Source organism: Micromonospora sp. DH13 (genome assembly GCF_020873825.1).
GTDB classification, from domain to species: domain Bacteria; phylum Actinomycetota; class Actinomycetes; order Mycobacteriales; family Micromonosporaceae; genus Micromonospora; species Micromonospora haikouensis.
In genome coordinates, this window is sequence record NZ_JAHWGR010000010.1 from 1 (window position 1) to 114,690 (window position 114,690).

Annotated in this window: 103 protein-coding genes (1 of these 103 only partly in view); 64 read left to right on the top strand and 39 right to left on the bottom strand. The window is 74.2% G+C overall.

Annotated features, from left to right (window positions below; genetic code table 11):
- Window positions 1-27: 27 nt before the first annotated feature.
- The gene (locus LPA42_RS12200; RefSeq protein ID WP_077939673.1) at window positions 28-2,637 is read right to left on the bottom strand and encodes a glycoside hydrolase family 78 protein; all 2,610 of its coding nucleotides are present in this window, start codon (window positions 2,635-2,637) and stop codon (window positions 28-30) included.
- 248 nt (window positions 2,638-2,885) lie between these two features.
- Here LPA42_RS12200 and LPA42_RS12205 point away from each other — a divergent pair, with 248 nt between their 5' ends.
- Window positions 2,886-4,274, top strand: a complete 1,389-nt coding sequence (locus LPA42_RS12205; protein ID WP_077939674.1) for a hypothetical protein — start codon at window positions 2,886-2,888, stop codon at window positions 4,272-4,274.
- Window positions 4,275-4,343: 69 nt separating this feature from the next.
- Here the strand turns inward: LPA42_RS12205 and LPA42_RS12210 are convergent, their stop codons facing one another.
- The 7 genes from LPA42_RS12210 to LPA42_RS12240 are packed head-to-tail and all read right to left on the bottom strand — an operon-like array spanning window position 4,344 to window position 9,458.
- On the bottom strand, window positions 4,344-4,730 hold the full coding sequence (locus LPA42_RS12210; RefSeq protein ID WP_158229490.1) for a cupin domain-containing protein: 387 nt from the start codon (window positions 4,728-4,730) through the stop codon (window positions 4,344-4,346).
- Window positions 4,727-5,146, bottom strand: coding sequence for a cupin domain-containing protein (locus LPA42_RS12215; protein ID WP_077939676.1), 420 nt, complete (start codon window positions 5,144-5,146; stop codon window positions 4,727-4,729). The genes LPA42_RS12210 and LPA42_RS12215 overlap by 4 nt, the downstream gene beginning before the upstream one ends.
- A gap of 23 nt (window positions 5,147-5,169) precedes the next feature.
- Window positions 5,170-5,994 (bottom strand): phosphoenolpyruvate hydrolase family protein, encoded by an 825-nt coding sequence (locus LPA42_RS12220; protein WP_043968370.1) that lies wholly within the window; start codon window positions 5,992-5,994, stop codon window positions 5,170-5,172.
- Between the two features lies 1 nt (window position 5,995).
- Window positions 5,996-7,246 carry a Tm-1-like ATP-binding domain-containing protein gene (locus tag LPA42_RS12225; RefSeq protein ID WP_198956729.1) on the bottom strand — a complete coding sequence of 417 codons (1,251 nt, stop codon included), beginning with the start codon at window positions 7,244-7,246 and terminating at the stop codon, window positions 5,996-5,998.
- 1 nt (window position 7,247) lies between these two features.
- A complete protein-coding gene (locus tag LPA42_RS12230) occupies window positions 7,248-7,706 on the bottom strand; it encodes a carboxymuconolactone decarboxylase family protein (protein WP_228986557.1) in 459 nt (152 codons plus the stop codon).
- Window positions 7,703-8,479, bottom strand: a complete 777-nt coding sequence (locus LPA42_RS12235; protein WP_052503965.1) for an SDR family NAD(P)-dependent oxidoreductase — start codon at window positions 8,477-8,479, stop codon at window positions 7,703-7,705. The genes LPA42_RS12230 and LPA42_RS12235 overlap by 4 nt, the downstream gene beginning before the upstream one ends.
- A gap of 40 nt (window positions 8,480-8,519) precedes the next feature.
- A complete protein-coding gene (locus tag LPA42_RS12240) occupies window positions 8,520-9,458 on the bottom strand; it encodes an NAD(P)-dependent oxidoreductase (RefSeq protein WP_077939684.1) in 939 nt (312 codons plus the stop codon).
- A 385-nt stretch (window positions 9,459-9,843) separates the two neighbouring features.
- Here LPA42_RS12240 and LPA42_RS12245 point away from each other — a divergent pair, with 385 nt between their 5' ends.
- From LPA42_RS12245 to LPA42_RS12300, 12 genes are all read left to right on the top strand, one after another.
- On the top strand, window positions 9,844-11,178 hold the full coding sequence (locus LPA42_RS12245; RefSeq protein WP_198956731.1) for an ABC transporter substrate-binding protein: 1,335 nt from the start codon (window positions 9,844-9,846) through the stop codon (window positions 11,176-11,178).
- Window positions 11,179-11,271: 93 nt separating this feature from the next.
- Window positions 11,272-12,156, top strand: coding sequence for a carbohydrate ABC transporter permease (locus LPA42_RS12250; RefSeq protein ID WP_077939686.1), 885 nt, complete (start codon window positions 11,272-11,274; stop codon window positions 12,154-12,156).
- Between the two features lie 2 nt (window positions 12,157-12,158).
- A complete protein-coding gene (locus LPA42_RS12255; RefSeq protein ID WP_077939687.1) occupies window positions 12,159-13,079 on the top strand; it encodes a carbohydrate ABC transporter permease in 921 nt (306 codons plus the stop codon).
- Between the two features lie 4 nt (window positions 13,080-13,083).
- Window positions 13,084-13,938 carry an amidohydrolase gene (locus LPA42_RS12260; protein ID WP_043968378.1) on the top strand — a complete coding sequence of 285 codons (855 nt, stop codon included), beginning with the start codon at window positions 13,084-13,086 and terminating at the stop codon, window positions 13,936-13,938.
- Entirely contained in the window at window positions 13,935-15,026 is a 1,092-nt protein-coding gene (locus LPA42_RS12265) for a hydroxyacid dehydrogenase (protein WP_091286741.1), read from the top strand. Before LPA42_RS12260 ends, LPA42_RS12265 begins: the two co-directional genes overlap by 4 nt.
- Window positions 15,027-15,107: 81 nt before the next feature.
- Window positions 15,108-16,679 (top strand): malate synthase A, encoded by a 1,572-nt coding sequence (aceB, locus tag LPA42_RS12270; RefSeq protein ID WP_077939689.1) that lies wholly within the window; start codon window positions 15,108-15,110, stop codon window positions 16,677-16,679.
- 159 nt (window positions 16,680-16,838) lie between these two features.
- On the top strand, window positions 16,839-17,702 hold the full coding sequence (locus LPA42_RS12275) for a phosphogluconate dehydrogenase C-terminal domain-containing protein (protein WP_077939690.1): 864 nt from the start codon (window positions 16,839-16,841) through the stop codon (window positions 17,700-17,702).
- Window positions 17,699-19,486, top strand: a complete 1,788-nt coding sequence (locus LPA42_RS12280; protein WP_228986558.1) for a dihydroxyacetone kinase family protein — start codon at window positions 17,699-17,701, stop codon at window positions 19,484-19,486. The genes LPA42_RS12275 and LPA42_RS12280 overlap by 4 nt, the downstream gene beginning before the upstream one ends.
- Complete coding sequence (locus tag LPA42_RS12285) at window positions 19,483-19,956, top strand: ribose-5-phosphate isomerase (protein WP_043968385.1); 474 nt, start codon at window positions 19,483-19,485, stop codon at window positions 19,954-19,956. Before LPA42_RS12280 ends, LPA42_RS12285 begins: the two co-directional genes overlap by 4 nt.
- A 4-nt stretch (window positions 19,957-19,960) precedes the next feature.
- A complete protein-coding gene (locus LPA42_RS12290) occupies window positions 19,961-20,809 on the top strand; it encodes a triose-phosphate isomerase family protein (RefSeq protein ID WP_077939692.1) in 849 nt (282 codons plus the stop codon).
- The gene (locus LPA42_RS12295; protein WP_077939693.1) at window positions 20,794-21,591 is read left to right on the top strand and encodes a sugar phosphate isomerase/epimerase; all 798 of its coding nucleotides are present in this window, start codon (window positions 20,794-20,796) and stop codon (window positions 21,589-21,591) included. The genes LPA42_RS12290 and LPA42_RS12295 overlap by 16 nt, the downstream gene beginning before the upstream one ends.
- A 175-nt stretch (window positions 21,592-21,766) precedes the next feature.
- Window positions 21,767-22,087, top strand: a complete 321-nt coding sequence (locus LPA42_RS12300) for a hypothetical protein (RefSeq protein WP_077939694.1) — start codon at window positions 21,767-21,769, stop codon at window positions 22,085-22,087.
- Between the two features lie 103 nt (window positions 22,088-22,190).
- Here LPA42_RS12300 and LPA42_RS12305 read toward each other — a convergent pair whose 3' ends face one another.
- From LPA42_RS12305 to LPA42_RS12315, 3 genes are all read right to left on the bottom strand, one after another.
- Window positions 22,191-22,820 carry a class I SAM-dependent methyltransferase gene (locus tag LPA42_RS12305; RefSeq protein WP_077939695.1) on the bottom strand — a complete coding sequence of 210 codons (630 nt, stop codon included), beginning with the start codon at window positions 22,818-22,820 and terminating at the stop codon, window positions 22,191-22,193.
- The gene (locus LPA42_RS12310; RefSeq protein WP_077939696.1) at window positions 22,817-23,821 is read right to left on the bottom strand and encodes an alpha/beta hydrolase; all 1,005 of its coding nucleotides are present in this window, start codon (window positions 23,819-23,821) and stop codon (window positions 22,817-22,819) included. Before LPA42_RS12310 ends, LPA42_RS12305 begins: the two co-directional genes overlap by 4 nt.
- A 75-nt stretch (window positions 23,822-23,896) precedes the next feature.
- Window positions 23,897-24,202: a putative quinol monooxygenase gene (locus LPA42_RS12315; RefSeq protein ID WP_077939697.1), complete on the bottom strand. Its 306-nt coding sequence runs from the start codon at window positions 24,200-24,202 to the stop codon at window positions 23,897-23,899.
- Between the two features lie 348 nt (window positions 24,203-24,550).
- On the opposite strand from LPA42_RS12315, the gene LPA42_RS12320 reads away from it, so the two are divergent.
- Window positions 24,551-25,153: a ferritin-like domain-containing protein gene (locus LPA42_RS12320; RefSeq protein WP_144082781.1), complete on the top strand. Its 603-nt coding sequence runs from the start codon at window positions 24,551-24,553 to the stop codon at window positions 25,151-25,153.
- Here LPA42_RS12320 and LPA42_RS12325 read toward each other — a convergent pair.
- From LPA42_RS12325 to LPA42_RS12345, 5 genes are all read right to left on the bottom strand, one after another.
- Window positions 25,089-27,854, bottom strand: coding sequence for an AAA family ATPase (locus LPA42_RS12325; protein ID WP_077939699.1), 2,766 nt, complete (start codon window positions 27,852-27,854; stop codon window positions 25,089-25,091). The genes LPA42_RS12320 and LPA42_RS12325 overlap by 65 nt on opposite strands.
- A 141-nt stretch (window positions 27,855-27,995) precedes the next feature.
- Complete coding sequence (locus tag LPA42_RS12330; protein ID WP_077939700.1) at window positions 27,996-28,904, bottom strand: AraC family transcriptional regulator; 909 nt, start codon at window positions 28,902-28,904, stop codon at window positions 27,996-27,998.
- Between the two features lie 127 nt (window positions 28,905-29,031).
- A complete protein-coding gene (locus tag LPA42_RS12335; protein ID WP_077939701.1) occupies window positions 29,032-29,556 on the bottom strand; it encodes a sigma-70 family RNA polymerase sigma factor in 525 nt (174 codons plus the stop codon).
- Window positions 29,557-29,666: 110 nt separating this feature from the next.
- A complete protein-coding gene (locus LPA42_RS12340; protein ID WP_077939702.1) occupies window positions 29,667-30,428 on the bottom strand; it encodes an SDR family oxidoreductase in 762 nt (253 codons plus the stop codon).
- A 92-nt stretch (window positions 30,429-30,520) separates the two neighbouring features.
- A complete protein-coding gene (locus tag LPA42_RS12345; protein ID WP_077939703.1) occupies window positions 30,521-30,925 on the bottom strand; it encodes an ester cyclase in 405 nt (134 codons plus the stop codon).
- A gap of 502 nt (window positions 30,926-31,427) precedes the next feature.
- On the opposite strand from LPA42_RS12345, the gene rhaI reads away from it, so the two are divergent.
- From rhaI to LPA42_RS12380, 7 genes are all read left to right on the top strand, one after another.
- The gene (gene rhaI / locus LPA42_RS12350; protein WP_077939705.1) at window positions 31,428-32,606 is read left to right on the top strand and encodes an L-rhamnose isomerase; all 1,179 of its coding nucleotides are present in this window, start codon (window positions 31,428-31,430) and stop codon (window positions 32,604-32,606) included.
- 36 nt (window positions 32,607-32,642) lie between these two features.
- Window positions 32,643-34,676, top strand: coding sequence for a bifunctional rhamnulose-1-phosphate aldolase/short-chain dehydrogenase (locus tag LPA42_RS12355; protein ID WP_077939706.1), 2,034 nt, complete (start codon window positions 32,643-32,645; stop codon window positions 34,674-34,676).
- Window positions 34,673-36,130 carry a rhamnulokinase family protein gene (locus LPA42_RS12360; protein ID WP_077939707.1) on the top strand — a complete coding sequence of 486 codons (1,458 nt, stop codon included), beginning with the start codon at window positions 34,673-34,675 and terminating at the stop codon, window positions 36,128-36,130. The genes LPA42_RS12355 and LPA42_RS12360 overlap by 4 nt, the downstream gene beginning before the upstream one ends.
- Window positions 36,109-36,888: a (Fe-S)-binding protein gene (locus tag LPA42_RS12365; protein WP_077939708.1), complete on the top strand. Its 780-nt coding sequence runs from the start codon at window positions 36,109-36,111 to the stop codon at window positions 36,886-36,888. The genes LPA42_RS12360 and LPA42_RS12365 overlap by 22 nt, the downstream gene beginning before the upstream one ends.
- Window positions 36,885-38,315 (top strand): lactate utilization protein B, encoded by a 1,431-nt coding sequence (locus tag LPA42_RS12370; RefSeq protein ID WP_077939709.1) that lies wholly within the window; start codon window positions 36,885-36,887, stop codon window positions 38,313-38,315. Before LPA42_RS12365 ends, LPA42_RS12370 begins: the two co-directional genes overlap by 4 nt.
- The gene (locus tag LPA42_RS12375) at window positions 38,312-38,929 is read left to right on the top strand and encodes an LUD domain-containing protein (protein ID WP_228986559.1); all 618 of its coding nucleotides are present in this window, start codon (window positions 38,312-38,314) and stop codon (window positions 38,927-38,929) included. Before LPA42_RS12370 ends, LPA42_RS12375 begins: the two co-directional genes overlap by 4 nt.
- A gap of 99 nt (window positions 38,930-39,028) precedes the next feature.
- On the top strand, window positions 39,029-39,409 hold the full coding sequence (locus LPA42_RS12380) for a VOC family protein (protein WP_077939711.1): 381 nt from the start codon (window positions 39,029-39,031) through the stop codon (window positions 39,407-39,409).
- A 73-nt stretch (window positions 39,410-39,482) separates the two neighbouring features.
- On the opposite strand, the gene LPA42_RS12385 is transcribed toward LPA42_RS12380, so the two are convergent.
- The 3 genes from LPA42_RS12385 to LPA42_RS12395 form a co-directional block, all read right to left on the bottom strand.
- Window positions 39,483-42,251 (bottom strand): glycoside hydrolase family 2, encoded by a 2,769-nt coding sequence (locus LPA42_RS12385; RefSeq protein ID WP_077939712.1) that lies wholly within the window; start codon window positions 42,249-42,251, stop codon window positions 39,483-39,485.
- Between the two features lie 164 nt (window positions 42,252-42,415).
- Window positions 42,416-45,253 (bottom strand): glycoside hydrolase N-terminal domain-containing protein, encoded by a 2,838-nt coding sequence (locus LPA42_RS12390; protein WP_228986560.1) that lies wholly within the window; start codon window positions 45,251-45,253, stop codon window positions 42,416-42,418.
- A gap of 21 nt (window positions 45,254-45,274) precedes the next feature.
- A complete protein-coding gene (locus LPA42_RS12395) occupies window positions 45,275-46,561 on the bottom strand; it encodes a cellulose binding domain-containing protein (protein WP_077939713.1) in 1,287 nt (428 codons plus the stop codon).
- Window positions 46,562-47,120: 559 nt separating this feature from the next.
- Between LPA42_RS12395 and LPA42_RS12400 the strand changes: the two genes are divergently transcribed.
- Window positions 47,121-48,671: a glycoside hydrolase family 43 protein gene (locus tag LPA42_RS12400; protein WP_077939714.1), complete on the top strand. Its 1,551-nt coding sequence runs from the start codon at window positions 47,121-47,123 to the stop codon at window positions 48,669-48,671.
- Window positions 48,672-48,735: 64 nt separating this feature from the next.
- Entirely contained in the window at window positions 48,736-49,776 is a 1,041-nt protein-coding gene (locus tag LPA42_RS12405; protein WP_077939715.1) for a LacI family DNA-binding transcriptional regulator, read from the top strand.
- 43 nt (window positions 49,777-49,819) lie between these two features.
- Here the strand turns inward: LPA42_RS12405 and LPA42_RS12410 are convergent, their stop codons facing one another.
- On the bottom strand, window positions 49,820-51,244 hold the full coding sequence (locus LPA42_RS12410; protein WP_228986561.1) for a short-chain fatty acyl-CoA regulator family protein: 1,425 nt from the start codon (window positions 51,242-51,244) through the stop codon (window positions 49,820-49,822).
- Window positions 51,245-51,441: 197 nt separating this feature from the next.
- Between LPA42_RS12410 and aceA the strand changes: the two genes are divergently transcribed.
- Window positions 51,442-52,713: an isocitrate lyase gene (gene aceA, locus LPA42_RS12415; protein WP_077939716.1), complete on the top strand. Its 1,272-nt coding sequence runs from the start codon at window positions 51,442-51,444 to the stop codon at window positions 52,711-52,713.
- Window positions 52,710-54,320: a malate synthase A gene (gene aceB, locus LPA42_RS12420; RefSeq protein ID WP_077939717.1), complete on the top strand. Its 1,611-nt coding sequence runs from the start codon at window positions 52,710-52,712 to the stop codon at window positions 54,318-54,320. Before aceA ends, aceB (LPA42_RS12420) begins: the two co-directional genes overlap by 4 nt.
- Window positions 54,321-54,368: 48 nt before the next feature.
- Here aceB (LPA42_RS12420) and LPA42_RS12425 read toward each other — a convergent pair whose 3' ends face one another.
- The 9 genes from LPA42_RS12425 to pcaH all read right to left on the bottom strand — a co-directional run bounded on the left by LPA42_RS12425 (window position 54,369) and on the right by pcaH (window position 62,004).
- Window positions 54,369-55,151, bottom strand: coding sequence for an IclR family transcriptional regulator (locus LPA42_RS12425; RefSeq protein WP_077939718.1), 783 nt, complete (start codon window positions 55,149-55,151; stop codon window positions 54,369-54,371).
- A 141-nt stretch (window positions 55,152-55,292) separates the two neighbouring features.
- The gene (locus tag LPA42_RS12430) at window positions 55,293-56,474 is read right to left on the bottom strand and encodes a thiolase family protein (protein ID WP_077939719.1); all 1,182 of its coding nucleotides are present in this window, start codon (window positions 56,472-56,474) and stop codon (window positions 55,293-55,295) included.
- Window positions 56,471-57,211, bottom strand: coding sequence for a CoA-transferase (locus LPA42_RS12435; protein ID WP_176734258.1), 741 nt, complete (start codon window positions 57,209-57,211; stop codon window positions 56,471-56,473). Before LPA42_RS12435 ends, LPA42_RS12430 begins: the two co-directional genes overlap by 4 nt.
- A gap of 26 nt (window positions 57,212-57,237) precedes the next feature.
- The gene (locus LPA42_RS12440) at window positions 57,238-58,056 is read right to left on the bottom strand and encodes a CoA transferase subunit A (RefSeq protein ID WP_077939721.1); all 819 of its coding nucleotides are present in this window, start codon (window positions 58,054-58,056) and stop codon (window positions 57,238-57,240) included.
- Between the two features lie 124 nt (window positions 58,057-58,180).
- Complete coding sequence (gene pcaC, locus LPA42_RS12445) at window positions 58,181-58,531, bottom strand: 4-carboxymuconolactone decarboxylase (RefSeq protein ID WP_043969478.1); 351 nt, start codon at window positions 58,529-58,531, stop codon at window positions 58,181-58,183.
- Window positions 58,532-58,586: 55 nt separating this feature from the next.
- Window positions 58,587-59,369, bottom strand: coding sequence for a 3-oxoadipate enol-lactonase (gene pcaD, locus LPA42_RS12450; protein WP_077939723.1), 783 nt, complete (start codon window positions 59,367-59,369; stop codon window positions 58,587-58,589).
- A complete protein-coding gene (pcaB, locus tag LPA42_RS12455; RefSeq protein ID WP_077939724.1) occupies window positions 59,366-60,733 on the bottom strand; it encodes a 3-carboxy-cis,cis-muconate cycloisomerase in 1,368 nt (455 codons plus the stop codon). Before pcaB ends, pcaD begins: the two co-directional genes overlap by 4 nt.
- Window positions 60,708-61,280 carry a protocatechuate 3,4-dioxygenase subunit alpha gene (pcaG, locus tag LPA42_RS12460; RefSeq protein WP_077939725.1) on the bottom strand — a complete coding sequence of 191 codons (573 nt, stop codon included), beginning with the start codon at window positions 61,278-61,280 and terminating at the stop codon, window positions 60,708-60,710. The genes pcaB and pcaG overlap by 26 nt, the downstream gene beginning before the upstream one ends.
- The gene (pcaH, locus tag LPA42_RS12465) at window positions 61,273-62,004 is read right to left on the bottom strand and encodes a protocatechuate 3,4-dioxygenase subunit beta (protein WP_077939726.1); all 732 of its coding nucleotides are present in this window, start codon (window positions 62,002-62,004) and stop codon (window positions 61,273-61,275) included. Before pcaH ends, pcaG begins: the two co-directional genes overlap by 8 nt.
- 119 nt (window positions 62,005-62,123) lie before the next feature.
- On the opposite strand from pcaH, the gene LPA42_RS12470 reads away from it, so the two are divergent.
- Entirely contained in the window at window positions 62,124-63,677 is a 1,554-nt protein-coding gene (locus LPA42_RS12470) for a gamma-glutamyltransferase (protein WP_228986562.1), read from the top strand.
- 85 nt (window positions 63,678-63,762) lie between these two features.
- Complete coding sequence (locus LPA42_RS12475; protein WP_077939727.1) at window positions 63,763-64,782, top strand: phosphotriesterase; 1,020 nt, start codon at window positions 63,763-63,765, stop codon at window positions 64,780-64,782.
- 30 nt (window positions 64,783-64,812) lie between these two features.
- Here LPA42_RS12475 and LPA42_RS12480 read toward each other — a convergent pair whose 3' ends face one another.
- Complete coding sequence (locus LPA42_RS12480; RefSeq protein WP_144082782.1) at window positions 64,813-66,069, bottom strand: MFS transporter; 1,257 nt, start codon at window positions 66,067-66,069, stop codon at window positions 64,813-64,815.
- Window positions 66,066-66,566 (bottom strand): RidA family protein, encoded by a 501-nt coding sequence (locus LPA42_RS12485; protein ID WP_077939729.1) that lies wholly within the window; start codon window positions 66,564-66,566, stop codon window positions 66,066-66,068. Before LPA42_RS12485 ends, LPA42_RS12480 begins: the two co-directional genes overlap by 4 nt.
- A 64-nt stretch (window positions 66,567-66,630) precedes the next feature.
- Here LPA42_RS12485 and LPA42_RS12490 point away from each other — a divergent pair, with 64 nt between their 5' ends.
- Entirely contained in the window at window positions 66,631-67,134 is a 504-nt protein-coding gene (locus tag LPA42_RS12490; protein ID WP_077939730.1) for a RidA family protein, read from the top strand.
- Window positions 67,135-67,192: 58 nt separating this feature from the next.
- Here LPA42_RS12490 and LPA42_RS12495 read toward each other — a convergent pair whose 3' ends face one another.
- On the bottom strand, window positions 67,193-67,954 hold the full coding sequence (locus tag LPA42_RS12495; protein WP_096761717.1) for a sulfite exporter TauE/SafE family protein: 762 nt from the start codon (window positions 67,952-67,954) through the stop codon (window positions 67,193-67,195).
- A 158-nt stretch (window positions 67,955-68,112) separates the two neighbouring features.
- On the opposite strand from LPA42_RS12495, the gene LPA42_RS12500 reads away from it, so the two are divergent.
- The 11 genes from LPA42_RS12500 (at window position 68,113) to LPA42_RS12550 (ending at window position 82,251) form a co-directional block, all read left to right on the top strand.
- A complete protein-coding gene (locus LPA42_RS12500; protein ID WP_077939732.1) occupies window positions 68,113-69,840 on the top strand; it encodes a gamma-glutamyltransferase family protein in 1,728 nt (575 codons plus the stop codon).
- A 33-nt stretch (window positions 69,841-69,873) separates the two neighbouring features.
- Complete coding sequence (locus LPA42_RS12505; RefSeq protein WP_144082783.1) at window positions 69,874-71,229, top strand: amidohydrolase; 1,356 nt, start codon at window positions 69,874-69,876, stop codon at window positions 71,227-71,229.
- Between the two features lie 211 nt (window positions 71,230-71,440).
- Entirely contained in the window at window positions 71,441-72,316 is an 876-nt protein-coding gene (locus tag LPA42_RS12510; protein WP_144082784.1) for an ABC transporter permease, read from the top strand.
- Between the two features lies 1 nt (window position 72,317).
- A complete protein-coding gene (locus LPA42_RS12515; protein WP_077939735.1) occupies window positions 72,318-73,166 on the top strand; it encodes an ABC transporter permease in 849 nt (282 codons plus the stop codon).
- A complete protein-coding gene (locus LPA42_RS12520) occupies window positions 73,163-74,224 on the top strand; it encodes an ABC transporter ATP-binding protein (RefSeq protein ID WP_077939736.1) in 1,062 nt (353 codons plus the stop codon). Before LPA42_RS12515 ends, LPA42_RS12520 begins: the two co-directional genes overlap by 4 nt.
- Before the next feature lie 28 nt (window positions 74,225-74,252).
- Window positions 74,253-75,311, top strand: coding sequence for a phosphotriesterase (locus LPA42_RS12525; RefSeq protein WP_096761721.1), 1,059 nt, complete (start codon window positions 74,253-74,255; stop codon window positions 75,309-75,311).
- Entirely contained in the window at window positions 75,301-76,749 is a 1,449-nt protein-coding gene (locus tag LPA42_RS12530; protein ID WP_077939738.1) for an aldehyde dehydrogenase, read from the top strand. Before LPA42_RS12525 ends, LPA42_RS12530 begins: the two co-directional genes overlap by 11 nt.
- Window positions 76,750-76,886: 137 nt before the next feature.
- Window positions 76,887-78,125 (top strand): aminotransferase class V-fold PLP-dependent enzyme, encoded by a 1,239-nt coding sequence (locus LPA42_RS12535; RefSeq protein WP_158229491.1) that lies wholly within the window; start codon window positions 76,887-76,889, stop codon window positions 78,123-78,125.
- A complete protein-coding gene (locus LPA42_RS12540; protein ID WP_077939740.1) occupies window positions 78,122-79,234 on the top strand; it encodes an FAD-dependent oxidoreductase in 1,113 nt (370 codons plus the stop codon). The genes LPA42_RS12535 and LPA42_RS12540 overlap by 4 nt, the downstream gene beginning before the upstream one ends.
- Before the next feature lie 79 nt (window positions 79,235-79,313).
- On the top strand, window positions 79,314-81,230 hold the full coding sequence (locus LPA42_RS12545; RefSeq protein ID WP_077939741.1) for a primary-amine oxidase: 1,917 nt from the start codon (window positions 79,314-79,316) through the stop codon (window positions 81,228-81,230).
- A 10-nt stretch (window positions 81,231-81,240) separates the two neighbouring features.
- Window positions 81,241-82,251, top strand: a complete 1,011-nt coding sequence (locus LPA42_RS12550) for a phosphotriesterase (protein ID WP_077939742.1) — start codon at window positions 81,241-81,243, stop codon at window positions 82,249-82,251.
- A gap of 49 nt (window positions 82,252-82,300) precedes the next feature.
- On the opposite strand, the gene LPA42_RS12555 is transcribed toward LPA42_RS12550, so the two are convergent.
- The 3 genes from LPA42_RS12555 to LPA42_RS12565 all read right to left on the bottom strand — a co-directional run bounded on the left by LPA42_RS12555 (window position 82,301) and on the right by LPA42_RS12565 (window position 84,115).
- Window positions 82,301-82,969, bottom strand: a complete 669-nt coding sequence (locus LPA42_RS12555) for a cysteine hydrolase family protein (protein WP_077939743.1) — start codon at window positions 82,967-82,969, stop codon at window positions 82,301-82,303.
- On the bottom strand, window positions 82,966-83,322 hold the full coding sequence (locus tag LPA42_RS12560; RefSeq protein ID WP_077939744.1) for a cupin domain-containing protein: 357 nt from the start codon (window positions 83,320-83,322) through the stop codon (window positions 82,966-82,968). Before LPA42_RS12560 ends, LPA42_RS12555 begins: the two co-directional genes overlap by 4 nt.
- A gap of 73 nt (window positions 83,323-83,395) precedes the next feature.
- A complete protein-coding gene (locus tag LPA42_RS12565; RefSeq protein ID WP_198956737.1) occupies window positions 83,396-84,115 on the bottom strand; it encodes a GntR family transcriptional regulator in 720 nt (239 codons plus the stop codon).
- A 216-nt stretch (window positions 84,116-84,331) separates the two neighbouring features.
- On the opposite strand from LPA42_RS12565, the gene LPA42_RS12570 reads away from it, so the two are divergent.
- The 11 genes from LPA42_RS12570 (at window position 84,332) to atzF (ending at window position 98,266) form a co-directional block, all read left to right on the top strand.
- A complete protein-coding gene (locus LPA42_RS12570) occupies window positions 84,332-85,279 on the top strand; it encodes a PDR/VanB family oxidoreductase (RefSeq protein WP_228986563.1) in 948 nt (315 codons plus the stop codon).
- A 92-nt stretch (window positions 85,280-85,371) separates the two neighbouring features.
- On the top strand, window positions 85,372-86,700 hold the full coding sequence (locus LPA42_RS12575) for a Rieske 2Fe-2S domain-containing protein (RefSeq protein WP_077939747.1): 1,329 nt from the start codon (window positions 85,372-85,374) through the stop codon (window positions 86,698-86,700).
- Window positions 86,693-88,219, top strand: a complete 1,527-nt coding sequence (locus tag LPA42_RS12580) for a glutamine synthetase family protein (RefSeq protein ID WP_198956738.1) — start codon at window positions 86,693-86,695, stop codon at window positions 88,217-88,219. The genes LPA42_RS12575 and LPA42_RS12580 overlap by 8 nt, the downstream gene beginning before the upstream one ends.
- 76 nt (window positions 88,220-88,295) lie before the next feature.
- Window positions 88,296-88,625 carry a hypothetical protein gene (locus tag LPA42_RS12585; RefSeq protein ID WP_077939748.1) on the top strand — a complete coding sequence of 110 codons (330 nt, stop codon included), beginning with the start codon at window positions 88,296-88,298 and terminating at the stop codon, window positions 88,623-88,625.
- The gene (locus LPA42_RS12590; protein ID WP_077939749.1) at window positions 88,622-90,889 is read left to right on the top strand and encodes a N,N-dimethylformamidase beta subunit family domain-containing protein; all 2,268 of its coding nucleotides are present in this window, start codon (window positions 88,622-88,624) and stop codon (window positions 90,887-90,889) included. Before LPA42_RS12585 ends, LPA42_RS12590 begins: the two co-directional genes overlap by 4 nt.
- A gap of 130 nt (window positions 90,890-91,019) precedes the next feature.
- Window positions 91,020-92,105, top strand: coding sequence for an extracellular solute-binding protein (locus tag LPA42_RS12595; RefSeq protein WP_158229492.1), 1,086 nt, complete (start codon window positions 91,020-91,022; stop codon window positions 92,103-92,105).
- Window positions 92,102-93,751 (top strand): amidohydrolase, encoded by a 1,650-nt coding sequence (locus tag LPA42_RS12600; RefSeq protein WP_228986564.1) that lies wholly within the window; start codon window positions 92,102-92,104, stop codon window positions 93,749-93,751. Before LPA42_RS12595 ends, LPA42_RS12600 begins: the two co-directional genes overlap by 4 nt.
- Before the next feature lie 24 nt (window positions 93,752-93,775).
- The gene (locus LPA42_RS12605) at window positions 93,776-95,299 is read left to right on the top strand and encodes a GMC family oxidoreductase (protein ID WP_077939752.1); all 1,524 of its coding nucleotides are present in this window, start codon (window positions 93,776-93,778) and stop codon (window positions 95,297-95,299) included.
- On the top strand, window positions 95,299-96,015 hold the full coding sequence (locus LPA42_RS12610) for an urea amidolyase associated protein UAAP1 (protein WP_077939753.1): 717 nt from the start codon (window positions 95,299-95,301) through the stop codon (window positions 96,013-96,015). Before LPA42_RS12605 ends, LPA42_RS12610 begins: the two co-directional genes overlap by 1 nt.
- Window positions 96,012-96,635, top strand: a complete 624-nt coding sequence (locus LPA42_RS12615; RefSeq protein ID WP_077939754.1) for an urea amidolyase associated protein UAAP2 — start codon at window positions 96,012-96,014, stop codon at window positions 96,633-96,635. Before LPA42_RS12610 ends, LPA42_RS12615 begins: the two co-directional genes overlap by 4 nt.
- The gene (gene atzF / locus LPA42_RS12620; RefSeq protein WP_077939763.1) at window positions 96,632-98,266 is read left to right on the top strand and encodes an allophanate hydrolase; all 1,635 of its coding nucleotides are present in this window, start codon (window positions 96,632-96,634) and stop codon (window positions 98,264-98,266) included. The genes LPA42_RS12615 and atzF overlap by 4 nt, the downstream gene beginning before the upstream one ends.
- Window positions 98,267-98,277: 11 nt before the next feature.
- Here atzF and LPA42_RS12625 read toward each other — a convergent pair whose 3' ends face one another.
- From LPA42_RS12625 to LPA42_RS12640, 4 genes are all read right to left on the bottom strand, one after another.
- Entirely contained in the window at window positions 98,278-98,877 is a 600-nt protein-coding gene (locus LPA42_RS12625) for a DUF5134 domain-containing protein (protein WP_077939755.1), read from the bottom strand.
- 193 nt (window positions 98,878-99,070) lie between these two features.
- Entirely contained in the window at window positions 99,071-99,898 is an 828-nt protein-coding gene (locus LPA42_RS12630) for a hypothetical protein (protein ID WP_144082785.1), read from the bottom strand.
- The gene (locus LPA42_RS12635) at window positions 99,895-100,938 is read right to left on the bottom strand and encodes a DUF916 domain-containing protein (protein WP_077939757.1); all 1,044 of its coding nucleotides are present in this window, start codon (window positions 100,936-100,938) and stop codon (window positions 99,895-99,897) included. Before LPA42_RS12635 ends, LPA42_RS12630 begins: the two co-directional genes overlap by 4 nt.
- A 68-nt stretch (window positions 100,939-101,006) precedes the next feature.
- Complete coding sequence (locus LPA42_RS12640) at window positions 101,007-102,515, bottom strand: HtaA domain-containing protein (RefSeq protein ID WP_077939758.1); 1,509 nt, start codon at window positions 102,513-102,515, stop codon at window positions 101,007-101,009.
- Window positions 102,516-102,708: 193 nt separating this feature from the next.
- Between LPA42_RS12640 and LPA42_RS12645 the strand changes: the two genes are divergently transcribed.
- The 14 genes from LPA42_RS12645 to LPA42_RS12710 form a co-directional block, all read left to right on the top strand.
- A complete protein-coding gene (locus LPA42_RS12645; protein ID WP_091281369.1) occupies window positions 102,709-103,542 on the top strand; it encodes a hypothetical protein in 834 nt (277 codons plus the stop codon).
- Entirely contained in the window at window positions 103,539-104,594 is a 1,056-nt protein-coding gene (locus LPA42_RS12650; protein WP_228986565.1) for a hemin ABC transporter substrate-binding protein, read from the top strand. The genes LPA42_RS12645 and LPA42_RS12650 overlap by 4 nt, the downstream gene beginning before the upstream one ends.
- On the top strand, window positions 104,591-105,706 hold the full coding sequence (locus LPA42_RS12655) for an iron ABC transporter permease (RefSeq protein WP_077939765.1): 1,116 nt from the start codon (window positions 104,591-104,593) through the stop codon (window positions 105,704-105,706). The genes LPA42_RS12650 and LPA42_RS12655 overlap by 4 nt, the downstream gene beginning before the upstream one ends.
- Window positions 105,703-106,623 (top strand): heme ABC transporter ATP-binding protein, encoded by a 921-nt coding sequence (locus LPA42_RS12660; RefSeq protein WP_228986566.1) that lies wholly within the window; start codon window positions 105,703-105,705, stop codon window positions 106,621-106,623. Before LPA42_RS12655 ends, LPA42_RS12660 begins: the two co-directional genes overlap by 4 nt.
- On the top strand, window positions 106,624-107,304 hold the full coding sequence (locus LPA42_RS12665) for a heme oxygenase (biliverdin-producing) (protein ID WP_077939767.1): 681 nt from the start codon (window positions 106,624-106,626) through the stop codon (window positions 107,302-107,304).
- On the top strand, window positions 107,301-107,720 hold the full coding sequence (locus tag LPA42_RS12670) for a DUF2470 domain-containing protein (RefSeq protein ID WP_228986567.1): 420 nt from the start codon (window positions 107,301-107,303) through the stop codon (window positions 107,718-107,720). Before LPA42_RS12665 ends, LPA42_RS12670 begins: the two co-directional genes overlap by 4 nt.
- A gap of 128 nt (window positions 107,721-107,848) precedes the next feature.
- On the top strand, window positions 107,849-109,861 hold the full coding sequence (locus LPA42_RS12675) for an FAD-dependent oxidoreductase (protein ID WP_077939768.1): 2,013 nt from the start codon (window positions 107,849-107,851) through the stop codon (window positions 109,859-109,861).
- A 94-nt stretch (window positions 109,862-109,955) separates the two neighbouring features.
- Complete coding sequence (locus LPA42_RS12680) at window positions 109,956-111,032, top strand: class I SAM-dependent methyltransferase (protein ID WP_077939769.1); 1,077 nt, start codon at window positions 109,956-109,958, stop codon at window positions 111,030-111,032.
- On the top strand, window positions 111,032-111,343 hold the full coding sequence (locus LPA42_RS12685) for a hypothetical protein (protein WP_077939770.1): 312 nt from the start codon (window positions 111,032-111,034) through the stop codon (window positions 111,341-111,343). The genes LPA42_RS12680 and LPA42_RS12685 overlap by 1 nt, the downstream gene beginning before the upstream one ends.
- Window positions 111,343-111,726, top strand: a complete 384-nt coding sequence (locus LPA42_RS12690; protein ID WP_077939771.1) for a nuclear transport factor 2 family protein — start codon at window positions 111,343-111,345, stop codon at window positions 111,724-111,726. Before LPA42_RS12685 ends, LPA42_RS12690 begins: the two co-directional genes overlap by 1 nt.
- 126 nt (window positions 111,727-111,852) lie before the next feature.
- Window positions 111,853-112,965: an ABC transporter substrate-binding protein gene (locus tag LPA42_RS12695; protein ID WP_077939772.1), complete on the top strand. Its 1,113-nt coding sequence runs from the start codon at window positions 111,853-111,855 to the stop codon at window positions 112,963-112,965.
- A gap of 26 nt (window positions 112,966-112,991) precedes the next feature.
- Window positions 112,992-113,816, top strand: a complete 825-nt coding sequence (locus LPA42_RS12700) for an ABC transporter ATP-binding protein (protein WP_176734254.1) — start codon at window positions 112,992-112,994, stop codon at window positions 113,814-113,816.
- A 12-nt stretch (window positions 113,817-113,828) separates the two neighbouring features.
- On the top strand, window positions 113,829-114,677 hold the full coding sequence (locus tag LPA42_RS12705) for an ABC transporter permease (protein ID WP_077939773.1): 849 nt from the start codon (window positions 113,829-113,831) through the stop codon (window positions 114,675-114,677).
- Window positions 114,674-114,690: the 5' end (the start) of an SDR family NAD(P)-dependent oxidoreductase gene (locus tag LPA42_RS12710; RefSeq protein WP_077939774.1), read on the top strand. The gene runs 724 nt beyond the window's last position; only the first 17 of its 741 coding nucleotides appear in the window; its start codon is at window positions 114,674-114,676; the stop codon falls past the right edge of the window. The genes LPA42_RS12705 and LPA42_RS12710 overlap by 4 nt, the downstream gene beginning before the upstream one ends.

The window sequence follows — 114,690 nt, forward strand, 5'->3', positions numbered from 1 at the left end:
GATCTCGGGGCCGGGCCGCCGCTGCGGTCAGGCCGCCTCGCTCCAGGGCACGGTGAACCGGTGCGCGCCGGAGCCGACCTCCGTCGGCGCGGCGCCGGGCAGCTCGACCCGCGCGGTCGCGCCGGGCGGCACCGTCACCTCGACGGCCAGCTCGCCGTCGGCCAGCCGCCAGCCCACCGCGGCCGGCCCGTACGGGGTCAGCAGCGCGGCGCGGGCGTGCCGCAGCCCGCCGCCGGGCCGGGGCCGCACCAGCAGCCGGCGGTAGCCGGGCTCGGCCGGGGCGAGGCCGGCGACCGTGCGGTGCAGCCAGTCCGCCACCGCGCCCAGCGCGTAGTGGTTGAACGACGTCATCTGCCCCGGGTTGACCGTGCCGTCGGGCAGCAGGCTGTCCCAGCGCTCCCAGATCGTGGTCGCGCCCGTGGTCACCGGGTACAGCCAGGACGGGCAGTCGGTGCTCAGCAGCAGCCGGTACGCGGTCTCCACCTCGCCGTTGTCGGCGAGCGCGTCGCAGATGGCCGGGGTGCCGGCGAACCCGGTGGCGATGCGCCACCCGGCCTCCTCGACCAGCTCGGCCAGCCGCCGGGCCGCCGCCCGGCGCGGGCGGCCGGCCGGCACGAGACCGAACCGCAGCGCCAGCGCGTACGACGTCTGCGCGTCGTTGTCGAGCAGCCCGGAGGGCAGCACGTACCGGCGCTGGAACGCCTCGGTGACGGCGGCGGCGAGGGCGGCGTAGCGCTGTGCGTCGGCATGCCGCCCGAGCACCTCGGCCATCCGGGCGAGAACCCCGGTGGAGTGGGCGAAGTAGGCCGTGGCGACCAGGTAGCGGTCGGCCTTGGCGTCCTCCGGGTCGTCCGGCGGGGCGGTCGGGTCGAGCCAGTCGCCGAGCTGGTAGCCGCTGTCCCACAGGTGGTCCGCGCCGGCCCGCTGGTCGACCAGGTCGACGAACGCCTTCGCGCTGGCGTACTGCCGGGCCAGCACGTCGCGGTCGCCGTAGCGCTCGTAGAGCGTCCAGGGGGTGAGCACGGCGGCGTCGCCCCAGACCGCCGTCGGCTGCGGCGGCTCCCACCTCGGCGCGGGGATGCGGGGCACGAAGTACGGCACGGTCCCGTCGGGCAGCTGCTCGGCGGCCAGGTCGACCAGCCACGACGAGAGCATGCCGGCGCAGTCGTACAGGAAGGCGGCGGTGGGGGCGAAGACCTGGATGTCGCCGGTCCAGCCCAGCCGCTCGTCGCGCTGCGGACAGTCGGTCGGGATGTCCAGGAAGTTGCCCCGCATGCTCCACACGACGTTGTCGTGCAGCCGGTTGACCAGCGGGTCCGAGCACTCGAACGTGCCGGTGCGGACCATGTCGGTGTGGTGGACCCGGGCCACCACCGCCGCCGGGTCGAACTCGCCGGGCCAGCCGGTGACCTCGGCGTAGCGGAAGCCGTGGAAGGTGAACCGGGGCTCCCACGTCTCGACGCCCCCGCCGCGCAGCGTGTACGAGTCGGTGGCCTTCGCCCCGCGCAGCGCCCGGACGAACAGCTCGCCGTCCTGGAGCACCTCGGCGTGGCGCAGCCGCACCGTCTGCCCGGCCGGGCCGGTGACCGTGATCCGCAGCCGACCCACCAGGTTCTGCCCGAAGTCCAGGATGATCCGCCCGCCGGTGGCGTCGACCACCTCGGCCACGGGCACCTCCTGCACGCAACGCACGGGCGGGCCGGTCGGGGCGACCAGGGCCGCCGCCGGGCGGGGCAGCACGCGCACCGGGGTCCAGCCGTCGGCGGCGAAGCCGGGCGAGGACCAGCCGGTGGGCTCGCGGCGGGCGTCGTGGTGCTCGCCGTCGAGCAGGCCGGAGGCGGTCAGCGGCCCGGTCGCGGCCCGCCAGGAGCCGTCGGTGGCGACGAGCTGCCGCCGGCCGTCGGCGTACTCGATCTCCAGCTGGGCGAGCAGGCCGATCCGGCTGCCGTAGACGGTGCGGTGGCCGCCGTGGAAGCCGAGGCGGCCGGCGTACCAGCCCTCGGCGAGCCAGCCGCCGACGGCGTTGCGGCCCGGCCGCAGCAGCCCCGTGACGTCGTAGGTCTGGTAGCGCAGCCGGTGATGGTAGCTGGTCCAGCCCGGGGCGAGGACCTGGTCGCCGACGCGGGCGCCGTTGAGCTCCAGCTCGTAGACGCCGAGGGCGGTGGCGTAGACCCGGGCCCGGGTGACCTCGCCGGTGACGTCGAACTCGTGGCGCAGCAGCGGCGGGGGCTGCTCGACCGTGGGGTCGACCTCCCAGTCGGGGGAGACGAACTCCGCCTGCCAGTCGTCCGCGTCGAGGCCGGCCTCCACGGTGGCCGGGTCGCTGAACGGCGTGGGCTCGTCGGCGTCGGCACCCCAGACCCGTACGCGCACCTCGCACCGCTCGCGGGGGCGCAGCGGCGGCGCGGGCCAGGGCACCAGCACGCAGTCGGCCGAGTCGAGGCGGCCGCTGCGGTGGGCGGCCCGGTCCGGCCCGGTCACCTCGACCTCGTAGCCGACCTGCCGCCAGCCGGCGGGGGCGTCGGTGACGCGGAACGAGAGCCGGGGGGCGGGCTCGCCGATGCCGATCGCCGGGTCGACGTGCGCGACGCGGGGCGCCTGGACCGTCGTCCGGGGCGCGGGGTCGGCGTTGCTCATGGGCTTCCTCTCGACCGTCCGGTGGCACCGGGTACGTTACGAGCTAATGAAAGGTTTCACAAGTGTCGTGCCGCAGGGTGTCGAGTGGTAACGCCGCTTGACCGGCGGTGGTGACGGGCATAGCGTGGGGTCGCAGATTGAAACGTCTCAGCCTCCGGTTCGGTCGCCGCCGTGCCGCTGACCCGCCCCGACGCGCGGTCCGCCCCACGGCGGGACGGCCGCGGGGCGCGCACCCCCGAGGAGAGCGTGTGGGGTCCCTGGTGGGAATCCAGATCGGTGCCATCTCCTTCGTCGACGAGGGCGTCGACCAGGTTCTCGACATCGTCGGCGAGGCCGCGGCGGTCGACGCCGTGTTCGTGGCGACCCAGTCCTTCGACCGTGGCCTGCAGGGCCGGCAGGTGGTGAGCCGCCCCTGGCCCGGCCACGGCGCCCGCCAACTCGACCACCACCACGTCGGCGGCTCGTACGTCACCCAGCACCCGGAGTTCTACGCCAACACCGCGCTCGGGCCGTTCCGCGCCCCGGACCGCGAGGTCGCCGGCTTCGACGTGCTGGAACAGGTCATCCCGGCCGCCCGGCGGCGCGGCATGAGGGTCTACTCGTTCGTCCTGGAGAACACCCACTCCGGGCTGACCCGGCACGTGCCGAACTGGCCGAAGGTCCTCCAGGTCGACGCCTGGGGCCGCGCCGACCCGTACGCCTGCGTGCGCAACCCCGACTACGTCGCCTGGTGGCTCGGCCTGATCGAGGACCAGCTCAAGAGCTACCCGCTGGACGGGCTCATGTTCGGCTCCGAACGGCACGGCCCGCTCGGCAACGTCCTGGGCGACGGCGGCTTCGCCCGCGACGGCAACCCGTACTGCTTCTGCCCGCACTGCGAGGCCGCCGGCCACCGCCGCGGCATCGACGTGCGCCGGGCCCGCGAGGGGTACGTCGCGCTGCACCGGCTCGCCCACGGCGGGGCCGACCCCGGCGGCGACAGCGGCTTCGTGCGCTTCCTGCGCCTGCTCACCGAGTACCCGGAGATCCTCGCCTGGGAGCAGCTCTGGACCGACGGCTTCGAGGCCCTGCGCCGCCAGCTCTACGGCACCGCGAAGTTCCTCGCCCCGCACGTGCAGGTCGGCTGGCACGTCTGGCACCACAACTCGTTCTCCCCGCTCTACCGGGCCCAGACCGACTTCGCCGCGCTCGCCGAGTACGCCGACTTCGTCAAGCCGGTGCTCTACAACAACTGCGCCGGCTACCGGCTGCACCACCACATCCGGCAGGTGGCCCGGAGCATCTTCGCCGGGGTCGACGAGCAGACCCTCTACGACCTCTACCGGGGCGTGCTCGGCTACGACGAGGCCGTCCGGTTCGACGACCTGCCCGCCACCGGCCTGTCCGCCGACTACGTCACCCGGGAGACCCGCCGCACCGTGACCGCGGTCGCCGGCCGGGCCGCCGTGTACCCGGGGCTCGACCTCGACGTGCCCACCCCGGAGCACGTCAAGAAGACCAGCCCCGAGGAGGTCCGCGCCTCGGTCACCGCGGCGCTCGAAGGCGGCGCCGACGGCATCATCCTGTCCCGCAAGTACTCCGAGATGCGGCTGGACAACCTCGCCGCCGTCGGCGACACCCTGCGCGCCCGCGCCTGACCCGCTGCCGGACACGAATCGGGGCGGGGACCCGTGCAGGGTCCCCGCCCCGATCGTCGTGGCGACCGGTCAGCCGGCCGACGGTCCGGGTCGCCCGACGTCGTGGCCCAGGGCGAACTCCGGCTCCCGGTGCAGGTGCCCGGCCGGCTCGCCCTCGGGCACGGCCGCGACGAAGAAGAACAGCCGCAGGTCGTCGGTGTACGCGCGCAGGATGTCGTGCTCCACCCCGGCCGGCGTGCAGACCAGGTCACCGGGGGCGACGTCGTACTCCTGCGCCCCGACGGCGACGCGGGCCCGGCCCTCGACGACCGCCCAGTACTCCGGGCAGGAGTGGTGGTGCCGGTCGAACCGGAAGCCGGCCCGCTCCAGGCTGAACCAGCCGACCGCCGACAGGTCGCTCCAGGCCGGCCCGTCGACGGTCCACCGCTGGCCGGCGCCCAGCCGCAGGACGCTCACGCGCCCGGCCGCTGCCAGGCCACGACCTCACCCGCCGGGTGGCGGCAGAAGTCGGGCAGCCCGGTCAGCGCCTGCTCCTCGCCGCCCGGCGTGTACGTCACCAGCAGCCGCAGCGTGCGCCAGGTGGAGTTCATCGTCGAGTGCAGGGTGTCGCGGGGGATGTAGACCATGTCGCCCTCGGCGATGGCGAACTCGTCGTCGCCGACGGTCTGCACCCCCGCCCCGGACACCACGTAGATCAGCTCGTCCGCGCCGGCGTGCAGGTGCCGGCCGTGGCCCTGCCCCGGGTTGATGATGACCTCGCCCTGGGAGTTGACGGCCCCGGGGATGGTCACCGGCGAGACGAACCACTTCATGGTGCCCCAGTCGAAGCTGAAGGTCTCCACGTCGTGCGCGGGGATGTGGGTGGGTGGCATGGGGGTCTCCGATCGGGGGTGGCTCAGGAGGTGGGCAGGGACTTGAAGGCGCGGACCTGGGCGGTCAGGGCGCGCTCCACCGGCAGGCGTTCCATCGACGAGGCGCCGAAGAAGCCGACCACGCCGGTGGTGTGGGCCAGCACGTACGCGGCGTCGTCCGGCTCGGCGATCGGGCCGCCGTGGCAGAGCACCAGCACGTCCGGGTTCACCGCCACGGCGGCGTCGCGCATGGCCTGGATCCGCTCGACCGACTCGTCGAGGGTCAGCGCGGTCCGCGCGCCGATGGTGCCGGACGTGGTCAGCCCCATGTGCGGCACCAGCACGTCCGCCCCGGCCGCCGTCATGGCCGCCGCCTGCTCGGGGTCGAAGACGTACGGGCAGGTGAGCAGGCCGCGTTCGGCGGCCAGCCGGATCATCTCGACCTCCAGGTCGAAGCCCATCCCGGTCTCGGCGAGGTTCTGCCCGAACACCCCGTCGATGAGGCCGACGGTGGGGAAGTTCTGCACCCCGGTGAAGCCGATCGCGGCCAGCTCGTCGAGGAACCGGGGCATCAGCCGGAACGGGTCGGTGCCGCAGACGCCCGCGAGCACCGGGGTGTCCCGCACGACCGGCAGCACCTCGGCCGCCATCTCCACCACGATCGCGTTCGCGTCGCCGTAGGGCAGCAGGCCGGCGAGCGAGCCGCGCCCGGCCATCCGGTAGCGGCCCGAGTTGTAGATGATGATCAGGTCGGCCCCGCCGGCCTCGGCGCACTTGGCCGACAGGCCGGTGCCGGCGCCCGCGCCGACGATCGGCCGGCCGGCGGCCGCCTGTTCCCGCAGCCGCCGCAGCGCCTCCGCGCGTTCCATCTCAGGCTCCCTTCTGGATCAGCCGGTGCAGGGTGTCGGCCATCGCCGACGCGAACTCCGGCGCGTTGACGTGCGCGTCGACGCGGTGCAGCGTCCGGCCGTGCGCCGCGAGGGTCGCCGCGAGGGCGTCGCGGCACGCCGTGTCGGCCGCCGGGTCGGCGAACGGCTGACCGGCGGCGTCCAGCGCGCTCACCCCGCCGTCGGGCCAGAACACCTCGGTCGGGCCGGTCGCGGCGGCGGCCTTCGCGCCGATCCGCCGGCCCAGCTCGGCCATCTCGTCGGCGGTGGTACGCATCAGGGTCACGGTCGGGTTGTGCACGAAGAACAGCCGGTCGGCGAAGCGCTCCGGCACGGTGTCGACCGGCCCGAAGTTGACCATGTCCAGCGCGCCGGGCGCGATCACCTGCGGCACGCCGGCCGCCCCGGCGGCGGTGAGCCGGTCAGGACCGGCGGTGAGCACCCCGCCCACCAGGTCGTCGGCCAGCTCGGTGGTGGTCAGGTCCAGCACCCCGGCGAGCAGTCCGGCCTGAGCCAGTCCCTCCAGGGCCCGGCCCCCGGCGCCGGTGGCGTGGAAGGCCAGCACCTCGTACCCCAGCTCCTCCAGCCGGGCCTTGGCGGCCTCGACGGCGGGGGTGGTGACGCCGAACATGCTGGCCGCGACGATCGGCCGGGCGTCGGTGGCGGTGTCGGCGCGGGACCGGTCGCGGGCCATGCCGGCCATCGCCGCGGCAGCGTTGCCGAGCACGAGCCGGGAGATCCGGTTGACCCCGGCGACGTCGACGACCGAATACATGATCGTGACGTCCTTGGCCCCGACGTACGGGGAGACGTCGCCGGAGGCCATGGTCGACACCAGCAGCTTCGGCAGCCCGACCGGGCAGGCGGCCAGCACCGCCGCCGCGATCGACGACCCGCCGGAGCCGCCGGCGGCGAGTACGCCGTCGACCCGGCCCGCGGCGACCAGCCGGCCGACGACCGCCGCCGCGCCCCGGCCCATCGCGGTGACCGCCGCGCCCCGGTCGCCCGCCGAGACCAGCTCGGCGACGGTGGTGCCGGCCGCCCCGGCGACCTCGTCGGCGGTGACGTCCGGGGTGAGGCCGCGCGGGGCGGCGGTGCCGGCGTCCACGACGAGGACGTCGACGCCGAGGGCGCGCAGCCGCTCGGCCAGGTACGCGTAGTCGGGGCCCTTGGTGTCGAGGGTGCCGACGAGGACGACGGTGGGCATGCCGGCCTCCTTCGGGGCGGTGGACATGTCAGTTCCCTTCGGGCAGCGGTGGGGCGGGCGGGTCGGGGTCGTCGACGTCGACCCCGGCGTCGGCGAGCGCGGCGCGGACCACCGCGAGCGCGTTGATCGCCCGGGGGAACCCGACGAACTGCACGCAGTGGATCACCACCTCGACGATCTCGGCGGGGGTGAGGCCGACCCGCAGCGCGGCCTTGGTGTGCCCGGCGATCTGCGGGTCCGCGCCGCCCATGCCGATGAGCACGGCGAGGGTGGCGATCTCCCGGCGGGCCAGGTCGAGGCCGGGCCGGGAGTTGACGTCGCCGAAGTTGAACTCCAGCCCGAAGCGGGCCAGGTCGGCGCCGAGGCCGGAGCGGCGCTGCAGGAACACGTCGGCCGCGCCCGGCCCGTAGATCTCGTTGAACGCCCGCCGTCCCCGGTCGAGCCGGCTCTGTCCGGCCTCGGGCGTCCTGGTCGGTTCCGTGGTCAAATCGAGTGCCCTCCGTCCTGGGCGAGGGTGACGCCGGTGATGTACGCGGCCGACTCCTGGCACAGGAAGACCACCGAGGCGGCCAGGTCGTCGGGTTGGCCGAGGGTGCGGGTGGGGATCTGGGCGAGCAGCTCCTCGCGGCGCTGCGGGGTGTCCCGGTCCCGGCCCGGGGTGGCCTGCGCCCCGGGGGCGATGGCGTTGACGGTGATGCCGGTCTCGGCCAGCTCGATGGCCAGCGCCTTGGTCAGGCCGATCACCCCGGCCTTGGCCGCCGCGTACGCCGTGGCGTTGCGCACCAGCCGGCCGCCGCGCACGGCGGCGATGGACGACAGCGACACGATCCGCCCCCAGCCGCCGGGCAGCATGTGCGGCAGGACCGCCCGCGTGGAGGTGAACACGCTGGTGAGGTTGCGGTCGAGCTGGGTCTGCCACTCGTCGAGCGTCAGCTCGGCGAACGGCCGGACCAGGCCGCCCCCGGCGGTGTTGACCAGGATGTCGATGCCGCCCCACTCGGCGGCGGTGCGGTCGGCCGCCGCGACGACGGCGGCGAAGTCGAGCAGGTCGACCGCGTCGTGCCGGGCGGTGGCCCCCCGGGCGGTGAGGTCGGCGGTGGTGGCCGCGGCGGCGTCGGCGGAGATGTCCAGGCCGGCCACGGCGGCGCCCTGGTCGGCGAGGGCCCGGCAGATGCGGCGGCCGAGGGCGCCGCCGGAGCCGGTGACGACGGCGCGGCGGCCGGCCAGCGGGCGGGCCGACGGCGCGGGTGGGGCTGTCATGTCGCGGGAGGTTCCCTTCGGGTGGAGGTGTCCGGTTGGCTCAGGTGGGGTCGATGACCAGGTTGTCGGGTCGCCGACCGTGGGCGAACAGGTCGATCTGCGCGGCGGCCACGGCCCAGGCGCGCGCCGAGATCCCCTCGGTCACCCCGGCGACGTGCGGGGTGAGGGTGACGTTCGGCGCGTCCCACAGCGGGTGGTCGGGCGGCAGTGGCTCGGGGTCGGTGACGTCCAGGATCGCGTGCAACCGGTCGCCGCCGGTCTCGCGCAACAGCGCGTCGGTGTCGACCAGGGTGCCCCGGCCCGCGTTGACCAGCACCGCGCCGTCGCGCAGCCCGGCGAGAAACCGCGCGTCGGCGATCCGGTCGGTGTCCGGGCCGGCCGGCAGCGCGAGGATGACGACGTCCTGCTCGGCCGCGACGGCGGCGAACCCGGCGGCCGACAGGACTCCCGCGCGGGCGCGCCGCCCGACCAGGGTCACCTCGCAGCCGAAGGGGCGCAGCAGGCCCGCGACGTGCCGGCCGATGTCACCGGCGCCGAGGACCGCCACCCGGCTGCCGGCCAGCGACCGGCCGGTCCGGCGCTCCCAGCGCCGCCGGCGCTGCGCCTCGGCGAAGAAGGCCAGCTCCCGGTGGTGCGCGAGCAGCACCGCGACGACCCACTCGGCCACGGCCGCGCCGTGCGCGCCACGGGCGTTGGACAGGCCCACGCCGGGCGGCAGCCGGCCGATCCAGCCGTCGTAGCCGGCGTTGAGGGTCTGCACGAGCCGGACGCGGGGGAGCCGGGGAAGCAGGGCGAGGGTGCGCTCCACCGGGTGGAAGCCGTGCACGACGACGACGGCGTGGTCGCGCTGCCCGGCCGTCGGCTCGCCGCCGGGCCCGAGCAGCTGCGGGCGCAGCAGTGGGTACGCCGCCAGCGCCGCCGCGCCCTGCTCGTCGGGCACGAGGACGCAGACGCCCGCATCGCCGTCACTGTCGGTCATGGCATCTGCACTCCGTGGTCGGTGGCGGGCAGGCGCGCCCGGACGGCGCGCGGCTGCTCCTCGTGGCCCCGGGGACGGGATGAGGCCGACGGCGGCGGGCGGCGAGGGCCCTGCATGTATAACGTTTCAGAGCGGTGCTGGCAAGCCCGTCTGCCGGTGTGCGGCCACTGCCTGTCCGGCGTGCGCGCATTCCGCCCTGCTCCGTGTTGCTGTCGCCCCGCCGACCGGCGGAGCTGGGGCGGCGGCCGGGCCGCGTTACAAGCGGGAAACAGCCTGTTGACACTGCGGATGTGACGCAGGTAGCATCCGTCCGTTGAAACGATTTAAAGGCCGGCCGGCTATGCGCGTTGCTTCGCACGACCATCCCTGCCCCCGAGGAGCACCCGTGATCAGAACCTGGCGAGCCGCTCGCACGCACCCCACACTACGCACAGTAGCGGCTGTCAGCGCCGCCGCCCTGCTGGTTTCGGGATGCAGTGCGGCAGGCACCGGCACCAAGTCCGGTTCCGCCACCAAGCCCACCGCGTTCTCGGCGCTGTTCACCACCGAGAACACCCAGATCCCCGCCGAGCTCAACCGGCTCGCCGCCGGCGAGTGCAAGGCCCAGAACGACGCGCTGCCGCTCAAGATCGAGCAGACCCCCAGCAGCAACATGCAGCAGAAGGTGCAGCTCCTCGCCGGCCAGGACGCGCTCCCGGTGCTGTTCGCCGGGGGCAACGCCCTGATCAACAAGGACGGGGCGCTGCAGAAGTCCGGTCAGCTCGTCGACGTCAAGAAGGCGCTGACCGACCTCGGCGTCGCCGACAAGCTCACCCCGGCCGCGTCCGACACGATCGACAAGCTCTACGGCGGTGGCGTGTACCCGACCATCCCGTTCCAGTACAACATCGAGGGCATCTTCTACAACAAGAAGATCTTCGAGGAGCAGGGCATCGCCGTCCCCGCCACCTGGGACGAGCTGCTCGCCGCCGCCGCGAAGCTGAAGGCCGCCAAGATCACCCCGTTCACCGCCTCGGGCAAGACCGGCTGGACGATCAGCCGCTGGGTCGGCGCGTACATCCTGCGCGACCTGGGCCCCGACGCGCTGAAGAAGGTCGCCGACGGGCAGGCCAAGCTGACCGACCCCGAGTACGTCCGGGCCGCCCAGGCGATCGCCGACCTCGGCAAGGCCGGCTACTTCGTCGACGGGGTCACCTCCGTCGACTACGACACCGCCACGGCCAACCTGCTCAACGGCAAGGCCGCCATGATGTACATGGGCAGCTGGCTGCTGGCCAGCATCAACGACCCGAAGAAGAACCCCCTCGGCGACGCGATCGGGTTCATGCCCGTCCCCGCCGTCACCGGCGGCAGCGGCTCGATCGACCAGTACCCGGCCAACGTCGGCGCGCCGACGGCGATCTCCGCCAAGCAGTACAGCCCCGAGGTCGGCGGCTGGCTCAAGTGCATCGCCGAGAACTACGCCAGCGGGCTGATGGAGACCCAGGGCGCCTTCTCCGGCTTCAAGATGGGCAAGCCGGTGGCCAACGTCCCGCCGCTGACCCAGGACCTGCAGAAGCGCATCGACGCCAGCACCTCCACCGTCCTGTGGTTCGAGGCCCTGTTCAACACCAAGGCGACCGGCGACGCCAGCGCCAACGCCGCCCCGCTGCTCACCGGCGCCATGAAGCCGGAGCAGTACATGAGCCTGCTCCAGAACGACCTCTCCGCGGCACAGTAGTTCCGGCGGGCCGGTCCACCGGGCGGCGGCGGGTAGCCGCCGCCCGGTGGACGGCCCAACCGGTCAGGCATCCTTGGTTGGGACGGGTAATCAATGGACCGAGTATTCGGTGACAAAAAGGCCATCGCGATCCTGCTCGGGCCCGCGTTGTTCATGTACACGGCGATCATGCTGGTGCCGTCGGTGTGGTCGCTGTTCTACGCCTTCTCCACCGGCAACGTGATCGAGGGCTTCCGCCCGGTCGGGCTCGACAACTTCCGCAAGCTGCTGGACGACCCGATCGTCCCGACCTCGCTGCGGTTCACCGTGACCTACGCCCTGGTCATCACGGTCGGGCAGATCCTGCTCGGCCTGGCGCTGGCGCTGTTCTACGTCTTCGTGCTGCGCCGGGCCTCCGCGCTCATCCGTACCCTGGTCTTCTTCCCGGTGGTGCTGCCCACCGTCGCGGTCGGCCTGCTGTTCTCCAAGATGTTCGCCATCGCGCCGCAGACCGGCCCGGCCAACAGCCTGCTCGACCTCCTGGGGTTCGGGGCTACCGACTGGTTCTCCACCGGCAGCAAGGCGTTCTGGGTCATCATCCTGATGGACCTGTGGCGCACCATGGGCTTCTACGCGGTGCTGCTCTACACCGGCCTGCTCGACATTCCCGGCGAGGTCCTGGAGTCCGCGCGGCTCGACGGGGCGGTCGGCTGGCGGCTGCTGCGGCACATCGTGCTGCCGCTGGCGCTGCCGGTGCTGATCTCGTCGATCATCTTCAGCCTGAACTCCTCGCTGAAGGTCTTCGACTCCGTGGTGGCGCTGACCAACGGCGGCCCCGGGACGTCGACCACCCCGCTGAACCTCTACATGTTCCAGACCTCGTTCTTCTACAGCGACTACGGCTACGGCAGCACCCTGGCGATCCTGATCACCACCATCTGCCTGACCGTCACGCTCTTCCTGTTCCGCTCCTCCCGACGAGACCTCACCAAGGGCTGACCATGGCGACACGTACGGACCTCTCCGCGCCGGTGGCGACCCGCGCGACCGCACCTGCCCCACCCGCGCCGTCGCGCCGCCGCGGCGTCAACTGGCGTCGGGTGGGCAACCGCGCCTGGACGGGCCTGGTGATCGCCGTCCTGCTGGTGATCACCATCTACCCGCTGTTCTGGATGTTCGCCAGCTCGCTGAAGACCGAGAACGAGTTCATCACCGAGCCGCTGTGGTCGCTGCCCCGCGAGCTGAACTTCCAGAACTACGTCGACGCGTGGGAACTCGGCGGCATCGGCACCGTCATCCGCAACAGCCTGCTGGTGACCCTGCCGTCGCTGTTCTTCATCCTCGCCCTCGGCGCGGCGGCCGGGTTCGCCCTGGAGGTGATGGTCTGGAAGGGGCGCAACACCGTCCTGCTGCTCATCGTCGGCGGGATGATGCTGCCGCTGCAGCTGATCCTGCTGCCGCTGTTCACGATCTACTTCCGCCTCGGCCTCACCGACTCGCTGCTGCCGCTCATCCTCACCTACGTCGGGCACGGCCTGCCGCTGACGGTGTTCCTGATGGCGGCCTACTTCCGGGCCGTGCCCCGGGAGCTGTTCGAGGCCTCGACGCTGGACGGGGCCGGGGTGTTCCGGGCGTTCTTCTCCGTCGGCCTGCCGATGGTCCGCAACGGCCTGCTCACCCTCGGCCTGCTGATGTTCTTCTCCGTCTGGAACGACCTGCTCATCGCGTTGACCTTCAACACCAGCAAGGAGCTGAGCACCATCCAGGTGGGCCTGCTCAACTTCAACGGCGAGTACGGCTCGACCCTCTACGGCCCGCTCTTCGCCGGCATCTGCACCACCGTGCTCGGCATCCTGGTCGTCTACGTGTTCATCAACAAGCAGATCATGAAGGGCCTGGCGGCCGGGTCGCTGAAGGGCTGAACCGGTGATCGTCGACGCGCACACCCACGCCTGGCCGCGCTGGCCGTACCGGCCGCCCGTGCCGGACGACGCCACCCGGGGCGGGGTCGAGGTGCTGCTGCACGAGATGGCCGCCGCCGGGGTGGACCGGGCGGTCGTGGTGGCCGCCGAGATCGACCGCAACGCCGACAACAACGACTACGTCGCGGCGGCGGTGGCCCGGCACCCCGGGCGGCTCCACCACTTCGCCGACCTGGACAGCCGGTGGAGCCCCCGGCACCACACGGCCGGGGCCGCCGACCGGCTCGCCGCGCTCGCCGACCGGTACCCCCTCGCCGGGATCAGCCACTACCTCGGCCCCGACAACGACGGGTGGCTGCGCTCGGCGGACGCCCGGGCGCTGTTCGCCGCCGCCGAGCGCCGGGGACTGCTCATGGGGCTGGCCGCCGGGCCGGCCTGGCACGCCGACCTGCGCGCGCTCGCCGCGACCGTGCCCGGCCTGCCCATCCTGTGCAACCACCTGGCCCTGGTGCCGGCCTGGCCCGGCGGCGTCGCCGACGCCCTGGCCCGGGTGCTCGACCCGGCCGCCCCCGCCAACCTGATCGTCAAGGTCTCCGGCCTCCAGTACGGCGCGGCCGACCCCTGGGACGTGCCGCACCGGGCGGCGCTGGACGTCGTCCGGGCGTACTACGAGACGTGGGGCCCCCGGCGCCTGGTGTGGGGCTCGGACCACCCGGCCTCCGGCGCGGCGATGACGTACCGGCAGTCGCTGGAGGCGGTGCGGCGGCACTGCGACTTCATCGCGCCGGCCGACCTGCCGCTGGTCCTCGGCGGCACCCTCGCCGGGCTGCTCGGCGACCCGGAAGGAGTCCGCGCATGACCCCGCCGCCGCCCCGCCCGCACGTGACCCCGCCGCCCCGCCCGCGGGTGGGCGTCGCGTGCAACCGGGCGACCCGGGAACGCTTCGTCACCGAGGCCGCGCTGGCCCGCCTCGCCGGGGTCGCCGACGTGGCCTGGCTGGAGTTCGACGGACCGGACCGCTCCACCGCGCCGCCGCCGACGGACCCGGCGACCGTCGCCCGGCTGACCGCCTTCGTGGCCGACCTCGACGCGCTGGTCGTCAGCCACGGCTGCCCCCGGGTCACCGACGAGGTGCTGGCCGCCGCGCCCCGGCTGCGTCTCGTCGGCGACACCCACGGCGACCGCTTCGCCCACCGCGTCGACGTCGCCGCCGCCCGCGCCCGGGGGGTCTGGGCGGTGGACACCACCAACGGCTCCTCCGACCCGGTGGCCGAGTGGGCGCTCGCGCTGATGCTCGTCGGCCTGCGCAACGCCGGGGCGCTGTTCCGCCGCCTCGTCGCCGACGAGGTGCTCTGGCCCGACCGCGGCGTGTTCCTCGACGACCCCGGCTACCGCAACGGCGAGCTGACCGGCCGGACGGTCGGCATCATCGCGCTCGGCCACATCGGCCGGCGGCTGCTGGAACTCCTCGCGCCCTTCGGCGTGGACGTCCTCGCCCACGACCCGTACGCGCCCCGGGTGCTCGCCGACGTCTACGACCTCACCCTGACCAGCCTCGACGGCGTGCTCTCCGGGTCCGACGTGGTGGTCTGCCTGGCCCCCCTGACCAGCGCCACCCGGGGCCTGCTCGGCGCCCGCGAGATCGCCCTGCTCAGGCCCGGCGCGGTCTTCGTCAACGTGTCCCGGGGCGCGGTCGTCGACTCGGCCGCGCTCCTCGACCGGCTCGCGACCGGCGACATCGTCGCCTGCCTCGACGTCTTCGACCCGGAGCCGATCCCGGCCGGGCACCCCGTCCGCGCCCTGCCCAACGTCTTCCTCAGCCCGCACATCGCCGGGGTCACCGCCGCCAGCGAGCCGCGCTTCTTCGACCTGATGGTGGACGAGGTGATCCGCGTGATCCGCGGCCACCACCCCCGCCACGAACTGGTCCCCCGCGAACCCGACTGAACCGCCCCGGCCGGGCGTCAGCGGTCCCGGCCGCCGAGCGCCGGGCCAGCGGCCCCGGCCGCCGCCGAGAGTGGAGCCACCGTGACCGTTTCCTACTCCGCCGCGCCGCCGCTGAGCGAGCGCGCGCGGGCCGAGGTGCTCAGCCCTGCCGCCCTGGACTTCGTGGCCGGGCTGCACCGCCGCTTCGACCCGCGCCGGCGGGAGCTGCTGGCCGCCCGCGCCGCCCGACCCGCGCCGACCGGCTTCCTGCCGGAGACCGCCGACGTGCGGGCCGGCGACTGGCGGGTCGCCCCGCCCCGCCCCGACTACGCCGACCGCCGCGTCGAGATCACCGGCCCCACGGACCGCAAGATGGTGATCAACGCCCTCAACTCGGGGGCCCGCGGCTTCATGGCCGACTTCGAGGACGCCAACAGCCCGACCTGGCGCAACCAGGTCGAGGGCCACCTCAACCTGACCGACGCGATCGACCGGACGATCACCCACGACGCCTCCGACGGCCGGCGGTACCGGCTGGTCGACTCGCCGGCCACCCTGCTGGTCCGCCCGCGCGGCTGGCACCTGGTCGACAAGCACCTGCTGGTCGACGGCGTCCCCGTCGCCGGGGCGCTGATGGACTTCGGGCTGTTCGCCTTCCACAACGCCCGCCGGCTGCTTAAGCGGGGCAGCGCACCGTACCTCTACCTGCCGAAGCTGGAGCACCACCTGGAGGCGCGGCTGTGGAACGACGTGTTCCTCCACGCCCAGGACGCGCTCGGGGTGCCCCGGGGCAGCATCCGGGCCACGGTGCTGATCGAGACGTTCCCGGCGGCGCTGCAGATGGACGAGATCCTGTTCGAGCTGCGGGAGCACTCGTACGGGCTCAACGCCGGCCGCTGGGACTACATCTTCTCGATGATCAAGACCTTCCGGGACCGGCCGGGGTTCGTGCTGCCGGACCGCACGGCGGTGACGATGACCGTGCCGTTCATGCGGGCGTACACGGAGCTGCTGGTGGCCACCTGTCACCGGCGCGGCGCGTTCGCGATGGGTGGCATGGCCGCCCTCATCCCGTCCCGCCGCGACCCGGAGGCCAACGCCCGGGCCGTGGCGGCGGTGGACGCGGACAAGCGCCGCGAGGCCGGCGACGGCTTCGACGGCACCTGGGTCGCCCACCCCGACGTGGTGCCGGTGGCCCGCGCGGCGTTCGACGCGGTGCTGGGGGAGCGGCCGAACCAGCTCGACCGGCGGCGCGACGATGTCACGACGACCCCGGCCGACCTGCTCGACGTGGCGTCCACCCCGGGGTCGGTCACCGAGGCCGGGCTGCGGGGCAACGTCAGTGTGACGTTTCAATACCTGTCGTTCTGGCTGACCGGACGGGGCGCGGCCGGGATCGACAACCTGATGGAGGACGCGGCCACGGCCGAGATCGCCCGATCCCAGGTCTGGCAGTGGATCCGGCACGGCGCGCGGCTGCCCGACGGGCGGGTCGTCACGCGGGACCTGGTGGCCGGCATCCTCGCCGAGGAGATGGCGCGGATCGCCGCCGAGGTCGGCGACCAGGTGTGGCGACAGGGCCGGCCGGAGGACGCGCGGGAGGTCTTCGCGCGCGTCGCACTCGCCGACGAGCTGCCGGAATTCCTCACCCTGGTGGCGTACGACCGGCTGTAGGCCACCGGTGCGCGGCGGCCCGTTGACCGTCCCGCGCCATCTACTGTAACGTTTCATTTCGTCGGCCGTGGCCCGTGGCATCCGCCCGGGGCCACCCGCCCCCCGCCCGCCGGCCCCACCCTTCGCCAACCCCTCTGTCACCCTCGTGAGGAGCCCCTCATGTCCACCTCGGACCTGGTCATCACCGTCGTCGGCGCCGGCGGCAAGATGGGCCTGCGGATCTCGGCCAACCTCCAGCGCAGCGGCCACACCGTCCGCTACTGCGAGAACCACCCGCCGGCCCGGGCCCGGGTGACCGCCGAGGGCCGCGAGCTGAGCGACACGGCCACCGCCGCCGCCGACAGCGACGTCGTCGTCCTCGCCGTCCCCGACGTGCTGCTCGGGGACATCTCCGCGCAGCTCGTGCCGCTGCTCAAGCCGGGCGCCGTCGTGCTCACGCTCGACCCGGCCGCCGCCTACGCCGGCGTCCTCGCCCGCCGCGACGACATCCACCTCGCCTGCGCCCACCCCTGCCACCCGTCGGTCTTTCTGGAGCGCACCACCGGCGAGGAGTACGCCGACACCTTCGGCGGCGTCGCCGCCGCCCAGGACGTCGTCGCCGCGCTCGAGTCCGGCGACGACGCCGTCCGCGCGCGCGTCGAGGACGTCGTCCGCATCATGTACGGCCCGGTGCTCGACGTGCACTGGGTCACCGTCAAGCAGCTCGCCGTCCTGGAGCCGACCCTGGTCGAGACCGTCGCCTGCATGATCAGCGGCCTGCTCCGCGACGCGCTGCACGAGACCGTCCACACCGTCGGCGTGCCCGAGCCGGCCGCGAAGGCGATGCTCTTCGGCCACATCCAGGTGGCCCTGAGCAACTCGCTGCGCGGCTCCAACCCGTTCTCCGAGGCGTGCCTCATCGCCATGGACTACGGGCGGGAGACCATCGTGCGCGACGACTGGAAGCGCATCTTCGACGACGCCGAGCTGGACTCCGTCATCGCCCGGATGTTGCGCATCGACGCGGTGCGGCCGGCGCGATGACCCGCCTGTCCAACGACCCCGCCCGCTTCGCCGCGCAGGCCCTCGACGGCTTCGTCGCGGCCCACCCGGGGCTGGTGCGCCGGGTGGGCGGCGGCGTGGTCCGGGCGGCGGCCCCCGCACCGGGGCGGGTCGCCGTCGTCGTCGGCGGCGGCAGCGGCCACTACCCGGCGTTCGCCGGCCTGGTCGGCGAGGGCCTCGCCCACGGCGCGGCCGTCGGCAACGTCTTCGCGTCCCCGTCGGCCCGGCAGGTCCGGTCGGTGGCGCGGGCCGCGTCCGGCGGCGGCGGGATCCTGCTGGCCTACGGCAACTACGCCGGCGACGTCCTCAACTTCACCGCCGCCCGGGTGCACCTGGAGGCGGAGGGCGTCGACTGCCGCGCCGTCGCCGTCACCGACGACCTGGCCAGCGCCCCGGCCGAGCAGGCCGACCGGCGGCGGGGGATCGCCGGGGGACTGGTGGTGTTCAAGGTGGCCGCTGCCGCCGCCGACCGGGGGCTCGACCTCGACGAGGTGGAGCGGATCGCCCGGCTGGCCAACGCCCGGACCCGCTCGTTCGGGGTCGCCCTGACCGGCTGCACCCTGCCCGGCGCGGCCGCCCCGCTGTTCGCGGTCCCCGCCGGGCGGATGGCCGTCGGCCTGGGCATCCACGGCGAGCCCGGCATCGACGAGCGGGACCGCCCCGGCGCCGACGGCCTGGCCGAGCTCCTCGTCGACACCGTCCTCGCCGAACTGCCGGCCGGGATCGACGCCCCCGCCGGCCAGCGGGCCGCCGTCCTGCTCAACGGGCTGGGCAGCGTCAAGTACGAGGAGCTGTTCGTCGTCTACCGGCGGGTCGCCGAGCTGCTCGCCGCCGCCGGTGTGCAGGTCGTCGCCCCGGCCGTCGGCGAGCTGGTGACCAGCTTCGAGATGGCCGGCGTCTCGCTGACCGTCTGCTGGCTGACCGACGAGCTGACCCCACTGTGGTGCGCCCCGGCCGACGCCCCCGGCTTCCGACGCGGCCTGTCGGCCACCGCCGCCGCGCCGCCCGCGCCGGTCCTCGCCGAGGAGGCGGCGGAACCCGTGCCGCCCGCGAGCCCCGCGTCGCGGGCCGCCGGCCGCCGCCTGCTCGGCGCGCTCGCGGCGGCGCGGGACGCCGTCGACGCGCACGCCGACGAGCTGGGCCGCATCGACGCCCTGGCCGGCGACGGCGACCACGGCATCGGGATGAGCCGGGGCGTCAACGCCGCCGTGGCCGCCGCCGTGGCCGCCGTCGCCGCCGGCGCCGCCGGCGCCGGGGTCGGCACCGCGCTGACCCGGGCCGGGGACGCCTGGGCCGACGCCGGCGGCGGCACCTCCGGCGCGCTGTGGGGGGTGGCCCTGCGCGGCGCGGCCGTGGCCCTCGGCGACGAGAGCGAGCCGACCCCCGCGCGGGTGACCAGTGCGGTCTCCCGGGCGCTGGCCGACGTCACCCGGGTCGGCGGGGCCGCCGTCGGCGACAAGACCCTCGTCGACGCGTTCGCGCCCTTCGCCGCCACGCTGGCCGACCGCGTGCAGGCCGGACAGCCGCTCGCCGCCGCCTGGCGGGAGGCCGCCGCCGTGGCCGACGCGGCGGCCCGGGCCACCGCCGACCTGGTGCCCCGCGTCGGCCGGGCCCGCCCCCTGGCCCACCGCAGCGTCGGCGCCCCGGACGCGGGGGCGGTCTCGCTCGCCCTGATCCTGGCGGCCGTCGCGCCCACCGGGGAAGAAGCCGCCACCGCCCCCACCCGAGAAGACGCCCCCACCCGTGCAGAGGAGACCGCGCGATGAGCGCCAGCAGGCTGCGGATCGTCGTCGGCGCCGACGACGCCGGCTACCAGTACAAGGAGATGCTCAAGGCCGACCTGCGCGGCCACGAGCGGGTGGCCGAGGTGATCGACGTGGGCGTCGACGCGGACGGGCACACCGCGTACCCGATCGTCGCCATCGCCGCCGCTGAGATCGTCGCGGCGGGCCGGGCCGACCGGGCGCTGCTGGTCTGCGGCACCGGCCTGGGGGTGGCCATCGCCGCCAACAAGGTCGCCGGCATCCGCGCGGTCACCGCCCACGACAGCTACTCCGTCGAACGGGCCATCCTGAGCAACAACGCCCAGGTCCTCACCTTCGGCCAGCGCGTCATCGGGCCGGAGCTGGCCCGCCGGCTTGCCCGCGAGTGGTTGGGCTACGACTTCGACGACTCGTCGCCGTCGGGGGCGAAGGTCCGGCTGATGTCGACGTACGAGTCGACCGGGTCGTGCTGAGCCGATGCGCGACCGGCCGCTGACCGTCGGGGTCAGCCTCAAGATGTACTTCGGGGAGCGGGAGACGCTGCGCTGGTGCGCGGACGTGGCGCGACTGGCCCGCGGCCACGACGCTGTCGCGGCCGGACGGGTCGAGCTGTTCGTGCTGCCGTCGGCGCCGCTGATCGCCCCGGTCCGGGGCGTCCTCGCCGGCACCCGCGTCCACGTCGGCGCCCAGGACCTGCACCACACCGACCGGGGCGCGGTCACCGGCGGCACCAGCGGCGCGCTGCTCGCCGAGCTGGGCTGCCGCTTCGCCGAGGTGGGCCACTTCGAGCGCCGTACCCTCTTCGGAGAGGACGACGCCGTCGTCGCCGCCAAGACCACAGCGGCGCTTCGCAACGGCCTGACACCGGTGCTCTGCGTCGGCGAGCCCGACCGGGTCGACGCCCCGGCGGCCGCCGCCGACTGCGTCGTCCAGGCCCGCGCCGCCCTCGCCGCCGCCCCGCCCGGCCCCGTGGTCCTGGCGTACGAGCCATGGTGGGCGATCGGCCGGCCCGAGCCCGCCCCGCCGCAGCACATCGGGGCCGTCACCGGTCCGCTGCGCGACTGGATCGCCGACCAGCCGGGCCGGGCCGGCAGCCGGGTGATCTACGGCGGCAGCGCCGGACCGGGGCTGCTCGGCCGGCTCGGCGACCGGGTCGACGGGCTGTTCCTCGGCCGGTTCGCCCACGACCCGGCGGCCCTGGCCGCGATCCTCGACGAGGCGGCCACCCTCGCCGGTGCCGCCCCCACCGGCGACACCGGGGACAGTGCCCACACCGCCGGCGGCGCGCCGGCCCGCACCGGGGAGCCGCCGTGGCCATCGGCCTGAGCACGTACTCGTTCTTCTGGCGCTGGACGGCGGCGCAGCGCCCGCTGTCCCTGACCGACATGGTCGAGCGGACCGCCGAGGCCGGGGCGACCGTCTTCCAGATCTGCGACTACCCGCCGATCGAGGAGGCGTCCGACGGTGAGCTGGAGCGGCTGCGCCGCCGGGCGTCCGCCCTCGGCGTCCGGCTGGAGCTGGGCACCCGGGGCGTCGACGGCCCGCACCTGGCCCGCTACCTGGACCTGGCCGGCCGGCTCGACGTCGGCTTCGTGCGCACCATGCTGAACACCGCCGCGCACCGCCCGACCGTCGCCGAGGCCGTCACCCTGCTCGCCGCCGCCCTGCCCGGGTACGCCGCCCGGGGCGTCACCATCGGCCTGGAGACCTACGAGCAGGTGGCCACCGACGACCTGCTCGCGGTCGTACGCGGGGTGGACGACCCGCACCTGGGGGTGTGCCTCGACCCGGCGAACTGCGTGGCCCGGCTCGAACTGCCCGCGACCACCGTGGAGCGCACCGCGCCGTACGTGGTGAACCTGCACGTCAAGGACTTCGCCTTCACCCGGGCCCCGGGGTGGGTGGGCTTCTCGCTGGTCGGCTGCCCGCTCGGCACCGGCCTGCTGGACTACGCCGCGATGGTGGCGCGGGTCCGGCCGGCCGAGCGCGGGATCAACCAGATCGTCGAGCACTGGCTGCCCCGGCAGGAGTCGATCGAGCGCACCTGCGCGGTCGAGGACGAGTGGACCCGGCACAGCGTGGAGTTCCTGCGCCGGGCCGGGAACTGACCCGCCCGGTCCCGCGTACGACGGGCGACACGTAGGCGACCCCGCCGAATTCATCGGCGGGGGCATGAACATGTGTCGATTATTTCACCGGGCGGAATCGTTGAGAACTCAGGTGTCTCGATGAATGGTGGGTCGGGAACCGCACCGCCGTTCGTCGAGCACAGGAGGCAGCAGCATGAGGAAGCGGATCGTTCGTACCGTCGTGGGCCTGGCCGCCGTGGCAGGGGCCATTGCCGCGACGGCGCTGCCGGCGCACGCCGCGCTGGCCGCGGGCCTGACCTTCTACCAGGGCACGTTCGCCACGCCGGTGCTGCACGTCCCCGAGCCCGACGGCGCCTGCACGGCGTTCCCGGCGAGCGCCGACTCCCTGGCCGCCGCCGGTGGGGTGGAGCAGGTCCTCGCGTTCCGCAGCGCCGACTGCGCGGGCGCGGCGGTGGGCCTGGGCACCCTGCGCACCTTCCCGGCCGGCGAGTACCACTCCTTCCGGGCGTTCTGAGCCGTCGCCGGGGGCGGGCACGGCCACCGCCCCCGGCCGACCATCCCGGGTCGGACGCGTCGGCTGCTTCCCCATGGCCAACCCGCCTCTCGGGGTTCCGTTCTCAGCCGGCCAGGGACACCAGCGCGCGCGGTCGCGCGGTGGCCCGGGGCCGCCGGCAGAAGTACACGAAGGCCGGCGGCACGTTGGCCCACACGGTGCGGCCGGTCACGACCTCCTCGAACCGGTCGCCCAGCGCCCGCCGCAGTCGTCGGGCGGGCGGGGCCCAGCGGGCGAACGTGTAGCCGAACGTGGTGAACGCCCCGTCCGGCGTGAGCGCGCCGGTGACGGCGTGCAGCAGCTCGTCCTGCTGGCCCTCGGCGAACGCTGCCCACGGCAGCCCGCTCACGATCACGTCCGCCCGGCCGTGGCCCCGCTGTGCCAGCACGTCGCCGAGGCCGCGTGCGTCGGCCACGGCGACGTCGAGCCGGGGGTACCGGGCGGCCAGCAGGCCCGCGAACCGCTCGTTGACCTCGACCGCGAGGTGGTGACCCCGGCCGGCGAGTCGGCGCTGGATGGCGGCCGTGAACGCCCCGGTGCCGGGGCCGAGTTCGACCACCAGCGGCTCGCCGGCGCCGGGGACGGGCGCGGTGACGAGGTCGGCCAGCAGCCGGCCGCTGGGGGCGACCGAGGCGACGGTGAACGGGTCGCGGAGGAACTCGCGCAGGAACTCCGCCCGGTGGTTGTCGCTCATCGTCCGGCCCGCTGCCCGGAGAGCTGCGGCCGGGCCGGCCCGGCGGCGGGGTCCAGGACCCGGGCGAGCCAGTCGGTGCGGGCGCGGCGGGCCTGGGCCGAGACCCGCGCCTGCGGGTACAGGGCGTCGAAGCCGTGGAAGCCGCCCGCCCAGACGTGCAGCTCGGCCTGGCCGCCGGCGGCCCAGATGCGGGTGGCGTAGGCGACGGCCTCGTCGCGGAACACCTCGGCGGTGCCGGCGTCGACGTAGGCGTCCGGCAAGCCGGACAGGTCGTCGGCCGTCGCGGGGGAGACATGCCCGGGTACGGCGTCGTCGGCGACGTCGCCGAGCACCGACCGCCAGCCGAACTCGTTCATCTCGCGCGTCCACACCCCGGGCTCACCGGCGTACTGGCGGCTGGAGGTGGTGTCGTTGTGATGGTCGAGCATGGGGCAGATCAGCACCTGGGCGGCGAGCGGCGGGCCGCCGCGGTCGCGGGCCAGCAGGGCGATCCCGGCGGTGAGGCCGCCGCCGGCGCTGACCCCGGCGACGACGATCCGGTCCGGGTCGACGCCCAGCTCGTCGGCGTGCTCGGCCACCCACAGCAGACCGTGGTAGCAGTCGTCGACCAGGCTGGTGCCGGTGGCCTCGGGTGCCAGCCGGTAGTCCACGGAGACCACGACGGCGCCGAACCGGTCGAGCCACTCCAGGGGGATGTCGAGCTGGGAGAAGCGGTCGCCCATCACCATGCCACCGCCGTGCATCCAGTAGACGCAGGGCGCCGGAGCGGTGTGTTCCGGGCCGGCGGAGCGGAAGACGGACAGCGGGATGTTCGTGCCGTCCGGGCCGGCGATGCCGACCTCGCGCCGGTCGATCGCCCGGCCTTCGAGCAGCGGCTCCACGGGCGTCGACGAGAACTGCCGGATCTGCGGGAGCACGTCGCGGTTGAGTTCGGGTACGAGCGGCATGTCGGCCAGGAGCGCGCGCAGCTCGGGGTCGAAGGGGGGACGTGTCAGTACCATGAGGGGCTTCCTGTCGTGTTCGATGTTGACGGCCGGATGGACGGCCGTAGGGACGGGCGGACGGACGGGCGGGTCTCAGATGGCGGCCTTGCCGCCGACCGGCACCTCGTCGAGGTATGCCGGCTCGCCGACGATCAGCGGCTGGAGCTGCGCCAGCAGGGCCTGCGCCTCGGCGGTGGCGAAGAACCGGTGGTGCGCCTCCTCGGTCGTCCAGCCCTCGGTGACGTGGACGACGTCGGAGTCGGCGGCGGAACGGCCGATCAGGAAGACGACGCAGTCCTCGTTCGTCAGCGACGGCGACGCGAGCAGGAAGTCGGCGAGTTCGTCGCCCTTGCCGGGCTGGGCGGTCATGGTGGCGTGGAAGCCGTAGCTGATGGTCATCGGGCACTCTCCTCGGCGGCTGCCGCCGGATGTCGGCGGCGACGGTATTGCCTGGCTGGTCTCTACCTTCGGGGCCGCCGGGCCGGCCTTCATCAGTCATCCGACTTCCGAGATCCGGGCCGCCGACGACGATGACCTAGCCGGTCGTGCCGGAACCGGGCAGGCCGGCGGCAGGGCGGGGCCGGTGACGTGAGCGGAGCCGCCGGCCCGCGCCGCGTCCTTGTGCACCGGCCCGGGGCCGCGAGGACCCTCCGCCGCCGCGAGCACCCTCCGCCGCCGGCACCTCGTCCCCGGGTTAGGTCATTCGACAGATGTGCGGGCCGGGTGCCGCGCCGCACCATCGACGGCGTGACGCCATCAGGACGGGAACACCCCGCATCGCCGCCCACCGTGCTGCGGATGCGCGAGGTCCGCGACCGGGCCCTGTTCGACCTCGACGACGGGCCGGTCACGCCGTCGAACCGGGCTGACCTGACGGCGACCACGCGCCTGCTCAACGTGCTGCTGGCGAGCCTGGTCGTGTCCTCGTTGCAGTACGAGCAGCATGCGCTGGTCGTCCGCGCTCCGTCGGCCCGGCCGCTCGCGGAGCTCCTGTTCGCCGGGGCCGACCGCGACCGTGGTGACGCCCGGCTGGTCGCGACCCGGATCCGGCAGCTCGGGTGCGCCGGCGACTACGACCCGCAGCACCTCAGCGCCCGGTCCCGGGTCGCCTTCCGGGCGTTCCCCGACGGTGACGTCGTCGGCATCGTGACGCAGAACCTCGTCGGGGCGCGGATCCTCGTCCAGACGTTGCAGGAGGCGGTGCGCTGGCTCGGCGGCGACGACCCCACCACCCGGCGTCTCCTGGAGCGGCTGCTCGAAGCGAAGGAGACGCAGGCCGACGAGCTCAGCGCGCAGTCTGCCCAGCAGCAGGCGGCGACAGCGCGTCCCGGAGCGCGGCCCGGGACGTGACGCCCAGCTTGGGGAAGATCCGGTACAGGTGGGCGCCGACGGTCCGGTGGGACAGGTACAGGCGCTCGGCGATCTGCTTGTTGGTCAGGCCGCTCGCCGCCAGCTCCGCGATCTGGAGTTCCTGCGCCGTCAGCGCGGTCAGGTCACCCCGCTGCCGGGGGGCCGGACGGTGACCGCAGGCACGCAGTTCCCCCTCTACCCGGTCGAGCCAGGGCTCTGCGGCCAGGGCGGCGAATCCGTCCCGTGCGGCGAGCAGGTGCGGCCGGGCCTCCACCGGCGACCGGGTCCGCCGCAGCCGCTCCCCGAGGGCCAACCGCACCCGGGTGCCGTCGAACAACCACCGTCGGGTGACGGGTTCGACCAGCAGGGCCTCCACGCGGGTCACCGACTCGTCGTCGTCGAGGACGAGGGCCTCCGCGCCGGCCTGGAGCAGGGCCAGCCGGGGCGACAGGACGGCCAGGTCCGCGTCCCGCATCGCCTGGACGTGGGCCCGGGCCTCGGCCGTACGCCCGGTGCGTACGGCCGCCTCGACCAGGTCGAACATGACCCAGGTGCAGTGCGGCACGTGGGAGGCGAGCACGCCGGGCGGGCTCATCGCGGCGGCGTGGCCGAAGGCGGCGTCGTAGTCGCCCTGCCCCATGGCGGCGAGCACCCGGGGATGCTGCGCGAACAGCGCGGCGGCGGCGACGCCCCGGGGCAGCGCCCAGTGGGTGATCTCGTCGGCGAGCGCGTACGCCTCGTCGAACCGTCCCCGGCCGGCGGCGAGGATCGCCCGGTTGTACCGGAAGTACCACGCGAAGAACGAGAAGCCGCTGGTGTCGCAGGTCCGCTGGCCCTCCGCGGCGAGTTCCTCGGCCTCGTCCCACCGGCCGGTCAGGAAGTCGTCGAGGCACAGGTGCATCAGGGCCCCGAGGTGCCGGCGGGGCGCCCCGCCGTTGCGCCCGTGCTCGACCAGCCGCCAGGACGCCTCCCGCGAGTCGCCGAGACGATCGAGGTACACCGAGGCCGTGCCGATCCGCATGATGCGGGTGGGGTCCTCGTTCTCGGTCAGCGTGCGGAGCACCGCATCGATCCGGCCCAGCGCGGCCTTTCCGGTGCGCACCGGGTCGGCGAAGCTGTCGCTCGCCAGCGCGAGCACGTCCGGCGGCCGGGGCCGGATCCGGCGCAGCATCGCGAAGAACGGTTCCCAGTACTCCGGCGTGCTGCCGTACCAGCACAGCAGCAGCAGGGTGTGCATGGCCTCGACGAGCGCGGGGTCGTCGGCCCGGTAGCCGTGGTCGCCGGTCTCGATGGCACCCGCCAGCAGCCGGTGGGCGGTGTTCACGTCGCCGTCCCCGTTGATCATGAGGAAAGCGGTCGCGTTGGCCGCGTGCAGCGAACCGGCCGAGTCGGGAGCCGCCCGACGCGCGTCGGTCAGCAGGATCTTCGCGTCGTCGATGGTGCCGCTGGCCTCCGCGCCGATGTACGCGGCCTCGGCGAGCCGCCGCCCCCGGCCGGCGCTCGTGGCGCTCAGCTCGGCGGCGCGGACCAGGGCCGCCACCGCCGCGAACCCGTCCCCGCGCCGCATCACCCGGTGCGCCGCCTCTTCCAGGAGCTCCGCCACCGCCTCGTCCGGGCCGACAGCGGCCGCCGCGAGGTGCCACGCGCGGCGTTCCTCGTCGTCGACCAGGGCTCCGGCGAGGGCGACGTGCGCGGTGCGGCGCTCCTCGTGGGTGGACATGGCCACGATCGCCGAGCGGATCAGTGGATGCCGGAACGCGATCCGGGCCGTGGCGTCGTCCACCCGGACGAGCTGCGCCCGCTCGGCGGGGGCCAGGTCGGCCAGGCTGGACTGGTCGGGCAGCGCGGCGCGGAGCACCCGGACGTCGCCGGTGCCCTCGAAGGTGGCCAGCAGCAGCACCCGCCGGGTCGCCTCGGGCAGCCCGGTCAACCGGGCCGCGAAGATCGCCTGCAACCGGTCGCTGAGGGGGACCACCTCGGGCTGCGTCTCCGTGCGCCGCACGGAGCCCAGCAGCGTGGCGGGCAGCTCCATCAGCGCGAGGGGGTTGCCCTGGGCGAGGTCGAGCAGGCGGCGGCGTACCCGCGCTGGCAGTTGCGGGTGGCGGGCGTCGACCAGCCGCCCCGCGGCCTCGTCGTCGAGCGGCCCGACGGCGTGCTCGGACAGCCCCCGCAGGTCGAGGAAGCTCACCGATCCCGCCCTGGTCGACGCCAGCAGCCCGGCCCGGACACCCGCCAGCCGCCGGGCGATGAAGCCGAGGACGACGGCGCTCGCGCGGTCGAGCCAGTGCACGTCGTCGACCACCAGCAGGACCGGCTCGTCGGCCGTGAGCTCCGTGACGAGCAGCAGGGCGGCGTTGCAGACCAGGAGGACGTCCGGGGGCGTGCCGACGCCGAAGCCGAGCGCCACCGACAGCGCCTCGCGCGGACCGGGCGGGAGACGGTCGAGAGCCGCGTGCGCGGGCAGCAGCAGCTGGTGCAGGCCGGAGTAGCTGACGTCGGCCTCGAACTCCGACCCGGACGCCCGCAGCACGCGCATCCCGTCCGCGAGGGCGAACTCCATGGCGGCGGTCATCAGGGCGGACTTGCCGACCCCCGGCTCGCCGCAGATCAGCCGCGCCCCGCCGCCCTGGCGCACCCCGTCGAGGAACTCGGCGAGCTGCGCCAGGTCGTCGTGGCGTCCGAACAGTTCGCTACCGGCCACCCGTACCTCACGCGCCCGTCGTTGTCCGTCGGCCCCCGGCCGACCTCGGCCCTCTGCTCGGGCAGGCTACCGGCGGTGATCAGCCACCCGGCCGTCCGTCGGGCAGGCGGGCAGGATCGGGCAAGAGAACGCGAGTTCCGGTCAACTGTCGCGGGGCGTGACCCGTGCGGCGGTGCGGGCGTGCAGGCGGGCCGCGTCCTGGCGGGGCGGGCCCCCGAACTGCCGGCGGTACTCGCGGCTGAACTGGGCGGGGCTCTCGTAGCCGACGCGGCGGCTGACCCCGGCGACGTCGCCGGGGCTCGCGGCGAGCAGCAGCCGGGCGCGTTGCAGGCGGATCTGCTTCTGATACTGGATCGGGCTCATCGAGGTGACGGCCTGGAAGTTGCGGTGGAACGCGGAGACGCTCATTCCCGCCTGCTGCGCCACGTCCTCGACGCGGAAGGGCCGCGCGTAGTTGTCGCGGATCCACTGGACGGCCCGGGCGATGTGGCTGAGGCTGCTGTCGGGCAGGCCGAACTGGCGCAGGACGCCGCCCTGCTCGCCGGTGAGCAGCCGCCAGATGATCTCCCGCTTGATCAGGGGCGCGATCATGGGGATGTCGCGGGGCTGGTCGAGCAGGCGCAGCAGGCGGACGGCGGCATCGAGCAGCTCGACGGGGGCCCTGCTGACGGCCAGGCCCGCCGGCACGTCGGTGGCGGGTGGCGGCAGGTCCGCCGGGTCGGCCTGGAGCAGCACGTCGGCGACGGCGGCCGGGTGGAGGGTCAGGCCGAAGCCGAGCGCCGGCTCTTCCGGGCTGGCCCGGGCGAAGTGCGCGGTAACCGGCAGGTCGACCGAGGCGACGAGATACTCCCCGGCCTGGTACTCGTACACGCGGTCGCCGAGCGCGAACCGCTTCGTGCCCTGCGCGACGAGGGCCAGCACCCTGCCGTAGGTGGTCGGCGTCGGCGGGTCGGGCCGATCGGCACGGAAGATACGCACGTCGGCGATGCCCGTGCCCAGGTCGGGCCGGGCGTGCCGGGCCAGCAGAACGCGCAACTCGTCGAGCGGCATGACCGCAATTGAACCACCGTGACCACGATCCGGATTCCGGGCTCATCCGCCGCCGGCCAGCCGGGACCGCCGGCGACGGCAGAGCCGGGTACGCACCCGGGGGAGTGTGGCAGCCCCTGCCTCCCTGTCAGCCCTCTCCCATCGCGGCGCGGAGGGCCCGCAGCGCGTAGTAGACACGGGAGCGCACGGTGCCGACCGGAATGCCCAGTTCGGTGGCGATCTCGTCGACTGTCCGGTCGCGGAAGTAGACCTCGTGCAACACCCGGCGGTGGTCCGCGCTGAGCCGGGCGACCGCCTGGCGTAGCGCCTGGCTCGCGATCGCCGTGTCGGCCGTCTCGTCGCCGGTCACGCCATACTCCTGGGCCGCCTGGGCGGCGACCTCGACCGGGCGGGCCTGCCGCCGCCGCGCCTCGTCGATGACCAGCCGCCGGGCGACGGTGAACAGCCAGCGCCGGCTGCTGCCCCCGCTGTCCGGCGGCAGCGAGTCGAGGTGGCGCCACGCCCGGAGCAGGGTCTCCTGCACCACGTCCTCGGCGGTCTGCCGGTTGCCCATGGTCAGCCCCCGGACGAACCGGGTCAGCGGCGTGCCGTGCGCGGCGAGCAGCTCACGGATGCGGGTGTCGGTGTCGTGCTCACTGGCCAGGCAGCTCATCGGGGGGTCCTATCGCTGAGGCGGCGCGTCTTCGTGGTGCACGCGGTCCGACCCCGCACGCCGCGGGGCCGGACCGCCCGGACCGCGCCTCACCGCGCGGTCCGGCCGGATCACCTCGCCTGGTCGAGCCAGACGGCGTCGGGGCCGGCAGGGAACCGCAACTGGCCGGTGGTGTCATGGACGGCCCGCCACACCGCCTCGGCGACGTCGCTCTCCCGGGTGAACAGGTCCTGGTTGACGAAGCCGCCGAGGGCCTTCTTCGCGAAGGGCTCGTAGGGCGCCGGGACCAGGCCCTCCAGCGAGGCGGTGAGGTCGATGTTGTTCGTGGCCCCGGCGGCGAAGTTCGTCGTCAGGCAGGCGCCCGGCTCGACGGTCTTCGCCCGCACGCCGAACTCGGCGAGCTCCAGGGCGAGGGACGCGGTGAAACCCTCGATGGCCATCTTGCTGGCCTTGTAGACCGCCGAGAGCGGCATGTGGCCGAGCACCACGCTGGAGGTCACGTTGACCACGACCCCGCAGCCGCGCTCGCGGAACTGGGGCAGCACCGCCTGGGTGGTGGCCATCACCCCGAAGGTGTTGGTCTCGAAGATCTCCCGGACCCGGGCCATGGGCGTGCCCTCGAACACGCCGATCAGTCCGACTCCGGCGTTGTTGACCAGGGCGTCGAGGGGCCCCGCCGCGGCGAACGCGGCGGTGATGGTGTCGGGCCTGGTCACGTCGAGTTCGAGGACGCGGAGCCGGTCCGACTCGGGCAGGACGTCCGCGCGCGGCGTGCGCATGGTGGCGATGACGTTCCACCCCTGCGCGAGGAAGTGCCGTGCGGTTTCCCGCCCGTATCCGGATGAGGCGCCGGTGATGAGAACTGTCTGCATGGTAAGGCTCCTGTCGCCCGTTCGGATGATTGCCGAACCAATCCTGTTCGGCCACGTGGTGCGTTGCATCGGTCATTCGACTTCCCGCCTGACTACGCCGGCAGGGCACCGATCTGCCGCATGATGGTCAACCGGTCCGGCGAGACCCAGAACTCCGCGATCCTGCCCGCCTCGATTCGCATGATGCCGATGCCGACCGCCGACACCCGCCGCCCGCTTGCGGGCACACCCAGCAGTTCCCCGTCGTGGGTGCCCTCGTATCGACAGCGCAGCGCCACGTGGTCGCCGTCCGCGATCAACTCGTCGAGGGGGTGCCGCAGGTCGGGCATGCCGGCGAAGAACGCGTCGCCGAACTCCTTCACCCCCTGCCGGTCCATCGACGGCAGCCCGGCCGGGTGGAACCGGTAGTCGTCGGTGCACAGGTGCAGCGGGGTCGTCCGGCCGCGGTCCAGTTCCCGGAAGTAGTCGCGGACGATCCGCTTGTTCTCCTCGGACATGGGGGTCCTCTCAGGTGGGGATCGGGATGTGCGGAGCCGGGGCGGAGCCCGCCGCGACGGCTCGCCGGTCAGTCTGGTGCGGCGGGCGTCGTGGGGCCTCTGTCATTCGACTTCGTTTCGGGAGGATCGCGCGGTGGCCCGCCCCCCATCGCGGCGGGGAACCTGCGGCCTCTGCGCCGCCCCCCGGCCCGTGGCCGCCTGAAGGTCCGCGCGGAGGTGCTGGAGATCGTCGGCCTAAAACGTTTTATGAATCGCCTGGGGCTTGCTGCCGGAATTGTGCTGACACGAGCGGATCGCGAAGGCCGGTACCTCGGCGTCGGCCAGCAGGCCGCATGACGTCGGAAAAGCGCTTGAACCTCTTGACGTTCGCCGGCGCGCACCCTACGGTCCTATCTCGGGACGCGCATGAAACGATTCAGGTGCGTCGCGAGGCAGTCGGACGTGCCGTACGGCGGCTGGACAGACCCGGGGCGCAACTCGCCGCCCGGACGGGAGACGCACCATGACGCAGAGCGAAGCAACCCGCGACCGGGTCGAGCAGGCCCTGCGTGCCCAGCGCATCGAGACGGCCTCTTGGGCGTATGCCAACTCCGGTACGCGGTTCAAGGTGTTCGCGCAGGAGGGTGTGCCGCGGGATCCGTACGAGAAGGTCGCCGATGCGGCTGTCGTGCACCGGTTCACCGGGGTGGCCCCGTCGGTGGCTCTGCACATTCCGTGGGACCGGGTCGACGACTATGCGGATCTGGCCCGCCACGCCCAGGAGCAGGGCGTGGCTCTCGGTGCGGTCAATGCGAACGTGTTCCAGGACGACGACTACAAGTTGGGCAGCGTGACCAACCCCGACCCGGCGGTGCGCCGCAAGGCGGTCGACCACCTGCTGGAGTGTGTGGACGTCATGGACGCCACTGGTTCGCGCGATCTGAAGTTGTGGTTCTCCGATGGCATCAACTATCCGGGTCAGGATGATGTGCGTGCCCGGCAGGACCGGCTTGCCGCCGCGTTGCGGGAGGCGTACGACCGGCTGGGGGACGGGCAGCGGATGTTGGTGGAGTACAAGTTGTTCGAGCCGGCGTTCTATGCCATGGACGTGCCGGACTGGGGCACGGCGTACGCGCATTGCCTCGAACTCGGGCCGAAGGCGCAGGTCGTCATCGACACTGGGCATCACGCCCCTGGAACCAACATCGAGTTCATCGTGGCGGTTCTGCTGCGGGCCGGGAAGCTGGGCGGTTTCGACTTCAACTCTCGCTTCTACGCCGACGACGATCTGATGGCCGGCGCGGCGGACCCGTTCCAGCTGTTCCGGATCATGCACGAGATCGTGCGCGGCGACGCCCTCGGCCCCGCCAGCGGTGTCGCGTTCATGCTCGATCAGTGTCACAACATCGAGCCGAAGATCCCGGCGGTCATCCGGTCGGTGATGAATGTGCAGGAGGCCACCGCGAAGGCGCTGCTCGTCGACCGGGCCGCGTTGCGGGCCGCTCAGGACGCCGGTGACGTGCTCGCGGCGAACGCGGTGTTGATGGACGCCTACCACACCGACGTGCGGCCCCTGCTCGCCGAACTTCGCGCCGACGCGGGCCTGGACCCGGACCCGATGGCCGCATACGCCCGCTCCGGCTACTTCGAGAAGATCCGCGCCGAACGCGTCGGCGGCCGGCAGGCCGGCTGGGACGCCTGAGCGCCGACCGAGAAACGCAGACAGGGGACACGAGGAATGCACTCCGAGGTTCAGGCACTGGTGGCCCGCAGCAACCGGCTCGGTGCCGACCCGACCACGACCAACTACGCCGGTGGCAACACCTCGACCAAGGGCGAGGCGACCGACCCGGTGACCGGCGGGCCCGTCGAGCTGCTGTGGGTCAAGGGCTCCGGCGGTGACCTCGGCACCCTGACCGAGGCCGGGCTGGCGGTGCTGCGGCTCGACCGGCTGCGCGCCCTGGCCGACGTCTACCCCGGCGTCGACCGGGAGGACGAGATGGTCGCCGCGTTCGACTACTGCCTGCACGGGCGGGGCGGGGCGGCCCCGTCGATCGACACGGCCATGCACGGGCTGGTCGACGCCCCGCACGTCGACCACCTCCACCCCGACGCCGGCATCGCCCTCGCCACCGCCGTCGACGGGCCGGCGCTCACCAAGGAGATCTTCGGCGACCGGGTGCTGTGGGTGCCGTGGCGGCGGCCCGGGTTCCAGCTCGGCCTCGACATCGCCGCCGTGGCCAGGGCCAACCCGCAGGCGATCGGGGTCGTCCTCGGCGGGCACGGCATCACCGCGTGGGGGGCCACCAGCGGGGAGTGCGAACGCCACTCGCTGGAGATCATCCGCACGGCGCAGGCGTACCTCGACCGGCACGGCCGGCCCGAGCCGTTCGGCCCGGTCGTCGCCGGGCACGAGCCGCTGCCGCCGGCCCAGCGGCGGGTCCGCGCCGCCGCCCTCGCGCCGGTCCTGCGCGGCCTGGCGTCGACCGACCGCCCGCAGGTCGGCCACTTCACCGACAGCGACGTGGTGCTCGACTTCGTCGCCCGGCAGCGGCACCCCGCCCTCGCGGCGCTGGGCACCTCCTGCCCCGACCACTTCCTGCGCACCAAGGTCCGCCCGATGGTGCTCGACCTGCCGCCGTCGGCACCGCTGGAGGAGACCGTCGCCCGGCTCAGGGAGCTGCACGCGGCCTACCGCGACGACTACCGCGCCTACTACGAGCGGCACGCGGGCCCGGACAGCCCGCCGATGCGCGGCGCCGACCCGGCGATCGTCCTCGTCCCCGGCGTCGGCATGTTCAGCTACGGGCCCAACAAGCAGACCGCCCGGGTCGCCGGCGAGTTCTATGTCAACGCCATCAACGTCATGCGCGGCGCCGAGTCCGTGTCGACGTACGCCCCGATCGACGAGGCGGAGAAGTTCCGCATCGAGTACTGGGCCCTGGAGGAGGCCAAGCTCGCCCGGATGCCGAAGCCGAAGCCCCTCGCCACCCGGATCGCGCTGGTCACCGGGGCCGGCTCCGGCATCGGCCGGGCGATCGCCCACCGCCTCGCCGCCGAGGGCGCCTGCGTGGTCGTCGCCGACCGCGACATCGCCGCCGCCGAGACCGTGGCCCGTGAGCTGGGCGGCACCGACGTCGCGGTGGCCGTGCCGGTCGACGTCACCGACGCCGGGGCCGTGGCCGACGCGGTCGCTGCGGCGGTGCTCGCCTACGGCGGCCTGGACCTCGTGGTCAACAACGCCGGGCTGTCGCTGTCGAAGTCGCTGCTGGATACGACCGAGGCGGACTGGGACATCCAGCACGACGTGATGGCCAAGGGCTCCTTCCTGGTCTCGCGCGAGGCCGCCCGGGTGCTCGTCGACCAGGGCATGGGCGGCGACATCGTCTACATCTCCAGCAAGAACTCCCTGTTCGCCGGCCCCAACAACGTGGCCTACGGCGCGGCCAAGGCCGACCAGGCGCACCAGGTCCGGCTGCTCGCCGCCGAACTCGGCGGCCACGGCATCCGGGTCAACGGCATCAACCCCGACGGGGTGGTGCGCGGCTCCGGCATCTTCGCCGGCGGCTGGGGCGCGAAGCGGGCCGCCGTCTACGGGGTGCCCGAGGAGCGGCTGGGCGAGTACTACGCCCAGCGCACCCTGCTCAAGCGGGAGGTGCTGCCCGAGCACGTCGCCAACGCCGTCTTCGTGCTCACCGGCGGTGAGCTGTCCCACACGACGGGCCTGCACGTCCCGGTCGACGCCGGCGTCGCGGCGGCCTTCCTCCGGTGAGCGCCGTCGTCGACGTCGCCGCGGTCGACCTCGGCGCGTCCAGCGGCCGGGTGATGGTCGGCCGCGTCGGCCCGGGCCGGGTGGCGCTCACCGAGGCGCACCGGTTCCCCAACGTGCCCGTCCGCGTCGGCGGCACCCTGCACTGGGACATCCTCCGCCTGTGGCAGGGGGTCGTCGCCGGGCTGCGCGCCGCCGGCCCGGTGACGAGCGTCGGCGTCGACTCCTGGGCCGTGGACTACGGGCTGCTCGACGCCACCGGCGCGCTGCTGGGCAACCCCGTGCACTACCGCGATGGGCGCACCGACGGGGTTGCCGAGCGGGTCGAGGAGCACCTGGGCCGGGAGCGGCTGTACGCCACCACCGGGTTGCAGCGGCTGCCGTTCAACACCCTCTACCAGCTGGTCGCGGCGGCCGGCACGCCGCAGCTGGCCACCGCCGACCGGCTCCTGCTGATCCCGGACCTGATCACCTACTGGCTCACCGGCCGCCTCGGCGCGGAGGTCACCAACGCCTCGACCACCCAGCTGTACGACCTGCGCCGCCGGGCCTGGGCCACCGACCTGATGGCCGAGGCGGGGGTCCCCGCCGGACTGCTGCCGCCCCTGCACCCGCCGGGCACCCGGATCGGCCCGGTCCGGCCCGACCTGGGGCTGCCCGGCACCCCCGAGGTGGTGGCGGTCGGCTCCCACGACACCGCGTCCGCCGTCGTCGGCGTGCCCGCGGCCGGCGAGCGGTTCGCCTACGTCTCCTGCGGCACCTGGTCGCTGGTCGGCGTCGAACTCGACGCCCCGGTGCTCACCGAGGCGAGCCGGCGGGCCAACTTCACCAACGAGGCCGGCGTCGACGGCACCGTCCGCTACCTGCGCAACGTGATGGGCCTGTGGCTGCTGCAGGAGTCGGTGCGCACCTGGGGCGACGTCGACCTGCCCACCCTGCTGCGCCAGGCGGCCGGGGAGCCGGCGTTCCGGTCCGTGGTGGACCCCGACGACCCGGTGTTCCTGCCGCCCGGCGACATGCCGGCGCGGATCGCCGACGCCTGCCGGCGCGCCGGCGAGCCGGTGCCGGACAGCCCGGCGGCCACGGTCCGCTGCGTCCTGGACAGCCTGGCGCTGGCCCACCGGCGTGCCGTGCGCCAGGCCCAGGAGCTGTCCGGCCGGTCGGTCGACGTCGTGCACGTGGTCGGCGGGGGCGCCCGCAACGAGCTCCTCTGCCAGCTCACCGCCGACGCCTGCGGGCTGCCGGTGGTCGCGGGGCCGGTCGAGGCCACCGCGCTGGGTAACATCCTGGTGCAGGCCCGGGCGGCCGGCATGGTCGGCGGCGACCTGGCCGCGCTGCGGGGCCTGCTGCGTGCGACGCAGCGCCTCGTCCGGTACGAGCCGAGGGGCGACCAGGCGGCCTGGCGAACGGCCGAGGAACGGATGGGTGGTGAAGGATGCGCGTCGCGTTGTTCGTGACCTGCCTGGCCGACACCCTGTTCCCGCAGGCGGCGGTGGCGACGGTGCGGCTGCTGGAGCGCCTCGGGCACGAGGTCGTCTTCCCCGAGGACCAGACGTGCTGCGGGCAGATGCACGTCAACACCGGCTACCCGGACGACGCGCTGCGGCTGGTGCGCCGGCACGTGCGGGTCTTCGCCCCGTACGACGTGGTGGTGGCGCCCTCCGGGTCGTGCGTGGGCTCGGTGCGGCACCAGCACGCCACGGTGGCCCGGCGGGCGGGCGACGAGCGGCTTGCCGGCCGGGCCGAGGAGGTCGCCGCGCGCATGTACGAGCTGTCCGAGTTCCTCGTCGACGTGGCCGGGGTCACCGACGTCGGGGCCTACTATCCGCACCGGGTGACGTACCACCCGACGTGCCACTCGCTGCGGATGCTGCGGGTGGGCGACCGGCCGCTGCGCCTGCTGCGCGCCGTACGCGGGCTGGAGCTGGTGGAGCTGCCGCAGGCGGAGCAGTGCTGCGGCTTCGGCGGCACCTTCGCGGTGAAGAACGCCGACACGTCGACGGCGATGCTCGCCGACAAGATGCGCCACGTGCTGGCCACCGGGGCCGACGTGTGCACCGCCGGCGACGCCTCCTGCCTCATGCACATCGGCGGCGGGCTGTCCCGGCTGCGCGCCGGCGTGCGCACCGTGCACCTGGCCGAGATCCTGGCCAGCACCGAGGCGAACCCGGCCGGCGGGGCGGTCGCGACGCCGGCCACCGGAGGTGCGCGATGACCGAGACCTTCCTCGGCATGCCGGCCACCGCCCCGCCCGGCGTCGGGCACCTGCGCGGCGACGAGCCGTTCCCGGTGGCCGCCCGGCGGGCGTTGGGTGACGCCCAACTGCGCCGCAACGTGGGCCACGCCACCAGCACCATCCGCGCCAAGTCGGCCGCCGTGATCGGCGAGGTGCCCGACTGGCCGCAGCTGCGGGCCGCCGCCCGGGCGATCAAGACGGACACCATGGCCCGCCTGCCCGAGCTGCTGCAGCAGCTGGAGGCGGCGGTCGGTCGGGCCGGCGGGACGGTGCACTGGGCCGCCGACGCGGTCGAGGCCAACCGGATCGTCACCGACCTGGTCCGGGCGGCCGGCGCCGACCGGGTGATGAAGGTCAAGTCGATGGCCACCCAGGAGATCGGCCTCAACGAGGCCCTGGTGGACGCCGGCATCGAGCCGGTCGAGACCGACCTCGCCGAGCTGATCGTGCAGCTCGGCGACGACCGGCCCAGCCACATCCTGGTGCCGGCGATCCACCGCAACCGGGCCGAGATCCGGGAGATCTTCCTGCGCACCATGCCCGGGGTGGACCCGGCGCTCACCGACGAGCCGGCGGCCCTGGCCGCCGCCGCGCGCCGACATCTGCGCGAGACGTTCCTGAGCACCCGGGTCGCCGTGTCGGGGGCGAACTTCGCCGTCGCCGAGACCGGCACCCTCGCCGTCGTCGAGTCGGAGGGCAACGGGCGGATGTGCCTCACCCTGCCGGAAACCCTGATCACCGTCATGGGCATCGAGAAGGTCGTGCCCACCTGGCGTGACCTGGAGGTCTTCCTGCAACTGCTGCCCCGGGCGTCGACGGGGGAGCGGATGAACCCGTACACCTCGATGTGGACCGGCGTCACCCCCGGCGACGGCCCGCAGGCGTTCCACCTGGTGCTGCTCGACAACGGCCGCAGCGCCGTGCTCGCCGACCCGGTCGGCCGGGAGGCGCTGCACTGCATCCGCTGCTCGGCCTGCCTCAACGTCTGCCCCGTCTACGAGCGCACCGGCGGCCACGCCTACGGGTCGGTCTACCCGGGGCCGATCGGCGCGGTGCTCTCCCCGCAGCTCACCGGCGTCGCCGACAACGCCTCCCTGCCGTACGCGTCGTCGCTCTGCGGCGCCTGCTACGACGCCTGCCCGGTGATGATCGACATCCCGTCCATCCTCGTCCACCTGCGCGGCCAAGCGCCGCACCCCAGGGGCGAGGCGGCGGCGATGGCCGCCGCCGCGTACACGATGGACCATCCCGCGCTGTACGCGGCCGCGCAGCGCGGCGCGAAGCTGAGCCGGCTCGCCGGCCCGCGCGGGCGCGGCCTGCCCCCGCCGCTGTCGGGCTGGACGGCCAGCCGCGACCTGCCGGAGCCGCCGCCGCAGACCTTCCGCCAGTGGTGGGCCGACCGGTGACCGCCCGCGACCTGATCCTCGGCCGGCTGCGGGCCGCGCTGGCCGCACCCGCGCCCGCGCCGGCCGAGGTGCCCCGGGACTACCGGCCCGCCGGCGCCGTGGCCGCCGACCTGGACGTGCTCGCGGACCGGCTCACCGACTACCGGGCGACCGTGCACCGGTGCGCGGACGCCGACGTCGCCCGGGTCGTCGACGAGGTGCTCGGCGGCCGGCGGGTCGTGGTGCCGCCCGGGCTGCCCCCGCACTGGCTGCCGCCCGGCGTCACCGCCGTGACCGACGACGGCCTCGACGCCGCGCGGATCGCCGCGGCCGACGGCGTGGTCACCGCGGCGGCCGTGGCCGTCGCCGAGACCGGCACCATCGTGCTCGACGGGGGCCCGGACCAGGGCCGCCGGGTCGTCACCCTGCTGCCCGACGTGCACGTGTGCGTGCTGCGGGCCGACCAGGTCGTCGCCACCGTGCCGGACGCCCTCGCCCGCCTCGACCCGCGCCGCCCCCTGACCTGGATCAGCGGTCCGTCGGCCACCAGCGACATCGAACTCGACCGGGTCGAGGGCGTCCACGGCCCTCGCCACCTGCACGTGGTCCTCACCGGAGGGCCCGGCGGGGGCTGAAAACCCTGTCGCTTCCGCCCGCCCCGCCCGGTACGGTCTCCGGCGTGTTCCCACCGTCGGGAGCGCGATGCTTGTTCCCCTCACTGTTAGGTGGCGTCGATGGCCTGTCGGATCAGCGAGCTCGTCCTCAGTTGCCGCGATCCCGAGGTGCTGGCGCGGTTCTGGTGCGAGGTGCTGGACTTCGTGGTGCTCGACCGCGACGGCGACGGCAGCATCGAGATCGGGCCGCGCGAGGGTTTCGGCGGCCCACAGCCGACGATCATCCTCGTCCCCACCGACGAGCCGGAGCCGGCGAAGCCCCGGCTGCACATCGACGTCAACGCCACCGACCGCGACCAGGACGCCGAGCTCGAACGGCTGCTCGCGCTCGGGGCGCGCCGGGCCGACATCGGCCAGACCGGCGAGGAGTCCTGGCACGTCCTCGCCGATCCCGAGGGCAACGAGTTCTGCCTGCTCAAGGCCCGTCTCCAGCCGCTCTGAGGGCGCGGGCGTCCCCGGCGCGCCCTCAGAGCATCGCGCGTCACGTGTCCTGTCGCGGTCGGTGGTGTCGGGGTCAGCGCCAGAGCGACGAGTTGCCGAAGTTGGCCGGCTCGGTCTCGCCCGCGGCGCCGACGGTGTCGGTGGTCGTGATCGTGATGGTGGCGTCGGGCAGGCCCGCCGACCGGGCCGTGACGGTCGTCGTGCCGGCGTACCAGGAACGGAACTCGATCGCGGCCTTCCCGTCGAACATCTGCGTGCCCGGGGTGAAGGTGTAGGTCTTGCCGCCGGGCAGGATGCCCGGGCCGCTGGTGACGGTCAGCGTGACGGCCCGGTTGTTGTTGACCCACGCCCCCGAGGCGTTGCGCATCGTGACCACGAGCTGGGTGTCCGTGGTGCCGTCGTTGGTGATGGTCGTCGACGAGTTCGTCCCCGCCTCCAGGGTCATCCTGGTCGCGGTGCCGCTCGTGGACTGCTCGCGGGCCACGGGCGTGGGGTCGGCGACGGTCGTGGTGCCCGTCCACCGCGCCTTGTTGGCCCGGTACCAGTACCACTGGTTCTTCGGCAGCCGGTAGAAGTCGATCATCCCCATCCGGGCGAAGCTGGGGTCGAAGATCGTGCCGTGGTCGAAGCCCGCCCAGATGGCCAGCCCGGCGCTGCCGGTGGTGAGCTTGAACCGGGTCCCGTCGGCCGGGTCCTTCACGTCGCCGTACGTCGGGTCGTAGGTGCCGGGCCGGTCGGAGGTGTACGACCCGTACTCCGAGACCATGTTCGGCATCCAGGTGTTGGTGATCTTCCCGCCGTCGCCGTTGTAGCCGGCGATGTCGCAGACGGAGAGCTGGTCGAGCGCGCTGCGCTGCACGCCGCCCATCCCCGCCTTGCGCGTCGGGTCGAGCTGGTGGGAGTAGTCGCGCATCCTGCTCACCAGCGCCTTGGCCTTGCTCAGGGTGGTCGAGGCCGTGAAGAACACCTCGTTGCCCATCGACCAGTTGATGATCGAGGGGTGGTTGCGGTTGACCCGGATCATGTCGCGCAGCCCGTCCATGGCGCTCTGCTCGAAGACCGCCTCGTCGGTCGTGCGCTGCGGGTAGCCGTCGGCGAGGTAGTCGTTGGAGCTGCCGGTCGGCGTGGGTTCCCGGCCGGCGGTCGCGGTGGCCCAGAAGGTGCTCTCCGACCAGAACATCAGGCCGAGCTTGTCGGTGGCGTCGGCGAAGGACGGGTCGTGCGGGTAGTGCGACCCCCGGATGAAGTTCATCCCGGCCTCGCGGATCTGGCGGACGTCGCGCTCGAACCCGGAGTTGCTGACGACGTTGCTCCACCCGCCGTGGTCCTGGTGGGCGTTCGCCCCGAACAGCAGGGTCCTGACGCCGTTGAGATAGAAGCCGTCCACCTTCCACTGCGCGCTGCGGAAGCCGAACGTGCTGGGGTAGCTGTCGACGACCGTGCCGTCGGTGACCACCCCGTCGGCGGTGCCGTCGACCACCAGGGAGGTGGTCACGGTGTACAGCGCGGGGTTGTTCGGCGCCCACAGGTCGAGGTTCTGCAGCATCGCGGCGGTGTTCGACAGGGAGCCGCTGAGCGCGTCGAGGCTCGCCGTGCTCGCCGCGCCGAGGGTCCGCACGGGCGAGGCGAACGTGGCCAGCACGGTGTTCGACCCCTGCCGGCGCACCTCCTGTCGGGCGTAGACGTCGATGGCGGAGCCGCCGTCGTTGCGTACCTCCGTCTGGACCCGCACGTTGGACCGGCGGGCGGCGAGGTTCGCGCGCAGGTCGGTCTCGCTCGGATACTGCGCCAGGTCGATGTTGCGGTAGTACGCCGCGTTGCTGGTGTCCCACGCCGGGTTGGTCAGCGCGGGCGTGGTGACGAAGGTGCCGTACCAGGTGACGTGGACGTTGTCGGTGACGTTGAGGAAGACGTCGCGGTAGATGCCGCCGCTGAACTGGTGGTCGCCGGTGCGCGGGGCGAGGTCCGGCCGCCAGGAGTTGTCCACCCGCACCGCGACCACGTTGTCGCCGGTGCGGATCGCGCCGGTGATGTCGAAGGCGAACCCGGTGAAGCCACCCCGGTGGGTGCCGATCCGGGTGCCGTTGACCCACACCTCGGTGACCGCGAACGATCCCTCGAACTCGATCTCGACGCGCCGGCCGGTCCAGGAGGAGGGGGCGGTGACGTGCCTGCGGTACCAGCCCGCGCCCACGTGGAACGACTTCCCGCTGTTGGTGGGGCTGATGTCGTAGGGGGCGTCGAAGTCGTGCGGCAGGGCCACGGGCACCCAGGTCGAGTCGTCGTAGCCGGGGTTCTGGGCCCCCGGGACGTCCGAGCGGACGAACCTCCAGCCCCGGTTGACGTTGACCTTCTCCCGCGCGCCCGACCCGGTCGGCGGGCCGGCCGTGGGGGTCGGGGTGGGCGACTGCGGCGTCGTCGACGGGGTGGGCGTGGGCGTGGCCACCCCGCCCGTGCAGGCCGTGCCGTTGAGGGTGAACGCGGTCGGCGCCGGGTTGCTGCCGGTCGACGAGCCGTTGAAGCCGAAGTCGACCGTCCCCCCGGTGGGGATGCTGCCGTTGTAGGCCGCGTTGGTGACGGTCACCTGCGCGCCGGACTGGCTCACGGTGCCGTTCCAGAGCTGGGTGACCGTCTGCCCGGCGGCGAACGACCAGGACAACCGCCAGCCGGTGACGGCGTCGCCGAGGTTGGTGACGGCGACCGTCGCGCCGAAGCCGCCCGGCCAGGAACTGGTGACCGTGTAGTCGACCCGGCAGCCGGCGGCGGCCTGGGCCGCGGTCGCCGCCACCAGCCCGCCCGTGCCCGCCAACACGGCGCTGAGGACGAGAGCTCTGATCTTCATGCTGCCTCCACTGCGGAGTGGGTGGAGCGGTGGACCCCGAAACGGGCGGGCTGAGCGGTGGACCCGACGAGCGGCGGGTTGAGCGGTGGACCCGACGGGCGGGCGGGGCGCGCCGGCCCGGGCTGCCCCGAGGCCGCCCGGCGCGACGGCGCGCCCCGCGCCGGTCAGGTGGTGGTGCAGGTGAGGTTCGTCGGCGGGTTGTTGGTCCCGGTCGTCGTGCCGATGAAGCCGAACGTGGTGGAGGCGCCGGCGGCCAGCGCCCCGTTGTAGTCGACGTTGCGCACCGTCACGTTCGACCCGCTCTGGGTGTGCGAGCCGCCCCAGATCTGGCTGATCACCTGGCCGTTGGGGAACGTCCAGGAGACCGTCCAGCCCCGGATCGCGGTCGCGCCGGCGGTGACGGTGACCTCGCCCTGGAAGCCGCCCGACCAGGATCCCGTCACCGCGTACGTCGCCCGCGCGCCGGACGACGGCGGCGAGCTGGTCGGCGGCGGGGTCGGCGTCGGCGTCGGCGACCCGGTGGGCGTGGTGGTGGGGGCGGGCGTCGGGGTGGGGGTCAGGGTCGGTGACGGCGTGACGCCGGGCCGCGCCGCCCGGTAGGTGTGGCCGGCGCGGACGGTGAGCGCGACGACGTCCGTCTCCGGCCGGGTGACGGCCGGCGTGCTGCCGTCGGTGACGTCGACGAGGGTGAAGCTGCCGGTGAGCAGCCGCGCGCGCAGCTTCAGCGTGCCGTCGCGGTCGGCGCGGATGGCGATCTCGTCGATCTGGCTGTTGGTCCAGGCCACGCCGACGGTGTAGCCGCCCCGGCCGCGCAGGCCCGCGACCTGCCCGGTGGGCCAGGCCGTCGGCAGCGCGGGCAGCACGTGCAGCTCCCCGGCGTGGCTCTGCAGCAGCATCTCGGCGATGCCGGAGGTGGCCCCGAAGTTGCCGTCGATCTGGAACGGCGGGTGCAGGTCGAACATGTTCGGCGCGAGCCGGTCGGTGCGCACCAGGTCCTTGAAGAGCTTGTGGGCGCGGGCGGCGTCCTCCAGCCGGGCCCAGAAATTGATCTTCCAGGCGAGGGACCAGCCGGTGCCGTCGTCGCCGCGCAGCTCCAGCGTCTTGCGCGCGGCCTCGTGCAGGGCCGGGGTGCCGCGCTTGGTGATCTGGTTGCTGGGGTGCAGGCCGTACAGGTGGGAGACGTGCCGGTGGGTCCGCTCGGTCTCGACCCAGTCGGCGAGCCACTCCTGGACGTTGCCGCGCGAGCCGACGCGGCTCGGGGGCAGCCGGTCCTTCGCGGTACGCACCTGGGACCGGAAGGTGGTGTCGACGCCGAGCGCCTCGCTGGCCCTGGCCGCGGCGTCGAACAGGTCGCGCAGGATCTGGTTGTCCATCGTGGGGCCGGCGCAGACGCTGACGTTCGAGTGGTGGGCGAGTTCCGGCGAGTTCGACGGGTTCGTCACCAGGTAGCCGAGCGTCGGGTGGGCGACCAGGGTGTCGAGGAAGAACTGCGCGGCGCCCTTCAGGGCCGGGTAGTTGGTCTGGAGGAAGCCGAGGTCGCCGGTGAACAGGTAGTGCTCCCAGATGAGCGTGGCCAGCCACGCGCCGCCGGTCTGCCACATGCCCCACAGGGCCCCGTCGACGACCGACGCGCCCCGCCACGCGTCCGTGTTGTGGTGGGTGACCCAGCCGCCCGCGCCGTACTGGGCCTGGGCGACGCGCGCGCCGGTCACCGTCAGGTCCTTGATCATGTCGAAGACCGGCAGGAAGCACTCGGACAGGTTCGTCGTGTCGGCCGGCCAGTAGTTCATCGGCAGGTTGGCGTTGATCGTGTACTTCGAGTCCCAGGACGGGGCCAGGGAGTCGTTCCAGATGCCCTGCAGGTTCGCCGGCTGGGTGCCCGGCCGCGAGGAGGAGATCAGCAGGTAGCGGCCGAACTGGAACAGCAGCGCGGCGAACTGCGGGTCGTTGGTGCTCGCGTGCTGGGCGATCCGCACGTCGGTGGGCTGGTCGGCGGCGGCCGTGCGCCCCAGGTTGATCGTCACCCGGTTGAACAGCGCCTGGTAGTCGGCGACGTGGCGGCTGCGCAGCTGGTCGATGGCCACGCCCTTGGCCGCGTTGAGCCGGGTGCGCGCGATGCCCTGGTAGTCGCCGTTGACGGTGCGGTAGTTGACGTAGCTGGACCCGATCGAGACCAGCACGGTCACGCTCGTGGCCCCGGAGACCCGCAGGGAGCCGCCGGAGCTGCTGACCGTGCCGCCCGTCGCGATCGCGTGGGCCAGGCCGAGGAACCGCACCGACCCGTTGATGCCCTCCATGTTGCCGGAGATGCCGTCGACGGCGATCGTGCTGGCGTCCGGGCTCGACATGGTCGTCCGTTGCGGACTGTCGAAGGTGGCGGTGAACGTGATCGAGTTCGCCTTGTCGGCGGTCAGCCGCAGCACGATCACCTGGTCGGGGGCGCTGGCGAACACCTCACGCTGGTAGCGGACCCCGCCCAGCACGTACGTGGTGGTGACGGTGGCGGTGGTGAGGTCGAGGGTGCGGTTGTACTGCGACACGCCGCTGGCCGAGCCGAAGGCGAGCCGGAGGTTGCCCACGGTCTGGTAGGCGAGCTGGCCGCCCGGCGAGCCCATCATCGTCTGGTTGATCAGGTCCTGCGCCGAGGACCACTGGTCGGCGAAGACGCGGCGGCGGATCTCGGCCAGGTTGGCCGCGCCCCGGGTGTTGGCGGAGTCGTACGGGCCGCCGGCCCACACGGTGTCCTCGTTGAGCTGCAGCCGCTCGGTGTCGACGTTACCGAAGACCATCGCGCCGAGGCGTCCGTTGCCGATGGGCAACGCACGCAGCCAGTCGGTGCCGGCCCCCTCGTCGTACCACAGCGCCATGTCACCGGCTGCCAGCGCCTGCGGCGGTGCCGCCGAGTCGGCGCGGGCGACGGCGCTCCACGCCGCCGGCACCAGCGCGGCCCCGGCCCCCGCGGCCCCGGCCTTGAGCACGTTCCTTCGTGTCACTTCAGACATGATCTCTCCAGTTCACGCGGCTCAGAGGCTGGTGCAGGTCAGGGACGGCGTGTTCGGCGAGCCGCTGGCGAGGAAGCCGAACGTCGTGGACGTGCCGGCGGCCAGGCTGCCGTTCCAGGTCTCGTTGGAGACGTTCTGGGTGCTGCCGGCGGGCGCGTTGCGGCCGCCCCAGATCTGGGTGATCGTCTGCCCGCCGGCGAGCGTCCAGCTGACCCGCCACCCGCTGATGGCGGTGCCGCCCGCGGTCACCTTGACCTCGCCCTGGAAGCCGCCCGACCACTGGCCCGTGGTCTGGTAGCTGGCGGCGCACCCGCCCGGTGCCGGGCTGGTCGGCGGCGTGGTCGGCGGGGTCGTGGGCGGCGTGGTCGGCGGCGTGGTGGGCGGGGTGCCGGCGAACTGGGTGAAGAACCGCCACACCTCGCCCGGTACCCAGGTCCGCGAGCCGCTGTCGCCGCCGGCGCCGTCCTGCGGCGCGGCGATGTGGCCGCCGTCGAACGCCGCCCACACCACCGGGTAGCCGGACCGGCAGCCGGAGTAGCTGAAGACGGTGTGCGTGAGGCTGCCCGCCCTCGGCTCCGGCGGGCTCGCCGCCGTGCACCCGTTGTTGCGCACGAAGCGGTCGCGCAGCGAGCGCCCACCGGCGATGTTGTCGCCGATGCCGTGCACCCCGAGGTACGCGAACGGCTGGGTGCCGCCGCTGCATCCGCTGAGCGTGCCGGGGGCGGACTGGACGGCGACCGCCCGGAAGACGTCCGGCCGGGCACAGGCCAGCGCGTAGCTCATGGATCCGCCGTAGCTGAAGCCGACGGAGAACCGCTGCGTCGTGTCGACGCACAGGCCGCCCTCGATCCGGCGGAGCATGTCGTCGACGAACGTGAGGTCCTCGCCGCCGGCGTTGGCCCAGCCGTTGTCGATGCCCTGCGGCGCGACGAAGATCGTGCTGTTCTCCGCCAGGCGCAGCAGGCCGTAGTAGGCCCACACGTCCCGCTGCACCGTCTGGCCCGTGGCGACGTCGACCGCGGTGCCGCCCCACCAGTGGAACCCGAAGACCAGCCGGTACGGCCGGTTGGTGTCGTAGCCGTCGGGAACCCGCAGGATGAACGTGCGGTTCTTCCCGTTGCTCTGGATCGTGTGCGTGCCGCTGGCCAGCGTCGGCGCCTTGCCGCAGCCGGCCGTCGCCGCCGCCGCGCCGACGTCCGCGGCCTGGGCGGTGCCGCCGAGGCCGCCGCCGACCATCGCAGCGCCCATGCCGAGGGTCAGCAGCGTCGCGACCGCGACGGATGCCAACCGGGACCTGTGTGTGGACATCAGATGTCTCCTTCATGCCGTGGGGTGGTGGTGTCGACGGCATGCCGTCGTTGGTCAGCCCGGACGTGGCCGTCCGGCCGGGAGCGGCCACCAGCGCTGACCTGCCCACGGTCAGGCGTGACGGGGAAGATGGCGTGCCTGCCCGGCCGTTGGCGCGTGAACTGGCGCTGACGCGTTGGAGCTCGTCGGGTCGCCGACCGGTCGCCCGTGCCGGTGCGGTGATGAGGACAGCGCGTCGAACGACGCTGCTGTTGCCAGCGAGAGCCACACCCGCGTTCTCGACGCTGACGTGCGTCGATGTCTGCCGGCGTCCGAGCTCCCGACGGTGCACCAGCTTTGCCCACATAGACTTTCGTGGATTCCCGTGCCCGCCGTCAAGATATGACGTTTAGGTTTCGCGAAAGTTTTCCGCTGATGAGGCGCCGGTCTGTCGCGGTCGCCGCCCGCCCGCCGCCCCGGAGGCCACGGAGCGGGCCTGCGGACCTTGAGCCCGGCCGGGGTTTCTCGTAGCATCCAGGGTCCGAAATGTTACCGCGAACATTTCTCGGAGGTGGTGCCAGTGTCCGCCGACGCGCACTACCGTAACCCGGTCGTCGCCGGTTTCTATCCCGACCCGAGCGTCTGCCGCGTCGGCGACGACTACTACCTGGTCTGCTCCAGCTTCGAATACTTCCCGGGCGTGCCGCTGCTGCACAGCCGGGACCTGGTCAACTGGCGGCAGATCGGCAACGTGCTCGACCGCCCGAGCCAACTCCAACTCCCCGCGGACACCCCGGCCTCCCAGGGCGTCTACGCCCCGACCATCCGCCACCACGACGGCCGGTTCTGGGTGGTCACCACCAACGTGAGCCTGGGCCGGCACCTGATCGTCACCGCGCAGGACCCCGCCGGGCCGTGGTCCGATCCGGTCCAGATCGACCTGCCGCACGTCGACCCCTCGCTGGCCTGGGACGACGAGGGGAACTGCTGGCTGACCACCTCGGGGGTGAAGTCCTACCGGATCGACCCGGACACCGGCCGGGTGCTGGAGGGCCCGATCCCCCTCTGGTCGGGCACCGGCGGCCAGTACCCCGAGGCCCCGCACCTTTACCGCATCGACGGCTGGTGGTACCTGCTGCTCTCCGAGGGCGGCACGCACACCGGCCACGCCGTCTCGGTCGCCCGGTCGCGCAGCCCCCGGGGCCCCTTCGTGCCCGCACCGACCAACCCGATCCTCACCCACCGGGGCAGCAACCTGCCGGTGCAGGCCACCGGGCACGCCGACCTGGTCCAGAGCCCCGACGGCGGCTGGTGGATGGTCCTGCTCGGCATCCGGGCCAAGGGCCAGTGGCCGCCATACCACGTCCTGGGCCGCGAGACCTTCCTGGTGCCCGTCCGCTGGGTCGACGGGTGGCCCGCCGTCGACCCCGTCGAGGAGGTCACGGCGGCCCCGGCCGGCAGCGCCCCGGCGCTCGCCGCCCCGGCCGAGGCGGGCGCGTACCGCGACGACTTCGACACAGCCGTCCTCGCCCCCGGCTGGGTCTCGCCGCGCTCCCGGCCCGACGCCGCCTGGTCGCTGACCGCGCGGCCCGGCTGGCTCACCCTGAACGCCACGGGGGCGACGCTGGACCGCGCCAGCGCGACGATCGTGGCCGCCCGGCAGCGGCACCACGACTGCCGCGCCAGCGCCCGCCTGGACCCGGGCGGCGGCACCGCCGGGCTCACCATCCGCATCGACGAGGCGCACCACTACGACCTGGAGGTCTCCGCCGGCCGTGTGCGGGTCGTCGGCCGGGTCGGCCCGTTCCGGCAGGTCTTCGCCGAGCTCGCCGTGCCCGGCGGGCCGGTCGTCCTCACGATCGCCACCCGCACCCACGACCTCCGTCCGCCGACCGTGACCGGCGCCGCCGACCTGGCGGCCGGGGCCGCGCCCTTCGGCGTACGCGCCGCCGCCTGCGACATGGTGGCCTTCGAGGTGGAGACCCCCGACGGCCCCCGCGTGCTGGCCGAGCTCGACGGGCGCTACCTGTCCACGGAGGTCGCCGCCGGCTTCACCGGCCGGGTCGTCGGCATGTACGTCACCGAGGGCAGCGCCGCCTTCGACTGGTTCGACTACCGGCCGGCGGGCTGACGGCGCTCGCCGCGGCGGTCACGGCCACCGTCCCGCCCCGGGCGGCCGCCGTAGACTCTGCCCCGTGATCGAGGACGGCCCGCGGCGGCATCCCCGCAAGCCCCGGCGCGGTGACCTGCCCATCGCCACGATCGCCGAGCTCGCCGGGGTGTCCCCGCCCACGGTGTCCAAGGTGCTCAACGGCCGCGGCGGCGTCGGCGAACAGACCCGGCGACGGGTGGAGGCGCTGCTGCGCGACCACGGCTACCGCCGGCGGCAGGCCGCCGGGGCCACCCCCTGCGTCGAGGTGGTCTTCCACCAGATGCTGCCCTCGATCGCGATGGAGATCCTGCGGGGGGTCCAGCAGGTCGCCGGCGCGCGGGACTGCACGGTCGGCTTCACCGACGTCCACCGCCGGGTCCTGGTGGGACAGTCCTGGGTGGAGCCGATGCTGCGGCGACAGCCGACCGCCGTCATCACGGTCCTCTCCCAGGTCACCGCCGAGCACAGCGCGCAGTTCGCCGCCAGCGGCGTGCCGCTGGTCGCCGTCGACCCGATCGGTGACCTGTTCCCCACGCCCGCCGTCGGGGCCAACAACTGGAGCGGTGCCCTCGCCGGCACGCGGCACCTGCTCGACCTGGGCCATCGCCGGATCGGAGTGCTCACCGGCCCGGTCAAGGACCTGTCCGCCCGGGCCCGGCTGGACGGCTTCCGTGCCGCGCTGGACTACGCCGGGATCCCGTTCGACGACGGTCTCGAACGACGCGGAGTGTTCACCTTCGACAGCGGCCGGGAACTCGCGGCCGAGCTGCTGTCGCGGCCCGCGCCGCCCACCGCCGTCGTGTGCGGCAACGACCTGCAGGCGCTGGGCGTCTACGCGGCGGCGCGCGAGGCCGACCTGCGGATCCCCGACGACCTCAGCGTCGTGGGCTTCGACGACATCGACCAGGCGGCCTGGCTGGCGCCGCCGCTGACCACGGTGCGGCAGCCCTTCGGCGAGATCGGGGCCACCGCCGCGCGACTCGCGCTGTCCATGGCCGACGGCCACGCCCCGGCCCAGGAGCGGTACGAGCTCAACACCGCTCTCGTCGTGCGCGGCAGCACCGCGCCGCCCCGGGCCGGCTGAGCGGGGCAGGGCCGCTGCGGGTCCGGCATCCCGCCGGGCGGGGTCAGCCCTTCAGCGGATACGGGATGAAGGTGCTGCGGTTCTCGTCCAGGTCGAGCCGGCCCGTGATCGGCGCGGCGGCGCGCTGCGGGCAGGTCATCCGCTCGCAGGTCTTGCAGCCGGGGCCGATCGACGTGGTCGCGTCGGCCGCGTACAGGTCGATCCCGGCGGAGTAGACCAGCCGCTCGGCGTGCCGGGTCTCGCAGCCGAGCCCGATCGCGTAGACCTTCCCCGGCTGGTTGTAGCCGCCGTGGTGCCGGGTGATGGTGCGGGCGATCCACAGGTAGCGCTGCCCGTCGGGCATCGCGGCGACCTGCACGACGACCCGGCCGGGCGAGCTGAACGCCTCGTAGACGTTCCACAGTGGGCAGGTGCCGCCGGTCAGCGAGAACGGGAAGCCGGTGGCGGACTGCCGCTTGGACAGGTTGCCGGCCCGGTCGACCCGGACGAACGAGAACGGCACCCCCCGCGCGCGGGGCCGCTGCAGGGTGCTGAGCCGGTGGCAGACCGTCTCCCACCCCATCGCGAAGTGCTGGGTGAGCAGGTCGATGTCGTAGCGGCGCTGCTCCGCCGCGGCGAGGAAGCGCTCGTAGGGCAGGATCAGCGCGGCGGCGAAGTAGTTCGCCAGGCCGACCCGGGTGAGGATCTGCGTCTGCACGTCGTCGAAGCGTTCCTCCTCCACGATCTCGTCGATCACGTCGGCGAACTCCAGCAGCGCGATCTGCGCCGCCATCCGCATCGCCTCCTGCCCGGCCCGCAGCGACGTCGACAGGTGCAGGGTGCGCGTCTGCGGCCGGTAGCGGTGCAGCTCGTCGCCGAGCAGGGTGGCGTCGTCGCGGCGCACCTGCACGCCGTGCCGCTCGGCGAGCCGGTCCTGCAAGGCGGAGCGCACCTCGCCGCGGCGCAGCCCGATGGTCGCCGCCAGCCGCTCCGCCGCCTCGTCGAGGTCCGGCACGTAGTTCTGCCGCCGGTAGAAGAACTCGGTCACCCGGTCGTGCGGGCTGCGCCCGATCGTCTCCCGGTCGCCGAGCAGCTCGGCGAGCTGCTCGTCGGCCTGCCGGTAGCGCCGGTGCAGGTCGAGGACGGCCTCGGCGACCTCGGGCAGCCGGGTGGCCAGCTCGGTGAGGTCGGCGACGCTCGGCCGCCCCGGGAGCGCCTCGCGCAGCCCGGCGACCAGCCGCGGCGTGTCGCGCGGGGCGAACACCGTCGGGTCGACGCCGAAGACCTCGGTTATCCGCATCAGCACCGGCACGGTCAGCGGGCGCGCGTCGTGCTCGATCTGGTTGAGATAGCTGGGGGAGATGTTGAGCAGGCGGGCCAGGTGCGACTGGCTCAGCGCGCGGTCCTCGCGCATCCGGCGCAGCCGGGCGCCCGCGAAGGTCTTGCTGATCGCCCTCACCTCCTCGTCGGTCTTTCGGCAGCCCAGCACCGTTGGCAGGCTGCAAATATAACCCTTCGCAACTTCGCAAGACGGGGCGCGAACTTCTCAGAACTTGGCTTCTTCCGTCCCTCGACCGCACCGCCGACGCCGTGTGACCGTTGGCGACACGCCGGACGGGCACCGCGGTCACGCCGCTGGGCGGCACGACGGAGCGCCGGCGTCACGACAGCCGAGGAGACGACATCATGCAGAACGCCGTGGAGAAGTTGCGGACCGAGTGGGAGACCGACCCCCGCTGGCAGGGGGTGCGCCGCGGCTACCGCGCCGAGGACGTGGTGCGCCTGCGCGGGGCGATCCAGGAGGAGCACACCCTGGCCCGGCACGGGGCGCAGCGGCTGTGGCGGCTGCTGCACAGCGAGGACTACGTCCACGCCCTGGGCGCGCTCACCGGCAACCAGGCCGTGCAGATGGTCCGGGCCGGGCTGAAGGCGATCTACCTCTCCGGCTGGCAGGTGGCCGCCGACGCCAACCTCGCCGGGCACACCTACCCCGACCAGAGCCTCTACCCCGCCAACTCGGTGCCCGCCGTGGTGCGCCGGATCAACAACGCCCTGCTGCGCGCCGCCCAGATCACCACCGCCGAGGGCGACGAGAACGGGACCGACTGGCTGGCCCCGATCGTCGCCGACGCCGAGGCCGGCTTCGGCGGGCCGCTCAACGCGTACGAGCTGATGACCGCCATGATCGCGGCCGGCGCGGCGGGCGTGCACTGGGAAGACCAGCTCGCCGCCGAGAAGAAGTGCGGCCACCTCGGCGGCAAGGTGCTCGTCCCGACCGGGGCGCACATCCGCACCCTGGAGGCGGCGCGGCTCGCCGCCGACGTCGCCGGGGTGCCGTCGGTCATCATCGCCCGCACCGACGCGCAGGCCGCCACGCTGCTGACCACCGACGTCGACGAGCGGGACCGGCCCTTCGTCACCGGCGAGCGCACCGCCGAGGGCTTCTACCGGGTGCGCAACGGCGTCGAGCCGTGCATCGCCCGGGGCCTGGCCTACGCCCCGCACGCCGACCTGCTCTGGATGGAGACCTCCACCCCCGACCTGGAGATCGCCCGGCGCTTCGCCGAGGCGATCAAGGCGGAGCACCCGGACCAGCTCCTCGCCTACAACTGCTCGCCGTCGTTCAACTGGCGCAAGCACCTCGACGACGCCACCATCGCCAAGTTCCAGCGGGAACTCGGCCACATGGGCTACAAGTTCCAGTTCATCACCCTGGCCGGCTTCCACGCCCTCAACTACTCGATGTTCGACCTGGCCCGCGGCTACGCCGCCGACGGCATGCCCGCCTACGTGTCGCTGCAGGAGCGGGAGTTCGCCGCCGAGCCGGCCGGCTACACCGCCGTCAAGCACCAGCGCGAGGTCGGCACCGGCTACTTCGACCTGATCAGCACCGTGCTCAACCCGGCCGCCGAGACCACCGCCCTGCGCGGTTCCACCGAGGAGGAGCAGTTCGCATGAGATACGAGATCATCGGCCCGATGGCCGACCGGTTCGACGAGGTCCTCACCCCGGCGGCGCTGGAGTTCCTGGTCGAGCTGGACAGCGAGTTCGCCGCCCGCCGGGTGGCCCTGCTGGACACCCGGCGGGCCCGCCGGGACCGGTACGCCACCGGTCAGCTCCCCGACTTCCTCCCCGAGACCGCCGCGATCCGCGCCGACCCGACCTGGCGGGTGGCCCCGCCCGCGCCCGGCCTGCTCGACCGGCGGGTCGAGATCACCGGCCCGCCCGACCGCAAGATGACCGTCAACGCGCTCAACTCCGGGGCGCGGGTGTGGCTCGCCGACTTCGAGGACGCCACCTCGCCGACCTGGCACAACGTGGTCTCCGGTCAGCTCAACCTCATCGACGCCCTGGACCGGCGGATCGACTTCACCGACGCGCGCGGCAAGCGCTACGCCCTCGGCGACGAGCTGGCCACGATCGTCGTGCGGCCCCGCGGCTGGCACCTCGTGGAGAAGGGCATCGTGGTGGACGGGCGGCCCATCTCGGCCAGCCTGGTCGACTTCGGGCTCTACCTGTTCCACTGCGCGCGGCGGCAGCTCGACGCGGGCGCCGGACCCTACTTCTACCTGCCGAAGCTGGAGAGCCACCACGAGGCGCGGCTGTGGAACGACGTCTTCGTCTTCGCCCAGCAGCGCCTGGGCCTGCCGCGCGGCACCATCCGGGCCACCACCCTCATCGAGACGATCACCGCCGCCTTCGAGATGGAGGAGATCCTCTACGAGCTGCGCGAGCACTCGGCGGGCCTGAACGCCGGCCGGTGGGACTACATCTTCAGCGTGATCAGGAACTTCGGGCAGTGGTCGGACTTCGTCCTGCCCGACCGGGCCGAGGTCACCATGACGGTGCCGTTCATGCGGGCGTACACCGAGCTGTTGGTGGCGACCTGCCACCGGCGCGGCGCGCACGCGATCGGCGGGATGGCCGCGTTCGTCCCCAGCCGGGACCCGCAGGTCAACGAGGTGGCCCTGGGTCGGGTGCGGGCGGACAAGCGGCGCGAGGCCGGCGACGGCTTCGACGGCTCGTGGGTCGCCCACCCGGGGCTGGTCGCCACCTGCCGGGAGGAGTTCGACGCGGTGCTGGGCGAGCGCCCGCACCAGCTCGACCGGCTGCGGGACGACGTCAGCGTCGCCGCCGCCGACCTGCTCGCCGTCGACAAGACCCCCGGCCAGGTCACCGCCGCGGGGGTGCGCGCCAACATCGCGGTCGCGCTGCGCTACATCGACGCGTGGCTCGGCGGCGCCGGGGCGGTCGCCCTGTGGAACCTGATGGAGGACGCGGCGACCGCCGAGATCGCCCGCTGCCAGGTGTGGCAGTGGCTGCACCACGGCACCCCGCTGGCCGACGGCGGCTGCGTGACCGACGAACTGGTCCGGAGCATCCTCGCGCAGGAGCTGGCCGACCTGGTGACGGGTCGCGGGGCCGCCGACCGGGAGCGCGCCGAGCGGGCCGCCCGCGTCGTCGAGGACACCGCGTTCGGCGAGGACCTGCCGGCGTTCTTCACCACCGGCGCGTACGCCCGGCACCTCGGCCCGGGCCGCCGGCTCGCGGCGTCGGCGCGCTGAGGCGGCGCATCGGCCGCCGACGCGGTGGCGGTCCGGACCGGTGCCGGTTCACCGGCCCGGACCGGCCGCCAGGTCCTCCTCGACGCGCTTCGCGGTGGCCAGCAGGGGCGGCAGCAGCTCCGTGCGGATCGTCTCGGACGAGCCGCGGCTGGCGTGCGCGGAGACGTTGATCGCGGCGACCACCGACCCGTCCTCCCCGTGGATCGGCGCGGCCAGCGAACGCAGCCCCTCCTCCAGTTCCTGGTCCACGATCGCGTAGCCCTGTGCGGCGATCGTGGTCAGGGCGGCGCGCAGCCGGGCCGGGTCGGTGACGGTGTGCCGGGTCAACGGCCGTAGCCGCGCCGTGGCGAGGTAGTCGTCCAGCCAGTCGGCGGGCTGCGCGGCGAGCAGCACCCGGCCCATCGACGTCGCGTACGCGGGGAAGCGGCTGCCGACGCTGATCCCCACCGTCATGATGCGCCTGGTGGCGACGCGGGCGACGTAGACCACCTCGTCGCCGTCGAGGACCGACACCGAGCAGGACTCGCGCACCTGCGCGGCCAGCGCCTCCAGGTGCGGCCGGGCGACCTCCGGCAGGCCCAGGCCCGACAGGTAGGCGTAGCCGAGGTCGAGCACGCGCGGGCGCAGCGAGAACAGCCGCCCGTCGGTGTGCACGTAGCCCAGCTCGACCAGGGTGAGCAGGAAGCGCCGGGCGGCGGCCCGGGTCAGCCCGGTGGCCCGCGCCACCTCGCTGAGGGTGAGCCGGGGGTGCTCGGCGTCGAACGCGCGGATCACGGCCAGGCCGCGCTCCAGCGACTGGACGAACTCGCCGGATCGCGCCGCGTCGGTCACTCGGTCTCCTGCCGCAGGGTCGCCCGGGGCGGCCTGGCGCAGCCGTCACCGTCGGTGGCCAGCGTAGCCGCGCCGTCCGCGGCGACCGGCACCGGTGCCCCGCGGGTCGCGCGGCGTCGGCGCCCGGGACCGGTCGTCCCGTCACGCCTCCAGGACGACGGCCAGGCCCTGGCCCACCCCGATGCAGATGGCGGCGAGCCCCCGGCCCCCGCCGCGGCGGTGCAGCTGCCAGGCCAGCGACCCGAGGATGCGCGACCCGGAGGAGCCGAGCGGATGGCCGAGGGCGATGGCGCCGCCCTGCGGGTTGACGATCGCCGGGTCGAGGTCGGGCCAGTGGGCCAGGCAGGCCAGGGACTGCGCGGCGAACGCCTCGTTGAGCTCCACCACGTCGAGGTCGGCCCAGCCGAGGCCGGCGCGGCGCAGCGCCTCCTCGGCGGCGGCCACCGGGCCGATGCCGAACAGGTGGGGCTCGATCCCGGTGACGGCCCGGGAGACGATCCGGGCCAGCGGCGCGCGCCCGATCTCCCGCGCGCCGGCGGCGTCGGCGATCAGCAGGACGCTCGCCCCGTCGTTCAGCGGCGACGAGTTGCCGGCGGTGACCGTGCCGGCGGGCCGGAAGACCGGCTTGAGCCGGCTCAGCGCCTCGGCGGTGGTGGTCGGCCGGATGCTCTCGTCCCGGTCGACGTCGGTGCCGGGCACCGGGACGACCTCGTCGGCGTACGCGCCGTCGCGCCAGGCCCGGTCGGCCCGCTGGTGGCTGCCCAGCGCGAACTCGTCCTGCCGCTCGCGGGTGATCCCGTGGCGTTCGGCGAGGATCTCCGCGCCCTCGCCCAGCGCCACCGTCCACTGTGCCGGCATCGCCGGGTTGACCATCCGCCAGCCCAGCGTGGTGGAGTGCAGCGTCTCGTGCCCCCGGGGGTAGGCCCCCTCGGGCTTGGGCAGCACCCACGGCGCGCGGCTCATCGACTCCACCCCGCCGGCGAGGCAGATCGACGCGTCGCCGAGGGCGACGGCCCGGGACGCGCCGATGACGGCCTCCAGGCCGGAGCCGCAGAGCCGGTTGACGGTCGCCCCGGGCACCGACGGCGGCAGGCCGGCCAGCAGGACGGCCATCCGGGCCACGTCCCGGTTGTCCTCACCGGCGCCGTTGGCGTCGCCGAGGAGCACGTCGTCGATGCGCGCCGGGTCGAGCCCGGGGCTGCGGGCGACGACCTCCCGCACCACGTGCGCGGCGAGGTCGTCGGGGCGTACGCCGGCCAGGCCGCCGCCGTGGCGGCCGATGGGGGTGCGGACGGCGTCGAGCACGTACACGTCGCGGGTCATGGCGTCGCCTTCAGCGTGGCCTGCAGGGCCCGCAGCGCGGCGAGCTCGTCGGGGGTGGGGGGCTCGTTGGTGGTCAGCCCGTCGGCGACGGCGAGCGGCCAGCCGGTGGCCGCCCGGGCCTGCTCGACGGTGACGCCGGGGTGCAGCCGGGTGAGGGTCAGCTCGCCGGTGGCCGGGTCGGGTTCGAGGACGCCGAGGTCGGTGATCACCGTCCGGGGGCCGCCGCCGCGCAGCCCGAGCCGGGCCCGGTCGCCCGGCCCCGTGCCGTAGCCGACGGAGGTGACGAAGTCGACGCGCCCGGTGAACGTGCGCCGGCTCTGCCGGACGATGACGACCACCTCGCCGCAGGACGCGGCGATCTCCGGGGCGCCGCCGGCGCCGGGCAGGCGGACCGCCGGGTCGGCGTAGGAGCCGCCGATGACGGTGGTGTTGATGTTGCCGTGGCGGTCGAGCTGGGCCGCCCCGAGGAAGCCGACGTCGATGCGGCCGGGCTGGAGCCAGTAGTTGAACACCTCCGGCACGGAGACGACCGCGTCGGCGGTGTCGGCGAGGATGCCGTCGCCGATGGACAGCGGCAGCCGGTCGGGCTTCGCGCCGAGGCAGCCCGACTCGTAGACCAGCACGAGGCCGGGGGCGTGGGTGACGCGGGCCAGGTTCGCCGCGGTGCTGGGCAGGCCGATCCCGACGAAGCAGACGGTGCCGTCGCGCAGCTGCCGGGCGGCGGCGACCGTCATCATCTCGTCGGCCGACCAGTCCGCCGCGCTCACGCCGGCACCTCCGTCGTCAGCACGTGCCGGGCGATCCAGGCCCGGAAGGTGTCGCGGTCCCGGCTGATCGCGTCCCAGTCGCGGTAGAAGTCGTTGTCGCGCACCGAATAGCCCTGCGTGTACGACGGGTGCGCGCCGCCGGGGACCCGGGCCACCGCCGTGATCGCCCACCCGGGCAGGACGACCTGCCCCGGCACCGGCGTCAGCTCGTCGACGAACTCCTCGACGGTGACCAGGGACCGGCGCGCGGCGAGCACGGCCTCCTTCTGCACGCCGGTGATGCCCCACATCTGCACGTTGCCGGCCCGGTCGGCGCGCTGGGCGTGCACCACGGTCACGTCGGGCCGCAGCGCGGGCAGCGCGGTCAGCGTCTCGCCGGTGAACGGGCAGTCGACGGTGCGGATGGTGGCGGTGTGGCGGGGCAGGTCGGTGCCGGTGTAGCCGCGCAGCACGGCGAACGGCAGGCCGGAGGCGCCCGCGACGTAGCGGTTGGCCATCCCCGCGTGGCTGTGTTCCTCCAGCTCCAGGGGCGCCGGCCAGGAGTGCTGCACGGCGTCGCGGAAGCGGTGCAGCGAGCCCACGCCGGGGTTGCCGCCCCAGGAGAAGACGAGGCGGCTGGCGCAGCCGGCCCCGATGAGCTGGTCGTAGATGACGTCCGGGGTCATCCGCACCAGGGTCAGGCCGCGCCGCCCCTGCCGGATGATCTCGTGACCGGCGGCGAACGGGATGAGGTGGGTGAACCCCTCCAGGGCCACCACGTCCCCGTCGTGCACCAGCTCGGCGATCCCGTCGGCCAGCGAGACGATCTTCGCCATCGCCCTCCCGCCTCCTGTGCTGTCGTCGTCCGCGTTATCGTGTTCGCTATGCGGACGGGTGTACTCATGTCGAACGTAGTGCCCGGCGGCGGAGGCCGTCAACGGCGACGGCGTGCCGCGTCGGTCACTCGTCCTCCTGCCGCAACGCCCGCCGGGCCACGGCGAACGCCCGGTTCGCCGCCGGCACCCCGGCGTAGACGCCGACCTGGAGCAGGACCTCGCTGATCTCCTGCGGGGTGAGGCCGTTGCGCAGGGCGGCGCGGACGTGCATGGCCAGCTCCTCGTCGTGGTGCAGGGTGGCGAGGACCGCGAGGGTGATCACGCTGCGGGTGCGCCGGTCCAGCCCGGGGCGCGACCAGATCTCGCCCCAGGCGTAGCGGGTGATCAGGTCCTGGAAATCGGCGGTGAACGCGTCGGTGGCGGCGACGGCCCGGTCGACGTGGGCGTCGCCAAGGACCTGCCGGCGGACCGCCATGCCGGCGGCGTGCCGGTCGCGCTCGGGCGGGGGACCGGATGGCTCGGGTGCCGGTTCAGGCGTCACGGTGTGTCTCCTCGGCGAGGTGGTCGCGCAGCAGGCGGCCGACCTGCCCGGGCTGCTGCACGTTGGCCAGGTGCGCGGCGTCGGCGACGACCGCCAGTCGGGCCCCGGGGATCCGTTCGGCGATCAGCCGGGCGTGCGGCACGGGGGTGGCCTGGTCGTCGGCCCCGGCGACGACCAGGGTGGGCGCCCGGATGCCGGTCAGGTCGTCGCGCAGGTCCATCGTGGAGATCGCCGCGCAGCACGCGGCGTACCCGTCGGCCGGCGTCGAGGTCAGCATGGCCCGCCAGGCGGCGACCGCCTCCGGCCGGGCGGCGGCGAAGCCGGGCGTGAACCAGCGGGCCACCACGGCGTCGGCCACGGCCGGCAGGCCGCCGGCGCGCACGGCCGCCGCCCGGTCGTGCCACATCCGCGCCGGGCCCAGGGCCGCCGACGTGCACAGCAGCGCGAGCCGGCCGACCCGCTCGGGCGCGTGGGCGGCCAGCCACATGCCGACCATCCCGCCGAGGGAGAGCCCGGCGTAGTGCACGCGCTGGGCGTCGAGGTCGTCGAGCAGGCGCAGCACCTCCCGGCCGAGCAGTTCGATGGTGTACGGGCCCGGCGGTACCGCCGAGCGGCCGTGGCCGAGGTGGTCGTACCGGACCACCCGGAAGTGGGCGGTGAGCTCGGCCAGCTGTGGTTCCCACATGGCGGCGGTGGTGCCCAGCGAGCTGCCGAGCACGAGGACCGGCGCGTCGGGCGGGCCGTCGACGGTGGCGTGCAGGCGGGACGTCACGAGGGCCCGGCCCGGTGCGCGCGGTGGTCGGCCAGCGCCCGGTCGACGAGGAGCCCGGCGGAGCCGAGCCAGCCGTACGGGTCGAGCGCCTCGTCGATCTCGCGCGGACCCAGGTGCGCGCGGACCTCGGGGGCGGCCAGCAGCGCGGCGCGGAAGTCGGGCCCGGCCGCGGCCCGCGCGACGACGTCGTGCGCCGCGCCCCGGCCCAGGGCGGGCGTCAGCCGCGCGGCCACCGCCTCGGCCAGCACGAGGCCGCCGGTGGCGTCGAGGTTGGCCCGCATCCGGCGCGCGTCGACCCGCAGCCCGCCCAGCATCCGGGCGGTGCGGGCGGCCGCGCCGCCGGCCAGGTGCAGCAGGTCGAGCAGCGGCTCCCACTCGGCGTGCCAGGCTCCGGCGGCCCGCTCGTGCTCCTGCACGGCGGCGGCGTACAGGGTGGCGACCAGGCCGGGCCCGCGCCGCGCCGCCGCGCCGACGAGGACCGAGTCGACCGGGTTGCGCTTGTGCGGCATCGCCGACGAGCCGCCCCGGCCCGGCCCGGCGCCCGTGGCCGCGTCGCCCTCGGCCGCCTCGCCGACCTCGACCTGGGCGAGCAGCCCGACGTCGAGCGCGGTCTTGCCGGTGGCGGCGAGCAGCCCGCCGAGCGCGGCGGCGAGGTCGAGCAGCGGCTGGCGGCGGGTGTGCCAGGGCAGCGGGCTCGCGGCGAGGCCGAGGCGGGCGGCGAAGCGGGCGGCGACCGCCGGCCCGGCCGGGCCGAGCGCGGCGAGCGTGCCGACCGCGCCGCCGAGCTGCGCCGGCAGCGCCGCGCGGACCGCGTCGAGCCGGGTCCGGGCCTCGGCCAGGCCGACCAGCCAACCGGCGGCCTTCAGGCCGAACGTGGTCGGCGCGGCCTGCTGGCCGAGGGTGCGGGCGAGCATGACCGTGTCGCGGTGGGCGGCGGCCAGCCGGGCCGCGGCGTCGGCGGCCCGGTCCAGGTGGGCCAGCAGCGGCCCGGCCGCCCGCGCCGCGACCAGCATCAGCGCGGTGTCGAGGACGTCCTGGCTGGTCGCCCCGAGGTGCACCCAGGCGCGGGCCGGCTCGGGCAGGGCCGCGGTGAGCTGCCGCACGAGCGGCACCACCGGGTTGCCGGCGTCCTCGGCGGCCCGGCCGAGGGCCGCCGGGTCGAACAGGTCGGCCCGGCAGCACGCCCCGATCGCCTCGGCCGCCGCCCGGGGCAGCACCCCGCAGTCGGCCCCGGCGGCCGCGAGCGCGGCCTCGGCGTCCAGCAGCGCCCGCAGCAGCGCCCGGTCGGTGAGCTGCGCGTCGACCCCGGGGTCGCCGGACAGGCCCGAGAGCAGGCCGTCAGACGGCGAAGAAGACGGTCTCATCGTCACCCTGGAGCCGGATGTCGAAGCGCACCCCGTCGGCGGATTCCCGGCCGACGAGGGTGCCCCGCCGGTCGGCGTCGACACCGCGCAGGACGGGGTCGGCGGCGTTGGCCGCCGGCTCGTCGGGGAAGTAGAGCCGGGTCACGACCCGGTGCAGCAGCCCGCGCCCGAACACCGACAGGTTCAGGTGCGGCGCCTCGGTCCCGCCGTCCGGTGCCGGCAGGGCCCCGGGCCGCACGGTCAGCAACGCGTACCACCCCTGGTCGTCGGTCTCGCTGCGCCCGAACCCCCGGAAGCCGGCCACCGACGACGCCCGCGCGCCGCGCGGGTCGTCGGGGTGGTCGAACCGGCCGTCCGGGTCGGCCTGCCAGCTCTCGACCAGGGCGTCCACGACCGGCGCTCCCGCGCCGTCGGTGATCCGGCCGCGCACCCAAAAGGAGCCCGGGGCGCCGGGCGGGACCACGTGCGGGCCGTCGGGCCAGCGCAGGCCGATGCTCAGGTACGGCCCGACGGTCTGGGCCGGGGTCACGCCGTGGCGCTCACTCATCGTCGTCCTCGTCCTCGAAGGGCGTGCTCTCCCGGCCCCGCAGCACGATGTCGAACTCGTACGCCAGGGCCCACTCCGGGCGGGTCGTCGCGTGGTCGTAGCGGGCGACCAGCCGCTGGCGCGCCGCCGGGTCGGGGATCGAGTTGAGCACCGGGTCCTGGAAGAAGAGCGGGTCGCCGGGGAAGTACATCTGCGTCACCAGGCGCTGGGTGAACGCCCGGCCGAACAGCGAGAAGTGGATGTGCGCGGGCCGCCACGCGTTGTCGTGGTTGCGCCAGGGGTACGCGCCCGGCTGCACCGTGACGAACCGGTAGCGCCCCCGCTCGTCCGTGCAAACCCGGCCCACGCCGTCGAAGTGGGGGTCCAGCGGCGCAGCCCAGTTGTCCACCGCGTGCCGGTAGCGGCCGGCGGCGTTGGCCTGCCAGATCTCCACCAGGGTGTGCGGCACGGGCCGCCCGTCGCCGTCGTGGACCCTGCCGTGCACGATGATCCGCTGGCCGAGCGGCTCGCCGTCGTGCTGCCGGGTCAGGTCGTGGTCGAGCGGGCCGAGCCGGCCCTCGCCGAGCAGCGGCCCGGTGACCTCCGTGAGCCGCTGCGGCAGGTACACCAGCGGTCGGCTCGGCGCGCGGAGCACCGTCGACCGGTAGCCCGGGCTGAGCAGGGGCGGGTGGGCGTCGACGTCGTCACGCCGGTACGTCGGCAGCGTGCTGACGGGGTGGTCCATGGGGCGACTCCCTCGCGGGTTGGATCCACGCATGCTACTTTTGGATCCCTTGATTGGAAAGTGGGGGCCCGCGTGAGCAGACTCGACGACGTACCGCACGACGCCGCCACCGTCGCGGCGTGGCGCAGGTCGGGGTCATGACCGTCGCCCTCGCCGCCCCGCACCACGAGGCCGTCCGCGCCGGCGAGCGCGCCGTCGCCGCCGGCGGCAACGCCCTCGACGCGGCCCTCGCCGCCGCCTGCGCGCTCACCGTGGTCTACCCGCACCAGTGCGCCCTCGGCGGCGACCTCATCGCGGTGGTCCGCTCGCCCGAGGGGGAGACGACGGCGGTGGTGGCGGCGGGCACCGCGCCGCGCGGGATCGACCGGCCGGCGGCGGGGTGGCGGACCATGCCGGGGCAGGGCGCGCACTCCGTCACCGTCCCCGGCGTCGTCGCTGGCTGGCGGGAGCTGGCCCGGCTCGGCGCGCTGCTCCCGCTCGCCACGCCGCTGCGGGAGGCGGCGGCCGTCGCCGAGGCCGGCACCCGGGTCAGCGCGGGACTCGAACGCGCCCTCGACAGCCGCCGCGACACCGTGCTGGCCGACCCGGGGCTGAGGTCGGTGTTCGCGCCCGACGGGCGTCCGCTGCGGCAGGGGGCGACGCTGCGCCAGCCGGCGCTCGCGGCCACGCTGCGCCGGCTCGCCGCCGACCCGCGTGACCTGTACGAGGGGGAGACGGCGCGGGCCATCGTACGGCTGCTGGGATCCCTGGGCGGTGCCCACACGCTCGCCGACTTCGCCGGCTACCGGCCGCAGACGGGGCCGGCGGTGACCCGGGAGATCGCGGGCCGCACCTGGTCGGTCGCGCCGCCCCCGTCCGTCGGGGCGGTCCTGCTCGGCGTCGCGGGCGCGGTGGCCGACGGCGACGGCGAACCCGACCCGGCGCGCCTGCTCGACGCCAGCCTGGCCGGGGTCGCCGCCCGGGCCGGGTTCCTCGGCGACCCCCGCACGGGCGGGGCCGACCTGGCGGCCCTGCTGCGGCTCGACGCCCCTGCGGCCGCCGCCGGCCCGGCCGAGCCGCCCGCCCGCGGTGACACGGTCGCGGTGGTGGCCAGCGACGACGCCGGCTGGAGCGTCTCGCTCGTGCAGAGCGTCTACCAGACCTTCGGCGCGGGCCTGCTCGAACCGGAGACCGGCGTCGTGCTGCACAACCGGGGCGCGGCGTTCAGCCTCGACCCCGCGTCACCGGCGCGGCTCGTGCCCGGGGCCCGGCCCCCGCACACGCTCTGCCCGGTCATCGTCCACTCCGCCGAGGCCACGGTCGTCGCGGGCTGCCAGGGCGGCCGCGCCCAGCCGTGGATCCTGGCCCAGCTGGTCCCCGCGACGACGGACCTGGCCCGCCCGCTCGACGAGGTGCTGGCCCGGCCGCGCTGGGTGGTCGGCGACGTCGACCTGGGCCACGCCGACCTGACCCTGGTGGCCGAGCCGGGCGTGGACGACCGGGTGGTCGACGCGGCGCGGGCCGCCGGCCTGCCCGTCGCCTGGTTCCCGGGCCGGGCCGACGCCGCCGGCCACGTCCAGGTCGTGCGCAGCCGCGACGGGCGCGACGGCGCGGCGTTGCAGGCCGCCAGCGACCCCCGCGCCGACGGCGCGGCCGTGGTGGTCCGGGCCCCGGGCCCCCACCACCGAGCCTGAGCCCTGCCCGGGTCCGGGTCGCAGTCCGAGCCACCGTCCGGGTCGTAGTCCGAGCCACCGTCCGAGTCCGACCAGAAGGAGCACCATGCCGATCCACACCGTCCTCGGGCTGATCGCGCCGGAGCAGCTCGGGCCGACGTCCATGCACGAGCACCTGCTGAGCGATCTGCGCATCTGGTCGAAGCCGCCCCGGGAGCTGCCGCCCGTGGGCGTGCCGATGGGCCCGCAGCTCGCGTCGTACCTGCGATGGAACGCGCTGTCGCTGGAGGAGAACCTGATCCTGCACGACCCCGACGTCGCCGCCGAGGAGCTCGCCCACGTGCGGGCGGCCGGCGGATCGGCCGTCGTGGAGCTCACCCTGGAGGGGATGGGCCGGCGCGTCGGGGACCTGCCGGAGATCGCGCGCCGCGCCGGGGTGCACGTCTGCGTCGGCTCGGGCTTCTACGTGGAGGAGACGATGCCGGCGCACGTGCGGGCGGCGGGCGTCGACGAGCTCACCGAGCTGCTCGTGGCGCAGCTGACCGACGGCATCGGCGACACCGGCATCAGGCCCGCCCTGCTCGGCGAGATCGGCACGAGCTGGCCGATCACCGACGCCGAGTGGCGGATGGTGCGCGCCGCCGGCCGGGCCGGCGCCCGCACCGGCGCGGCCGTCTACATGCACCTGTCCTTCCGGGGCGCGGGCGGCGTACCGGTGCTGGCGGCGCTGCTGGAGGAGGGGATGCCGGCGGACCGCGTGGTCATCGGCCACCTCGACGAGCGGTGGGACCGCGGCTACCACCGCGAGATCGCCCAGGCGGGCGCCGTGCTCGCCTACGACACGTTCGGCTCGGACTTCTACTACGGCACGCCGGCCCTGCGCAATCCCACCGACGCGGAGCGGCTCGACATGGTCGGGTGGCTGTTGAGCGAGGGGTTCGGCGGGCAGCTCGTGGTCGGCGCGGACGTCTGGACGCAGGCGAACCTCCGCCGCAACGGCGGCAACGGCTACGACCATCTCTTCCGCCGGATCGGCCCGGCGATCGCCGACCTCGCCGGGGGCGACCCCACCGTCGTCGACACGATCCTCGTCGGCAACCCCCGCCGCCTGCTCGACCGCCCCTGACCACTGCCGGGCGGGGCCCGGGCCGCGTCGTCAGCCGACGGCCGGCCCAGGCACCCCGTCGGCCGGGTCGGGTGCCGCGCCGGGCCGGCCAGGTGCCGCGCCGGGCCGGTCGGGCGGGGCTTCGCGGGCGAAGGCCGCGACGACGACCAGCGCCGCCACCTGCAGCGCCGCGACGAGGAGGAACGCCCAGCCCGTCGAGGCGGCGGCGATGACGAGCCCGCCGACGAGCGCGCCGCCGGCGTTGCCGAGGCCGGTGAAGCTGGAGAACAGGCCGAGGCCGAGGGCCTGGTTCGCGCCGTCCAGGCCCCGGGCGGCGAGCATCGTCAGCGACGGGTACAGCGGCGAGAACCCGATGCCGATCAGGACCTGGGCCGCCGCGGCCACCCAGAAGTTCGGCGCCAGGCCCATGGTGACCAGGCCGGCCGCGAGCGCGCACAGCGAGACCGCGGTCGCGCGGACCGGGCCGATCCGGTCCGGCAGGCCCGCCAGGGCGATCCGCGCCCCGATCACGCTGATCGAGAAGACCGCGAACACGGAGGCCGCGCCCGTGACGCCGCCGGCCGGCACGCCCCGGGCCTGGAGGTGGACGAGGAGGAAGCCGAGCATCAGCCCCTCGCCGCACCAGGCCGCGGCGGCGACGACGCCCGGCACCCAGACCGCGCGGAAGGAGCCCCGGACCGCGCCCGCGCCCCGGCTGTGGGGGGCCGCCGGTGGCCGCGCCGGCCGGGGCAGCCAGGCGACGAGTACGACGGTGGCCACCTCCAGGACGGCGCACAGCGCGAACACGCCGGCGGGCCCGACCGCCTGGTTCACGGCCACGCCGACCTGCGGGCCGACGGCGAGCCCGAGCCACACGCTCAGCCCGAAGACGCTCAACGCCCGGCCGCGTTGCCCGGTGGGCGCCAGCGCGACCAGCCAGGCCATGACGAGCGTCATCGCGGCGGCGTTGCCGAGGCCGAACAGCAGCCGGGCCGGGCCGGCGCCCCACAGGGAGGGCACCGCCGCCAGCAGGAGCATCCCGAGTGCCGCCGTGCCGCCGCCGGCCAACGCCACCGTCCGGTAGCCGCGTCGGTCGCCGAGCATCCCGGCCACGGGCATGGCGACCATCGAGGCGACCGCGCTGAGCGAGATGAGCACGCCGGACAGGGACGCGTCGCCGCCGAGCACGCGTTCGACGTAGCCGGGGATGATCGGGGTGCTGGCGGAGTTGGTCATCGCGCCCAGGGTCGAGGCGGCGAAGAGGAGCCAGAAGGGTACGGTCCGGGTGACGTCGCGGGGCGACGTCATGACGCCGTCGGTTCCGGCGCGCACTCCAGGCTGAGCCACAGCTCGAAGCAGTTGCGCCGGGACAGCGCGGTCGCGCCGATCGACGCCCGCCCCACGCTGCCGACCTCGTCGCCGAACACCTCGACGAAGAGGTCAGTCGCGCCGTTGGAGACCTCGTGCAGCGGCTCGAACCCGGGTGGGCAGGCCACGAAGCACAGGGCGCGGGACAGGCTCACCACGTTGTCGAGCGAGCCGAGCGCGAGCCGGATCATCCCGAGCGTGTGGACCGCGGTCAGCCGGGCCGCCTGGTAGCCCTGCGCGACGGTGACGTCGACCCCGACCACCCCGGGGTGCAGCCGCTCGCCGGCCCGGTTCTCGGGCGTGAGCCCGCTGAGTTCGAGCAGGTCGCCGATGCGGTGGAACGGCTTCAGCCGGCCGTAGCGCCGCCCGTACGGTGGGTCGGCGTAGTCGGGGATCTCCAGGCCGAGTTCCCGGACTCTCTGCTCCGCACTGGCCACAGACTCTCCCGATTTGTATCCGAAGATGGTTAGAGTGGATCCACTTTAACCGGAGGAGGCTGGCATGACGACCCCGACCCCTGAGCAGCGCGTGGCCGAGCTGGGCCTGGTGATCCCCGACTACGCCGACCCGCCCTACGGCGAGCGGTACGGCGCGATGAAGCCGTTCCACCGGTCGGGCCGCACCCTCACCCTCGGCGGCATGACCCCGGAGGACCGGCAGGGCAACAAGGTGTTCCCGGGTCGGGTCGGCGCGACCGTCACGCCGGAGCAGGGCTACGAGGCGGCCCGCTACACCGCCGTCAACGTGCTCGGGCTGATCCGTTTCGCGGTCGGCTCCCTCGACGAGGTCACCTCCTTCGTGCGTACCCTCTGCCTGGTCGTGACGACCCCGGAGTTCAGCGACGTCAACCTGGTCGCCAACGGCGCGGGCGACCTCTTCGTGGAGGTCTTCGGCGACCGGGTCGGGCGGGCCACCTCGGCGAGCGTGGGTGTGCTGAGCCTGTCGGGCGGCAACGTCTTCGAGATCCTCACCGTCGTCGAGACCCGCGGCGCGGCCGACTCCTGACCCGCCCGCCCGGGTGGGCGCGCGGCCGGCGACGGTCGCCCGCCCCGGCCGCGCGGGGTCAGAACGCCCGGACCAGCAGCACGCCGCCGACGACCGCGCCGAAGACGATGATGACCGCGCGCAGCAGGGCGGGCGGCAGCCGTCGGGCGAGCCGGGCGCCGAGGAAGCCGCCGAGCATGGTCGCCGGCACCAGCACCCCGGTGGCGGCCCAGTTGACCGGCCCGAACACGCCGTAGACCAGGATGGTCACCACGCCCACCGTCGCCGAGAGGACGTTCTTCAGCGCGCTGACCCGGCGCAGCGAGTCGTCGAGGACGAGCGCCAGGCCGGCGATGAGCAGCAGGCCGAGTGCTGCGTTGAAGTAGCCGCCGTACAGCCCGCAGCCGAAGACGGCCAGGTGCAGGGCCGCGCCGGCCCGGCGGGGGGAGTGGGCCCGGGGCTGCCCGGCGATCGCGCGCACCCGGCCCTGGAACGCCAGCAGCGCGGTGGCGCCGAGCACCAGGAACGGCACCACGACGTCGAAGACCGCGCGGGGCGTGACCAGCAGCAGCACGGTGCCGCAGAGCGCGCCGAGGACGGCCGTCGGCACCGCGCGGCGGATCCGCTGGGCCTGCCCGGCCAGGTCGGCGCGGCTGCCGAGGACGCTGGCGCCGTAGCCGGGTGCGACGGAGAGGGCGTTGGTCACGTTCGCCGACACGGGCGGCAGGCCGATGCCCAGCAGCGCCGGGAAGGTGATCAGCGATCCGCCGCCGGCGACGGCGTTGACGATCCCGCCGGCCAGGCCGGCGAGCAGCAGGAGGGCGGCCTGGGACGGGGTCACGATTGGCACTCGCGCATTGGATCCAATGTCATGTAGCATGGATACATCACTCGGGCGCGGAAGGCCACCCCGGCCTCCGGCGCCGGGCCCGCCCCCGCCGGGTCCCGCCGGCCCGCCCTGTCCGGACGGCACAGGCGCCGCTGACGAAGAGGAGCCCGATGGGCCACGAGAGCGCTCCGGCTTGGCACGTACCCCACCCGACCGTCCTGGGCACCCGGCACGCCGTCTCGTCCGGGCACTACCTCGCCAGCTCCGCCGCCCTGGCGATCCTCGACGCCGGCGGCAACGCCGTCGACGCCGGCTGCTGCGCCGGCATGGCGCTGGCCGTCCTGCACGCCGACGAGGTCAACTTCGCGGGCGTGGCCCCGATCATGATCCGGATGGCCGACGGGACGACCGTCAGCATCGACGGCCTCGGCGTGTGGCCCGCGGGGATACCGGCCGACCTCTTCCAGCGCGAGCACGCCGGCGCGATCCCGCGCGGCCTGCTGCGCACCGTCGTGCCGGCGGCCCCCGACGCCTGGATCACGGCGCTGCGCGACTACGGCACGATGAGCTTCGGCCAGGTCGCCGAGGCCGCCATCCGGCTCGCCCGCGACGGGTTCGCGGCCTTCCCGCTGCTGGTCGAGGGGATCACCGCGCGGCAGCGCGGCTACCGCAACTGGCCGGCGAACGAGGCCATCTACCTGCCCGAGGGCCGGCCGCCCCGGGTCGGCGAGCGGTTCGTCCAGACCGATCTCGCCCGCAGCATCCAGCTCATGGCCGATGCCGAGGCGGCCACCACCGGCGGCCGGTTGGCGGGCCTGGAGGCCGCCCGGGCGGTCTTCTACGAGGGCGAGCTGGCCGAGCGGATGGTCGCGTACCACCGGGAGAACGGCGGCTATCTCACGGCGCGCGACCTCGCCGACTTCCGCTGCCGTTACGAGCCGGTCCTGACCACCCGCTGGCGCGACTTCGACGTGCTGACCTGCGGCGCCTGGTGCCAGGGCCCGACGCTGGCCCAGACGCTGCAGATCCTTGAGGCGTACGGCCTGCAGGACCTGGAGCACAACTCGCCCGGGTACGTGCACCTGGTCGTCGAGGCGCTCAAGGGCGTCTTCAGCGACCGCGAGCACCTCTACGGCGACCCGGCGTTCGTCGACGTCGACGTCGAGCGGCTGTTGTCGACCGCACACGCGGCGGCCCGCGCGGCCGGCATCGACGCCGACCGGGCCCACCCGGGCCTGCCCGACCTGATCTTCGGCACGCCGCAGCAGCTGCCCGAGCCCAAGGACTACGACGAGCTGCCGGTCGTCGGCGAGGGTGCGACCTCGTACGTCTGCGTGGTCGACGCCTGGGGCAACGCGTTCTCGGCGACGCCGTCGGACGGCGCCTCCACCTCGCCGGTGATCCCCGGCACCGGGTTCGTGCCGTCGCTGCGCGGCATGCAGTCGCGGCCCGACCCGGCGCACCCGTCGGGCGTCGCCCCGGGCAAGCGGCCCCGGCTCACCCCGAACCCGGCGATCGTGGTGCGCGACGACGGTTCGGTCATGCCGTTCGGCTGCCCCGGCGGCGACATGCAGGTGCAGGCGATGGTGCAGGTCTTCCTCAACGCCTTCCACTTCGGGATGCCGTTGCAGGAGGCCGTGAACGCGCCGCGCTTCTCCACCTGGAGCTTCCCCAACTCGTTCGCCCCCTTCGACTACCTGCCGTCCCGGCTGTTCCTGGAGGACCGGTTCCCCGCCGGGACCCTCGAGGCGCTGCGCGCCAGGGGGCACGACGTGCGGTCCTGGCCGGCGTTCACCCGGGACGCGGCGGCCGTGGAGGCGATCTACCGCAACGCCCGCACCGGCTTCCTGGAGGCGGCGGCCGACCCGCGCCAGCCGGCGGCGGCGTACGTGTCCTGACCGCCCTTCGAGCAGCTCCGTGAGGAGATCGTGGTGAGCGTTGAACCCCCGTACGTGGTCGCCGGGCGGATCCACACGATGGACCCGGCGCGCCCGCTGGCCGAGGCGATGGCGGTGGACGGCGACCGGATCGCCGCCGTGGGCACCCGGGCCGAGGTGCTCGCCGCCTGCCCCGCCGGGGCCCGCGTCGAGGAACTGGGCGGCGCGACGATCATCCCCGGCCTCATCGACACCCACCTGCACATGCAGCGCGGCGGCCTCAAGATCATCCATGACCTCGGCGACGCCACCCACGATCTCGACCTGGTGATCGCGACCATGCGGGAGAAGGGCTTCGCGGCCGGGTGGGGGCCGCAGCCACCGACCCCCGCCGACCGGGCCGCCGCCCTGCGGCTGGTGCAGCCGCTGATGCACCAGCTCGGCTTCACCGGGATCATCGACCCCGCGGCGACCCCCGAGGAGCTGCGCGGCTACCAGGAGAGCCGGCGGCGGGGCGAGCTGACCATGCGGGTGGTGGCCATGCCGTACCCCGAGGTGGGCGGGTTCGCCGACCCGGACGTCGACGGGGCGATCGGGTGGCTGCGGGGCCTGGGCCTGCGCACCGGCGACGGCGACGACCTGCTGCGCGTCGGCGGCATCAAGGTCTACTTCGACGGTGAGGCGATGAAGGGCGAGGCGCTGCGGCGCACGCCGTGGCCGCACAGCGGCTCCACCGGGCGGCAGCGCCTGCCCACCGCGCAGTTCCAGCGGCTGGTGGACTTCTGCGCCACCGAGGGCTGGTCGGTCGGGGTGCACGCGGTCGGCGGCGCCGCGATCGCCGCGGTGCTCGACTGCTTCGCCGAGGCCGACCGCAAGCACCCCATCGCCGGCCGGCAGTGGCAGGTGATCCACGGCTACCTGGAGGTCGAGCCGGAGTCGATGGCCCTCGCCGCCCGCCTCGGCGTCGTCCTGGCCGCCCAGCCGTCGATCCCGCTGCGCAACGCCGCCGGCCTCGTCGCGCAGCTCGGCGCGGGGGCGGAACGGATGAACCCGCTGCGGTCCTGGCTCGACGCGGGGGTCCCGGTGGTGCTCGGCTCCGACGGCCCGTTCTTCCCGTTCGACCCCCGCGAGCTGATCTGGTCGGCGGTCACCCGGCGGGTCCGGGGCCGGGCGGAGCCGCTCGCCCCGCAGGAGGCGATCACCGTGGCGGAGGCGCTGGCCGCGTACACCGCGACGGCCGCCGTGGCGGCCTTCGGCGGCGACCGGCGGGGCCGCCTCGCGCCCGGCCGGCTGGCCGACTGGGTCGCCTTCGACCGGGACCCGTTGGGCGTGCCGCCCGACGAGCTGCCGACCCTGCGGGTGCTGCGCACGGTGGTCGGCGGCCGGACGGTCCACCGGGCGCCGGCATGAGCGCCGGGGCCCGCCACCGGCCGTCGACGGGACTGGGCGCGGTTGTTTACACATCGGCAACACACGTGGGACGCTACGGGATCCATAAAGCAATACCGTGGATCCAATGCAGTTCGTTTCGGTGGAAGGGAAACCGGATGACTCATCGGCCGCAACCCCAGCTCGCAGCGTACGTCGGGGCAGCGCAGGCGGCGAAGCGGAGCGCGCCAAGATGACCATGGAACAGGCTCTCGCCGCGCCGGCCACCACCCGACGGCGCAGGCCCATGGCGGACGGCGCCGCCGCCGAGCGGCGCTGGCTGCTGTGGCCGCCACTGGTGTTCTTCCTCCTCACCGTCGCCGGGCCCGTCGTCGCGCTGGTCCAGCAGGCGCTCTCCGGCGAGGGCAACGCCTTCGCCGAGTCCCTGCGGATGGAGGTCTTCGTCGACTCCGTGTGGCGCACCCTGCTGCTCGCGGCGGTGGTGACCGTGGCGACGGTCGTCGTCGGCACCTGCTACGCGTTCGCCATCGCGGTCGGGCCGGTGTGGGTCAAGGCGCTGCTCATGGGCGGCCTGCTGATCTCCCTCTGGACGTCGGTCATGGTGCGCACGATCGGCTGGATGCTCCTCGAACTCCCGACCGGCGCGCTCTTCTGGGTGCTGGAGCTGCTGCACCTGCGCAGCGAGCCGATCGACTTCTACCAGAGCACCGCGGCGATGTACCCGGCGATGATCGCCGTGATGCTGCCGTTCGCCGTGCTGCCGGTGCTGGCGTCCGTCATCGGCTTCGACCGCGAGCAGCTCAAGGCCGCCACCGTCTTCGGCGCGGGGCCGCTGCTCACCCTCGGCGCGGTCGTGCTGCCGGCGATCCGCCAGGCCATGATCAGCGGCGGCGTCCTGGTGTTCGTGATGAGCCTGGGCTTCTACGTGACCCCGCTGCTGCTCGGCGGGCCCGCCAACATGACCATGTCCGGCATCATCAACGCCCAGCTCAACACCGCCAACCGCGCCGACGTCGGCGCGGCGATGAGCCTGCTGCTGGTCGGCGGCACGGTGGCCATCTACCTGGTCGCCGACCGGCTGTTCAAGGTCAGCGAGAGGTGGGGCTGACATGACCGACTCCCCGCTGCGCCGCAGCCTCGGCTGGTACCGGTTGCCCATCCTGGCCGTCGCGCTGGTGACCAGCCTGCTGTTCTACGTCCCGTTCCTGGTCGTCGTGGCGACCAGTTGGACGGAGACCTCGTTCATCATCTTCCCGCCGGACGGCTTCTCCCTGCAGTCGTACTCCGGGGTGCTCAACGATCTGGAGTGGATGGACGCGTTCAAGGTGTCGCTGCGGGTGGCCGGGCTGGGCACCGTCATCTCGGTGGCGCTGGGCACCCTCGGCGCGCTGGCGCTGACCCGGCTGCGCTCGCGGACGGCGCGCAGCTGGGTCCGCACGCTCTTCATCGTGCCGATGGCCATCCCGCCCGTGGCGTACGCCGTCGGCCTCTACTCGGTCAGCCTCCGGGCCGAGGCCCTGCAGGACAACCTCGCCCTGCTGGTCCTCGGCGAGGCGCTGCTCGCCGTGCCGTACGTCTTCGTGATGGTCTCCTCCGGCCTGAGCCAGGCCGACCCCGCGCTGCGGCCGGTGGCCAGCACGCTCGGGGCCGCCTGGCCGATGGTCATCTGGCGGGTCGACCTGCCGATGATCGTGGGCCACATGCTCGCCGGCGCGGTCTTCGCCTTCGCCGTGATCTTCGACGAGGTCGTCCTCTCGGTCTTCCTGACCCCGATCGGCGTCAAGACCCTCCCGTTGCAGATGCTCACCGCGTCGCAGGAGGAGCTGTCGCCGCAGCTCACCGCCGCCTCGACGCTGGTCTCGATGCTCGCCGTCGCGCTGCTCGGCGGCTACAGCCTGTTCTCCAACCGCCGGGCGGCCCGCGCCCGGCGTCTCTCCCGAAAGGCCGCGACCGCATGAGCATCGCGCTGTCGATCAAGGATGTCCACGTCACCCTCGGCCAGTTCGAGGTCCTGCGGGGGGTGAGCCTCGACGCCGAGCCGGGCACGTTCGTGACGCTGCTCGGCGCCAGCGGCAGCGGCAAGACCACGCTGCTCAACGTCATCGCCGGGCTGCAGCAGCTCGACTCCGGGCACGTGCTGTTCGACGGGGCCAACGTCGAGCGCCGGCCGCCGCGCAAGCGCCGGGTCGGGGTCGTCTTCCAGTCGTACGCCCTGTTCCCGCACATGAGCGTGGGGGAGAACGTCGCCTTCCCGCTGCGGGCGGCCCGCCGGCCGGCTGCCGAGCGGCGGCGCGTGGTCCAGGAGATGCTGGACCTGGTCGACCTCGGCGGCATGGTGGACCGGGCCCCGGCGTCGCTCTCCGGCGGTCAACGGCAGCGGGTGGCGCTGGCCCGCGCGCTCGCCTCGGACCCGGCCATCCTGCTGCTCGACGAGCCGATGGCCGCCCTCGACAAGCAGCTGCGCGAGCGGATGCAGGTCGAGATCAAGCGGATCCAGCAGCAGGTCGGCATCACCACCGTCGCGGTCACCCACGACCAGGCCGAGGCGATGACGATGTCGGACCTGGTGGCGATCATGCACGAGGGGCAGCTCGTGCAGGTCGACTCGCCGGAGAACCTCTACCGCCGGCCGGTCAACGAGTACGTCGCGAGCTTCCTCGGCGAGGCCAACCTCTTCCCGGCCGACCGACAGGGGCCGCTGCCGGTCGACTCGGGCGCACCGGCGACCGGCACGGCGGTGGTCCGCCCGGAGGACCTGGTCGTGCTCGACGCCGGCCAGCTCGGCGACCGCTGGCACGTGCGCGGCGTGGTCCGCCTGCTCAGCTTCCAGGGCAGCCGCTTCCGGCTGGAGGTGACCACCCCGGCCGGGCGCAGCGTGGTCTGCTCGCTGCCGCCGCACACCGACGCCGGCGCGCTGCTGCCCGGCAGCGAGGTGACGCTCGGGTGCGCGGACTCCGACCGGGTCCACGTGATCCACCCGGCCGCCGTGGGTGAGCAGCTCAAGCTGGTCGCGTGATGGCGGCGGGCAGGCCGGGGTGGCGGCGATGATCGAGACGGTCCTCGGGCCCGTCGCGGCGGCCGGCGTCGGCCGGGTCAACATGCACCAGCACCTGCTCAGCGACGCCAGCGCGCTGAGCCGCCCCGGGGCGGAGCCGGCCCCCGCCGACGCGCGGGTGACGACGGCCAACCTGGGCTTCCTCCGGTGGAACGCCCTGGCCCTGGCCGACAACCTGCGGCTGGACGACCCGCGGCTCGCCGTCGCGGAGCTGCGGCACGCCGCCGGCGGCGTCGACCTCGTCGTCGAGGACACCAGCATCGGGCTGGGGCCGGACCACCCGGCCCTGCCGGCGATCTCGCGGGCCGCGGGCGTGCACGTCGCCGTGGCGTACGGCCTGTACGTGACGCCGACCCTGCCGGGCTGGGCTCGGGACCTCGACGAGGACGGGGTGCACCGCCTCCTGCACGGCGCGCTGACCGACCGCGTCCCGGGCACCGACTACCGCGCCGCCCTGCTCGGGATCATGGGCACCACCGCGGCGTTCCCCGCCGTCGAGCGGGCCCGGCTGCGGGCCGCGGCCGTCGCCGCCGCCGGTGCCGGGGCGAGCGTCGGCGTCCGGCTCGACGGCGACAGCCGCACCGGCGTCGAGGTGGTGGCCGAGCTGACCGCCGCCGGGCTGCCGGCCGACCGGATCCTGCTCACCAACGCCGACGAGTATCTCGACGCCGCCTACTGGCACGACTTGATCGACACCGGCGCGACCCTGGAGATGTGCTTCGGCACCGAGTGCCAGCACGTCGGGCGGATGCGTAACCCGTCCGACGGGCAGCGGCTGGACTTCTTCGAGGCGTTCCTCGCCGCGCGCCCCGACGGCCGGTGGGTGCTCGGCGGCTCGGTGTGGACCAAGGCCCAGCTGCGCCGCTACGGCGGTGAGGGCTACGACCACCTCACCACCCGGGTCCTGCCGGAGCTGGTCCGCCGGGGCGTCGCCCCGGACCGGCTGGCGGCCATGGTGACCCACGAGCCGCGCCGGCTGCTGGACCGGCCGTCCCCGATCGCTGTTCCGACCACCACCCCGGCCGAGGAGGCCCACGATGCGCGCTGAGCTGCCCGCCCTCGCTCCCACCCAGGCGCTGTTCGTCGACGGGGCGTGGCACCCCGGCGGTGAGCTGTTCGACGTCGTCGACCCGGCCACCGAGGAGGTGCTCACCCGGGCCGTCCAGGCCACCCCGGCCGACGTCGACGCGGCCGTGGGCGCGGCCCGGCGGAGCCTGGCCGACCGGCGCTGGGTGGGCCTGCCGCCGCTGGAGCGGACCCGGATCCTGCACCGGGTCGCCGACCTGATCGAGGCGGAGCTGGAGCAGCTCGCGATCCTGGAGACCCGCGACAACGGCAAGCCGATCGAGCGGTCCCGGGCCGACGTGGCCACCGCCGCGCGCACCTTCCGGCACTTCGCCGGCGCGCCGAGCCGGCTGCTGGGCAGCACCGTCCCGATCGATCCCGGCGCGCACCACGTCTACACCACGCTGGAGCCGGTGGGGGTGGCCGCGCTGATCCTGCCGTGGAACTTCCCGATCATGACCGGCGCTTTCAAGATCGCCCCGGCGCTGGCCGCCGGCTGTTCGGTGGTCGTCAAGCCGGCCGAGCAGACGCCGCTGACGATGCTGCGCCTCGCCGACCTGATCACCGCCGCCGGGGTCCCCGCCGGGGTGCTCAACGTGCTGACCGGCGACGGCCGGGTCGGCGCGGCCCTGGTCGACCACCCCGGCGTCGCCAAGGTCTCCTTCACCGGGAGCACGGAGGTCGGCCGGCTGGTCGGCGCCGCGGCCACCCGGCGGTTGGCGCGGGTCACCCTCGAACTGGGCGGCAAGAGCGCCAACATCGTCTTCGCCGACGCCGACCTGGACGCCGCCGTCATCACCGCGATCCGCGCCTCGTTCGGGCACTCCGGGCAGATGTGCACGGCCGGCAGCCGGCTGCTGGTGCACCGCGCGGTCCTCGCCGAGTTCACCGGGCGGCTCGCCGAGGCGGCGGCGCGGGTGCCGGTCGGCGACGGGCTGGCCGGGGGCGTCTCGGTGGGGCCGCTGGTCTCGGCGGAGCAGCGCGAGCGGGTCCTCGGCTACGTCGCGCAGGGGTGCGCCGAGGGGGCCGAGCTGCTCGTCGGCGGCGCGGCCCCGGCCGGCCCCGGCTTCTACGTGCCGCCCACCGTCTTCGCGGGGGTCACCAACGACATGGTCATCGCCCGGGAGGAGATCTTCGGGCCGGTGGTCGGCGTGCTGGCCTTCGACGACGAGGCCGAGGCGGTGCGGATCGCCAACGACTCGACGTACGGCCTGGCCGCCGGCGTCTGGACCACCGACCTGAGCCGGGCGCACCGCGTCGCGGCCCAGCTGGAGGTGGGCACGGTGTGGGTCAACAGCTACAACGTGTTCGACCCCGCGCTCTCCTTCGGCGGGCGCAAGGAGTCGGGCGTCGGCCGCGATCTCGGCGACGAGGCGTTGCACGGCTATCTGGAGTCGAAGGCCGTCGTCGTCAGCCTGTAGATCGTATCCATTCTGAGGGAGATAGTATCCATGAGGCTGGCGAGCGTGGGAAATCGTGCCGTACGATGGGATCCACATTCGGTCTTTCTGGATCCCATGTCGGGGAGTTGGGAGAGCGGTCGACGGTGGAGCTCTCGGTGAACGCTGACCACGCGGACGTCGACCGGCTCGGCACCCTCGTGCGACCCGTGGACGTCGCCCGGGAGCGGGCGCAGACGGTCGGGGTGCGCCACGCGCACCACCTCAACTCCGCGGGTTCCGCCCTGCCGACGGTCGCGGTGGTCGACGAGGTCGTCGCCCACCTGCGGCGCGAGGAGACCGAGGGCGGCTACGAGGCCGCCGCGGCCGTCGCCGGCCGCATCGAGGAGGTGTACGCCTCGGCGGCGCGTCTCGTCGGCGCCCGGGCCGAGGAGATAGCCCTGTCCGACAGCGCGAGCACCGGCCTGCGGGTCGTCGTCGACGCGCTCCGCCTCGACGCGACCAGCCGCGTGCTGGTCGCCCGCTCGACCTACGTCAGCCACGCCCTGCACCTGCTCAGCCTGACCCGGGAGACCGGCGCGGAGCTCGTCGTCCTGCCCAGCGGCCCCGACGGCGCGGTCGACCTCGACCGGCTGGAGCGGGCGCTGACCGGCGGCCCGCGCGACGTCGTCTGCGTCGCCCAGGTGCCGACGTCCTCGGGCCTGGTCGAGCCGGCGCGCGACATCGGCGCGCTGACCCGCCGCTCCGGCGCGGTCTACCTGCTCGACGCGACCCAGTCGGTCGGGCAGCTGCGCATCGACGTCGACGAGATCGGCTGCGACGCCCTGGTGACGACCGGACGCAAGTTCCTCCGCGCCCCCCGGGGCACCGGCTTCGCGTACCTGCGCGGCGGCTTCCTCGACCGGCTCACGCCCGTCGCGCCCGACGTGCGGGGCGCGGTGTGGACGGGGACGCACCAGTGGACCCTGGCGCCGACGGCCCGCCGCTTCGAGACCTGGGAGTCCTCGGTGGCCGGCCGGCTCGGCCTGGGGGTGGCGCTGACCCAGCTGCTCGACCGGGGCGTCGAGGCGACCGAGGCGTACCTGACCGCGTGCGGGGCCCGGCTGCGCCGGGGGCTCGCCGCCATCGACCGGGTGACCGTGCAGGACCCGCCGGCCAGCCGCTCGGGCATCGTCACGTTCACCGTCGACGGTCTCGGCAGCGACGCGGTCAGCCGGCGGCTGGCCGTGCGCGGCGTGCGCACGGTGTCGGTGCCGGCCAGCCACGGCCAGTGGGACCTGGGCCTGCGCGGCGTGCCCGCCGTGGTCCGGGCCTCGGTGCACGTCTACAACAACGACGCCGACCTCGACGCGCTGCTGGGCGCGGTGGCCGAGATCGCTCGGGGAGCGAACCCGTGAGCGGGCCGCCCGAGGTCGACGTTCTCGTCGTCGGGCTCGGCGTCCACGGCACGGCCGCCGCCTACGAGCTCGCCCTGCGCGGCGTGGACGTCGTGGCGATCGACCAGTTCGCCGAGGACCACCACCGGGGCTCGTCGCACGGCCGGACCCGGATGATCCGGCGCGCGTACCCCAACCCGGTCTGGAACGACCTCGTCGCGCGGGCCTTCGCCGGCTGGGAGCGCTGGGAGCGGGCCAGCGGCGAGACCCTGGTGCGGCGCACCGGCGGCCTCTACGCCCACCGGGGGACGGCCCAGCTCCAGGGGCCCGGCTGCGAGGTCGTCGAGGACCGGGGCCGGCTGCGGGAGCTGATGCCCTCCTTCGCCGTGCCGGACGGTCACCGGGCCGTGTACGACCCGTCCGCCGGGGTCGTCGAGGCCGGCACCGCCCTCGCGGTGGCCCGCGCCGGGGCCCGGGCGGCCGGCGCGGAACTGGCCTTCGGCGAACGCATGCTGAGCTGGCAGGCGACCGGCGACGGGTGCCTGGTCGAGACCACCGCCCGCCGGATCCGGGCCCGCTCGCTGGTGCTCGCCACCGGCGCCTGGGTCGGCCGCGCCGTGCCCGAGTTCGCCGACCTGTTCGAGGTGTGGCGCATCGTCACCGTCACGCTCCGCCCCGACCAGCCGGCCGCCCGGCCGCCCCGGCTCGGCGCCTTCTCCGTGGACCGGCCCGAGGGCCTCGTCTTCGGCATCCCCGACGCCGCCGGCAACGGCTTCAAGGCCGGCGTCGACGCCGGGGAGGTCTGGGACCCGCAGCGGCCGGCCGCGCCGCCGACGGCCGACGAGATCGGCGACCTGTGCCGCCTGATGGCGCGCTACGTCCCCGGCGTGGCCGCCGACCCGCAACGGGACGTGGTCGAGGCGGCGTCCTGCCTCTACACGATGACCCGGGACCGGCGGTTCGTGCTCGGCCGGCTGCCCTGGGCCCCGCCGGTGGTCGTCGCCGCCGCGTGCTCCGGGCACGGGTTCAAGTTCGCCCCGGCGATCGGCGCGGCCGTCGCCGACCTGTGCGGCGGCGACGACCGCCGCGACCTCGACTTCGTCGGCGTACGACGCCGGCTCGACCCGTGACGCCCGCGCCGCCGGCCCCGGCGTCCCCCGCCGGTGGGCCGGTGCCCGCCGCCCGCATCCCGCACCCCGTGGAGGACTCATGACGACCGCAGCGCACTGGAACGACCCCCTCACCGCAGCCGAGATCGCCGAGGTCGTCGCGCTGGTCGCCGACGATCCGCGGATCGGCAAGCGCCCGCGCTACTGGGGGATCGCCGTCGAGGAGGGACTGGCCCGGGCCCTCGCCCCGGGGCAGGGCCGGCCGGTGCGGCTGGTGGTGATGAACCCCGACGCCCACGCCGCCTGGGAGGTCGGCGCGTGGACCTCGGGCACCGACCGGCCGGCGTCGATCGCCTCCTGGTCGCCGGTCGACGCCGAGCGGCCCGGCGTCTCCAGCGAGGAGGCCCGGATGGTCGCCCAGGCGTGCCGCGAGGACGCCGCGTTCCAGGCGGCGCTGGCCCGGCGCGGCATCACCGACGTCTCGCTGGTCTGGGTCGACCCCGAGTCGATCACCGGCTTCGAGCCCGAGGACCTGGTCGGCCGACGGCTGTCCTGGGGCACCGTCTGGCACCGGGTGAGCGAGGACGACAACGGCTACGCCCGGCCCGTCGCCGGGCTCGTGCCGATCATCGACCTGGAGACCCTCGAGGTGGTCCGGATCGAGGACCACGGGGTGCTCCCGATGGCCTCCGAGACGGGCAACTACCGCTCCGGCACCTGGGGGCCGGACCGGCACGTCGCGCCGCTGGAGATCGTCCAGCCCGAGGGGCCGGGCTTCACCATCGACGGGCAGCTCGTCACCTGGCAGAACTGGTCGTTCCGCGTCGGCTTCACCCACCGCGAGGGCCTGGTGCTGCACGACGTCGTCTACCACGACGGCGACGAGGCGCGGCCGGTGGTGCGCCGGGCGGCCGTCAGCGAGATGTACGTGCCCTACCTCGACAGCGACCCGACCGCGTACCGCAAGAACTTCTTCGACTGGGGCGAGTACGGCGCCGGGCCGCTCACCGCGTCGCTGGAGCTGGGCTGCGACTGCCTCGGGGAGATCCGCTACTTCGACACCGCCGTGCTCAACGGCCACGGCGAGGCGCGCACCATCAAGAACGCGGTCTGCCTGCACGAGGAGGACTTCTCGATCCTGTGGAAGCACGTCAACACCCGCACCGGTGAGGCGGACGTGCGGCGCAGCCGCCGCCTGGTGATCTCCTTCTTCGCCACCGTGGCCAACTACGACTACGGCTTCTACTGGTCGTTCTACCAGGACGGCATGATCGACCTGGAGATCAAGCTGACCGGCGTCATGTCGGTCTCCGGCATCGACGACGGGCAGACGCCCCGCTACGGCCGGCTGGTCGCCCCCAACGTGCAGGCCCCCAACCACCAGCACTACTTCGGCCTGCGGCTGGACATGGGGGTCGACGGCCCGCTCAACCGGCTCTACGAGATCCACGCCGAGGTCGAGGAGGACGAGGCGCTCAACCCGTACGGCAACGCCTGCCGGATGGTGCGCACGCCGATCACCACCGAGGCCGAGGCGGCCCGCAGCACCAACCCGGCGAAGGCGGTGCACTGGCTGGTCGAGAGCACGTCGCGGACCAACCGCTACGGCGACCAGACCGGCTACCGCCTCACCCTGCCCAACACCGCCCGGCTCTACGCCCGGCCGGGCAGCGTCGTCGAGCGGAAGGCGCCGTTCGTCGCCAGGCAGCTCTGGGCCACGCCGTACGAGCCGACGGAGCGGTTCATCGCCGGCGAGTACCCGAACCAGGCGCCGCTCGGCGCGGAGGGCATCACCGCCTGGCAGCAGGCGAACCGGTCGCTCGACGGCGTCGAACTCGTGCTGTGGCCGGTGGTCGGGGTGCACCACGACCCCCGCCCCGAGGAGTGGCCGATCATGGCGGTGCACCGCATCGGCATGCGGCTGGAGCCGGACGGCTTCTTCGACCGCAACCCGTCGCTGGACCTGCCGGCCCCGCGCCGCCACGGCGCCGGCGCCGACGACGCCTGCTGCCACTAGGGGGCGCGGCATGGACCAGGTGTGGTCGGTCACCGGGCCGATCGGCCCGGACGACCTCGGGCTGACCCTGCCCCACGAGCACGTCTTCGCCAACCTGACCCGCACCGAGTCGCGGGACGGGTTCATGACGGTGTGGGAGGAGCGGGAGCGCGACATCCGCCGGTTCGTCGAGCGCGGCGGGAAGACCCTGTGGGACGTCACGAACGGGGAGCTGAGCGCGTACGCCGCGCCCGTCTACTACGACCGGGACCCGGCCCACCAGGTGCAGAACCCGGTCACCGGGTCGCGCTCGGTGGCCAACGTGCTGGCGACCAGGGAACTGGCCGAGCGCACCGGCGTCACCGTGGTGCTGGGCACGGGGCACTACTTCGAGGCGTACCTCGACCAGGGCTGGTGGGAGCGCACCAGCACCAACCAGATCGCCGACCACCTGGTCGCGGACCTGCTCGACGAGATCCCCGGCACCGGCGTGCGCGCCGGCCTGATCGGGGAGATCGCCTCCGACCAGCCGAGGATCACCGCCAACGAGGAGCGCTCGTTCCGGGCCGCCGGCCGGGCGGCGGTCGAGACCGGGGCGCTGGTGAGCACCCACGCGCCCACCTACCCCACCGGCGAGGCGCAGATCGACATCCTCACGGCCGAGGGCGTCGACCCGGAACGGATCGTGATCGGGCACACCGACACGGTCAAGGACGTGCGCTACTCGCTGGATCTGCTCCACCGGGGCGTCTACGTCCAGTACGACTGCATGATGGCCTGCAAGAGCGGCGGGCAGGTGGTCGTGCCGGAGCTGCGGCGGCGGGTGGACTACCTCCGGCACCTCGTCGACCGGGGCTTCGCCGCGAAGATCCTGCTGTCGCAGGACGTCAGCCAGCGGTCCCACCAGGCCGAGCTGGGCGGGCCGGGGATGTGCTTCCTGTTCGAGGAGTTCACCGAGTACGCGGTGGCGGCGGGCATCGAGCCCGAGGTGCTCACGATGATGACGGTGGACAATCCCCGGCGGGCGATGTTCGGCCGGTGAGGCCCGTGGCCGGGACGCTCCTGCGGGGGCGCCCCGGCCACGTGTGTGCTCAGCCGGCGGCCGGCCCGCCTGCGACGTCGGCGGTCGGCCGCGTACCGTCGGCGGTCGGCTTGCCCGCGGCCAGCCAGGCGAAGACCTGGTCGCTGGTGACGAGGGCGTCGCGCTGGAGGTACCGCACGGCGCGCAGCGCGGCGTCGTGCGCCTCGCGGGAGGAGCCGCCGACGCAGTCGGTCAGCACCCGGACCCGGTAGTCGTGCTGGTGGGCGTCGACGGCCGTGTAGTGGATGCACACGTCGGTGAGCCCGCCGATCAGCAGCACCGTCCCGGCCCGGTACGCCTTGAGCACGATCTCCAGCTCGGTGCCGAAGAACGCCGAGTAGCGCCGCTTGCGGATGAGGAACTCCTCGGGGCGCGGCCGCACCCACGGGGCGAGTTCCGTCTCGGGCCACCCCTCGACGCAGTGCGGGCCCTCGTCGCCGTCCAGCTCGCGGCCGATGTCGACCAGGCTCGGCTTGTGGACCTCCTGGATGAAGACGACGGGGACGTCGTGCTCGCGGCAGGCGTCGATGAGGCGTTCCACCCGGTCGGCGCGCTCCCGGCGGCCGCCCATCTGGGCGATCTCGGAGCGGGACTCCTCGTCGGGCACCGGGCCGCCCTGGATGTCGACCACGACGAGTACGGCGTTGCCCACGATCGCGGGCGGCGGCGGGTTCGTCATGACTTGAACACCACGTAGACCTTGCGCAGCGTCTCGTGGACGGTCCACGTCCCGCACCAGCCGATCGGGAAGTAGGCCGTGCTGCCGGCGGTCACCTCGGCCGGCTCCTCGCCGTCGCGGTGGACGGTCATCCGGCCGGAGACGACGTGGATGATCTCGCCCCGGGTGAGGAACTCCCAGCGCGACGTGCCCGGGTCGCTCTCCCAGACGCCGGAGATCACGGTGCGCGCCTCGTTGGTGAAGTCCACCCGGCTGCGGACGAGGATCTCGCCGCTCAGCGGCTGCGCGCTCGGCGGCCCGAGGGGCTTCTCCTCGAGCCCCGTGGCCGTGCGGGGGACGGTGGTGAGCGTCATGTGACCTCCTGAGTGCGGGGAACAGGCCCAGGCTAACTCAGTGGATGCTATGACGGCTAGATTGTATCCAATGCTACCCGCGGAAGACGGTGGAGGAGCGCAGCTCGTACCAGCGGGCCAGCTGCTCGCCGGCCTTGATGACGTGCTCGCGCATCTGGTCGGCGGCCCGCTGGGCGTCGCCGTCGGCCAGCGCCTCCAGGATCCGCTCGTGCTCCTGGAAGTTCTCGTCGCGGTGCCGGCTGTCGTTGACGATCAACTGTGCCGACACGTTGCGCGGGAAGGTCTCGTTGATGTCGTTGATCGCCTTGCTCAGCCGGGCGTTGCCGGAGATGCTCGCGATCAGCGTGTGGAAGACGTCGTTGCTGCGCCGGTGGTCGTGCTGGGCGGGCACGCCGTCGCCGCGCCCGGCGACGGAGAGGTCGTACATCTCCTGGTTGGCCGCCCGGAGCTGGTCGATCTGGTCGCGGGTGATCCGGCGCACCGCGCGCGCGGCGGCCAGCGCCTCCAGCTCCGCGCGCACCTCGTAGGCCTCGCGGACGTCCCACGGCGCGGGGACGCTGACCACGGCGCCCTTGTTGGGCAGCACCTCGATCAGGCCGCTGGTCTGCAGCTGACGCAGCGCCTCCCGGACCGGGGTGCGGGAGACGCCGAAGTTGCTGGCCAGCTCGGCCTGGCGCAGCTGGGCGCCGATCGGGATCTCGCCGGTCATGATCCGGTTGCGGATCTGCTCGGCGAGGTCGTCGACGAGGGCGGCGCCGGTCTTGCGGGTTGCCGCCAGTTCCTCGGTGGTCAACCGGCCACTCTCCCTCTGCGTCGATCGATCCGGGCCCCCCGGCCGCTCACCTGCGGCGGAGCATCGGAACGCCGCGTTGGTGACCAAACCTGCCCGTTGGGTCACACCACGATAGCAGGGTGGAGGATGCTTGGACCCACGTGGCCCCGACATGGGTGTGTTTGCTTCCGTAACGGATCCGAAGAAAGTAACATTGGATCCAATGAGAGGGGGCCCGTGTCTACAGAACTACCCTTCGTCGTCCGCGCGCTCCGGTTGGAGGCGGCCGGCGTGCTGTCGGTCGAGCTGGTCCCGGCCGACGCCGACGCGCCACTGCCGGACTGGACCCCCGGGGCGCACGTCGACCTGGTGGTCGGCGACGGTTCCACCCGGCAGTACTCCCTGTGCGGCGAGCCCGGCGCCCCGTGGTGGCGGATCGCGGTCCTGCGCGAGCCCGCCGGCCGCGGCGGCTCGGCCTGGGTCCACGACCACCTGCGCCCCGGCGACCGGGTCCGGCTGCGCGGCCCGCGCAACCACTTCGCGCTGGAACCCGCCGGCAGCTACCTGTTCGTTGCCGGCGGCATCGGCATCACCCCGCTCCTGCCGCTGCTGGCCGAGGCGCGGCGGCGGGGGGCCGTCTTCCGGCTGCACTACTTCGGCCGGAGCCGGCGCGGCATGGCGTTCCTCGACGAGCTCGCCCCCCACGGCGACCGGATCCGGGTGCACGCCGCCGACGACGGGCCCCGGCCCGAGCTGCGCGACCTGCTCGACGGGCTGCCGCCTGACGCGCTGGTCTACGCCTGTGGCCCGAGCCGGCTGCTGGACGGGCTGCGCGCCGCCACGGAGGCGGCCGGCTGCCCCGACCGGCTGCGTACCGAGCTGTTCTCCGCGCCCGCGTCGGAGCAGCCGCAGCCGGCCGGGTCCTTCACCGTCCGGCTCGACCGCAGCGGCGTCGACCTGACGGTGCCCGCCGACCGGTCCGCGCTGGACGTCCTGCTGGAGGCCGGCGTCGAGATCGTCAACGACTGCCACGAGGGGATCTGCGGCAGCTGCGAAACCCGGGTCCTCGCGGGGGCCGTCGACCACCGGGACCACGTCCTCACGGCCCAGGAACGGGCGGCGGGGGACTGCCTGATGGTCTGCGTCTCCCGCGCCGCGGGCGACCGGCTGGTCCTGGACCTGTGAGCCGCCCCGAGGTGCCGCTGCCGACCGCCGCCGGCGGGCGTCCGGCACCCGATCCCCGCTCCACCCCCATTCCCCCACCGCGGAGGTAAGCAGTGCTGCGACAGGCAGACAACGAGAAGCTCACCCGGACCGGGCCCGGCACCCCGCTGGGCGGCCTCATGCGGGCCTACTGGCAGCCGGCCGCGCTGGTGTCGGAGATGCCCGCCGACCGCCCGGTCAAGGCGATCCGGATGTTCGGCGAGGACCTGGTGCTGTTCCGGCGCGCCGACGGCTGGGGGCTGATCAGTCGCTTCTGCGCCCATCGCGGGGTCGACCTCTCCTACGGCCGGCTGGAGGACGGCGGGCTGCGCTGCCTCTACCACGGCTGGCTCTACGACGCGCAGGGACGCTGCGTGGAGCAGCCCGCCGAGCCCCCGCACAGCCAGTTCCTCGACAAGATCCGGATCGCCAACTACCCGTGCGTGGAGCGCAACGGCATCGTCTTCGCCTACCTGGGGGCCGGCGACCCGCCGCCCTTCCCGGCGTACGACTGCTTCACCGCGCCCGACGAGTACACGTTCGCCTTCAAGGGGCTGTGGGAGTGCAACTGGCTGCAGGGGCTGGAGGGCGGCATCGACCCGAGCCACGTCTCCTTCCTGCACCGGTTCGTCGGCGAGGACCCCCGCGACGTCTACGGCCAGCAGTTCAGCGAGGAGGTCGAGGGCACCGGCACGAAGCTGTCGAAGCTGGTCGGCGACCACTACCGCCCCGACATCGAGGTGGAGAGCGCCGAGCACGGGCTGCGGGTCTTCGCGATCCGCCAGCTCACCGAGCAGCACAAGCACGTCCGGGTGACCAACCTGCTGTTCCCCAACGCCTTCGTGGTGCCGTTCGGCAACGACAAGGTCTTCACCCAGTGGCACGTGCCGATCGACGACGAGAACCACCACTGGTTCATGATCTTCTACGACTTCGCCGAGCGGACCGACAAGGAGACGCTGCTGCGCCAGCGGCTGGAGAACGTCTCCCTGCCCGACTACCGCCCGCTGCGCAACCGGTCCAACAACTGGGGCTTCGACCCGGCCGAGCAGCGCGACCTCACGTACACGGGGATGGGGCTCGACATCAACGTCCACGACCAGTGGGCGGTGGAGAGCATGGGCCGCATCCAGGACCGGACCGTGGAGCGGCTCGGCGTGTCCGACCGCGCCGTCACCGCCAACCGGCGGCTGCTGCTGCGCGCGATCGACGCCTTCCAGGCCGGCGGCGCGCTGCCCGCGCACCCGCTCGACGAGGCGGAGGCGGCCGGGCTGGTCGGCCCGCTGGCCGTCGACATGGTCTCGCCCAGCGAGGGCTGGCAGGAGCGGTGGCGGGAGAAGGAGGCCGAACGCCGCAGCCGGTCGCCGTGGCACCGGCCGCAGTCGGAGGTGGCCGGTGCGTAACGCCGACGAGCGCGACGTCTCCGCCGGCGGCGGCGGGGCCAGCGCCCGGCCGATGCTGGCCCAGGACCGGGGCGGCTTCGTCGACCGGCACGACCTGTGGTCCGAGGCGCAGTACGCCGCCGCGGCGCAGATGCGCCGGGTGATCGACGAGCTCGGCATCGAGATGATCCGCTTCGGCTTCGTCGACCAGCACGGGATCATCCGGGGCAAGACCATCGCCCGGTCCGCGGTCGCCGCGGTCATGCGTTCGGGCCTGACCGCGCCCAGTTCGCTGCTGCTCAAGGACACCTCGGGCAGGTCGGTCTTCCCGGTGTTCGCCGCCGACACCGGGGTCGGCGTCGCCGGCTTCGCCGGTGCCGGCGACATCGTCCTCGTGCCGGATCCGTCCTCCTTCCGGGTCGTGCCGTGGGCCGAGCGCACCGGGTGGGTCCTGTGCGACGTCCGCTTCCCGGACGGCTCGGCGGTGCCCTTCTGCACCCGCGGCCTGCTGCGGGACCAGCTGGGCGCGCTGGCCGGGCGCGGCTACGGGATGACCGTCGGCGCCGAGCTGGAGTTCCACGTCTTCCGCGCGGCCGGCACGGGGCTCACCGGTGACCGGGTCGGCCGGCCCGGCGCGCCCGGCGCGGCCGCCCCGGTCGGCCCGACGACGCCCGGCGCGCAACTGCTGCACGAGGAGGCGCTCGACGGCCTCGACGCGCTGGTGCAGGCGCTCTACACCGGGCTGACCTCGCTCGACCTGCCGCTGCGCTCGATCGAGCTGGAGTTCGGGCCGAGCCAGCTGGAGCTGACCATGGCGGCGGCCGACGCCGCGACGACCGCCGACGCGGTGGTGGTGTGCCGCAGCGCGGTGCGGCAGATCGCCCGGCGGCACGGCTTCCACGCGACGTTCATGTCCCGGCCGCAGGGGGCCGAGACGGCCTCCACCGGCTGGCACCTGCACCAGTCGCTGACCGACCTGCGCACCGGCCGGGCCGCGTTCGTGCCCGACGTCGGCGACGCCGGGCCCCTGTCGGCGACCGGCCGCGCCTACCTGGAGGGGCTGCTGCGCCACGCCGCCGCGGCGGCGGCGTTCACCACGCCGACGGTCAACGGCTACAAGCGCTACCAGAGCCACTCGCTGGCCCCGGACCGGGTCGCCTGGGGGGTGGACAACAAGGGTGCCATGGTGCGGGCCGTCGGCGGCCCGGGTGACCCGGCGACCCGGCTGGAGAACCGCTCCGGGGAGCCGGCGGCCAACCCCTACCTGTACATCGCCGCGCAGGCGGTCAGCGGCCTCGACGGCATCACCCGCGACCTGGAGCTGCGGCCGCCGACCACTAACCCGTACGACGCCGCCGCGCCGCCGCTGCCCCGCTCGCTCGGCGAGGCGGTGGCCGCGCTGGAGGCCGACGGGGTGTTCCGGGCGGCGCTGGGCGACGTCGTCGTCGACTGGTACGCCCGCCTCAAGCGGGCCGAGTACGAGCGCTACCTGCTGCACGTCTCGGACTGGGAGCAGCGGGAGTACTTCGGCATGTTCTGACGCACCTGTTCCGACCCAGCTGTTCCGACGAACCTGTCCTGACGCGCAGCTGCCGAGGTGGAAGGAGACGGTGGCGATGGCCCTGTCGCCGCACGACGAGTGGATCCTGGAAAACCGGCTCAGGCCGGTGCTGACCGCGCAGCTGATGGCACAGGCGGCGGCCTGTCCCGCCGGTCCCCACCCGCGCGACCTGATCGACGTGTTCGACTTCGTACGTCGCAATCCCGACCCCGACAAGCCGCGCTACCTCATCCTCAAGACGCCGGAGGGGTTCGCGATAGGCGTCCGTTCGCCCGTACGCGGCGGGCCACCGCAGCTGGTCGACGGCGTGCGCCACGCCACCCGGGACGAGGCGGAGTACGACGTGCTGGTCCGCCGGCTGCACGACTACGGCGTGACCTGGTGAGCCAGCCGCGGCCCGTACCCGTGCCCAGCGGGGTCACGGGCTACTGCGACCGGGTCTCCTACCGCCCCGGTGACACGGTGCGCCTGGCGGTCAGCACGACGGCCGCCAGGTGGCGGGCGGAACTGGTCCGCCTGCGGGCACTCGCGATCCCGTCGGCCGGGGTCGAGCGCCGGCAGGAGCGGGTGGACGCCGTCGCGCCGATCGGCGGGGACGGGATCGACCAGCAGACCGCGGTCGGCTCCTACGTGCGGGTCGACGACCTGCCTGCACCGGGCGAGCATGGGCTGGTGGTGTCGCTCGCGGCGATGCCCACCCGGCCGGGGGACGGTGCCCAGGAGTTGCTCGCCCACGGCTGCCCGCAGGAGGGTTCCGGCTGGGCGGTGGGCCTCGACGCCGAGGGCCGCTTCACGCTGCGGGTGGCGACCGATTCCGGCCTGACCGAGGTCGCAGCCGGCCTCGTACCCCAGGCCGGCTGCTGGTACGAGCTGACGGCGGTGATCGGGGGCCAGGCCGGACGCCCGCTCGCGCTGACGGTCGCGCTGGCCGGCACCTTCGAGGCCAACCATCTGGTACGTCCATCCGCGCCGCCGCACACGTCGTCGACGATCCTTGCGGGTGACCCGGTGCCCGGGGCCGGCCCGTTCTTCTGGGCCTGCGCCGGAACCGGGACGGCCGGTGCGCCGGTGCGGTGCTACGACGGCCGGATCGAGTCCCCGGTCCTGGTCGCCGATGCCACCGCCGCCGGCACGCGCGTGGAGCTGGTTCGGCATCCGGCGCTGCTGGCCCACTGGGACCTGGCGGCGGCGATCGGACCGACCGGGATCGCGCGTACCGCCCTGGTGGCCGATGTCGGCCCGGGGGGACTGCACGGCACCGCGGTGAACCATCCGCAGCGGGCGGTGCGTTCCTCCGGCTGGACCGGTGACGTCGCCGACTTCCGGTTCGCGGCGCGGGAGTACGCCGCGCTGCACTTCCACCGCGACGACATGACCGACTGTGGCTGGCGGTTCCAGGGCGAGCTGGTCCTACCGCCGGAGCTGCGCAGCGGCGTCTACGCCCTCGAGCTGACCGATACCGACGGCGGCCGGGACACGGTTCCCGTCTTCGTCGCGCCGCCCGAAGGGACGGCGACCGCACCGGTGCTGCTCGTGCTGCCCACCAACAGCTACCTCGCCTACGGCAACGACCACGTGGGCGTGGACAGCCCACGTACCCAGGTCTGGAGCCAGATGGTGCCGACGCTCGACGACTTCGAGCTGTTCCGCGACGCGCGCCGGGAGTTGGGGTACTCCCTGTACGAGGCACACGCCGACGGTTCGGGGGTGTGCTATTCGAGCTGGCGCCGGCCGCTGCTGACGCTGCGCGAGCGGGTCTACGACCACAACGCGCCGGTGTGGCAGTTCACCGGCGACATGCAGGTGGTCGACTGGCTGGACCGCACCGGTCGGGAGGTCGACATCGTCACCGATCACGACCTGCACGCCGAGGGGGTGGGTCTGCTGGCGCGCTACCGTGCGGTGTTGACCGGTACCCATCCGGAGTATCCGAGCCTGGAGATGCTGCGGGCCTACGAGGAGTACGTCGCTACGGGCGGGCGGCTCATCTACACCGGCGGCAACGGCATGTACTGGGTCACCGGCTACGACCCCTGCGACGACCAGGTGATCGAGATCCGGCGGTGGGGTGGGACGCAGGCGTGGCTGGCCGAGCCGGGGGAGTACCACCTCGGTTTCACCGGTCGTCTGGGTGGTATCTGGCGGTTCAACGGTCGGGCGCCGCAGAAGACCTTCGGTGTGGGATTCGTGGCCGCCGGCAATCCTGGCGCGTCCGCCGGCTACCGGCGGGTGGCCACCGACCCCGCGGTCGCCTGGGTCTTCGCGGGCCTGACCAGGGAGTACTTTGGCGGGTACGGGGTTTCCGGCGGCGCGGCGGGGCTGGAGATCGACTCCGTGAGTCCGTTGCTGGGGACCTCACCGGATGCCGTGGTGCTGGCCAGCTCGGTCGGGCACGGCGACGACATGATCGAGGCGCGGGAGAACTTCAACATGACGAGCCGGGTGCTCGGTGGCGCGCGTAACCCCCGGGTGCACGCCGATCTCGTGCTGGTGCCGCGCGAGGGGGGCGGGGCGGTCGTCTCGACCGGGTCGATCGCCTTTGCCGGCGCGCTCTACGACCTGGCTGGGCAGGCGGAGATATCCCGCCTGCTTGGCACCGTTCTGGACCGGTTTGTGGCTGGCCTGCCCGTGCTGGATACACCCGCGTAACGGAACCGAGACGAGGAATTGTGGATGCACATATTGAGTTCGGGATCCAACCAAAGGTCTAATGGATCCAACGCGGGGGGGCGTTGCTGCGACAGCTAACCAGGCATGCGGAAAGCACATGGAGGAACCCTTGCGCATACTCCTGACCCACCCGAGCCGGCGACTGCGCGCGGCGCTTGTCGCCGGAACAGCGCTGGCGCTCGTTCTCGCCGGCTGCTCGTCCACGGACTCCGACAAGCCCGCGAGCTCCGACGGCTCGCAGAGCCTGAGCGGAAAGATCGTCTGGGCCGACTTCGGCGGCCCCACCAACAAGGCCCGGTACACCACCTACTTCGACGACTTCACCAAGGACACCGGCGTCAAGGTGATCTCCGAGGTCGAAGCCGACGCCATCGTGAACACGATGCTCACCGGCGGCAAGGGCGACTACGACGCGATCCACGTCGGCCTGGACGTCGTCTACCAGAACAAGGCCAACATCGCCCGGCTCGACGACGCGGTCGGGCGCGACACCAACCTGCCCGAGAACATCCGCGACTACGCGTTCGGCACCTTCCTGGTCGGGCACGTCCAGGCGTACCTGACCGAGACCTTCCCCAACGGTGGGCCGAAGACCTGGGCCGACTTCTGGGACGTCAAGAAGTTCCCCGGCAAGCGTGGCTGGATGGGCAGCCCGGGCAGCTACGACAGCGCCTGCGAGATGGCCGAGCTGGCCTCGGGCATCGCCCCGGACAAGCTGTACCCGCTCGACCTGGACCTGTGCACCAAGAAGCTCGACGAGCTTCGGCCGAACATGGTCTTCTACACCTCCTACCCGCAGATCCAGCAGCTGCTGACCTCCAAGACGGCCGCGGTCGTGGCCGGCCCCTCCGGTCAGGCGGTCGCCCTCAAGAACCAGGGCGTGGACGTCACCATCTCCTTCGACCAGGCGATCGTCGCACCGAACGTGATCGCCATCCCGGCCAGCGCGCCCAACATGACGAACATCCAGGCCCTGGCCAAGGTCTTCAACGACCCGGAGCGTCAGGCGGCGTTCGCCAAGCTGACCGGCTACGGTCCGGGCAACCCCGAGGCGTTCAACTTCATGGACGAGGAGACCAAGGCGAAGATCGTCAATGCGCCCGCGCATTCGTCGGCGGTCTTCCAGGACTCCGAGGCCAGGTCCAAGCAGCAGGACGCACTGCTCGCCTGGTACACCAAGTGGCTCGCAGGATGACCGGCGGTGGGGGCGCGCAGACCGCGGCCCCACCCGTCCTGCTGCTGGGCCGGATCCACACCATGGATCCGGCCCGGCCGGTGGCGTCGGCGATGCTCGTCGCCGACGACCGCGTGGTGTCGATCGGGGAAGCGGCCGAGGTCCGTGCGGCGGCACCGCCGGAGACGATCGAGGTCGCGGCGCGGGGCGTGGTGGTGCCGGGTTTCCTCGACTCCCACCTGCACACGCTGGTCACCGGGATCGAACAGCGCCGACTCGTCATCGCCGAGGCGAACTCGATCCAGGAGGTCTGCGAGCGTATCGGCGCCTGGCTGGCAGACCGACCGGGGCTCGACTGGGCGGTCGTCGGGGCCCACTTCCACGCCGAGGACCTGGCCGAGGGCAGGCTGCCCGACCGGTACGACCTCGACCGGGTCACCGGCGGCACCGCCGTCGTCCTGGACCGGCGTACCCACGACGCGATCGCCAACTCGGCGGCCCTGCGGCGTTGCGGCATCGACGCCCGTACACCCGATCCCACCGGCGGGCACCTGGAGCGCGACGCGCACGGCGAGCCGACCGGGATCCTGGTCGAACGTCCCGCCGCCGAGCTGGTATTGGCCCACGTCCCGGCCCCCGGGCACCAGGCGCTTCGCGCGGCATTGGCGCAGGCGCAGTCCTACCTGCACAGCATCGGCATCACCAGCGCCAGCGAGCCCGGCCTGGTCGAGGCGGAGATGCGGGTCTACCGGGAGGCGGCAGCCGAGGGCTGGCTGACCCTGCGCACGATGGGCATGCCACTGGCCGACACGAGCGTGCCACCCGCGCGGTTCCTCGCCGGGCTCGGCGCCGAGGGCGTGGGCACCGGTCGCGGTGACTCCCGCTTCCGGCGCGGCCCGCTGAAGATCTACCTCGACGGCGCCGGAGGGTTCGGCACCGCGCTCATCTCCCGGCCGTGGCCGGGGCGGCCCTCCTACCACGGCAACCTGACCTGTCCCGCCGACGTCTTCGCCGAACTCGTCGCGCACTGCGCGCAGAACGGCCACTCCGTCGCCGTGCACGCCGTCGGCGACGCCGCCGTCACGCTCGCACTGGACCACTTCGAACGCGTCGACGCGCGGTGGCCGATTGCGCCCCTGCGATTCTCGATCATGCACTCGTACCTGTGGCCGGCGCCCGCCGACATGGCCCGTGCGGCCCGGCTGGGCGTCGTCCTTTCCAGCCAGCCGTCGATGCAGTGGCGCGTCGGCGCCGGCATCGCCAGGCAGTTCGGGGAGGAGGTCCCACTCGCGCCGCTGCGCGCCTGGCTCGACGCCGGTGTCACCGTCGCGGGCGGCTCCGACGGACCCGACTTCCCCATGGCGCCGCTGTTCGGCATGTGGCAGGCGCGCAGCCGGCAGGTCCGCGGCTGGAGCGGACCGCTCGGACCCGATCAGGCGGTCACCGCGGCGGAGGCGCTGGCGATGTACACCACCTCGGCGGCGTACTACTGCTTTGCCGAGCGCGAGCGCGGTCGGCTCGCACCCGGCTATCTCGCCGACTGGGTCGAGCTGGAGGTCGACCCGCTCAGTTCGCCGTTGGCGGAGCTGGCCGAGGCCGCCGCCCGCCCGGTGCTGCGCACGGTGGTCGGCGCGACGGTGGTGCACGGGCCCGGATTCGCGGACTGACAAGGACAAGTGGGGGGACCTGGCATGCCTGATCATCTGCCCCGGGAGGCGGGGACCGTCGTCGTCGGCGGCGGCACGAGCGGCAACGTCGTCGCGGCGAGACTCGCCCTGGCCGGAGTGGACACGCTCGTGCTGGAGGCCGGGCCGGATTTCGGTCCCTTCGGCTCCGCCGCGTGGCCCGCGGACATCCTCGACGCCACCCGGCTCGGCCACTCCCACGACTGGGGCTACGACTCCGGCGACACCCTGCCCACCAGGGTCGCCTTCGAGCGGGCCCGCGCCATCGGGGGCTGTTCCGACTTCAACGGGACCACCCAGACCTGGGGCCACCGGCGCGACTACGACGACTGGGCCGCCGCCGGCAACCCCGGGTGGAGCACCGACGAACTGCGACCGCTCTTCGCCGAGGCCACCGAGATGATGCGGGTCAAGCGGTACCGCGCCGAGGAGCTGACGCCCTGGCAGCGGGCGTGGTACGACGGCGGAACCGCCATCGGTCTGCCACAGCTGGAGACGCTCAACGACCTCGACGAGACGGTCGGGTTCGCGCCAGAGGACAACAACATCGTCGACGGCATCCGATGGAACACCGCATTCGCCTACCTCGACCCGGTCCGGCACCTGGCGAATCTCCGGATCGTCGGTGCGGCGCACGTCGACCGGGTCCTCGTCACCGCGGGCAGAGCCACCGGCGTCGTGGTGCTCTGGCGCGGCGAGTCGCATGTCGTGCACGCCGATCGCGTCGTCGTCTGCGGGGGCGCCTACAACTCGCCGCAGGTCCTGCAACGCTCCGGCATCGGCGATCCGCGCCTGCTCAAGGAGCTGGACATCGACGTCGTCAGCGACCTGCCCGGTGTCGGGGAGAACCTGCACGACCAACCGTTCCTGCTGATGAGCTGGGCCGGCTCCGACGCGATGAGCGCCGCCATGCGGCGGGCGCGCGAGAGCGGCTGGGCCCCCGACGAACAGGCGATGGCCAAAGCGGCGTCGTCGTTCGACCCCGACGTCTTCGACATGCACTTCCTGCCCTACAGCCCCACCCACCGGGGCGAGCAGAAGCGGTGGAGCTGCGGCGTCGGTGCCCTGCTGCCGCGCTCCCGGGGCCACGTGCGTATCCGCTCGCTCGACCCGGAGGCCAACCCGCTCATCGACCACCGTTTCCTGAGCGACCCCGAGGGCCACGACGCCCAGGTGCTCGCCGAGGGCATCGAAGCGCTGCGGGCCATCGCCGCCTCGCCCGCAGTGCGTGAGCTGGTCGGGCGCGAGCTGCGGCCGGGGCCGGAGCTGGCCGACCGGGCCAGCCTGGTACGCCACATCCAGGCCAACCCCGACAACTACTGGCACCCGGTCGGCACCTGCAAGATGGGCCCCGCCACCGATCCCACGACTGTTGTCGGCCACGACGGGCAGGTGCACGGCGTCGCGGGCTGCTTCGTCGCGGACTGCTCGATCATGCCGACGATCCCGCGGGCGACCACTGCGATGCCCGCAGTGGTGATCGGCGAACGGATCGCCCGGTTCCTACTTCGATCCGACAAGGAGACCTGATGGCCGACGCCAGCGGCTACCAGCACGACGTCCCGGGCGGCGCTGCCTGGTCACTTAACCTGAGGCGCGGCAGCACCCTGCGCCTGGCGGCGCTGGGCGCCGACGCGGTCGCCAGCATGCTGCTGTACGCGGCGGACGACCGGTGGGAACGGCTCAACGTGCCGGACACCCTGAAGGCGCAGATGTCGGCGCGGATCCACCCGCCGATGGTGCTGATGTCGGACATGGGCAGGGCGCTGGCCTCGGTGACCGGCTCCTCGTCGGACTGGCACGACGCGATCACCGGCCACAGCGTCGACGCCGACCTGGCCCGGTTCGGCCCGTCGGACTACGGGCGCGACCGCAACGGATGGCGGCGCAGCGCCCGCAGCCTGCTGCTCGACGAGCTGTACGGGCACGGCCTCGGCGAGCGCGACCTGCACGCCACCGTCAACTGGTTCGTCAAGGTGCGACCCGGCGGCGACGAGCGCGGCACCCTCGGCTACGTCCCGGGGCACACCGCGGCCGGCGACTGGGTGTGCCTGCGGGCCGAACAGGACCTGTTGGTGGTGTTCGCCACCGCCCCGCACCCGCTGGACCCGGCGGCGCGGTGGCGGCCGGCCGGCGTACGGGCCGTGGTCGCCCCCGGCGACCCCGCGCCCGCCGACGACCCCAGCCGGGCGTTCCGGGCCGAGTCCGCCCGGGCGCTGGCCGCCGCCGAGCGGAGCGCGCGATGAGCGCCCCGGTGGACCCGGAGGTCCTGTTCGACGTGACCGTCGCGGCCGGCGACGGCTGGCTCGGCGAGATCCCGGCCGGCGGCCGGCTGCGCATCGTCGACCTGCACGGCAACCAGGCCGTGGACACCCTGCTGTACGACGCGCGGGACACCGCCAACCGGTACAGCGCCGTGGACACCGTCCGCGCGCAGGGCTCGGCGTACCTGACCACCGGCTCGGTGCTGCGCAGCGTGCGCCTCGACCCGCTGGCCACGATCGTCGACGACACCTGCGGCCGGCACGACACCCTCGGCGGCGCGTGCGCCAAGGAGAGCAACGTCGTGCGCTACGGCGAACACACCCGCCACCAGCACGCCTGCCGGAGCACGTTCCTGCGCTACGCCGTGGCCGGCGGGCTGGAGAAGCGGGACCTCACCCACAACATCAACTTCTTCATGAACGTGCCGCTGACCGAGGCCGGCGGGCTCACCTTCGAAGACGGCGTCTCCGCCCCCGGCAAGCACGTCGAACTCCGCGCGGAGCGCGACATCCTGGTCCTGATCAGCAACTGTCCACAGGTGAACAACCCGTGCAACGGCTACGACCCGACCCCGGTGCGGCTGCTCGGGTGGGCGTCGTGACGCGGCAACCGGTCTGGATCACGGAGTTCTCCCCGGAGGCGGTGGCGCGGTTCGCCGCCGAGGCGCCCGACGGGCCGCTGGCCGGCGTCCGGTTCGCCGTCAAGGACAACCTGGACGTCGCCGGCTACCCGACCACGGCGGCCTGCCCCGACCTGGCCGACCGGCCGGCGGCCACGTCCGCCACCGCCGTACGCCGCCTGGTGGCGGCCGGCGCGGCCCCGGTCGGCAAGACCAACATGGACCAGTTCGCCACCGGCCTCGTCGGCACCCGCAGCCCGTACGGCGCCTGCCACAGCGTCCACAGCCCGGCGCACGTCAGCGGCGGAAGCAGCTCCGGCAGCGCCGTCGCGGTGGCATCCGGCCTGGTGCCGCTGGCGCTGGGCACCGACACGGCCGGCTCCGGCCGGGTGCCGGCCGCGTTCAACGGCCTCGTCGGGCTCAAGCCGACCCGTGGGCTGGTCTCCACCCGTGGGCTGCTGCCGGCCTGCCGGTCGCTGGACTGCGTCACCACGTTCACCCGCACGGTGGCCGGGGCCGCGTCCGCCCTCGACGTGCTGGCCTGGGCCGACCCCGACGACCCGTGGTCGCGGCCGGCTCCGCCGGCCCCGCCGCCCGGCGTGGCCGCCCGGATGCGTACGGTCGCGGTGCCCGCCGGTGACCTGGACCTCGACCCGCCCCACCGGGCGGCCTGGGCGGCGGCGCTGCGCCGGCTCGACACGGTGGCCGCCCAGGTGGTGCCCGTCGACCTCGGTCCGTTCCTGGCCGCCGCCGCCCTGCTGTACGGCGGGCCGTGGGTCGCCGAGCGGTGGGCCGCGTTCGGGGCGCACCTGTCCGGTGCCGGCGTGGACCCGACGGTCCGCAGCATCGTGACACCCGGCCGGGACGTCGCCGGCCCCGACGTGTTCGCCGCGCTGGACCGGCTCGCCGCGCTGCGCCGGGCCACCGAGCAGGTCTGGCTGGACGTCGACGCCCTGCTGCTGCCGGTCACGCCGGGACACCCCACCCTCGCGGAGGTCGCCGCCGACCCGGTCGGCGTCAACAGCCGGCTCGGCACGTACACCAACTTCGTCAACCTGCTGGACCTGTGCGCGGTGGCCGTGCCGGCCGGCGCCCGGTCCGACGGCCTGCCCTTCGGGGTGCAGTTCGTCGCGCCGGCCTTCGCCGACCTGCCGCTGCTCGACCTGGCCGCCCGCTGGTGCGGCGAGCCGCCGCGCGGGGTGGACGCGCCGTCACCGGGGACCGCGCTGGTCGCGGTCGCCGGGGCGCACCTGACCGGGATGCCGCTCAACCCGCAGCTCGTCGCGCTCGGCGGGCGGCTGCACACCCGGGCCCGCACGGCCCCCGGGTACCGGCTCTACCGGCTGCCCGGCCCCGGCGTCGCCCGGCCCGGCCTGGTGTTCACCGGCGACGGACCCGACGGCGGCATCGCCGTCGAGGTGTGGCAGCTGCCGCAGCAGGCGGTCGGCGCGCTGCTGGGCAGCATCCCGCCGCCGCTCGGGCTCGGGCCGGTCGGCCTGGATGACGGCACGACCGTGACCGGCTTCCTGGCCAGCGACCACGGGGTACGCGACGCCCGGGACGTCAGCGCCGCCGGCGGGTGGCGGGCCGCGCTGCGCGCGGACCGGGCCTGACCGCCCCCGCCTCACACCATCGCCAGCAGCATCAGCCCCATCACCGCCCCCATCGTGGCGTGACAGAGGCCCTCCACCCGCACGGCGGGACCGGCCGGGGACGCGACAGCCCCGGCCTGGTCCGGCCACCACGGCGTCAGCCGCAGGCCGCGACCGGCCCACCAGCCGGCGGTGAGCAGCAGGTATCCGCCCAGGGCGAGGCTGACCACCGAAGGCCACCAGAGAGCCCCCGCCGGGCCGCCGTGATGGCCCCCGCCCCCCGGGTGCCCGCTCGGCCAGGCCATCCAGGCCATCGCCGCCATGGAGACCGCGAAGTACCAGGTGACCGCCCGGGACCCGTGCGGCAGCCGGCCCGGCGAACGGGCGGCGAGCACCACGAACCACAGCGCGGCCGGCGCGAACACGGCCACCCACACCGCCCCGGGCACGGCGACCGTCCACACCATCGCCGTCATCGCCACCGCCATGAGCAGGTGGGCGGCGTCGCAGCCGCGGTGCCGGGCGGGGCGTGCCGGCCCGCCGCCGGCCGCCGGCCGCAGGAGCCGGGACGCGAAGTAGGGGGCCACGACGGCCAGCGCGAGCGTCATCGGCCAGCGCAGCGCTTCGCTCATCGGCGGGCGGTCCCTTCATCCGGCAGGGCGGGGGACAGTCAGGAAGGACGTCCGCCCGGGACCGTCGTGGCCGCGCCCGGGGCGGGTGCCGGGCGTGCGGTGCGCCGGGCTCTCCGACAGCCTTTCACCTCCCGCCCGCATTGGGAAGAGCCGAGTGACACCGTCGGGACGGCATCCGAGCTGCGGAAACGGGTCACCGCGCCGATGCCCGGCCGCCCCGTCGGGCGAGCAGCAGCGCCGCCGTGAGGACCGCCGCGGCCACCGGCAGGCCCCAGGGCCGCCGGGCGGCCTGCACCGTGAAGGCGACCGGGCGGCCGGGCACCTCGATCCGGCCGTCGATCTCGAACCTCCCGTACGGGGCCGCGCCCGTGGGCACCGTGATCAGGTAGTCGCGGGTGGCCCCGGCGGCTACGGTGCCGATCGCCGGGGCGGCCACGATGGTCCGGGCCCGGCCGGGCGGCCCGACGAGCAGCGTGAACGGCGGGTCGGTGACGTCCTCGGTGCCAGGGTTGCGCAGGGTGAACCGCACGGCCAGCTCGCCCGGCAGGCCGAACCAGCCGCCCGGTCCGGACCGGTCGTCGGCGCGCAACGCGTCCAGGGCCAGCGCGGCCGGGACGCCCGGCGCGGCGGGCGGCGCGTCCACCCCGGTCAGCGGCAGGTCGGCGGTGGCGGCGGCCGTGCCGGTCGGCGTCCGGACGCGCAGCACGCAGGGGCAGGCCACCGGCGGGGCGGCCAGCAGCAGCGGCAGCCGGGCGCGGCCGGACGGCGGCACCTGGGCGTGCGTGGCGTCGCCCGTCGCGCAGTCCAGCGCCCCGCGCCGGGCGGCGTTGCCGCACACCTCGACCTGCACCGTGCCGGCGGGCCAGCCGTCGAGGCCGACCAGCACCCGCTGCCCGACGCGCAGCGGCCCGGCGGGCAGGGTGACGCCGGGCCCGTCCTTGGGGGCCCCGGCCGCCCCGGGCGCCAGCGCCAGGGCCGCGACCAGGGCCAGCGGGGCGGCGGCGCGGGTCCGGGCGGTCATGCCGTCGCCCGCCCGGCGTCCACGGTGGCCCGCCCACCGTCGCCGGGGGCGCGGCGCCGCCGCCACCACCGCAGCCCGCCCCAGCAGCCGGCGACCGCGAGCAGCGCCAGCGGCACCCACGGCGGGGCCCAGACCCCGGCGGAGCGCAGCACCGGCGGCAGCGCGGTGTCCGTGGTGGTCGCCGCGAGGTCGACCTCGGCGGTCAGCCGCAGCAGCGGGGGCACGCCGGTGATCCGCTCGGTGACGGTGAAGGTGCCCCCGGGCAGCAGCTCCGGCAGGTCGGTGGGGGAGGTGCGGGCCTGTTCCCAGCCGAAGGGCCCGGCGACGCGCACCGTGCCGCTGCCGGTGACCCGGACGTTGCCGGTGTTGCGCACCCGGTAGCGGACCACGAGGTCGCCGCCGGCGAACGGGTCGACCGGGTTGTCGTACGAGAGGTCGACCGACTCGACGGTGACGGCGGGGCGGACCGGGCCGGTGACCCGCAGGTGGACCCGGGCGGCGAGGCGCTGGTCGACCAGGACCCGCTGCCCGTCGGCGGTGGTCCGGGCGCGGGCGACCGCGCCGATCACCCCGCCGGCGTGGTCGCCCGGGGTGGCGTCGGCCGGCACGGCGAGGCGGAACGGGATGTCGACCCGTTCGCCGGGCGGGACCGTCCAGGCCCGCCGCTCGAACCGGATCCACGAGCCCACGTCGGTGGCGGGCTGGTCGGCCGGCAGCAGCGCGAACGCGCCGTCGGCGGTGGTGTACGCGTCGGTGCCGTACACGTCGAAGGTGAGCGGGCGGTCGCCGAGGTTGGTGATGCCGACGTGGTCGGTCAGGGTGCTGCCCGGGGCCAGGTCGTAGATGAAGTAGTTGCGCCCGGTCGGTCCCTTGGCACTGGAGGGCTGCACGGCCCACCGGGCCGCGCCGGTGCGGTCGGTGGCGTCGACGCTCGGCGACGGGGCGGGCGCGGCGTCGGCCGGCGCGGGCAGGGTCGCCGCCGTGAGCAGCGCGGCGGCGAGGGCGACGCTCGCCCGGGACAGGGCGGTGGGCAGGGGCATGCCGGGCTCCGCAGGTGGTCGGGCCGGTGGGACGGGCGCGGGGCCCGTCCCACCGGGTGGTGCCGTGATCAGGAGAGGGTGAGCGTCAGGACCGCGGTGTAGTCGCCCGCCGGGGCGGACGCCGGGATCCCGAGGTTGAGCTGGGCGCCGCAGCCGAAGGTGCCGTTGCTCGCGCCGCTGGCCGAGGTGCACAGCGCGCGCGCCGTGCCCAGGCCGGTCCCGGGCGCGGCGGCCGCGCCCGGGGTGACCACGCCGGGCGTGCCGGCGAGGCCGTCGGTGACCACGGACGCGCTCGGCACCCAGCCGAGGTTGTCCGCGTCGATGCTGCCGCCGCCGGCCGAGGCGAAGTCGGAGACCTGCCCGACCAGGCTCCAGCCGGCGTTGGTGCCGCGCAGGTCGGCCACCGTGGCGGTGTTCAGCGCCCCGCTGGCGACCTGACCGTTGCTGACCGCCGGCAGCGCGACCGTGGAGCCGGCCACGCCGAGGGTCAGCGCGCCGCCGGTGACGGTGGCGGTGATCTGCTGGTCGGCGTCGCCGCCGCCCACCGGGGTGCTGCGGAACGTGACCGGGGTGAAGGTGTCCTGGCTCCGGTCGGCCGAGCCGCGGGCGGCGAAGGTGATCACGTAGCACTGCACCTGAGTGCAGTCGACCTGCGCGCCGGTGCGGTCGGTGTAGACCGCGCTGATCGGCAGGGTGGTGCGGAACGTGCCGTCGGCGTTGAGCCGGTCGCGGGCCTCCGTCGGCTCGTTCGTCTTGCTCACCCACTTGGTGACCTGGAGGACGCCGGCGTTCGTCCAGTGCTCGTCGACCTTCGGGCCGAAGGAGACGTAGATGCCGGCCGCCCCGTTGGCCTCCGGGTCGAAGCCGCTGCCCTCGACCGTGATCGTCGCCCCGGCCGGGTCGACGCCGGTGGACGGGCTGACGGCGACCGCCGGGCCGACCGGCTCGCCGCCGCCACCGGTGGAGAAGGTGAACGACAGCGGGTCGAGCGCCGCGCCGGCCGCGTAGAAGCCGTTGAACGCGCTGGCGCCCTCGGCGGTCAGCGTCGCCGCCAGGTCGGTCGCGGTCACCGTGCCGCCGCTGCCGCCCGGGTTGCCCCCGGTGACGGCGATGGTGGCGATGGTGGCCTGGCGGACCGAGACCGGCTCGGCGGCGGTGGTGGCCAGGTCGACGTCCGCCTTCAGGGCGGCGGTGCCGCCGGAGACGGCGACCGTCGGGTTGGCCAGGGTGATGGTGAACATGTGCGCCGGGTACGAGAAGACCACGGTCCCGCCGTACTCGGCGTCGATGGCGCCCGTGTCGGCGTCGTACGTGCCGCCCTTCGCGGGGAAGGTGAACGTGCCGTCGCTGTTGATGCTGGCCCCGTTGCTCGCCGCGATCGGCGGGTTGCCGTTGCCGGTGTTGACGTAGTTGCGGAACGACGACTTGAAGCCCCAGGTGAGGCTGCCGGTGCTGATGTCGGCCCCGGCCGCCGAGGCGGGTGCGGCGCCGACGAGTGCGGCCGAGGCGCCGAGGAGGGCGACCGTCGCCCACCGCAGCGACCGCCACCGGCCGGCACCGGTTCTGGATCGGACCATGCTGTTCCTTTCTCACGCCCAATACGGACAGTGGTTGAGGTTAGGCAAACCTAACTGCGACGGAACAGGGGCGAGGGGTCGAAGATCTTGGCCCGAAGAACCCCTTGTGAACTGGGGAAGTGTCGCTTAGGTTAGGCAAACCTTAGTCACGGTCGGTGCGTCAGCCGGCCGGATCCGTCATGTGGGGAGCCTGATGCGAGCACTGCGTCGCGCCGTCCTGACCGCAACACTGATCACCCTTGGTGTCGCCGCCGGTGCGGTGCCGGCCCACGCCGGCACCGGCCGAGGGGCCGGCGGGCAGGTGCTCACCGTCACGCCCAGCAGCGGCGTCGCCCGCGCGGGCGCGAGCGTCACCGTCTCCGGCACCGGCTACGACGTCACCAAGGGCATCTACGTCGCCTACTGCGTGGACAACGGCGCCGGTGCCGCGCCCAGCCCGTGCGGCGGCGGCGCCGACACCACCGGGAGCACCGGCGCCTCGCACTGGATCTCCTCCAACCCACCCTCCTACGGGGAGGGACTGGCCGTGCCGTACGGAGCGGGCGGGTCGTTCCGGGTCACCCTCACCGTCGGCACCCGCATCGGCGACGTGGACTGCACCGTCCGCCGGTGCGTGGTGGCCACCCGCGCCGACCACACCCGCCCCGCCGACCGGTCCCAGGACGTCCGGGTGCCGATCACCTTCGCCGCCGCGGCCACCCCCGCCCGTACCAGCGCCGCGCCGGCCAGCACCGGGACCGCCGGCACGGCCACCACCGGGCCCGCCGCGCGCACCACCGCCCCGCCGGCCGCCACCACGGCCGCCGCCCCGGTCGCCGCCGCGCCCGCCGGCAGCGCGGCGCCGGCCGCCACCGGCGCCGACGCGGTCGCCGCCCCGGGCGGCACCGTCGACCCCGCCGCCCAGGTCACCCGGGTCAGCGCCGCCTCCGGCACCGGCGGCTGGTGGCTCGCCGCGCTGGTCCTGCCGCTGCTCGGGCTGACGCTGCTCGCCGGCCTGCGCCGCCGTCGGCGAAAGGCCGCCCCGTGACCCGCCGTGCCGTCGCCCGCCGTGCGGTCGTGCCCGTCCGGGGCCTTGCGCCGCTGGCCGCCCTGCTGCTGCTCGCCGGCGCCCTGACCGGCTGCACCGCCCCGGCGGCCGGCGGCGAGACCCCCTCCGCCACCTCCTGCGGCCCGGTCACCGCCGCCCTGCCCGACACCGACGTCACCCCGCTCGACCCCGTGCCGACCCCGGCCCTGCCGGTCACCGTCACCTCCGCCGACGGCGTCGCCACCACGGTCACCGACGCGACGCGGATCCTGCCCGTCAACCTTTACGGCTCGATCGCCGAGATCGTGTTCAGCCTCGGCCTCGGCGGCAACGTCGTCGGCCGGGACACCTCGACCACCTTCCCGGCCGCCGCGCACCTGCCCGTGGTCACCCCCGCCGGGCACGACCTGTCCGCCGAGGCGGTGCTCGCCCTCGCCCCCACCGTGGTCCTCGCCGACGACAGCATCGGCCCACCCGAGACGCTGCGCCAGCTGCGCGCCGCCGGCATCCCCGTCGTCCTCGTCGCCGCCGAGCAGACCCTCGACGCCGTACCCGCACACGTGCGGGCGATCGCCGCCGCGCTCGGCGTCGGCGAGGCCGGCGAGCGGCTCGTCGCCCGGGTCCAGGGCGAGATCGCCGCCGCCCGCGACGGCGTGCCCGACGATGCGTCGCCCCGCGTCGCCTTCCTCTACCTGCGCGGCACCGCCGGGGTCTACCTGATCGGCGGCCGGGGCGCCGGCTCCGACGCGATGATCGAGGCGGCCGGCGGGGTGGACGCCGGCACCGCGATCGGCCTGGCGAAGTTCCGGCCGCTGACCAGCGAGGGCCTGATCAACGCGGCCCCCGACGTGATCCTGGTGATGAGCGGCGGGCTGGCGTCCGTCGGCGGCGTCGACGGCCTGCTCGGGCTCCCCGGCGTGGCGCAGACCCCCGCCGGGGCCGCCCGCCGGATCGTCGACATGGACGACGGCGTCCTGCTCACCTTCGGCACCCGCTCCGGCCGGGTCGTGCGGGCCCTGGCCGACGCGCTGCACTGCCAGGGCCGGTCGTGACCGCCACCGACACCCCACCGGCCACCGACACCCCACCGGCCACCGTGGACGCCGCGCCGCAGGACGCCCGGCCCGGCGGGACCCGGCGCGCTGCGCTCCTGCTCGCCGGGCTCGCCGCCGGCCTGCTGCTGGTCGCCCTGCTCGCCGCCGGCCGGGGGCAGGTGGCGGTCGCCCCTGCGGAGGTGCTCGGCTCGGTGCTGCACCGGCTCGGCCTGGACGTCGGTCCCCGCCCCGCCGCCCCGCACGGCGAGAGCGCGCTGTGGCTCGTCCGTTTCCCCCGGGTGACGCTCGCCGCCGTGGTCGGCGCGGCGCTCGGCTGCTCCGGGGCGGTGATGCAGGGCGTCTTCGGCAACCCGCTGGCCGAACCCGGCGTCATCGGCGTCTCCGCGGGCGCGGCCCTCGGCGCGGCCCTGGCCATCGTCACCGGCGTCACCGTCCTCGGTGGCTGGACGGTGCCGGCCGCCGCGTTCGCCGGCGGGCTCGCCACCACCTGGCTGGTCTACACGCTCGCCCGCTCCGGCGGCCGGACCGAGGTGGTCACCCTCGTGCTCACCGGCGTCGCCGTCAACGCCGTCGCCGGTGCCGCCATCGGGCTGCTGATGTTCGTCGCCGACGAGTCCGGCGTGCAGGCCATCGCGTTCTGGAACCTCGGCAGCCTCGCCCAGGCGAGCTGGTCGGCCGTCGGGCTGGCCGCCCCCTGCCTCGCGGTCGGCCTGGCCGCCACCCTCGCCGACGCCCGCCGGCTCGACCTGCTCGCCCTCGGCGAACGGTCCGCCCGCCACCTCGGCGTCGACGTGGAACGGCTGCGCGTGCGGATGATCGTGGTGACCGCGCTGCTCGGCGCGGCCGCGGTCGCCTTCACCGGCATCATCAGCTTCGTCGGCCTGGTCGTGCCGCACCTGGTGCGGATGGTCGCCGGCCCCGGGCACCGGCTGCTGCTGCCGGCCAGCGCGCTCGGCGGCGCGATCGTGGTCGTCGCCGCCGACCTCGCCGCCCGCACCCTCGTCGACTACCAGGAACTGCCGCTGGGGGTGCTCACCGCGGTCGTCGGCGGGCCCGCGTTCTTCTGGCTGCTGCGGCGCACCAGGGACCGCGCGGGAGGCTGGGCGTGACCGGGCCCGGGAACCCGACCCCCTCCGGCGGCCCAGGACTTTCGCGCGGGCGGGTGCGGCTGCGCGTGCTCGGCCGGAGGTCGGCACCGCAGCCGCCGACCCCGGCGACGCCGGGCAGCACCCGGATCCGGGTCGCCGGGCTGCGGGTCGAACGCGCCGGCCGGCCGGTCCTCGACGGCGTCGACCTCGCCGTCCGCGCCGGTGAGGTGCACGCCCTGGTCGGGCCCAACGGCGCCGGCAAGTCCACCCTGCTGGCCGCCGCCAGCGGCGACCTGCCGGCCGTGGCCGGGACCGTCGAGGTCGACGGCCGGCCCCTCGGCGGATGGTCGGCCGTGGAACTGGCGATGCGCCGGGCGGTGCTGACCCAGCGGCACACCCTGAGCTTCCCGTTCGCCGTCGTCGACGTCGTCCGGATGGGGCGCGCGCCCTGGACCGGGCGGCCCGAACAGGCGCACGACGACGCGATCGTCGCCGAGAGCATGCGGCGCTGCGACGTGATCCGGTTCGCCGCCCGGCCGTTCCCCACCCTCTCCGGCGGCGAGCAGGCCCGCGCGGCGTTGGCCCGGGCGCTGGCGCAGCGGGCCGGGGTGCTGCTGCTCGACGAGCCGACCGCCGCCCTCGACCTGCACCACCAGGAGCTGGTCATGCGGATCGCCCGCGACCGCGCCGAGGCCGGGGACGCCGTCGTGGTGGTGCTGCACGACCTCGCCCTGGCCGGGGCGTACGCCGACCGGATGACCCTGCTCGCCGACGGACGGGTACGGGCCACCGGGGCACCGGCCGCCGTCCTGACCGCACCCCTGCTCAGCGAGGTCTACCGGCACGACATCGAGGTCGTGCCGCACCCGCGTACCCGCCTGCCGCTGGTCGTGCCCCGCCGGGGCCCGGCCCACCGCACCGCCGTTCCGGAGGAATAGATGAGCACGCCACCCATCCCGTTCTCGGCCCGGCTGCGGGCCGCCAGCCAGGGGGCCCACGCCGCCGCCGAGAGTCAGCGCTACGTCACGGCGCTGGTCGCCGGCGACGTGGACCTCGCCGGCTACGTCGACCTCGTGGTGCAGCACCACGCCCTGTACCAGGCGTTGGAGTCGGCCGCCGAGGCGATGCGCGACGACCCGCTCGCCGGGCCGTTCGTCGACGACGCGTTGACCCGGCTGCCCGCGCTGGAGACGGACCTGACGCACCTGGTCGGGCCGGACTGGGCGCGGCGGAGCGCAGTGCATCCCGCGACGCGGGCCTACGCCGACCGGATCCGCGCCGTCGCCACCACGTCCCCGGAGCGCTTCGTCGCCCACCACTACACCCGCTACCTCGGCGACCTCTCCGGCGGCCGGCACATCGGCCGGGCCGTCGCCCGGCGGTACGGGCTGAGCGGGCAGGCGGGGGCCGGCTTCTACGCGTTCGACCGGATCACCCGGCCGAAGGCGTACAAGGACGCCTACCGGGCGCGGCTGGACGCCCTGCCGCTCGACCCGGCGGCCGAGGCCGCCCTGCTGGAGGAGGTGCTGCTGGCGTACCGGCACAACACGGCGGTCTTCGCCGCGTTGGCCCGGCACGTGCCCGACGCCGACCCCGGGGCGACGGAGGCCGTGGCGTGACCGGCCGGCCGCACCGAACCGCGCCCGACGACGCCGGGCACCCGTCCGACGCGGACCCCGGCAAACCGCTCGACGCGGACGCCGGGCAACCGTTCGACGCCGACACCGTGCACGCGGTCTGCCGGCACATGAACGCCGACCACGCCGACGACTCGCTGCTGATCTGCCGCACCCTCGGCGGCTGCCCGGACGCCACCCGGGCGCGGGCGACCGGGCTGGACGCCGACGGCATGGACTTCGCCGTCGCCGTCGCCGGCATCGAGGTGCCGGTGCGGATCCCGTTCGCCCGCCGGATCAGCGAGCGGGCCGAGATCCGCCAGGAGGTGGTCCGGATGTACGAGCAGGCGTGCGACGCGCTCGGCGTGCCGCCCCGTTCGGCTGAGAGAAACAGCAGGTCAAGGCCCGGTCTCAAGTGAAGTTACTGACTGGTAAGTCATTGACGGGAGGTGAACGACAGCCCTAGCGTTCCTCTTGTTCGAACGGCGTACGGTTCACCCGAACGGTCTGCGGTCGGGGGCGGTAGGTCCAGACAGGAGGCCCGCGCATGGTCGACGAGAAGCTGCGGCAGCTCCTCTCGCCGGTCCGCATCGCCTCGCTGACCCTGCGCAACCGGGTCTTCGTCCCGGGCCACACCACCAACTTCGGCCTGCACAACGAGCCCACGGCCCGACTCGCCGCCTACCACGCCGAGCGGGCCCGTGGCGGCGTCGGGCTGATCATCACCGAGGCGATCCGGGTGCACCCCACCAGCGCCGGACGCAGCATCAGCCTCGGCGCCTTCACCGACGCGTGCGTCCCGGCGTACCAGCGGGTCACCGACGCCGTGCACGAGCACGGCGCCCGGATCTTCGCCCAGATCATGCACGCCGGCCGGCAGGCCAACGGCGACGCCACCCGCACCGCCGCCTGGTCCTCCTCCCCGGTGGCGTGGGCCGCCGGGGCGCACGTGCCGCACGCCATGGGCCGGCGCGACCTCGCCACCGTCGTCGACGCGTTCGCCGCAGCCGCCCGCCGGATGCGGCGGGCCGGCTTCGACGGGCTGGAGGTCCACGCCGGACACGGGCACCTGCTCCAGCAGTTCCTCTCCCCGCACACCAACTGCCGCGACGACGACTACGGCGGCAGCCTGGCCAACCGGATGCGGCTCACCCGGGAGGTGCTCGACGCCGTCCACGCCGCCACCGACCTGCCGGTCGGGCTGCGGATCAGCGCCGACGAGTTCCTCCCCGGTGGGCTCGACCCCGACGCGATGGTGGAGATCGTCGCCCGGCTGCGCGCCGACCACCCGCTGGCCTACGTCCACGTCAGCCACTCCGCCTACCACGGCAGCTGGTCGCTGGCCACCCAGATGGCCGACATGAGCTTCGGGCACGCGCCCTTCCGCCACCACGCCGCCCAGTTCTCCCGGGAGTTCCCCGACCTGCCGGTGCTGGCGGTCTGCCGGCTCGACAGCCTGCCCGAGGCGGCCGAACTGATCGTGGCGGGCGAGGCGGACCTGGTCGGCCTGGCCCGCCCGCACATCGCCGACCCGCACCTGGTCCGCAAGGCCGTCGAGGGCCGGCAGCACGAGACGCGCTCCTGCCTGGCCTGCAACCAGGGCTGCATCGCCCGCGTCGAGGCCAGCCTGCCGATCACCTGCGTGGTCAACCCCGAGGTCGGCGTCGAACGGGAGTGGGCCGCGGCCCGGCGTCGGCCCGTGCCAGCCCGTCGGGTGCTGGTGGTCGGCGGCGGCCCGGCCGGCCTGGCCGCCGCCACCGCCGCCCGCCGCGCCGGCCACCGGGTCACCCTCGCCGAGGCGGCCGACGACCTCGGCGGCCAGGTCCGCGTCGCGGCCCGGGTGCCCGGCCGGGAACGGCTCGGCCTGCTCACCCGCGACCTCGCCGCCGAGGCCCACGCCGCCGGCGTCGAGATCCTCCTCGGCCACCGGGTCACCGCCGCCGGGGTACGCGCCGGCGGATACGACGACGTGGTGGTGGCCACCGGCTCCCGCCCCGCCCGCCGCGCCCTGCCCGGCGGGCCACCCGTGCTCGACCTGTGGCAGGCGGTCGACCTGCTCGCCGCGCCCGACGCCGGCACCGGCGCGTACGTCGTCCTCGACGACGACGGCACCTGGGCGGCGTCCTCCGTCGCCGAGGCGCTGGCCCGGCGGGGCGCCCGGGTGCACCTCGTCTCCCCGACGGCGAGCCTCGCCGCCCGGATCACCACCTACTCCCGACTGGCGCTGCTGCGGCGCTTCACCGAACTCGGTGTCGTCGTCCATCCACTGCGGACACCCCGCGTCGTGGGCGGCGACACGATCGCCCTGACCGGCCCACTGGCCGGCGCCGACGTTCCCGTCGCCGGCGTCACCGCCGTCGTCGACGCCGCAGCGCCGGCCGCCGACGACACCCTGTTCCGCCACCTGGACGCGGCACCCGACGGACCCCGGATCCACCTCGTCGGTGACGCCAACGCACCCCGCACCACGCTGGAGGCGGTCTACGAGGGCCGGTTCGCCGGCGCGTTCCTCGGCCGCCACGACAGCCCCGACGCCGCCGCGGTGGCCCTCGCCTACTGACCACGTCGGTGGCGGACCCCCGCCGGCACCGACCCGAGCATCCCCTCACCGAGCCGCCCGCCTCACCGGGCCGGCGCGACGCAAGGAGATCCGCATGCTGGACATCGAGGATCGACTCACCCTCGACGAACGCTCCGCCGTGGACTTCGTCCTCGGCCTGCGCAAGCGCTGGGCGGACACCGTCTACCCCGCCCTGACCCGGGAGTACGCCGCCACCGGCGAACCGGCGGCCACCATCGCCGACGCCGGCGCGACCCTGCGCGACCTGCCGCTCTACCCGTGGTTCAGCCACCTGGAGCGGGTGCAGCAGAAGATGCTGTGGAAGGCCGCCGGGGAGGCCGTCCTGGGCCGCCGCGACGAGCTGGCCGCCCAGCTCGCCGAGGTGCCGGCGCAGCCGCTCGGCGCGCTCACCCTCGACCCCGACGTGGACCTGCCCACCTGGTACACCGACTACGACATCCACATCCAGCCGGGCGGCTTCTTCTCCGACGACATGTCCGCCTACGTCTACGAGTTCGGCGCGCGCATCGTCATGCTGCGCGACAACGACGGCTACAAGTTCCACCGGCTGTTCACCGAGACCGCGCTGCCGGACCTGCCGGGGGCCACCAGGGTCGTCGACATCGGCTGCGGGTTCGGCAAGAGCACCCGCCCGCTGGTCGGCCGCTACCCGTCGGCGCAGGTCATCGGCGTCGACCTGGCCGCGCCCGGGCTGCGCCTGGCGCACGCCGAGGCCGAGGCGCAGGGGCTGGCCATCGACTACCGGCAGGCCGACGGGCGGGCCACCGGCCTCGACGACGCCTCCTGCGACGTGGTCACCGGCACGATGGTCCTGCACGAGATGCCCGCCGAGGCGATCCGGGAGACGATCGTCGAGGCGGCCCGCCTGCTCAAGCCCGGTGGCGCGCTGCGCTTCCTGGAGTTCCAGCTCACCGGCGACCCGCTGCGCGACGCCACCGTCTACGAGCACGCCGAGCGCAACAACGAGCCGTTCTTCCACGCGCTGTTCGGCTCCGACCTGCTCGCCGTCTGCGCCGAGGCCGGCCTGGTCGACGCGAGCTGGACCCCGTTCGACGAGCGCCGCGACGGCGTACGCCCCGAGGGCTGGGGCGACCGGGTCGAGTGGCACTTCCCCTGGGCCGTGCTGGCCGCGACGAAGCCGGAGGCGTGATGAGCACCGAGTTCGACTACTTCGGCGACCCCCGCCTCGGCAAGCTGCTCGACCTGGTGCTGCAGCTCTCCACCGAGCTGCACGTCGACCGGCAGCGGCTGCGGGCGCTGGAGCAACTGCTCGTCCGCCGCGACGTGCTCGGCCCCGGCGACCTCGACGGCTTCACCGCCGACGCCGACGGGCAGGCCGTGCTCGACCGGGAACGCGACCTGCTGCTGACCCGGCTGATGCGCATCCTCACCGAGCAGGGCCCGGCCGAGCACCCGCTGCGCGACCAGTGGGAAGCGGCCCTGAGCGGCAAGAGCGGCTGATGGACGCCGCCGGGCTGGTCGACCACTACCTGCAGCTCTGCGAGGACCGCGACCTCGACCGGGCCGGGCGGCTGCTCGCCCCGGGGGCGCTGATCGTCTTCCCCGGCGGACGTCGCTTCGCCTCCCTGCCCGAGCTGGCGTCGGCGTCGACCGGCACCTACCGGTGGGTGCGCAAGCACCGCGACCGGTACCTGGTCGGCGCCGCCGCCGACGGCGTCTCGGTGACCTCCCTCGGCCGCCTGTACGGGCAGTGGCCCGACGGCGAGCCGTTCGACGGGATCCGCTACGCCGACGTGTTCGTCCTGCGCGACGGGCTGATCGTCGAGCAGCACGTCTACAACGACCTCGCCATCGCCGTGGCGTCGCGGGACCCGTCCCGCTGACCCTCCCCGGGCCGCCCGGCCCACCGGCCGCACCACGGCCGGCATCACCGAACCGTCCCACCCGCCGCGTGGATCCCGCGCGGCCGATCTTCCCTACCCAAAGAACCCTGAGGACGAGGTGTCGATATGAAGCAGAAGTGGGGTGTGCTGCCGGCGGTGTTGGTCGCCGCGCTGGCCCTGGCCGGATGTGGGGGCTCCGGCGACGACGCGGCGGCCGAGGAGGGGGCGCCGGCGAAGCTGACCTTCGCCATCGCCTCCGCGGTCATCGGTCCCAAGGAGGAGGTGGCCGTCTACGCGGTGGCCAAGGAGCTCGGCTACTTCGCGGAGGAGAAGCTCACCGTCGAGACGATCAACACCGACGGCTCCGTCGCCGCCCTGCAGGCCGTCGCCTCGGGCAGCGCCGACCTGACCGCCGCCGACAGCGGTTCCATCCTCGGCGCGGTCGAGAAGAACGTGCCGGTCAAGGCCATCGGCGGCCTGGTGCAGAACTGGCCGTGGGTGATGGCGGTGAAGCCGGACAGCACGCTCACCGGCGGCGCCGACCTCAAGGGCAAGAAGATCGGCGTGATCAGCCTGGCCTCCGGCTCCGCGCCGTACGCCCGGGCCTTCGTCGCCGCCGCCGGCCTCGACCCGGCCAAGGACGTGGAGCTGCTGCCGGTCGGCGTCGGCGCGCCGGCCGCCGCCGCGCTCAACGACGGCAAGGTCGACATGCTGGCCCTCTACACGCAGGCGTACGCAGTGATCGAGAACTCCGGGATCACGCTGAAGTACCTCGACAACCCCGACGCCTTCGACGGCATCCGGTCGCTGAGCTTCGCCGTCGGCGCCCGCAAGCTCGACGACAACAAGGACGTCTACACCCGGTTCCTGCGGGCGGCGTACAAGGCGATGCTCTTCTCCGCGAAGAACCCGGAGGCCGCCATGCGGATCGGCTACCAGGTGTTCCCGCAGATCCTCGCCGGCAAGCAGGCCGCCGACCAGTTGCCGGCCGACACCCGCAGCCTCACCGCCTGGCTGAAGACCGCCACCCCGGCGTCGGGCACGCCCGACCAGTTCGGCGACTGGGGCGCGATCAGCGACCAGGAGTGGACCAAGACCCAGGCGTACACCAAGGAAGCCGGCCAGATCACCGGGGACGTGCAGCTCGGCGACGTGTGGGAGCCGGGCCTGCTCGCCGGGGCCAACGACTTCGACAAGGCCGCGGTGCTCGACAAGGCCGCCAACTACCCCGCCAAGTAGCGGCAGCGGACGCGGAAGGGAATTCGATGGCCATCAAGGCGATGGGTCGCCGGACGCAGCAGCCGGCAACGGTGTCGGAGGACTCCTGGATCGAGGTCGCCGGGCTGGACAAGCAGTACCGGCCGCGCCGGTCGGCACCGACCCAGGCCCTGCACGACATCAACCTGACCGTACGCCGCGGCGAGTTCATCTCGGTCGTTGGCCCGTCGGGTTGCGGCAAGACCACCCTGCTCAAGATCCTCGCCGGGTTGAGCCCGAAGACGGCCGGCACGGTGCGGATCGCCGGCACCGAGGTGGTCCGCCCCCTCCGCGAGGTCGGGATGGTGTTCCAGGCCCCCACGCTGCTGCCCTGGCGCACCATCTTCGACAACGTCATGGTGCCGGCGGAGATCCAGAAGCTGGATCCCGCCCGGCACCGGGCCCGCGCCCAGGAGCTGCTGGACATGGTGGGCCTGACCGGCTTCGAGCGGAAGTATCCGCACGAGCTCAGCGGCGGCATGCAGCAGCGCGCCGGCATCTGCCGTGCGCTGGTGCACGACCCCGCCGTCCTGCTGATGGACGAGCCGTTCGGCGCGCTCGACGCGATGACCCGCGAGTACATGAACGTCGAGCTGCTGCGCATCTGGCGGGAGAGCGGACAGACCGCGGTGCTGGTCACCCACTCCATCCCGGAGGCGGTCTTCCTCTCCGACCGGGTGGTGGTGCTCAGCCCCCGCCCCGGCCGGATCGCCGAGATCCTCACCATCGACCTGGACCGGCCCCGCGACCTGGGCGTCATGTCCTCCGACCGGGCCGGCGTCTACGTCGACCGCATCCGCCGCCACTTCAACGCCGCCGGCGTCATCGACTGAGGAGGTGCCGCCATGACAGACACCGAGGTAGTGGACACCACCGCCCCGGCCCCCGGGCCGACGGCCACCCGGCGACGCCGGGTCGACCTGCGCGAACGCCCCCAGCTCTGGCTCGTCCCCACGGTCTTCGTCGTGGTCGTGCTCGCCTGGGAGTACGGCACCCGGCTGCTGGACGTCGACGAGTACGTGCTGCCCCGCCCCTCCCAGATCGTCGAGGCGCTGCACCGGCAGCTCACCGACGAGCAGTTCTGGGGCCACTTCTGGGTCACCACCCAGGAGGCGCTGCTCGGCTTCGCCATCGGCGTCGGCGCGGCCGTGCTGCTGGGCACCTTCATCTCCCAGATCAAGGTGGTCGAGGCCACCCTGATGCCGTACATCGTGGCGTTCCAGACCGTGCCGAAGGTCGCCCTCGCGCCGCTGTTCGTGCTCTGGTTCGGCTTCGGGCTCACCAGCAAGGTGGTCATGGCCGCCGTCATCTCGTTCTTCCCGATGCTGGTCAACGTCATCGAGGGGCTGCGGGCCGCCGACGCCGACCGGATCCAGATGCTCACCGTCTTCGGGGCCAGCCGGGCGCAGATCTTCCGGATGGTGCGGCTGCCCAGCGCGCTGCCGTTCATCTTCGCCGGCCTGGACATCGGCATCGTCTTCGCCATCCTCGGCGCGGTCGTCGGCGAGTTCATCGGCGCGAAGGAGGGCCTGGGCTACCTGCTGCTGCAGACCAACTACAACTTCGACATCGCCGGCATGTTCGCCGTGCTGGTTGTGCTGTCGGTGATGGGGCTGGTCGCGCACTTCGTCATCCGGCTGTTGCAGCGTCGGCTCGCCTTCTGGGCCGAGGACACCAAGGTGATCGGCGCATGACCGGCACCGGCGA

Excerpts from the sequence above, each read along its gene's own strand:
- LPA42_RS12255 (WP_077939687.1), top strand. The coding sequence starts at position 12,159 with ATGGCGACACGTACGGACCTCTCCGCGCCGGTGGCGACCCGCGCGACC.
- LPA42_RS12435 (WP_176734258.1), bottom strand. The coding sequence starts at position 57,211 with ATGATGACGGTCGCCGCCGCCCGGCAGCTGCGCGACGGCACCGTCTGC.
- LPA42_RS12285 (WP_043968385.1), top strand. The coding sequence starts at position 19,483 with ATGAGCGCCAGCAGGCTGCGGATCGTCGTCGGCGCCGACGACGCCGGC.
- aceA (WP_077939716.1), top strand. The coding sequence starts at position 51,442 with ATGCAGAACGCCGTGGAGAAGTTGCGGACCGAGTGGGAGACCGACCCC.
- rhaI (WP_077939705.1), top strand. The coding sequence starts at position 31,428 with ATGACGCAGAGCGAAGCAACCCGCGACCGGGTCGAGCAGGCCCTGCGT.
- LPA42_RS12430 (WP_077939719.1), bottom strand. The coding sequence starts at position 56,474 with ATGACCCGCGACGTGTACGTGCTCGACGCCGTCCGCACCCCCATCGGC.
- LPA42_RS12345 (WP_077939703.1), bottom strand. The coding sequence starts at position 30,925 with ATGTCCGAGGAGAACAAGCGGATCGTCCGCGACTACTTCCGGGAACTG.
- LPA42_RS12305 (WP_077939695.1), bottom strand. The coding sequence starts at position 22,820 with ATGAGCGACAACCACCGGGCGGAGTTCCTGCGCGAGTTCCTCCGCGAC.
- LPA42_RS12665 (WP_077939767.1), top strand. The coding sequence starts at position 106,624 with ATGAGCACGCCACCCATCCCGTTCTCGGCCCGGCTGCGGGCCGCCAGC.
- LPA42_RS12340 (WP_077939702.1), bottom strand. The coding sequence starts at position 30,428 with ATGCAGACAGTTCTCATCACCGGCGCCTCATCCGGATACGGGCGGGAA.
- LPA42_RS12335 (WP_077939701.1), bottom strand. The coding sequence starts at position 29,556 with ATGAGCTGCCTGGCCAGTGAGCACGACACCGACACCCGCATCCGTGAG.
- LPA42_RS12555 (WP_077939743.1), bottom strand. The coding sequence starts at position 82,969 with ATGACGAACCCGCCGCCGCCCGCGATCGTGGGCAACGCCGTACTCGTC.
- LPA42_RS12310 (WP_077939696.1), bottom strand. The coding sequence starts at position 23,821 with ATGGTACTGACACGTCCCCCCTTCGACCCCGAGCTGCGCGCGCTCCTG.
- LPA42_RS12220 (WP_043968370.1), bottom strand. The coding sequence starts at position 5,994 with ATGGAACGCGCGGAGGCGCTGCGGCGGCTGCGGGAACAGGCGGCCGCC.
- LPA42_RS12530 (WP_077939738.1), top strand. The coding sequence starts at position 75,301 with ATGCGCGCTGAGCTGCCCGCCCTCGCTCCCACCCAGGCGCTGTTCGTC.
- LPA42_RS12635 (WP_077939757.1), bottom strand. The coding sequence starts at position 100,938 with ATGCCCCTGCCCACCGCCCTGTCCCGGGCGAGCGTCGCCCTCGCCGCC.
- LPA42_RS12680 (WP_077939769.1), top strand. The coding sequence starts at position 109,956 with ATGCTGGACATCGAGGATCGACTCACCCTCGACGAACGCTCCGCCGTG.
- LPA42_RS12550 (WP_077939742.1), top strand. The coding sequence starts at position 81,241 with ATGGACCAGGTGTGGTCGGTCACCGGGCCGATCGGCCCGGACGACCTC.
- LPA42_RS12475 (WP_077939727.1), top strand. The coding sequence starts at position 63,763 with ATGCCGATCCACACCGTCCTCGGGCTGATCGCGCCGGAGCAGCTCGGG.
- LPA42_RS12235 (WP_052503965.1), bottom strand. The coding sequence starts at position 8,479 with ATGACAGCCCCACCCGCGCCGTCGGCCCGCCCGCTGGCCGGCCGCCGC.
- LPA42_RS12385 (WP_077939712.1), bottom strand. The coding sequence starts at position 42,251 with ATGAAGATCAGAGCTCTCGTCCTCAGCGCCGTGTTGGCGGGCACGGGC.
- aceB (WP_077939717.1), top strand. The coding sequence starts at position 52,710 with ATGAGATACGAGATCATCGGCCCGATGGCCGACCGGTTCGACGAGGTC.
- LPA42_RS12380 (WP_077939711.1), top strand. The coding sequence starts at position 39,029 with ATGGCCTGTCGGATCAGCGAGCTCGTCCTCAGTTGCCGCGATCCCGAG.
- LPA42_RS12215 (WP_077939676.1), bottom strand. The coding sequence starts at position 5,146 with ATGCCACCCACCCACATCCCCGCGCACGACGTGGAGACCTTCAGCTTC.
- LPA42_RS12615 (WP_077939754.1), top strand. The coding sequence starts at position 96,012 with ATGAGCGCCCCGGTGGACCCGGAGGTCCTGTTCGACGTGACCGTCGCG.
- LPA42_RS12315 (WP_077939697.1), bottom strand. The coding sequence starts at position 24,202 with ATGACCATCAGCTACGGCTTCCACGCCACCATGACCGCCCAGCCCGGC.
- LPA42_RS12700 (WP_176734254.1), top strand. The coding sequence starts at position 112,992 with ATGGCCATCAAGGCGATGGGTCGCCGGACGCAGCAGCCGGCAACGGTG.
- pcaC (WP_043969478.1), bottom strand. The coding sequence starts at position 58,531 with ATGGCGGTCCGCCGGCAGGTCCTTGGCGACGCCCACGTCGACCGGGCC.
- LPA42_RS12600 (WP_228986564.1), top strand. The coding sequence starts at position 92,102 with ATGACCGGCGGTGGGGGCGCGCAGACCGCGGCCCCACCCGTCCTGCTG.
- LPA42_RS12490 (WP_077939730.1), top strand. The coding sequence starts at position 66,631 with ATGACGACCCCGACCCCTGAGCAGCGCGTGGCCGAGCTGGGCCTGGTG.
- LPA42_RS12705 (WP_077939773.1), top strand. The coding sequence starts at position 113,829 with ATGACAGACACCGAGGTAGTGGACACCACCGCCCCGGCCCCCGGGCCG.
- LPA42_RS12290 (WP_077939692.1), top strand. The coding sequence starts at position 19,961 with ATGCGCGACCGGCCGCTGACCGTCGGGGTCAGCCTCAAGATGTACTTC.
- LPA42_RS12330 (WP_077939700.1), bottom strand. The coding sequence starts at position 28,904 with ATGCCGCTCGACGAGTTGCGCGTTCTGCTGGCCCGGCACGCCCGGCCC.
- LPA42_RS12625 (WP_077939755.1), bottom strand. The coding sequence starts at position 98,877 with ATGAGCGAAGCGCTGCGCTGGCCGATGACGCTCGCGCTGGCCGTCGTG.
- pcaB (WP_077939724.1), bottom strand. The coding sequence starts at position 60,733 with ATGAGACCGTCTTCTTCGCCGTCTGACGGCCTGCTCTCGGGCCTGTCC.
- LPA42_RS12630 (WP_144082785.1), bottom strand. The coding sequence starts at position 99,898 with ATGACCGCCCGGACCCGCGCCGCCGCCCCGCTGGCCCTGGTCGCGGCC.
- LPA42_RS12280 (WP_228986558.1), top strand. The coding sequence starts at position 17,699 with ATGACCCGCCTGTCCAACGACCCCGCCCGCTTCGCCGCGCAGGCCCTC.
- LPA42_RS12640 (WP_077939758.1), bottom strand. The coding sequence starts at position 102,515 with ATGGTCCGATCCAGAACCGGTGCCGGCCGGTGGCGGTCGCTGCGGTGG.
- LPA42_RS12545 (WP_077939741.1), top strand. The coding sequence starts at position 79,314 with ATGACGACCGCAGCGCACTGGAACGACCCCCTCACCGCAGCCGAGATC.
- LPA42_RS12365 (WP_077939708.1), top strand. The coding sequence starts at position 36,109 with ATGCGCGTCGCGTTGTTCGTGACCTGCCTGGCCGACACCCTGTTCCCG.
- LPA42_RS12225 (WP_198956729.1), bottom strand. The coding sequence starts at position 7,246 with ATGTCCACCGCCCCGAAGGAGGCCGGCATGCCCACCGTCGTCCTCGTC.
- LPA42_RS12610 (WP_077939753.1), top strand. The coding sequence starts at position 95,299 with ATGGCCGACGCCAGCGGCTACCAGCACGACGTCCCGGGCGGCGCTGCC.
- LPA42_RS12300 (WP_077939694.1), top strand. The coding sequence starts at position 21,767 with ATGAGGAAGCGGATCGTTCGTACCGTCGTGGGCCTGGCCGCCGTGGCA.
- LPA42_RS12525 (WP_096761721.1), top strand. The coding sequence starts at position 74,253 with ATGATCGAGACGGTCCTCGGGCCCGTCGCGGCGGCCGGCGTCGGCCGG.
- LPA42_RS12690 (WP_077939771.1), top strand. The coding sequence starts at position 111,343 with ATGGACGCCGCCGGGCTGGTCGACCACTACCTGCAGCTCTGCGAGGAC.
- LPA42_RS12265 (WP_091286741.1), top strand. The coding sequence starts at position 13,935 with ATGACCCCGCCGCCGCCCCGCCCGCACGTGACCCCGCCGCCCCGCCCG.
- pcaG (WP_077939725.1), bottom strand. The coding sequence starts at position 61,280 with ATGAGTGAGCGCCACGGCGTGACCCCGGCCCAGACCGTCGGGCCGTAC.
- LPA42_RS12585 (WP_077939748.1), top strand. The coding sequence starts at position 88,296 with ATGGCCCTGTCGCCGCACGACGAGTGGATCCTGGAAAACCGGCTCAGG.
- LPA42_RS12240 (WP_077939684.1), bottom strand. The coding sequence starts at position 9,458 with ATGACCGACAGTGACGGCGATGCGGGCGTCTGCGTCCTCGTGCCCGAC.
- LPA42_RS12250 (WP_077939686.1), top strand. The coding sequence starts at position 11,272 with ATGGACCGAGTATTCGGTGACAAAAAGGCCATCGCGATCCTGCTCGGG.
- LPA42_RS12695 (WP_077939772.1), top strand. The coding sequence starts at position 111,853 with ATGAAGCAGAAGTGGGGTGTGCTGCCGGCGGTGTTGGTCGCCGCGCTG.
- LPA42_RS12645 (WP_091281369.1), top strand. The coding sequence starts at position 102,709 with ATGCGAGCACTGCGTCGCGCCGTCCTGACCGCAACACTGATCACCCTT.
- LPA42_RS12440 (WP_077939721.1), bottom strand. The coding sequence starts at position 58,056 with ATGGCGAAGATCGTCTCGCTGGCCGACGGGATCGCCGAGCTGGTGCAC.
- LPA42_RS12675 (WP_077939768.1), top strand. The coding sequence starts at position 107,849 with ATGGTCGACGAGAAGCTGCGGCAGCTCCTCTCGCCGGTCCGCATCGCC.
- pcaH (WP_077939726.1), bottom strand. The coding sequence starts at position 62,004 with ATGGACCACCCCGTCAGCACGCTGCCGACGTACCGGCGTGACGACGTC.
- LPA42_RS12685 (WP_077939770.1), top strand. The coding sequence starts at position 111,032 with ATGAGCACCGAGTTCGACTACTTCGGCGACCCCCGCCTCGGCAAGCTG.
- LPA42_RS12480 (WP_144082782.1), bottom strand. The coding sequence starts at position 66,069 with ATGACGTCGCCCCGCGACGTCACCCGGACCGTACCCTTCTGGCTCCTC.
- LPA42_RS12605 (WP_077939752.1), top strand. The coding sequence starts at position 93,776 with ATGCCTGATCATCTGCCCCGGGAGGCGGGGACCGTCGTCGTCGGCGGC.
- LPA42_RS12275 (WP_077939690.1), top strand. The coding sequence starts at position 16,839 with ATGTCCACCTCGGACCTGGTCATCACCGTCGTCGGCGCCGGCGGCAAG.
- LPA42_RS12370 (WP_077939709.1), top strand. The coding sequence starts at position 36,885 with ATGACCGAGACCTTCCTCGGCATGCCGGCCACCGCCCCGCCCGGCGTC.
- LPA42_RS12355 (WP_077939706.1), top strand. The coding sequence starts at position 32,643 with ATGCACTCCGAGGTTCAGGCACTGGTGGCCCGCAGCAACCGGCTCGGT.
- LPA42_RS12395 (WP_077939713.1), bottom strand. The coding sequence starts at position 46,561 with ATGTCCACACACAGGTCCCGGTTGGCATCCGTCGCGGTCGCGACGCTG.
- LPA42_RS12500 (WP_077939732.1), top strand. The coding sequence starts at position 68,113 with ATGGGCCACGAGAGCGCTCCGGCTTGGCACGTACCCCACCCGACCGTC.
- LPA42_RS12200 (WP_077939673.1), bottom strand. The coding sequence starts at position 2,637 with ATGAGCAACGCCGACCCCGCGCCCCGGACGACGGTCCAGGCGCCCCGC.
- LPA42_RS12515 (WP_077939735.1), top strand. The coding sequence starts at position 72,318 with ATGACCGACTCCCCGCTGCGCCGCAGCCTCGGCTGGTACCGGTTGCCC.
- LPA42_RS12520 (WP_077939736.1), top strand. The coding sequence starts at position 73,163 with ATGAGCATCGCGCTGTCGATCAAGGATGTCCACGTCACCCTCGGCCAG.
- LPA42_RS12560 (WP_077939744.1), bottom strand. The coding sequence starts at position 83,322 with ATGACGCTCACCACCGTCCCCCGCACGGCCACGGGGCTCGAGGAGAAG.
- LPA42_RS12390 (WP_228986560.1), bottom strand. The coding sequence starts at position 45,253 with ATGTCTGAAGTGACACGAAGGAACGTGCTCAAGGCCGGGGCCGCGGGG.
- LPA42_RS12510 (WP_144082784.1), top strand. The coding sequence starts at position 71,441 with ATGACCATGGAACAGGCTCTCGCCGCGCCGGCCACCACCCGACGGCGC.